This window comes from Bradyrhizobium sp. USDA 336 (assembly GCF_044908355.1).
GTDB lineage: Bacteria > Pseudomonadota > Alphaproteobacteria > Rhizobiales > Xanthobacteraceae > Bradyrhizobium > Bradyrhizobium yuanmingense.
Genome location: NZ_JBIYDC010000001.1, coordinates 56,409 through 153,729 on the forward strand (window position 1 = coordinate 56,409; position 97,321 = coordinate 153,729).

General features: G+C 60.1%; 80 protein-coding genes and 3 pseudogenes (1 of these 83 running past the window's edge). 51 read left to right on the plus strand and 32 right to left on the minus strand.

The genetic code is table 11. The features are described from left to right. The 4 genes from repC to ABIA45_RS00325 form a co-directional block, all read left to right on the plus strand. On the plus strand, window positions 1–368 hold the final stretch of the coding sequence (gene repC, locus ABIA45_RS00310; RefSeq protein WP_404650794.1) for a plasmid replication protein RepC. It extends 955 nt beyond the left edge of the window; only the last 368 of its 1,323 coding nucleotides appear in the window; the start codon falls outside the window, past its left edge; its stop codon occupies window positions 366–368. A 79-nt stretch (window positions 369–447) separates the two neighbouring features. Then, entirely contained in the window at window positions 448–1,065 is a 618-nt protein-coding gene (locus tag ABIA45_RS00315) for a hypothetical protein (protein ID WP_404650795.1), read from the plus strand. A gap of 71 nt (window positions 1,066–1,136) precedes the next feature. Then, window positions 1,137–1,391 (plus strand): type II toxin-antitoxin system VapB family antitoxin, encoded by a 255-nt coding sequence (locus ABIA45_RS00320; RefSeq protein ID WP_404650796.1) that lies wholly within the window; start codon window positions 1,137–1,139, stop codon window positions 1,389–1,391. Then, window positions 1,388–1,801: a type II toxin-antitoxin system VapC family toxin gene (locus ABIA45_RS00325; protein ID WP_404650797.1), complete on the plus strand. Its 414-nt coding sequence runs from the start codon at window positions 1,388–1,390 to the stop codon at window positions 1,799–1,801. The genes ABIA45_RS00320 and ABIA45_RS00325 overlap by 4 nt, the downstream gene beginning before the upstream one ends. A 22-nt stretch (window positions 1,802–1,823) precedes the next feature. Here the strand turns inward: ABIA45_RS00325 and ABIA45_RS00330 are convergent, their stop codons facing one another. The 3 genes from ABIA45_RS00330 to ABIA45_RS00340 are packed head-to-tail and all read right to left on the minus strand — an operon-like array spanning window position 1,824 to window position 3,579. Then, window positions 1,824–2,921: a tyrosine-type recombinase/integrase gene (locus ABIA45_RS00330; protein WP_404650798.1), complete on the minus strand. Its 1,098-nt coding sequence runs from the start codon at window positions 2,919–2,921 to the stop codon at window positions 1,824–1,826. Next, the gene (locus ABIA45_RS00335) at window positions 2,918–3,325 is read right to left on the minus strand and encodes a type II toxin-antitoxin system VapC family toxin (RefSeq protein WP_404650799.1); all 408 of its coding nucleotides are present in this window, start codon (window positions 3,323–3,325) and stop codon (window positions 2,918–2,920) included. Before ABIA45_RS00335 ends, ABIA45_RS00330 begins: the two co-directional genes overlap by 4 nt. Then, window positions 3,325–3,579, minus strand: a complete 255-nt coding sequence (locus ABIA45_RS00340; protein WP_404650800.1) for a type II toxin-antitoxin system Phd/YefM family antitoxin — start codon at window positions 3,577–3,579, stop codon at window positions 3,325–3,327. The genes ABIA45_RS00335 and ABIA45_RS00340 overlap by 1 nt, the downstream gene beginning before the upstream one ends. A gap of 290 nt (window positions 3,580–3,869) precedes the next feature. Between ABIA45_RS00340 and ABIA45_RS00345 the strand changes: the two genes are divergently transcribed. The 14 genes from ABIA45_RS00345 to ABIA45_RS00410 all read left to right on the plus strand — a co-directional run bounded on the left by ABIA45_RS00345 (window position 3,870) and on the right by ABIA45_RS00410 (window position 22,949). Continuing rightward, on the plus strand, window positions 3,870–4,811 hold the full coding sequence (locus ABIA45_RS00345) for a DUF1403 family protein (RefSeq protein ID WP_404650801.1): 942 nt from the start codon (window positions 3,870–3,872) through the stop codon (window positions 4,809–4,811). 1 nt (window position 4,812) lies between these two features. After that, window positions 4,813–5,505, plus strand: a complete 693-nt coding sequence (locus ABIA45_RS00350) for an SMC-Scp complex subunit ScpB (protein ID WP_404650802.1) — start codon at window positions 4,813–4,815, stop codon at window positions 5,503–5,505. 346 nt (window positions 5,506–5,851) lie between these two features. Continuing rightward, window positions 5,852–6,487: a DNA-processing protein DprA gene (locus ABIA45_RS00355; protein WP_404650803.1), complete on the plus strand. Its 636-nt coding sequence runs from the start codon at window positions 5,852–5,854 to the stop codon at window positions 6,485–6,487. A 74-nt stretch (window positions 6,488–6,561) separates the two neighbouring features. Then, window positions 6,562–7,695: an ATP-binding protein gene (locus ABIA45_RS00360; RefSeq protein ID WP_404650804.1), complete on the plus strand. Its 1,134-nt coding sequence runs from the start codon at window positions 6,562–6,564 to the stop codon at window positions 7,693–7,695. Between the two features lie 290 nt (window positions 7,696–7,985). Continuing rightward, complete coding sequence (locus ABIA45_RS00365) at window positions 7,986–8,636, plus strand: DUF433 domain-containing protein (protein ID WP_404650805.1); 651 nt, start codon at window positions 7,986–7,988, stop codon at window positions 8,634–8,636. Beyond that, window positions 8,633–9,064, plus strand: coding sequence for a type II toxin-antitoxin system VapC family toxin (locus tag ABIA45_RS00370; RefSeq protein WP_404650806.1), 432 nt, complete (start codon window positions 8,633–8,635; stop codon window positions 9,062–9,064). Before ABIA45_RS00365 ends, ABIA45_RS00370 begins: the two co-directional genes overlap by 4 nt. A 407-nt stretch (window positions 9,065–9,471) precedes the next feature. Next, window positions 9,472–10,668 carry a YaaC family protein gene (locus ABIA45_RS00375; protein ID WP_404650807.1) on the plus strand — a complete coding sequence of 399 codons (1,197 nt, stop codon included), beginning with the start codon at window positions 9,472–9,474 and terminating at the stop codon, window positions 10,666–10,668. A gap of 111 nt (window positions 10,669–10,779) precedes the next feature. Continuing rightward, the gene (locus ABIA45_RS00380; RefSeq protein WP_404650808.1) at window positions 10,780–11,367 is read left to right on the plus strand and encodes a hypothetical protein; all 588 of its coding nucleotides are present in this window, start codon (window positions 10,780–10,782) and stop codon (window positions 11,365–11,367) included. 30 nt (window positions 11,368–11,397) lie between these two features. Further along, complete coding sequence (locus ABIA45_RS00385) at window positions 11,398–12,345, plus strand: restriction endonuclease (RefSeq protein ID WP_404650809.1); 948 nt, start codon at window positions 11,398–11,400, stop codon at window positions 12,343–12,345. Window positions 12,346–12,686: 341 nt separating this feature from the next. Beyond that, complete coding sequence (locus ABIA45_RS00390) at window positions 12,687–15,299, plus strand: PD-(D/E)XK nuclease family protein (protein ID WP_404650810.1); 2,613 nt, start codon at window positions 12,687–12,689, stop codon at window positions 15,297–15,299. After that, on the plus strand, window positions 15,296–18,577 hold the full coding sequence (locus ABIA45_RS00395; protein ID WP_404650811.1) for a UvrD-helicase domain-containing protein: 3,282 nt from the start codon (window positions 15,296–15,298) through the stop codon (window positions 18,575–18,577). Before ABIA45_RS00390 ends, ABIA45_RS00395 begins: the two co-directional genes overlap by 4 nt. Window positions 18,578–18,841: 264 nt before the next feature. Beyond that, window positions 18,842–20,851 (plus strand): ATP-binding protein, encoded by a 2,010-nt coding sequence (locus ABIA45_RS00400; RefSeq protein ID WP_404650812.1) that lies wholly within the window; start codon window positions 18,842–18,844, stop codon window positions 20,849–20,851. A gap of 761 nt (window positions 20,852–21,612) precedes the next feature. Then, window positions 21,613–22,023, plus strand: coding sequence for a hypothetical protein (locus ABIA45_RS00405; RefSeq protein WP_404650813.1), 411 nt, complete (start codon window positions 21,613–21,615; stop codon window positions 22,021–22,023). Between the two features lie 230 nt (window positions 22,024–22,253). Next, window positions 22,254–22,949 (plus strand): class I SAM-dependent methyltransferase, encoded by a 696-nt coding sequence (locus tag ABIA45_RS00410; RefSeq protein WP_404650814.1) that lies wholly within the window; start codon window positions 22,254–22,256, stop codon window positions 22,947–22,949. A gap of 40 nt (window positions 22,950–22,989) precedes the next feature. Here the strand turns inward: ABIA45_RS00410 and ABIA45_RS00415 are convergent, their stop codons facing one another. From ABIA45_RS00415 to ABIA45_RS00425, 3 genes are read right to left on the minus strand one after another with little or no spacing between them, the layout of a single operon-like run. Then, complete coding sequence (locus tag ABIA45_RS00415) at window positions 22,990–23,994, minus strand: NrtA/SsuA/CpmA family ABC transporter substrate-binding protein (protein WP_404650815.1); 1,005 nt, start codon at window positions 23,992–23,994, stop codon at window positions 22,990–22,992. Between the two features lie 18 nt (window positions 23,995–24,012). Then, the gene (locus ABIA45_RS00420) at window positions 24,013–24,741 is read right to left on the minus strand and encodes an ABC transporter ATP-binding protein (protein WP_404650816.1); all 729 of its coding nucleotides are present in this window, start codon (window positions 24,739–24,741) and stop codon (window positions 24,013–24,015) included. Next, window positions 24,738–25,553, minus strand: a complete 816-nt coding sequence (locus ABIA45_RS00425; RefSeq protein WP_404650871.1) for an ABC transporter permease subunit — start codon at window positions 25,551–25,553, stop codon at window positions 24,738–24,740. The genes ABIA45_RS00420 and ABIA45_RS00425 overlap by 4 nt, the downstream gene beginning before the upstream one ends. A 325-nt stretch (window positions 25,554–25,878) precedes the next feature. On the opposite strand from ABIA45_RS00425, the pseudogene ABIA45_RS00430 reads away from it, so the two are divergent. Then, window positions 25,879–26,970 (plus strand): annotated as a pseudogene (locus ABIA45_RS00430) (LLM class flavin-dependent oxidoreductase). A gap of 227 nt (window positions 26,971–27,197) precedes the next feature. Here ABIA45_RS00430 and ABIA45_RS00435 read toward each other — a convergent pair. Continuing rightward, window positions 27,198–28,880, minus strand: a complete 1,683-nt coding sequence (locus tag ABIA45_RS00435) for an MFS transporter (protein ID WP_404650817.1) — start codon at window positions 28,878–28,880, stop codon at window positions 27,198–27,200. A 1,041-nt stretch (window positions 28,881–29,921) separates the two neighbouring features. After that, window positions 29,922–30,176, minus strand: coding sequence for a hypothetical protein (locus ABIA45_RS00440; protein WP_404650818.1), 255 nt, complete (start codon window positions 30,174–30,176; stop codon window positions 29,922–29,924). Window positions 30,177–30,908: 732 nt separating this feature from the next. Here ABIA45_RS00440 and ABIA45_RS00445 point away from each other — a divergent pair. From ABIA45_RS00445 to ABIA45_RS00455, 3 genes are all read left to right on the plus strand, one after another. After that, a complete protein-coding gene (locus tag ABIA45_RS00445) occupies window positions 30,909–31,175 on the plus strand; it encodes a hypothetical protein (protein WP_404650819.1) in 267 nt (88 codons plus the stop codon). A 46-nt stretch (window positions 31,176–31,221) separates the two neighbouring features. After that, entirely contained in the window at window positions 31,222–31,494 is a 273-nt protein-coding gene (locus ABIA45_RS00450) for a hypothetical protein (protein WP_404650820.1), read from the plus strand. 101 nt (window positions 31,495–31,595) lie between these two features. After that, window positions 31,596–31,862: a DUF3551 domain-containing protein gene (locus tag ABIA45_RS00455; protein ID WP_404650821.1), complete on the plus strand. Its 267-nt coding sequence runs from the start codon at window positions 31,596–31,598 to the stop codon at window positions 31,860–31,862. A gap of 634 nt (window positions 31,863–32,496) precedes the next feature. Here the strand turns inward: ABIA45_RS00455 and ABIA45_RS00460 are convergent. From ABIA45_RS00460 to ABIA45_RS00475, 4 genes are all read right to left on the minus strand, one after another. Further along, window positions 32,497–33,597, minus strand: coding sequence for a hypothetical protein (locus ABIA45_RS00460; RefSeq protein WP_404650822.1), 1,101 nt, complete (start codon window positions 33,595–33,597; stop codon window positions 32,497–32,499). A 62-nt stretch (window positions 33,598–33,659) separates the two neighbouring features. Then, a complete protein-coding gene (locus ABIA45_RS00465) occupies window positions 33,660–34,772 on the minus strand; it encodes a nucleotidyl transferase AbiEii/AbiGii toxin family protein (RefSeq protein ID WP_404650823.1) in 1,113 nt (370 codons plus the stop codon). Further along, window positions 34,753–35,484 carry a DUF6088 family protein gene (locus ABIA45_RS00470; protein WP_404650824.1) on the minus strand — a complete coding sequence of 244 codons (732 nt, stop codon included), beginning with the start codon at window positions 35,482–35,484 and terminating at the stop codon, window positions 34,753–34,755. The genes ABIA45_RS00465 and ABIA45_RS00470 overlap by 20 nt, the downstream gene beginning before the upstream one ends. Before the next feature lie 236 nt (window positions 35,485–35,720). Beyond that, entirely contained in the window at window positions 35,721–36,044 is a 324-nt protein-coding gene (locus tag ABIA45_RS00475; protein ID WP_404650825.1) for a hypothetical protein, read from the minus strand. Window positions 36,045–36,621: 577 nt separating this feature from the next. On the opposite strand from ABIA45_RS00475, the gene ABIA45_RS00480 reads away from it, so the two are divergent. The 12 genes from ABIA45_RS00480 (at window position 36,622) to ABIA45_RS00535 (ending at window position 52,197) form a co-directional block, all read left to right on the plus strand. Next, the gene (locus ABIA45_RS00480) at window positions 36,622–37,062 is read left to right on the plus strand and encodes a Crp/Fnr family transcriptional regulator (protein WP_404650826.1); all 441 of its coding nucleotides are present in this window, start codon (window positions 36,622–36,624) and stop codon (window positions 37,060–37,062) included. Between the two features lie 503 nt (window positions 37,063–37,565). Beyond that, window positions 37,566–37,748 carry a hypothetical protein gene (locus tag ABIA45_RS00485; protein ID WP_404650827.1) on the plus strand — a complete coding sequence of 61 codons (183 nt, stop codon included), beginning with the start codon at window positions 37,566–37,568 and terminating at the stop codon, window positions 37,746–37,748. 224 nt (window positions 37,749–37,972) lie between these two features. Next, the gene (locus tag ABIA45_RS00490; RefSeq protein ID WP_404650828.1) at window positions 37,973–39,010 is read left to right on the plus strand and encodes a DUF3991 domain-containing protein; all 1,038 of its coding nucleotides are present in this window, start codon (window positions 37,973–37,975) and stop codon (window positions 39,008–39,010) included. Between the two features lie 66 nt (window positions 39,011–39,076). Further along, window positions 39,077–39,679, plus strand: a complete 603-nt coding sequence (locus ABIA45_RS00495) for a DUF1419 domain-containing protein (RefSeq protein WP_404650829.1) — start codon at window positions 39,077–39,079, stop codon at window positions 39,677–39,679. A gap of 11 nt (window positions 39,680–39,690) precedes the next feature. Then, entirely contained in the window at window positions 39,691–40,089 is a 399-nt protein-coding gene (locus ABIA45_RS00500) for a DUF3085 domain-containing protein (RefSeq protein WP_404650830.1), read from the plus strand. A gap of 93 nt (window positions 40,090–40,182) precedes the next feature. After that, a complete protein-coding gene (locus ABIA45_RS00505) occupies window positions 40,183–45,288 on the plus strand; it encodes a helicase-related protein (RefSeq protein ID WP_404650831.1) in 5,106 nt (1,701 codons plus the stop codon). Between the two features lie 303 nt (window positions 45,289–45,591). After that, a complete protein-coding gene (locus ABIA45_RS00510; RefSeq protein ID WP_404650832.1) occupies window positions 45,592–47,271 on the plus strand; it encodes a ParB N-terminal domain-containing protein in 1,680 nt (559 codons plus the stop codon). Between the two features lie 94 nt (window positions 47,272–47,365). Beyond that, on the plus strand, window positions 47,366–48,289 hold the full coding sequence (locus ABIA45_RS00515) for a DUF7007 domain-containing protein (RefSeq protein WP_404650833.1): 924 nt from the start codon (window positions 47,366–47,368) through the stop codon (window positions 48,287–48,289). Beyond that, a complete protein-coding gene (locus ABIA45_RS00520; protein ID WP_404650834.1) occupies window positions 48,286–48,687 on the plus strand; it encodes a hypothetical protein in 402 nt (133 codons plus the stop codon). The genes ABIA45_RS00515 and ABIA45_RS00520 overlap by 4 nt, the downstream gene beginning before the upstream one ends. A 561-nt stretch (window positions 48,688–49,248) precedes the next feature. Continuing rightward, complete coding sequence (locus ABIA45_RS00525) at window positions 49,249–49,836, plus strand: hypothetical protein (protein WP_404650835.1); 588 nt, start codon at window positions 49,249–49,251, stop codon at window positions 49,834–49,836. Window positions 49,837–50,190: 354 nt separating this feature from the next. After that, entirely contained in the window at window positions 50,191–51,117 is a 927-nt protein-coding gene (locus ABIA45_RS00530; protein WP_404650872.1) for an ArdC family protein, read from the plus strand. Between the two features lie 768 nt (window positions 51,118–51,885). Then, on the plus strand, window positions 51,886–52,197 hold the full coding sequence (locus ABIA45_RS00535; protein WP_404650836.1) for a DUF736 domain-containing protein: 312 nt from the start codon (window positions 51,886–51,888) through the stop codon (window positions 52,195–52,197). A 45-nt stretch (window positions 52,198–52,242) separates the two neighbouring features. On the opposite strand, the gene ABIA45_RS00540 is transcribed toward ABIA45_RS00535, so the two are convergent. The 3 genes from ABIA45_RS00540 to ABIA45_RS00550 all read right to left on the minus strand — a co-directional run bounded on the left by ABIA45_RS00540 (window position 52,243) and on the right by ABIA45_RS00550 (window position 53,094). After that, a complete protein-coding gene (locus tag ABIA45_RS00540; RefSeq protein WP_404650837.1) occupies window positions 52,243–52,377 on the minus strand; it encodes a hypothetical protein in 135 nt (44 codons plus the stop codon). A 68-nt stretch (window positions 52,378–52,445) separates the two neighbouring features. Next, on the minus strand, window positions 52,446–52,724 hold the full coding sequence (locus ABIA45_RS00545; protein ID WP_404650838.1) for an HU family DNA-binding protein: 279 nt from the start codon (window positions 52,722–52,724) through the stop codon (window positions 52,446–52,448). A gap of 112 nt (window positions 52,725–52,836) precedes the next feature. Further along, window positions 52,837–53,094, minus strand: coding sequence for a WGR domain-containing protein (locus tag ABIA45_RS00550; RefSeq protein ID WP_404650839.1), 258 nt, complete (start codon window positions 53,092–53,094; stop codon window positions 52,837–52,839). 255 nt (window positions 53,095–53,349) lie between these two features. Between ABIA45_RS00550 and ABIA45_RS00555 the strand changes: the two are divergent. Both ABIA45_RS00555 and ABIA45_RS00560 read left to right on the plus strand, forming a co-directional pair. Beyond that, window positions 53,350–53,481, plus strand: a pseudogene (locus ABIA45_RS00555) (transposase domain-containing protein); the annotation flags it as partial. Window positions 53,482–53,483: 2 nt separating this feature from the next. Then, on the plus strand, window positions 53,484–53,618 hold the full coding sequence (locus tag ABIA45_RS00560) for a hypothetical protein (protein ID WP_404650840.1): 135 nt from the start codon (window positions 53,484–53,486) through the stop codon (window positions 53,616–53,618). Between the two features lie 264 nt (window positions 53,619–53,882). Here ABIA45_RS00560 and ABIA45_RS00565 read toward each other — a convergent pair whose 3' ends face one another. From ABIA45_RS00565 to ABIA45_RS00585, 5 genes are read right to left on the minus strand one after another with little or no spacing between them, the layout of a single operon-like run. Next, window positions 53,883–59,288, minus strand: a complete 5,406-nt coding sequence (locus tag ABIA45_RS00565; RefSeq protein ID WP_404650841.1) for an ATP-binding protein — start codon at window positions 59,286–59,288, stop codon at window positions 53,883–53,885. After that, window positions 59,285–60,907, minus strand: a complete 1,623-nt coding sequence (locus tag ABIA45_RS00570) for a hypothetical protein (protein WP_404650842.1) — start codon at window positions 60,905–60,907, stop codon at window positions 59,285–59,287. Before ABIA45_RS00570 ends, ABIA45_RS00565 begins: the two co-directional genes overlap by 4 nt. After that, window positions 60,904–65,055 (minus strand): protein kinase, encoded by a 4,152-nt coding sequence (locus ABIA45_RS00575; RefSeq protein ID WP_404650843.1) that lies wholly within the window; start codon window positions 65,053–65,055, stop codon window positions 60,904–60,906. Before ABIA45_RS00575 ends, ABIA45_RS00570 begins: the two co-directional genes overlap by 4 nt. After that, the gene (locus tag ABIA45_RS00580; protein WP_404650844.1) at window positions 65,043–66,377 is read right to left on the minus strand and encodes a hypothetical protein; all 1,335 of its coding nucleotides are present in this window, start codon (window positions 66,375–66,377) and stop codon (window positions 65,043–65,045) included. The genes ABIA45_RS00575 and ABIA45_RS00580 overlap by 13 nt, the downstream gene beginning before the upstream one ends. Before the next feature lie 50 nt (window positions 66,378–66,427). After that, entirely contained in the window at window positions 66,428–68,437 is a 2,010-nt protein-coding gene (locus tag ABIA45_RS00585) for a restriction endonuclease subunit M (RefSeq protein ID WP_404650845.1), read from the minus strand. 330 nt (window positions 68,438–68,767) lie between these two features. Here ABIA45_RS00585 and ABIA45_RS00590 point away from each other — a divergent pair, with 330 nt between their 5' ends. The 3 genes from ABIA45_RS00590 to ABIA45_RS00600 all read left to right on the plus strand — a co-directional run bounded on the left by ABIA45_RS00590 (window position 68,768) and on the right by ABIA45_RS00600 (window position 70,375). Continuing rightward, window positions 68,768–69,142 carry a type II toxin-antitoxin system RelE/ParE family toxin gene (locus tag ABIA45_RS00590; RefSeq protein ID WP_404650846.1) on the plus strand — a complete coding sequence of 125 codons (375 nt, stop codon included), beginning with the start codon at window positions 68,768–68,770 and terminating at the stop codon, window positions 69,140–69,142. After that, window positions 69,132–69,455: a helix-turn-helix domain-containing protein gene (locus tag ABIA45_RS00595; RefSeq protein ID WP_404650847.1), complete on the plus strand. Its 324-nt coding sequence runs from the start codon at window positions 69,132–69,134 to the stop codon at window positions 69,453–69,455. The genes ABIA45_RS00590 and ABIA45_RS00595 overlap by 11 nt, the downstream gene beginning before the upstream one ends. A gap of 518 nt (window positions 69,456–69,973) precedes the next feature. Continuing rightward, the gene (locus ABIA45_RS00600) at window positions 69,974–70,375 is read left to right on the plus strand and encodes a hypothetical protein (protein ID WP_404650848.1); all 402 of its coding nucleotides are present in this window, start codon (window positions 69,974–69,976) and stop codon (window positions 70,373–70,375) included. A 233-nt stretch (window positions 70,376–70,608) separates the two neighbouring features. On the opposite strand, the gene traG is transcribed toward ABIA45_RS00600, so the two are convergent. From traG to traC, 3 genes are read right to left on the minus strand one after another with little or no spacing between them, the layout of a single operon-like run. Then, a complete protein-coding gene (gene traG, locus ABIA45_RS00605; RefSeq protein ID WP_404650849.1) occupies window positions 70,609–72,540 on the minus strand; it encodes a Ti-type conjugative transfer system protein TraG in 1,932 nt (643 codons plus the stop codon). After that, window positions 72,527–72,742: a type IV conjugative transfer system coupling protein TraD gene (gene traD, locus ABIA45_RS00610; RefSeq protein WP_404650850.1), complete on the minus strand. Its 216-nt coding sequence runs from the start codon at window positions 72,740–72,742 to the stop codon at window positions 72,527–72,529. The genes traG and traD overlap by 14 nt, the downstream gene beginning before the upstream one ends. A 4-nt stretch (window positions 72,743–72,746) precedes the next feature. Further along, window positions 72,747–73,007 carry a conjugal transfer protein TraC gene (gene traC, locus ABIA45_RS00615; protein WP_404650873.1) on the minus strand — a complete coding sequence of 87 codons (261 nt, stop codon included), beginning with the start codon at window positions 73,005–73,007 and terminating at the stop codon, window positions 72,747–72,749. 250 nt (window positions 73,008–73,257) lie between these two features. Here traC and traA point away from each other — a divergent pair, with 250 nt between their 5' ends. Genes traA through ABIA45_RS00635 form a run of 4 tightly spaced genes read left to right on the plus strand, consistent with a single transcriptional unit; the run spans window position 73,258 to window position 78,888 of the window. Then, entirely contained in the window at window positions 73,258–76,569 is a 3,312-nt protein-coding gene (gene traA, locus ABIA45_RS00620) for a Ti-type conjugative transfer relaxase TraA (protein ID WP_404650851.1), read from the plus strand. Beyond that, window positions 76,566–77,099, plus strand: a complete 534-nt coding sequence (gene traF / locus ABIA45_RS00625) for a conjugative transfer signal peptidase TraF (protein WP_404650852.1) — start codon at window positions 76,566–76,568, stop codon at window positions 77,097–77,099. The genes traA and traF overlap by 4 nt, the downstream gene beginning before the upstream one ends. 13 nt (window positions 77,100–77,112) lie before the next feature. Next, the gene (locus ABIA45_RS00630) at window positions 77,113–78,255 is read left to right on the plus strand and encodes a conjugal transfer protein TraB (RefSeq protein WP_404650853.1); all 1,143 of its coding nucleotides are present in this window, start codon (window positions 77,113–77,115) and stop codon (window positions 78,253–78,255) included. A 12-nt stretch (window positions 78,256–78,267) separates the two neighbouring features. Next, complete coding sequence (locus ABIA45_RS00635) at window positions 78,268–78,888, plus strand: TraH family protein (RefSeq protein WP_404650854.1); 621 nt, start codon at window positions 78,268–78,270, stop codon at window positions 78,886–78,888. 267 nt (window positions 78,889–79,155) lie between these two features. On the opposite strand, the pseudogene ABIA45_RS00640 reads toward ABIA45_RS00635, so the two are convergent. After that, a pseudogene (locus tag ABIA45_RS00640) lies at window positions 79,156–80,202 on the minus strand (IS701 family transposase); the annotation flags it as partial. Window positions 80,203–80,839: 637 nt separating this feature from the next. Here ABIA45_RS00640 and ABIA45_RS00645 point away from each other — a divergent pair. After that, window positions 80,840–81,160 (plus strand): transcriptional repressor TraM, encoded by a 321-nt coding sequence (locus ABIA45_RS00645; protein WP_404650855.1) that lies wholly within the window; start codon window positions 80,840–80,842, stop codon window positions 81,158–81,160. Between the two features lie 424 nt (window positions 81,161–81,584). Then, window positions 81,585–81,785, plus strand: coding sequence for a transcriptional repressor TraM (locus ABIA45_RS00650; protein WP_404650874.1), 201 nt, complete (start codon window positions 81,585–81,587; stop codon window positions 81,783–81,785). A gap of 176 nt (window positions 81,786–81,961) precedes the next feature. On the opposite strand, the gene ABIA45_RS00655 is transcribed toward ABIA45_RS00650, so the two are convergent. Continuing rightward, the gene (locus ABIA45_RS00655; RefSeq protein WP_404650875.1) at window positions 81,962–82,741 is read right to left on the minus strand and encodes an autoinducer binding domain-containing protein; all 780 of its coding nucleotides are present in this window, start codon (window positions 82,739–82,741) and stop codon (window positions 81,962–81,964) included. Between the two features lie 1,606 nt (window positions 82,742–84,347). Here ABIA45_RS00655 and ABIA45_RS00660 point away from each other — a divergent pair. From ABIA45_RS00660 to istB, 5 genes are all read left to right on the plus strand, one after another. Continuing rightward, window positions 84,348–85,331, plus strand: a complete 984-nt coding sequence (locus ABIA45_RS00660; protein ID WP_404650856.1) for a transposase — start codon at window positions 84,348–84,350, stop codon at window positions 85,329–85,331. A gap of 754 nt (window positions 85,332–86,085) precedes the next feature. Beyond that, window positions 86,086–86,718 carry a hypothetical protein gene (locus tag ABIA45_RS00665; RefSeq protein WP_404650857.1) on the plus strand — a complete coding sequence of 211 codons (633 nt, stop codon included), beginning with the start codon at window positions 86,086–86,088 and terminating at the stop codon, window positions 86,716–86,718. A gap of 591 nt (window positions 86,719–87,309) precedes the next feature. Beyond that, window positions 87,310–87,657, plus strand: a complete 348-nt coding sequence (locus ABIA45_RS00670) for a transposase (RefSeq protein WP_404650858.1) — start codon at window positions 87,310–87,312, stop codon at window positions 87,655–87,657. A gap of 360 nt (window positions 87,658–88,017) precedes the next feature. Beyond that, window positions 88,018–89,559 (plus strand): IS21 family transposase, encoded by a 1,542-nt coding sequence (istA, locus tag ABIA45_RS00675; RefSeq protein WP_404650859.1) that lies wholly within the window; start codon window positions 88,018–88,020, stop codon window positions 89,557–89,559. Window positions 89,560–89,575: 16 nt separating this feature from the next. After that, window positions 89,576–90,337 (plus strand): IS21-like element helper ATPase IstB, encoded by a 762-nt coding sequence (gene istB / locus ABIA45_RS00680; protein ID WP_404650860.1) that lies wholly within the window; start codon window positions 89,576–89,578, stop codon window positions 90,335–90,337. A 107-nt stretch (window positions 90,338–90,444) separates the two neighbouring features. On the opposite strand, the gene ABIA45_RS00685 is transcribed toward istB, so the two are convergent. From ABIA45_RS00685 to tnpA, 6 genes are all read right to left on the minus strand, one after another. Then, window positions 90,445–91,398 (minus strand): tyrosine-type recombinase/integrase, encoded by a 954-nt coding sequence (locus tag ABIA45_RS00685; RefSeq protein WP_404650861.1) that lies wholly within the window; start codon window positions 91,396–91,398, stop codon window positions 90,445–90,447. Window positions 91,399–91,448: 50 nt separating this feature from the next. Continuing rightward, a complete protein-coding gene (locus ABIA45_RS00690) occupies window positions 91,449–92,381 on the minus strand; it encodes a tyrosine-type recombinase/integrase (protein ID WP_404650862.1) in 933 nt (310 codons plus the stop codon). Then, window positions 92,378–93,202 (minus strand): site-specific integrase, encoded by an 825-nt coding sequence (locus ABIA45_RS00695; protein ID WP_404650863.1) that lies wholly within the window; start codon window positions 93,200–93,202, stop codon window positions 92,378–92,380. The genes ABIA45_RS00690 and ABIA45_RS00695 overlap by 4 nt, the downstream gene beginning before the upstream one ends. A gap of 398 nt (window positions 93,203–93,600) precedes the next feature. Then, complete coding sequence (locus tag ABIA45_RS00700; RefSeq protein ID WP_404650876.1) at window positions 93,601–94,638, minus strand: IS481 family transposase; 1,038 nt, start codon at window positions 94,636–94,638, stop codon at window positions 93,601–93,603. 331 nt (window positions 94,639–94,969) lie between these two features. Next, on the minus strand, window positions 94,970–95,125 hold the full coding sequence (tnpB, locus tag ABIA45_RS00705; RefSeq protein ID WP_404650864.1) for an IS66 family insertion sequence element accessory protein TnpB: 156 nt from the start codon (window positions 95,123–95,125) through the stop codon (window positions 94,970–94,972). After that, the gene (gene tnpA, locus ABIA45_RS00710; RefSeq protein WP_404650865.1) at window positions 95,122–95,523 is read right to left on the minus strand and encodes an IS66-like element accessory protein TnpA; all 402 of its coding nucleotides are present in this window, start codon (window positions 95,521–95,523) and stop codon (window positions 95,122–95,124) included. Before tnpA ends, tnpB begins: the two co-directional genes overlap by 4 nt. 254 nt (window positions 95,524–95,777) lie before the next feature. Here tnpA and ABIA45_RS00715 point away from each other — a divergent pair, with 254 nt between their 5' ends. Next, a complete protein-coding gene (locus ABIA45_RS00715) occupies window positions 95,778–96,293 on the plus strand; it encodes a hypothetical protein (RefSeq protein WP_404650866.1) in 516 nt (171 codons plus the stop codon). Here the strand turns inward: ABIA45_RS00715 and ABIA45_RS00720 are convergent. Next, a partial coding sequence (locus tag ABIA45_RS00720; protein WP_404650867.1) for a glycine C-acetyltransferase occupies window positions 96,241–97,321 on the minus strand: 1,081 nt, incomplete at its 5' end. The genes ABIA45_RS00715 and ABIA45_RS00720 overlap by 53 nt on opposite strands.

Below are 97,321 nucleotides of genomic sequence, written 5' to 3' on the forward strand. Positions count from 1 at the left end.
GGAAGGATTTGGTGGCCGCGGCGGAGCTTGCCCGGCCGATGCTGGGGATCAGCCCGAGCGCCTGGCGCGAGGCCAGGGAGGTGCTGGGTGACCAACAGGCCGCGATTACCCTGGCCGCGATCCACCAGAAAGCGGACCAGATCAACAGCGCCGGCGGCTATCTGCGAAGCCTGACCGACCGTGCCAAGGACGGCAAATTCTCCGTCTGGCCGATGATCATGGCCTTGCTGCGCGCCAAGCTCGACGGCTCGAAGCCAACCCCGCCGCCCGCGGGTGGTCCCGCCAGATTCGGGGGGAAGCCCACGCAAACCGGCGCCTACCAGGCCAGCGCCGAATTACGCGCCTCAATTGCCAGGAGGCCGAAATGACCCGAAACGGCGCCAGGAAGGACTCCGTCGTTGAAGACGACTCGGCTACGGTTTTCGGGCAGAGACCGGGGAGGGCGACTTGACCAGAGACACGACATCAGTCGGCGGCGCGATCGCATCCGCCCTCGAACGGGCCGAGGAACTGCGCCGCCTCAGCGACCGCCCGGCGCGGGTGCGGATCATGACGATCTTTGGCGATGATCGCTCCGGTCTCACGATTAACGCCCGGATCGCGGCGCGGACCCCGGCCGAGCATGGGACTCAGGAAGGCCTCGGGACACGGTGTATCCCATGGGACGAGCTCGACGCGCGCGCCGGGGAGATCGTTGGCCTGGTGGATGAGGTGGTGGGCGAAGTGACGCTTGCCGTCCGAAACACCCCGCCTGTGCCGCGGCCGAGCCGCTCTGAGGATGATCTTGAGCTTGCCGTGTTCGACGATCTGATCGGCGAGATCGGGCAAACGATCACCCAGTCTGCTCTTTCGGTGCTGGAGAAGCATCCGGCGAAGCAGGTCTCACGCGAGCTGGGCAGCGAAGCCGCCATGTTAGCCGCCCTAAAATTCGCGGCACTCGCGGCCTATACCGGCCATGTCGGACTGGATGATGCCCAGGACGAGCTGCGAATGGCGATGAGGGAGGTGATGAGCAACATGCGCGCTTCACCTGAGTTGGCGCGTCGACCAAGCCTGGGTGCCTAAGCTGGCTAGCCACCAGCTGCCAGCTTGATGGCAAGCCCTTCCTGCCTATATACTCCAAGAAGGAGTCGTATATGGCCGAACCGCAACTCTCAGTCCGCAGTGCCAAGGCACGAGATCTTGCCCATCGCCTTGCGCGTCGGGAAAACCGCTCGATCGCGGACGTCGTCGAGCGTGCGCTCGAAGCCTACGAGGAACGTGCGGCCGGGCGTGAACCACCGGCGGCGTTCTACGCCCGTCTTAGGTCCGGCGCCGATACCGATACCGATATCGACCTCGACGCGATTATCCGCGAAGGCCGACAACCCCACAGCGGACCCGAGCTTTGATCTTTCTCGACACCAATGTGATCTCCGAGACTTTGAGGAAGGCGCCCGACGACGCGGTTATCGCTTGGCTGGTCCGGCACGATGCAGAGCTTGCGCTTCCCACGGTCACAATCGCCGAAATTGCGTTCGGAATTGAGAAAATCAGGCCCGATCAACGCGCCGAGCGCCTTGAACGTGGCTTGTTGGATTGGCGGCAACGCTTCGCCGATCGGATCTTCGGCCTGACGGAAGAGGCTGCGCTGGCGTATGGCGATATTATGGGGAACGCGACACGCCGTGGCCAACCGATGTCGGCACCTGACGGAATGATCGCAGCCGTCGCCCGCGTCAATGGCGGCCGATTGGCCACGAGAAATCTCAGTGATTTTGGCTCGACCGGGCTCGAATTGATTTCGCCATGGGACTTCTAGGGCGCCATGGTCGGGAACGGCGTCAGAGACCGGCGGCCTTGGTGAGATTGACCCGGAAGCGATCGCGCCGCCGCTGATAGCGGCGGGTCTGCTCGGCGCTGGCGTGCCCGAGCTGCTTCTGGACATAGCGCTCGTCGACTTCGGCCGAGGAGGCGAGGCCGGCGCGCAGCGAATGCCCGGCGAATTTCTCTACCCGTTCGCCTTCGGTCAGGTCGGCCCGCACCCCGGCGGCCAGCGCTGCGCGTTTGACCAGCCGGGCGACCTGTTGATCGTTCAGGCGATCCGGTCCGACGTCTTTGCCTTGGCCGGTCACCCGGCGGAATAGCGGTCCATGGCCGATCCGCGCGAGCTTCAGCCAGGTCTGCAAGGCAACGAGCGGGCAGGTGGCGTCGGACGAGCCCCGGCCGATCTCGATCTCGCGCCAGCCGGTTTTGCCGCGCAGGGTGACGATCATGCCCTTGTCGAGGATCTCGACCCAGCCTTGGCCATCCTGCGTGTCGTCGCGATGGACGTCGAGGCCGACGATCTCGGAGCGTCGCAGGCCGCCGGCAAAGCCGAGCAGCAGCATCGCGCGGTCTCGGAGGCCGCGCAGGGTGCCGCGATCGAGCGTCTCGAGCATGGCGATGACGTCCTCCGGCAGCACCGCTTCCTTCTGCCGGGGCGGGGCGCCATGGGTGTTACGGATGCCGGCGAGCACGGTTGCGATATGCCGGTCCGCGCGGTCCAGCGGCGTCCCACGCTGGGCATAGTTCCAGGTCAGGGCCGAGAGCCTGCGCTCGATCGTGGCGACCGAATTCGCCTGGCGATCGGCCGTCGCTGCGCCCGAAGCGCAGGCTGTGATGTAAAGCCCGACCGTCTGCGGGGAGGGCGGAAGCACCTCAAGGCCCTGGCACCGGCACCATCCGGAAAAGTGCTTCCAGTCGGAGGCATAGGCCCGGCGGGTGTTCGCCGAGCTCGCCGCGTCGACGTAGTCGCGGGCGCGATCGGCAAGCCGTTCGAGATGCGCCGGCAGGCCGGTTTTGGGTGCCGGAAGAGGGGAGGGGACTGCTGCGGCGGCAGGATCTGTGTCGATCTCCGCGGCCGCCAGCGGTTCCGAACCGGTCGCTGGAGGGCTGCTCATGCCGAGTCGTCCCAGGGATTGATCACCGTTGCGCCGGTATCCTCGAAATCCCCGACATTGCGGGTGACGAGGATGAGGTCGTGGACGATCGCGGTGGCGGCGATCAGCCCGTCGATGTCGCCGCGCGGTCGGATCGCGGCGATGCGACCCCACTCGACGGAGATCTGGTCGGTCACCGCCAGGATGCGGTCGGCGTGGTCGTGGCGCAGCTTGCGCAGCCATTCGGCCAGATGGCCGGCCGCCTTGGGGTCCGATTTCTGCTTCAGCGCGATGCCGCGCATGATCTCGCCGAGGGTGAGGGTGCTCAGGTGGACACTCGCCGGATCGACCGAGCGCAGCCAGCCGGTTGCCTCTGGAGAGCCGCGCCGAGCCTCGGAAACGACATTGGTATCAATGAGATACATCAGAAGGCCGCGTCGCGGCTGGGGGTCTCGGCGCGCTGCGCTACTGACTCGACCAGTTTGTCATCCCAGCTTGGCCCGGCCAGCAAGTCGTCGACCAAAGTCGGCCGCCCGGAGCGCAGCGCATCGTAATCGGCGGCCGACAGCACCACCGCGGCGCGCATCCCGCGCAGAGTGACGACCTGCGGGCCTTCGAGGCGGGCCTTCTGCACCACCTTGGAAAACTGGTTCTTGGCGTCCTGCAGCGGCCATTCCATTTTTGTGCGTTCCTAGCTAGACAGGCTAGCTATACTATAGAAGGCGCCTGGTAGAGGTCAAGGATAGGGCCCCTTGCCGTGCCGACCCCTCGACGGACGAAAAAGATCGACAGCCAGTGCCGGGCTCTCAGCGGTCGAGAGCTCTCTGGAGCACGTTTTTCCGGGTTCTGGGCTCTGAAACCGAAAACGAACGATAAGGCAACATTATCGCTCGTTATTATCCACCGACAGGCGCGGCGGTTTTAGCTGTTTTTGATGGCACAAAGCGCCGCACTCAGTTAGCCTCAGCCATGCCCTCCCCCGCGCGAATCATCCCTGAAGCCCCACCGACATTCCCACCCTTTCCAACATGGGTCCGGCAGGACCTATCCGGGCAATCCGTTGACGATGCGGCGTTTTTTGCCGGCGCGGCGCTCGCCGCAATCCATCCGATCGCGCGCAGCGAGCACCCGCTCGGCCTGCTCTGGCGGCATCGTCTTTCGCTGGCAGACGCAGCCGTGCTGGTTCGACAGGGTGGTCGCACGGAAGACGCAGCGGCGCTGCGCGATGCCTGGTATCTGCGCCGCGAGACCGATGACCCCGGACCCGGCGGTCGCATCCTCAGGGCCTGGCGGTATCTTGGCGAGCGCGCCGCCATGACGCCGGGCGACTGGATGATCACGCTGCCCATTCGGTTCGAGCTGAGCTTCAACGACGCGCTCGTGGACGTCGTCACCGCCGCGGCGAAGCTGGCGGCAGGGCAGGGAAGCGCGGTCGCTGCCGCCGCGGAGATTGCGGCGATGAGCATGCGTTTCGTCCCCGCAAGCGAACCGCTTGCCCTGTGGCTTGCCGACATCGTGCTCGCCCATCGCCTGAAATGGCCGATGGCCGTGCCTCTGCTCGCCGGCCAGGTTCGACGCGGTGATCTGCGTGCCGCTGGCAAGGCGGGTGGCCCGGACGAATCCTGGTTGAAGGCTTGTGCGCTGGCCTATGCGCGCGCCGCGGCAGCGGCGTCGGATCTCTATACCGACCTCGTGCGCCGGGCCAATCGGCTGCTCGCCGCCGCACCGAAGCTACGCGGCAAGGACGCCGGCATGATGGTCGCGATCCTCCTGATGGAAGATGCCCAGCCCGCTGGCGCCGGCAAGACGGCGAGCGACCGCAGCACACGGCGGCTGTTCGAGCGACTGGTGTCGCTCGGCGCGGTGCGCGAGCTTACCGGCCGGCCGACTTTTCGATTGTACGGGCTCTGACATGGGGCGGCGCGCGCGGCCAAAAGAGGATCTCGACACCGAGCTGGCCGAGCTGCCGCCGGAGCTGCGCTGGCGCGAATGGATGGGCCGCGTCGAGGCGGTGATCTTCGCCTCGCCCGAGCCGGTGACGCGCGAGGTGCTGGCGCGCGTCGTCGGCCGCGATTGCAAAATCGATCTCATCATCGACGATATCCGCGACGAACTGCGCGGCCGGCCTTACGAGCTCGTATCCGTCGCTGGCGGCTGGCAGCACCGCACCCGGAAAAACTTCGCCGAAACGATCCGGGTTGCGATCGGCGCTCCCGGCGACGGCAAGGCGTTGTCGCAGACCGAAGCGCTGATCCTTGCCTGCATCGCCTACTACCAGCCGATCAATCGCAGCGAATTGTCATCCTTCTTCGGCAAAGAGGTTAGCCGCGATACCATCGCCCGTCTGCGCGGACTGGAGTTCATCGCTGCCGGGCCGCGTAGCCCCCAGCCCGGCGCGCCCTACACCTATGTGACGACCAAGGCGTTCCTGTCGCACTTCGGCCTGGAGACGCTGCGCGATCTTCCGGACATGGAGATGCTCGAGGAGGCCGGCCTGCTCAGCAAGGACAAAATGCTGGCCGGGGAGTTTCCGGATCCCTTGCGGGCACATGACGATGACCAGGATGATGACGAAGAAGCTGCAGATCGGACAGGGGCAGGCTAGCCACATTTGCCAAATGTCGGCCGCCAATTGGCTAGCCTTCATTGCGGACGGGCTCCCGATCATCCACGCCAGCGCGATGGGATCGTCCGCGGAACTGCGAGAGAACCCGCGGGAGCTCGCTGAAGAATGCTGCGTGACACAAGTGCGTACCTTGCCGTTCTCATTGACCGAACATGGCCTAGAGCTATATCGATTAGGGGGTCGACGAGCTTCCAAAGCGTGCGCGTGTCTGTCGTTGGGGCTGATAGCCAAACCTGGGGATGCGGAGGTAAGCCATGACGCGTCAATTTAAACCTATCCCCCAAACGCTGATATCCGGCCAATTCTCCGAGAGGCGTTGATTTCGATGATAAGCACCGACACGCGAACTGCTGCCGGCATTCTTACTTTGACCGCACTGCGTGGCATTGGCCCTGCAACAGCTGAACGCCTCGCGGAGCGGTTTCAGCTTCTAGCCGCGATTGCGGACGCCGAGCCTGCGAAACTGCGCTCACTAGTTTCAGCCTCGGTCATCGAAAGCCTTCATGAACCAACTGCATTGGCCAACGCTGGTGAGAAGGCTCAGCGCGTGCTCGACGAGGCCGATCGGCGCGGCGTACGTGTCCTTTCCGTCTTTGACCAAGACTACCCAACGGCGCTTCGCTCACTCCACGACCGTCCGCCTGTCCTCTTCGTCAAAGGCAAGCTGCCGCCACTTCGCAGCGTCGCTTGCATTGGCACGCGCGAGCCGTCCGAGTTTGGAGAAATCGTCAGCGATAGAATCGTTGGAACACTCGTCGGTGCTAATTGGGCAATCGTCAGCGGTCTCGCGGTAGGCGTCGACACGCTCAGTCATCAGGCTGCGCTACGCCATCGCGGACGGACGATTGCCGTGATGGCGGGTGGGCTTGATGGCATATATCCCAGGCAAAACGCGAGGAACGTGTCATCCTCGACGGCAGCGCTGCAGCTGATAAATTTCGTGTGCCGCACTGGTTCCTAGATCTTGCCGAATGGGAATTGCTCCTTCAGGCCAGCGAGCGCACCCAACTTCCCATTCTGCGAATGGCACTGGGATTGACCACGCTGTTCGGGCAGGCAGACGACACTCAGCTCAACATCTTTCGCAACCACATCTTGGCGACTTGTATCACCCAGATTCTCGGGGACGAAACCCAGCCCGGCGCGAAGGAAACTCGGATCCGCGGGATTCTCCAGCGATTCCGAACGCCGGAGATCAACGCCACCAAGCTCGGCCGTTGGATCAGTGTCAGCTATGGCAACATGCCCGCTCTGCAAGAGGCCTATAAATACCTTGCTGGCTCAAATGGGGTGAGCGGCTTTATCAACCCCGATTTAAAATTCCCCGATTACGACGGAACGCCGTTCGACTTTGCAGCGCTCGGAGACGCGATTGATCTCTCCCTTCTCTATGAAGAAGCCCACGGGAATCGTCAGATCCGCGACTACTGCTCGCAGATGGTAACGCGCTTCAAGGCACTTCAGGAGCGCGCCGATTATCGCTTTCTGCGCCACCAGGCCGATGAAGCATTGGAGCCAACGGACTTCCTGGCTCGGCTTCTGGGATTAAAGGCCAAGGATGGTGGACACACCAAATCTGCGCAGATCGTCATCATCGATATGACCGCCGTGGAAGATGAGGTGGTCGAACTGGTCAGCGCCGTACTCGCGCGCATGGTGTTTCGCTTGCTTCGGCACGCCGACCCGCGCAATCGCTTCCCAGTGCATCTTCTCCTGGAAGAAGCGCATCGTTACGTCGCTTCGACGCCTTCACGGTACGCAATGGATGCAGGTCGCATATTCGAACGCATATCTAAGGAAGGTCGAAAGTACGGTCTTTTTCTTCTAGTTGCTTCGCAGCGACCAAGCGAATTGTCCAAGACGGTCCTATCCCAGTGCTCTAATTTCGTCGTGCACCGGATTCAGAATCCAGATGACCTTTCTCAAATCCGGCAGATGACGCCATTCATCTCAGACGCCGTGCTTCGCCGCCTCCCGTCATTGCCGAAGCAGCACGCCTTGGTGTTCGGAAACTCGGTCAACCTTCCAACAACCTTCAAGGTACGGAGTGCGTTTCCGCTGCCGGCGAGTGATGACGCAAAGATTGTCGACCTGTGGTTCCACGAGGCGGGCCGGCCTTCACTGCTGCGGCTCGGGCCGGCCGCGGCGACACTGGCGGCTGATGATTGAGCGCCCGTCATCAGAGGAGATGGCGACAGCCCTCGAAGCCACTAGCGATTATCGAGTGCTACGCCGGCTGCGCGCGTTCGATCCGGTAGCTAGCCGCATTCGCCAAATGTCGTCCGATCCGATTCGCTGCGATCATCGCACAACAGTGAAGGGGACATCGCAGGGCGCCTCAGATCCCAGCGCAGAGCTGGCCGTCCAGGAGCTGACTGGGCCGGGCGGTACCACGCCGAGAATCTTTATGGGCGTGCCTTGTCGACCTTCTAATTCATCCCTATATTGGGGATGAATTAATGATGGAGTTCCGCATGTCTTCCGCCGAAGTACTGACACTCACGGAAGCAGGTTACGTGCTGAACCGGTCCGCGGCTGCGCTCAACAAGGCCGTCGATACCGGCATCATTCGCGCACGTCAGCGACGGGTCGGAAACGGTGTTCAGCGCCTCCTTGGCCCGGCGGAGATGCGTTTTCTGCTGGTCGCCGACAGACTGGAAAGAGATCTCACCCCTGCGGGCCGGCGTCGCTTGTATGAGGCGATCCGGCAGCTCTCTTTCGACGCGCACCGAGTTGCGTTTGGCGAATTAGTCCTGGATCTCGGCAAGATCGACGCCGACCTCAAAAGTCGTCTTCATCGTCTCGATGAACTGCGCCGATGGGTACAAGTCGGAGGTGACCGCAACGAACCCATCATTAAGGGCACCAAGATTCCTGTCTACATGGTGGCTGCCCTCGCCCGTGGGCAATCGGCCGAGGAGATTGTCGACGATTTTCCGTCGCTGACGCGCGATCAGGTTGAGGCCGCGATCGAATATGCCAAGGCCTATCCAAAGCGAGGGCGCCCCTATCCCCCGCGGAGCCTGAAGCGGACGCTGGCAGAGCTAGCCGACCTCGGGTTCGATGACGAAGCCGAGGCGGGCGAGGTTGCGCCACGCCGGATTCCGTGACCGCGTATTTGATTGACGAGAACGTGCTTCGCGAGTTTGGTGCGCGTGGCAACGCGAACGTGCGCAAGTGGCTTGCAACAGTCGACGATTCGGACCTCCGTCTGAGCGCCGCCACGCTTTTCGAGAAACGGCGCGGCGCCGAGATGTTGAAGCGCCGCGATCCGGACAGGGCCGCGAACTTGCTCAAGACGATCGGTGCGATCGAGAAAGCCTATGCGGACCGGATCATTCCGATAGACGCAAGTGTCGTCGCGGAATGGACCCGAATGCTCGGGTCGAAGAACAAGGACCGGTGGGATCTGGCCCTCGCGGCGACTGCGCGGGTTCACGATCTCGTCCTCGTCACCCGCAACATCAAGGACTTCGAGACGCGCAGCGTTCGATTACTTGATCCATTTCGTGACCCGCCGGTCCGAATTGACCCCTGACACGCCGCCATGTTCGAACGATGAAATTGATAGCTGCACAAGGAGCTCGAGGACGTGAAAGCAGGCCCGCCATCGTTCGCATTCGACCGCACCACGTCGCGCGATCTGTCCGGGATGATAACGCGAGCTGCAAACCCTGGGCGGATGGTGAGTACGCAAGGTTGTTTCAGGAGATCTGGAATGTCGCACTAGGCTACGATTTGCGAGCTGGATCCAAGTGGCTGAACCCAAGCGTGGGTTCACGCCGCTGACCTGCGAACGCGGTCATGTGGGGGCGCATTCCCGTTTCACGTTGCCGCGCCACAGCGACCGTTAAGGTTCTACAATGTCAATTGATTGTGAGTCGCAGAGACTCTAGGTACGGGACTTCCCTTCTATTTGGATACATAGCGCGGGCGGCGATCTTTATGACTAACGAAGAAGGATCAGGAGACCTCTATCCCGAGTGGCTCGTGGCGGAGAACCTAAGCGAAGCTGTCTGGCTGCGCCTGAGACGTTTCACCAGTCCGACACTTTGCGAAAGAACCATTGCGGCCCGTGCGCCCGGGCTTGCTCCCGATATCCTAAAGAAGAAGGGACAGGAACTTGCATTTGCCGTTCGGAGCGCTCTTGGCTATTGGCGGAGCGAACCTGGTTCGCTCAATGCCAGAGTGCTCACGCGATACTACGCGCTGCTCCAGATCACGATTGCTGAGCAGGTGGCGAGCCCGCAATCCACTGCCGACCTGAAGGACATCCAAGCTCACACGGAAAGCGGCCACGGGCTTTGGACGATAGCGGCAACCGGGACCGGAGAGGAGTTTCCATTCAATTACAAGGTCGCTTGTCGGGACCGCGGTCATTTTTATGAGTATTGCCGCTTTCGAGGCGTTGATCTGCAGCCGTTCGCATCCAAGCCGCGGCCTGATAGTTGGGACAAAATCTCGACGGACGGCCAAGCACGCTTGATCTCTCTAGCCGATTTGTTGCGGCGCATTCCCGAACTGCAACTGTTGATCGAAGAGACACTAGGAGTAGCGCCGTTGTCGCTCCACGTCGCGTACGCGGACCAAAACAACATAGAGCGCGCCGAGCGGATACAGCAACATACGGCGAAGACTGGCCAGATAGTGTTTGACGTTCCTGTCGCGACGCCCCAAACGACAACCTACATCAGCATCCATCCGCATGGCCGCAAGCTCACGGCAGACTTCTTGAACAGCCTGGATTTGCCAGTAAGGAACATACGGCCGGCTCTCGACGAAGTCACCGGGCAGCGTTATTTCGTCGGGGACTTCACGCATCCCAGTGACAAGAACGGGTGGGACTGCATCGAGACCTACAAATCCGGCTATACCGGCACGAGCCTCATCGTTCCATTCTGGGCTCAAATCCGTGATCCCATCATCATCCACCTGATGACACTGTATGCGCTGAGTATCGTGGTCAGATACTTACCGTTACTTTGGCACGAAATCGAAGATGGTAGCTTGGATCACATCCGCGCCCTGATCGAGCATTACATTAGTGTATTCGACAACGTCTTACCGAAGCTGGCAATCGAGCGCATCACTGGACGGTCTCTTGTTGCGGTTATGCCCGGCTCACTCGATGGCCCGGCTTAGCGCTGGAGCGGTTCTCAAGTTAACGCCAAACACTTTTCCCGAGTGCATGATGTCTATTGCAATCATCACATGACCGTGCCTAATCGCATCGGGCGACAGGGGGGAGATTGTATGAAGGCATTCTCGATAATTGCCGTGTGGCTAGTGACCGCCGCGGTCGCTCAGGCCGAAGAGGCCGCACCAAGTCGGATCGACAGCATCACAAAATCTGCGCGAGACTTGATGCCTGCCATGCCGTCGCTGCCATCCGTCTCCCTGCCTTCGATGCCTGACCTTTCGCTTCCGGACTTCTCGGATGCGACGGGTAAAATGATGACTGAGTTCAATGCATTCACCCAACAAGTGGGCGATGCTCTGCCTGTGCTCGAACAAATGGGTTACGAAGTCACCACGTTTAAGGTGACATGGGGACTTCCGCCGAAAGCTCGGCTTCGCCTGAAGTCAAACGGCAACGCCGACATCCAGAAGGTAAATGCCATTGTTGCCAAAGCGACGAACGGCGGTGTGCTCGTCACGGCCCTCATAACGAGCGCCGCAACGGCAAAGCGGATTCAAGGCACCATGAAGCTTGGCACCGCTTATCTCGACGTCGAGTTTGCTGTCCCGCCTCGCGTCAACATGAAGTTCGTAAGCCCCAAAGCGAACGAGAAAGAGGATTTGCTGCGCGACACTGACGATCTAGAGATTAGCTGTAGGTAGAAGCATTGCGAACTCACGAGTGGGGCAGGCGTGTTCGATAATCAAACGAACGGATTTAGGACATGGCTTGTGGGCCTCTTCGCCTCGGCCATCAACCACACCACCCGGCCGGAAGACCGGGCGCTGGCGATACGTTGGCTAAGCCAGTCACGCGAAGTAGTCGCGAGCGACGCTGGCTCCATGGATAAGCTGAAGAAACTAAATGCGCTGATCAACTCGCGCACCGCGATCGTAACTATAGCGAGAGGTATTTCCGAGGTCGCTTCGAATTACCGGAAGTCAAGCCTTCCGTGGTCTATGAAGATCGCGCTGCCGGCGACGCTTGCTGCGATCCCGCTGATCGGAGGTCATGCTGCCGGCATAGCAGCATTTGGCGGCGCTCTGGGCGTCCCGGTACTCCTGCTGGTCTTCCTCGGAACCGCCGGTATCACGTCGATCATCGAAGCCGTTGTAACAAGTCCTGAGGCCAGAACCCATATCGCTGACATCATCGACGTTATTGTTGAAGATGAACGACTGCGTCGCGCGAGCGCGCAAATGAAGGCTGCAATGAAGGAGCAGCCGCTCGATCCGATCAGATTCTCGATGCCAGTGGAGGAGATGGCGCTCCGAGAACACCTGCTCAGCATGGACCCGTTCAGCTTCGAGCAACATAGCATGAGCTTCTTTCACAGGGCCGGCCTTGAAGCTTGGGTTACTCGAAAATCGAATGACTTCGGTGTTGATGGTTTTGCCACTCACCCTGACGGCCTAATTATCGTTCAGTGTAAACGCAACTCACCGTCCAACAAAGTTGGCCGTCCAACTATTCAGCAATTCAAAGGGGTTGTAGAGGAGCAGCATGCTCATCGTGGCTACATCATCACTACGTCAACTTTCACAGATGACGCGATCGAATCCGCCACGCGGAGTCATAAGATCGTGCTCATAGCGATGGACGATCTGGTCCGATGGCATGCTGAGCCGCCGCATTTCTAACGAACAATGCGGCTGGGCCTCTACGCTGACACCATGAGCGGCTATACTAGTCACCCGAGTTGCGGAGCGCGGATCAAAAACAACCCTGCAGTCTAGCTTCAACATCACCCCCTCGCCGGTCAGGAGTCTCCGAGATAGTCGCAGCGGGATAGATTGAGTGGTTCGGGTTCTCGCTGAGAACCTCAAAGGCGGCGCTTGGCTGATGAGTTTCTGAATCCGAATCTCTGCACCATTAAAGGCTGCAGTAACCTGGCGGTTCTGAGTTGGTACCGAATGGCCTTAATCACAACAATATCGCCGATCTAGTCAGCTTTAGGTCTTTGGCAGCGAGGGGGCGCCAGATGCAGATCCAAACCGTGGTTGTCGATGGACCTTTGGCGCTGCGAATGCGACGACTCGATGCAGCTCGTGAAGGGGCTACGGGTAGGCAGATCCTGACGTTGCCGCTTCTCGCCGCACGGCTTGCTGGCGGCTTTATCACGCCAGCGTCCGCAGAAATCTTGTATCCGGCCATAAGAGAGGCGCTCGAAGCCGGTGGCTACGAGGACATCGACAAGGTTTCCCAACTGCCAGGGATGCCGGTGGCTGTGCTATCGGCGCTCCGAGACTGGTGGGACATGGAAATCCCGGCTTCTTTTCCCGACAATGCCCGTCTCAGGGATTTCACATTGCTCGAGCGCCGCGTCCGAGGCGCACTGCCGTCCGGAATGCTGTCGCCTCCCGATCTGGTCAAAACAGCCTTGGAGCGAGTTTCCTTCGCACCGAAGGTAGTCGGCGCCATCATCATTCAAGACATCCCCGATATCAAAGCCGTTTGGCGCCCACTCATTCAGGCGCTCTGCGATGTCGTGCCGGTGCGATGGATTGCATCACAACACAGCCGGCGCGCCTGGTTCGCTGGGGAGATCGAAACGCGCTCCCCCGGTGCAGCGTTGCTCGGTTCCGCCGATCTCTGTGCCGATCCGCGAAACGAAGTGAGGGAAGCATTGCGTTGGGCGCGTGGGCTTGTGGCGGGTGGAAAAGCCTCTCCCCACGAGATCGCCATTTCGGCCGCTTCGCCAGCGGCGTGGGACGATGCGTTTCTCGTTCTCTCGCGCGAGGCAGGGCTGCCTGTGCATTTCACGCACGGTATTCCGGCGCTGGCGACCCGTGAAGGGCAGGCCTGTGCTGCCCTGGCGGACATCCTGTTGCGCGGGCTGTCTCAAGAGCGCGTGAGGCTCCTGTTTGCCCGGCTGCCGCGTAGTCCGGCCAAAGAGAGCCTGCCCAGTGACTGGGCCAAAGGCTTGCGGCGGAGCGCTGCGCTGACGAGTCCGGGCCTTTGGCGGCATGCTCTCGAGCAGACGCGAGGCGAGCGGGCGAATGGTGACCTTGCGGAACGTGCAGTGTTGCCGATTCTCGAAGACTTGGCCCGCGGAATTGCGTCGGCGGACGTAGTCGGACGCCGTCTTTTGAAGGCACCGGCACTTACCTTGTGGCGGGATGCTTTGCGCATGGCACCCCCACAAGCGATCGAACTCTCCTTGCAGGCCCTGCGCGTCGCCGACGGACGCGAGCCGGGGAATTCTATTGCGTGGGGGCCTGCCCGTCATGTGGCGGCGGCCCCGCGCGCGCATGTTCGCCTCATCGGGCTGGATGCGAACGCGTGGCCAAGACGGTCGAGCGAAAATCCATTGCTACCGCAGCACCTTCTTGGGCAGTTGCGACTTCCGTCTGCTGAGGCGGCCGAAGGTGACCAGATGATGCATGACATCATCCTCAGCCAGTCGACCAACTATACGCTGTCACGCGCCTACAGGAGTGCGACGGGATCCCTACAGGCAGCCAGTACCTTGTGGCCGAAAGAAAGAGAGAGTGTGGTCGGGCGGAGCGCGATACCTGTGCACGCCTTCAGCGAAAGCGATCGACTGTATGCCCGCCCGGCCGACGCCGGCAAAGACCCCCAAGTGCGCGCAAGTCGTGCCTGCTGGCGCGCATGGTGGGACGGCGAGCAGCACACTGCCCACGACGGGAGGGTCCGTCCCGACCACCCGCTCGTCGTCGATGCCCTAGCCGAAGTTCAATCCACGACGTCCCTCCATCGACTTCTCTGCGATCCCCTCGGGTTCATCTGGGAATACGCCCTTCACTGGCGCGAGCCGAATCTAGATCCTCAACCGCTCGCGCTCGACCATCGCGCGTTCGGTGAACTCGTTCACGCTCTCATTGGGGGCGTGTTACGGGAGGGCACACCACAAAATGTCGACGAGATTGACATCGCCCTGGAACGAGAAGCGGTGCGCCTCACCGAAAGCTGGCCGATCACCGGGGCTGTTCCGCCGGGCCTTCTCTGGCGTCATACTGTGGAGATGGCTCGCGAGCGGGCAGTGCGAGGACTCAGGGATGCACTCGGTGAACCGCGCGGCACGAGCTGGACAGAGCTTTCCTTTGGCGAGCCGAGAGACGGGCCTCATCCGTGGGCTACACTCTCGCCTGTCCCAATCGGGCAGACCGGAATTTGCTTCCGAGGGCGGATTGATCGCCTTGATGAAGATGCCGCGCGCGGTGCAGCGGTCGTCACTGACTATAAGGTCGGGACGGCGCCTGACCGAAAGAAGCCGGTCGTGTTCGATCGCGGTGCTGAACTCCAGCGCGTCTTCTACGGCCTCGCGGTACAATCCCTTCTTCCTGATGTTCGGAGCGTGAGCTCGCAGCTGACCTACCTGAAGAACGACCCCGCGCGGACGCTGAGCCTTACAGACGAGGAGCTGGCGAAGGCCATTGACCAGGCGGTCGCATTCACGGCGGCCGGCGTACACCTGCAACGCAAGGGCCAGATCGCACCCGGGCCAGCGCCTGCATTCTTCGATTCACTTTCGATTGCCCTACCGGCAGACCTCGACTCCTACCGTCGCGTAAAGCGTCGTTTGTTCGCTCAGGTGAACAGCGCGCTAGACAAACTGTGGAGCAGCCCGTGAGTGTGCCTGACCTCGACGCGCGCAGGCGAGCACTCACCGATTTTGAGACCAACATGCTGGTCGAGGCTGCGGCTGGCACTGGCAAGACGTCGTTGATGGCCGCGCGCGTCGCGATGATGATCGCAAGCGGGATTGAGCCCTCCAAGATTGCAGCGATCACCTTCACCGAGCCCGCGGCGAGCGAGCTTGAGGCGCGCATACGCTGGACCGTCGAGGAGCTTCGCCATGGACGGCTGCCACCCGCACTCGCTGGGATTCTCTCGCTACCGTTAGGTACAGCCGAGCGCGTGCACTTGGATGAGGCCGCGCCACGCATCGGAGAAATCACTGCCACAACGATCCACGGCTTTTGCCAAGGCATTCTTCGTTCGCACGGCATCGATGCGGGCCTTGACCCTGGCTCGCGTGTCGTCGACGCGACCATTGCCGATGCCCTCTTTGATGAGGTGCTTGAGACCTGGCTGAAAGAGATGCTGGCTGGTGGTGACGAACGGGAAGGTCCAATTTCTACTCTTGCAAAGGACGATCCGTTGGGGGTGGTCGAGCGTGTCCGCGAGCTTGCCATCCTCCGGCGAGAGCATCGCAGCGCGACGGTGCCGGCGCCGGATTTCTCGACGCGTCCAGACCGCACTTTCGCAGAAGCCGTCGCTGCATTTTCTCGCTGGCATGCCGCGGGCCCTGGAGAGACGTGGACTGCGGATCTCATTGCCGATCTCGAGGGCCTTTCTGCGTTTTTCGCGGGCGATCACGCCAACGCTGGGTTCTCAGCGTTATGGCGCCTGACCCGGCCGCCGCGCATCAGCATGATGCGGCAGAGAAGTATCGACTTGCTGCCTTATGACAGGATGCGCGCTTGGAAGCAGGGACTCGGCGAGGCGGATGGGCGTCGTCGCGCAGAGGAAGCGGCCGAACACTTCGAAAAGATTCGGAAATCCTACCGAACGCTGATTGGCTGCATCGCACAAAGCCTGGCGCATGAACTGGCTGCACACCTAACCGGGGTAATCGAGGCTTATGACCGGCGCAAGCGCGAGGCGGCCGTCCTCGATTTCGACGACTTGCTACGGCAGGCGCGGGCGCTTGTCTGTGAGAACCCCGAGATTCGCGCTTGGCTCGCCGGTCGTTATGCGTACCTGTTGGTCGATGAATTCCAGGATACCGACCCCGTGCAGGCCGAAATCGTATTCTGCATAGCCGCGCATTCGCAGCCCGCGACTTGGAGCAGTGCAGTCTTGCGCCCCGGGGCGCTGTTCATTGTCGGCGACCCCAAACAGGCGATCTATCGCTTTCGTGGCGCTGACGTAGAGTCTTACGCGCTCGCGAAGTCCGTGATTGCAAAGGCCAAGAACGGCTGCGTGCTTGCTATTACCGCGAATTTCAGATCCCGCCCGGAGGTTATCGCGCACGTCAACCACGTGTTCCAGGACATTCTTGGAAAGGCGGGACAACCGGGTTTCGTACCGCTCGCTCCAACCCTTGCGCTGCCGCCTCTCCCGTTCGCCGCGGCAGCGAAGCTGACAATCGACGTCCCGCGGGACGCAAGCGCCGATGAACAGCGCGAAGCGGAAGCGGCGGCCGTTGCCGCGCTGTGCGCCCGCCTCGTTGGCGCCCTGAAAATCTGCCGCCCGGATGGGACGGAACGATACTTGCGCGCAGGCGACATTGCGTTGCTTGCGCCGACACACACCGATCTCTGGCGCTATGAACGGGCCTTAGAAGCACAACGCATCGCGGTGGCCTCCCAGGCAGGTCACGCGTTGTTCCGACGCCAGGAGCTTCAGGACATCCTGGTCCTGGTCCGCGCGCTTGCGGACCCGCTCGACACTCTGGCCTTTGGCGCCCTCATGCGAGGTCCCATTGTCGGGCTGCGCGACGAAGATCTTCTTGATATCACGGCGGCGCTTTCTCCCGATCAGGACGGGCGCCGGCGCTTCCAGCTGCGAACCGCAGCGGACGAGGTGATCAACCCCCTCGCAAAGGATGTTCTCTTGAAGCTCCAGGCGCTGCATCGCCTTGCCGCCGAACTCACGCCGATGCAGCTCGTCGCCTTCGCGATCGAGCGCCTGAACTTGAGAGTGATCATGGCGGCAAGGCATGGCCAGCGGAACGCGCGCGCTCTCGCGAACCTTGACGCCATCGTCGAACTCGCCAGGCCCTACAACGTTGCCGGGCTGCGCGCCTTTGCACTCGATCTCCAGCGCGGATGGCAGAGCAAGCGCCGGCATCCGGAAGGAAGGGTAGACGCGTCCGAAGACTCCGTGGAGATCGTCACCATGCACAGCGCGAAGGGTCTAGAATGGCCCGTCGTTATCACGGTGAATTCGTCGACGCGCTTCAAGCCCCAAGATCAGTTTGTCTATCGGCAATCCGACGATACAATCCACTGGATCGTTGGAGGTATCGAGTCGCCCGCGCTGGCGGCCGCCCGCGAAGAGGAGGAGTTTCGCGAGGCGCGGCAGCGCGAACGGCTTTGGTATGTCGCGACGACGCGAGCCCGTGACCTCTTGGTGATCCCCGATCTGCCCGGCGCTCCCTCACGGTCGTGGTCGAGGGTGATGGATCTGGGGCAAAAGCTACTCTCAGAGATCCGAGCTGACTTGTTGCCTGAGCCCGTCCAGAGCGCTTCGCAGTCCGTCGGCAACAATCAGACCACGACAGTTTTTGCCGCGGAAGGCGAGAGACTGGCCGACGCCTCGCCGCCGATCGTATGGGACCGACCGAGCGAACGTGATGCGGACCGCGGCGCCGACCTTGTCGATATGTTCGTAGTCGATGCGGCGTCCGACGTGACGGCGCGGATTGTAGGGGCGGGCGCCTTCCGTGGCACAATCCTGCACAAGCTCATGGAGGAACTTCTCACTGGTGAGCTTGTATGCCTCATTGACGCGGCCACCCGGCGCGCGGCCGAACTGCTCACTCAGCTGCAATCCACTGACGGGACAGATGCGGAAAGTCCCGATCCGATCGAGATGGCGCAGACGGCGCTGCGCACATTGGCTCTGCCGGAGCTCGCACCCTTCCTCGCACAACTGGTGCCCGAAGTGTCGCTCTGGGCGGCAAACCCGCCGCGTTCTCTTGCGGGTCGTGCAGACGCCGCGGCAATTGAGGGAGAGCGCATTGCGCTCGTCATCGACTGGAAGTCAGACGTAAACCCCGCGGCAGCGGCCCACAGTGCGCATGTGGCCCAGCTGCGCGACTATCTGCGCGTCACAGGCGCCGAGCGAGGCGCAATCGTCTACATGTCCGCAGCGCAAGTGTCCTGGGTAGAGCCTCCGTAGCGCGACTTACCAAGGCGGATTGAGAATGGGCGAGGGTGAGCAAACCAAGACCCGGGACGACCAATGGGTCATCGCGACGTAGAACCGGCGCGGGATCATGGAAGCATGGACGGACTTCATCGCACCTCTTGCCGCGCCTTTGCAACCTAAACGGTTTTGACTTATACACTCGCGCTTGCGTATTGCGCTGGGTATCCGACCAAGCCGCACGGTCGGACCGGAATTTCCGCTCGCCGGGCCAATAAGCAGCAGAGGGGGAGCGAGTTGAGCAGCATCAATATCAAACGAGCGGTTGAGAACATTCGCTCAGGCACGACCGTTTACACCCCTGTTATCGAACTCATCGTGAATGCGATCCAAGCCATTCGCGCGGTTAAACCAACTGGCGGATTGATCGAGGTTTCGATCCTTCGGCACGACCAAGCCGACATGATTGACAAGAGTGCCGCAGTTGATGGCTTCATCGTTCGAGACGACGGCATCGGGTTTAACGAAGAGCACCGAAACTCCTTCGACACCTTGTATACGGCTCTCAAGGCCGGTGATGGTGGTAAAGGCTTCGGGCGGTTCACATGTCTCAAGTACTTCCATCGGTTCACAGTTGAAAGCGTGTTCGAAGACGGCTCAACGCGGAAAAAGCGCTCGTTCGCCATGGGTCATGGCAACGACATCATAATCGATGAAAAGGTGACAGACGCGGGAGTTGTCGCGACTGGATCAGCGATCACCATCTCCGGCGCGCGGGACGTCAAATTTCCGGACAAAGGGCTCGATGTGATCGCGAGGGTCCTAGTTGAAAAGCTACTACCCTACTTTATAGACCCAAATTCGGAATGCCCCCAGATCGTGATGCGAGATGAGCAGGGCGGCGGCGGGATTGTGATCCTCAATGACTACCTTGGCCAAACCAATAGACAGATCGTTGAACTGTCTGTGCAGAACCGCGAGCTGCACCTCAAGTCTCTCGATAAAGACAAAGACGAAGTGTTCACCGTCCGCGTGTTCAAATTCTACGCTCCCCGCGCGAACAAGAGCAAGATCAGCTTGGTGGCTCATCGGCGAGAGGTCACTGACGTGACGATGCAGACGTACATTCCTGAATTTGCGGATGAGTTCTATGACAAGACTGATGAAGGTGAGAATGCCAAGGATCGGAACTACATCATAAAGGCGTACGTATTTGGTGATTATCTCGATCGGAACGTCTCATTGGAGCGCGGAGCTTTCAGCTTTGCAAAAGATGATGATTTGGTCTTTGGAATTTCGCAGTCTCAGATCGAGGCGCTAGCGGCAACGATTGCTCAGGAGGCAGTTGGTCAAGAAATCTCGGCGCGTAGAGAGCGCAAGCAGGCACGCATCAGAGAGTACATCAATGATGAAGCTCCGTGGCACCGTGGCCTGAGCCGAGAAACCGACTTCTCGTCATTGTCAATGAAGCCTACGCCACAAGAGATCGAACTTCACCTTCAGGCCGCGAAATTTCAGATGGAAACGCGCGCACGAGCGGAGGTAAAGCAAATACTCCTGAGCAAAGATACCGAGGGCCTAAAAGATCGCGTGACTGAGGTCGTTGGAAAAATTTCTCAGACGAGCAAGAACGATCTTATTCACTACGTGTCGCTGCGAAAATGCGTTCTCGAACTTTTCGACAAGTCGCTGCAACTCGGCGATAACGGAAAATACAAGTCCGAAGGCGATGTGCATGACATCGTGATGCCGCGTAAGAAAGACACCGATCAAATCGATTATGACCAGCACAATCTTTGGATACTCGACGAGCGACTAAATTTCACCGAATACGTCGCGTCCGACAAGCCTATGGATGAGAAAAACGGTGATCGAACGGATTTATCGATCTTCGGCAAGCGTGTTGCATTTCGCGGAGATAATGAAGCGTCCAATCCAATCACGATCTTCGAATTCAAAAAGCCTCAGCGTCACGACTTCGCCAATCCATCATCCGACGAAGACCCGATTGCGCAGATCGTACGCTACGTTAACGACATAAGAGACGGGAAATACAAAACGCCCTACGGGCGCGACATCCTGGTCAGCCCGAACACACCATTCTATGGGTACGTGGTGTGCGATTTTAGCCAGAAAGTAAAGAACTGGCTGGAGCGCGAGAAGGACTTCACGGTGATGCCGGATGGCCTCGGCTACTTTCGATGGTACGCCAACATCAAACTTTATATCGAGGTCCTGAGTTGGACTAAGGTACAACGCGATGCCGAAATGCGAAACAAGGTCTTCTTCCACAAGCTGGGCATTTGAGTATCGTGTCGCTGACTGCATCGTCGCTTCCTCGTGGGCCCATCTCTAAAACAAAAGCCGCCGCTACCGGGTTGAGAACGGTGCGACGGCTTTAGGCTGGATACGCTGCCCAAGGGCAAAGTGTGGCCGACTCCCCTAAAGAAACTGTGAACGATTGCCTTTCTCCGCCCTGCAAATATTGGGCAAGTAGTACATTGCCGACAGCTTGAGCGCGAGATGGAAAAGGCATCAGGATGGCCAAAGCGCCGGCTGCCACTTCCGGCGTCTCCTCTGCTGGCCCAGCCTGGTGTTTCGGCAAACTCTGGCCAGCCTCTTCGACCCGCCCTTGCTGAAGTCAGGCGCTTCCCACGCACGACTAACAAGGCCGTGGAAATCGGTGGCAAGCGTTCTTTCCACTATTTCATCCTGCCGTACCGAACCCCTGCGCCGGTCGGAACGATGGGATTCATGCAGAGCGCATGCGTCTGCCGAGTATTGCGCGCTCGATCTTGGACCGCAACATCGGTTGGATCACTCAGGCGGCCAAAGTCGTTGTCGATTGCGGGCAGACGAGGAGATTGACAGAGGTTGGCCCATGCGATCCGCGGGGCAGGATAATCTATCTGCCAGAGCGATGAATGAGAGAACGAACTGCTAATTCGAGGGACGCCGACAGCAGCTCCTACAGTTTACATCTAGCATGATCCAGCGGTGCTCGGCGCAGGCCCTCATGTTGCCATGTACCGATGCAACTGGTGCTTGAGTCACCTGGAGAGATGATTATGGCAAAGCCCCCTGGAATCGTCCTCACGCCGTTCTTCCGCCCTGGCGATGAAGACGCTGAGGACCAAGAGATGTACGTGGCGGGATTCGTCGATGAGGACGGCGTGGCGTGGGGTACAATCCAATTGGAGGCGGAGATGGTCGAGCAAGCCGTTATGGGACATCGGACATTCGAGGTCTGGTGCGACTCGGACGGCTGCATGCAGCCGCAGCCCGCTAGCGAGGAGCTATTTGAACTCGGAGAAGGGCAGTTGAAGAAGACGCCCCTCGACGAACTCGTCGCCAACACTATCGAACTGGACAAGAATGAACCCAATGATGAGATTCTCGACATGTTCGAGACTTTGCATGAACGGCTGCTACGCGCCACGAGCGCAGTCGCTGACGAGATCGCGCGGCGGAGACGATGAATGAAATCTCGGTGCGAGTGTGCGCGGGATGATCAACTCGCGCGGCAGCGACACGCCTCCGCACTCTACGAAGCGCTCAAAGCCGAGAAATCACCCGCCTCTACTGTCAAACCAGCATAATTCCGCGTCCGCTCTCAAAAGTCGGCCAGAATGGGCGTTTGCGGAAGCGGAATTCTATAAGGCCAACCTAAATTGATAGGAAAGCAGTCATGTACATAAGGAAAGTATGAATGGCTGAGAATAATTACGATGCATTTGCGGTCGCCTATCAAGCAGACAATGAGAACAACGCTTGGAATGCCTATTACGAGCGGCCAGCAATTCTCTCGATGGTTGGCGATGCAAGCGGACATCGGGTGCTCGATGCGGGATGCGGTGGTGGAGCGCATGCCGCAGCTCTCCTTGATCGAGGGGCAATATTGACGGGTATCGATTCGAGTGCGGGCTTATTGGAGATCGCGCAACGTCGCCTTGGAGGGCGCGCGCGATTGTTGTTAGCGGACCTCAATGAGGTGTTGCCCTTTGGAGATGGCGCTTTCGATCTGATCCTAGCTTCGCTTGTCATGCATTATCTGCCCGACTGGTCTCTGCCTCTCTCAGAGTTCAACCGTCTGCTGTCCGACGGCGGCCGTCTGGTGTTCTCCACACACCACCCCTTCATGGATCATCAGTCAGCCGGTCGCGACAATTACTTCGAAACTTATAGTTTCAATGAGACGTGGAAGCGCGACCGAAGGGATATCGAAATGCGCTTCTGGCATCGGCCACTCCACGCCATGTTTGACGCTCTCAAGTCGACCGGTTTTCAGATCGATATACTGAGCGAACCGCAACCCGATCCGCGCGCCCAGTCTCTCTTCCCAGATGCATACAATAGCCTGAGAACCAAACCACGATTCATCTTTTTCTCAGCCGTGAAATTGTGAACCCGGTACGATTGGTCAAGATACAGTGATTCCCCGCAGCTCAAAGCTGGGCGAGATGATCGGCCACCTTGACCGGCTCGGGCAAAACCTTGCGGGCGACGAGCCAGTCGGCGGCCTTTTGCAGCTCGCTGACGAATTGCTCGTCATTGACCGCGAAATAGCCATACTGGCGCTTCAGCGCGATGAACTGGACGCGGAGCTCATCGCTGTACTTGCCGGCCTTCTGCGCGATGTACTCGGCGTCCTTGGCGTTCTCCGAGGCCCATTTCCCTTCGGCGCGGAACGCATCGTTCACGGCCCGCACCAGCGCGGGATTGTCCGTCGCGAATTTGCGAGTGGTCAAGTAGGACGTGTAGTCGATCTGGAATTCGAGATCGCGGCCTTCCAGGAAGATGTCGTGCGCCTTGTATTCAAGCCGCGCGATATCGACGCCGGGGCTCCACATCGACCAGGCGTCGACCTTGCCGGAGGCAAGTGCCGGCGCGGCATCAGGCGGATTGAGATAGACGAACTTCACCGCGGAACGGTCAACCTTGTGCTTCTCTAGCGCGGCGACCAGCAGGAATTCTCCAAGGCCGGAGCGGTTGACCGCAACTGACTTGCCGACGAGGTCTTCGACCTTGTCGATGCCGGAGCCGTCCTTGGCAATGATCGCCGTGGTGCGGGGCTCGTAGACCACGAACTGTGTGAACACCAGCGGCGAGCCTGCAATGATCGCGGCGAGCGCCGGGGTCGTGCTGCCGCCGAAGCTGAAGTCTGCGCTGCCGCCGGTGACCGCCTGCAGGGTCGGCGCATGGTTCGGGAAGGGGCCGAGCCATTCGACCTTGATGCCGTCCTTGGCCAGCACTTTCTCGAACTCGCCACGCTCCTTGGCGATCAGATTGAGGCCGCCAAGGCCCCAGGTCAGGCGGACCGTGTCGGTGGTGCGCCCGGCCGCGGCCTGCGCAAATTCGCTGATATTCACCCCGGCGAGCGCGCCCATGCCGAAGGCTGCGGAGCCGAGGAAGCTGCGCCGGGATGGTTTGGCGATTGGGTAGTCGGACATATTGGCCTTCCGGATAACCTAGTTGGGAGATTGAGAGATCACGCCAAGCTCGCCGAGGAGCTCGGCGCGCGAGATGGCTGTCGAGCCGTCACGCACGGCGCGATGCTCGAAAGCGATCGCGCCGTTGCGCATCACGAGGATGCGATCGGCGGGGGCGATTGCTTCGTCGACATCGTGGGTGACGAGCAGGACGCCCGGCTGATGATTGGCCACCAGCTCGCGGACCAACTCGTGCATCCGGATACGGGTCAGCGCATCGAGCGCGGCAAACGGCTCGTCGAGCAGCAGAAGCTCGGGCTGCTGCACGAGCGCGCGGGCGAGGGCGACGCGCTGGGCCTGTCCGCCGGAAAGATTGCGCGGCCAGTCGTCGAGCCTGTCAGCGAGGCCGACCTCGGTGAGCGCTTCGGCGGCGCGCTCGCGCGCGTCCTGTGCCTGCAAGCCGAGCGCGACGTTACGCCAGAGGTTGTCCCAAGGCAGCAGGCGATGCTCCTGGAACACCACTGCCGGCCGCCGGGGCGCGACGATGCGGCCACCCTGGATGGCATCAAGACCGGCGAGGGCTCGCAGCAGCGTGGTCTTGCCGCAGCCGCTCTCGCCCAGCAAGGCGACGAACTCGCCGCGCTCGATGCGCAGGTTCAGCTTCTCGATGACGACCCGGCTGCCATAGCTGCGGACGAGATTGCTGACAACGACGGCCGGTCCGGATTCGGATGGAGCGGCGTAACGCGGAGCGACGTGAACGTTCATCGCGCCGCTCCGTAATTCGGATGCCAGGCGAGCAGGCGCCTTTCGAGCAAGCGGGCAATGGCATCGGCCGCGATGCCGATCAGCGCATAGATCACGATCGTCAGGATGATCACGTCTGTGCGCAGGAATTCGCGCGCATCCATCGCGAGGAAGCCGATTCCCGATTGGGCACCGATGGTTTCAGCCACCACCAGCGCGAGCCACGCCGTGGCGAGAGCATAACGAACCCCGGTCAGGATCGACGGCAGTGCGCCCGGAAGGATGATCCGGCGGATTAGTTGGAGCGAGCTCAGGCCCTGGACGCGCCCCAGTTCGAGCAGCTTGGGATCTACCTGGCGGATACCAAGCACGGCATTGATGTAGATCGGGAAAGTGACGCCGAGTGCGACAAGGAAGATCTTTTCCGCTTCGCCGACGCCCAGCCAGACGATGACGAGGGGGAGTGCGGCGAGAAAGGGGATGGCCCTGATCATCTGCACGCTGCGGTCGATCGCGGCTTCCGCGATTCGCGAGAAGCCGACGAGGACGCCGAGCCCGGCGCCGACCGCCGCACCGAGCGCGAAGCCCGCGGCGGCGCGCAGCAAGCTCACGCCCAGATCGTTCAGCAAGGTTCCGGTGGTCGCAAGCTTGTACGCCGTCCGGATCACCTTGCTCGGCGCCGGCAGCACCTGTGGCGAGAGCGATCCCGCTTGCGCGAGCGATTCCCAGATGATGACCAGCAGCACAGGTGCAAGCCAGGAGAGGAGCTGAAGGCCGCGAGCGCCAAGCCTGCTTGCCGATGCGAGCGATTTGTCGCTGCTTTGCGACGGCAGGCTGCCATCCGCACCGATCGCTGTGCGGCCGATTTGGCTCAGTTCGATATTGCTCAAGACGCGAAACCTCGTTCCACGCACCGCATCCGATGCAGGAGGTGTGACGCCAAAGATTTGGCGCCCGCGTAAAATGTCCCACGAAATCGCGCCGACAGAAATAGAGCGCTATTTCAATCGTTCGCTCAGGAGTGATCTGCTGCCGTCACGGCACCGGTGCGCGACAAAGAAAATCTTTTGAGGTGGATGTGCTTGATCTTTCGTCAGCCCGCGGCGAGAACGCGTACCGATGCGATGGCATAGTGAGAGAAAGTTGCGGGAGAGCACGATGGCGACTGCACCCATTCGTTTCGGCATCTGGGCCCTGGTTCACGGGCCGCGTGCGGCGCATCAGGATCCGGAAGAGCCCTATGATGCGTCCTGGGAGCGCAATCGCGCTCTCATCCTTGCAGCTGAAGAGCTCGGTTATGATTCCACGCTGATCGCGCAACACACGATCAATCCACATCAGGAAGACCTCGATCAGCTCGAGGCGTGGAGCGCTGCTGCAGCGATCGCCGCGTTGACCAAGCGCATCGAGATCATCGCTGCGATCAAGCCTTACCTCTATCACCCCGTGGTGCTGGCAAAGCTGGCGCTGGGGATCGAGAACATCAGCCGCGGCCGGTTTGCGATCAATCTCGTCAATGCTTGGAACCGTCCGGAATTGGAGAAGGCGGGGATAGGCTTTCCCTAGCATGACGCGCGCTATGCTTATGGCCGCGAGTGGGTATCGGTCGTCTCGCGCCTCATGGAAGGCGAACGCCTCACCTATGCAGGCGAACATTTCAACGTCACCGACTATGCGCTGCGCCCGACCAGCTTCTACCGCAAGCGTCCGGCGATCTACGTCGGCGGCGAGTCCGAGCCGGCGCGCGACCTCGTCGCGGGTCACGGCGATGTCTGGTTCATCAACGGGCAGCCTCTCGAAGATGTGGCCGGCCTGATCGCCGATGTCGCGGCGCGGCCGCGCGGGGCGGCGCCGCCGCTGCGTTTCGGCCTCTCCGCCTTCGTCGTCGCGCGCGAAACGCGGGAGCAGGCGCAGGCGGCCTATGAGCGGCTGCTTAGCCTTGCTGCAAAGGATGCACCGATGAGGGCCATCCAGAAGCAGAATACCGACCCCAAGGTCGTGATGATGCAGACGATGCAGAAGACGCCGCGCGTCGGCAGCAATGGCGGCACGGCAGCGGGACTGGTCGGGAGCTATGACGAGGTCGCAGCGCGCATCGAGGCCTTCCATGCAGCCGGCATTGAGCTCTTCATGCTGCAATTCCAGCCGTTCGAGGCCGAGATGCGCCGATTTGCGCTCGAGGTGATCCCGCGCGTGCGGGCGAAGCAACCCACCGGGCCCGCCGAGCGGCTGGCCCGGTCCCTTGGATAGATCCCTGCGGCGGCTGGGTCGACGCGACTTGCGGCACCTGTTTCGCGTAGCGACTGAACAAAGTGGTCGCGGAGCAGCGAGCCAGTGTATTCCGTCCAGAACAGCTCGCGCTTCTGACGAATGGGGATACGCGGCGTCGACGTAGGTTTCGGGTCCTGGGAACGTATTGGCGATCAACCACTTCGTGCCCATCCAGGTTTGATGTCAGAGCTCGGGCTCCTGTCATCTTAACCGCTTGCGGCTTTCCGGCGCCTTCCGGCACTCTCGGTCATCTGGTCAGCCGGAGCGGCTGACTGCCTACGTCCCGTGCCGCTTGCGATCTCCGGCGGCATTTCGGCGGCCGCGTGGTCGGGCGTATCATCCTTCCAGCGGACCGAGCCGAACGGCCTCTCCAGCATGCGTCGAACGCGCACCGGGGCGGGGCCGATGTGGAAGCGGATCGCCTGCTGCTCCAGTGCGCGCTCCGACTGGGTCGAGCGGTTGCGCCAGCGCAACCAGCCATAGGCGCCGTTGCGCTGGCGGGACAGTTGCACGTTCTGCATGATGTCATGGAATGGCCGCGCATTCTCCTGTGCAACCCGGTATTCGATCTCGACGACGAGCGGCCCGCTGCGCCCGGTCAAGGCGAGCCGTACCTCGGGATCGGCGAGCGGCTCGGTCTCCTGGCCGCGTGCACCAACGCGAGGCATGGGAAGCCAGAGGCCGATGAGTGGTGAGACGACCATCAGGGCGGCCGAGACCAGCAGCGCGGTTTCTACTCCGGCTGCGTCGGTCAGATGGCCCCAGCCCCAGCTGCCGACGGCAATCCCACCTGAGCTTGCCGCCTGATAGGCTGCAAGCGAGCGTCCAGCCACCCAGCGCGGCGCCGACAACTGCACGCCGATGTTGAATACCGCCCAGGCCATCATCCACACGGCTCCTGCCAGCGCCAGTGCCGCCGCGGTCAACACTGGTTGGCGGCTGAGGGCAATCGCGACGGTCGCCGCGCCCATGGACAGCGCGCAGGTGCGGATTGCGGCCTCGCCGGTCAACCGCTTGCGGAGTTCGGTGATGTTCAGCGCGCCGACCACCGCACCGAGGCCAAAGGCGCCGAGCATGATCCCATAGGTCTGGGCATCGCCATGCAAAAGATCGCGCACCACCAGCGGCATCAGCGCAGTGATCGCGCCGCCAACGACGCCCATCACGAGGGTGCGGGCCAGCACGATCTTGATCGGTGGCGAATTGGTGATGTAGCGCACACCAGACACCATGGCGCGGCTCAGTCTCTCAGGTGGCAGGCGCGAGGGTGCGCTGATGCGTTTCCAAAGGAACAACGCGATCATCAACGGCAGATAGAGCAATGTGTTGAGGGCGAATGCGGCCACCGCGCCCGCGGTCGCCACCACGACCCCGCCGATCGCCGGCCCTACGCTGCGCGCGATATTGTAGCTGATGCCGTTGAGCGCGACGGCCGCAGGCAGCAGCACTTCCGACGGCACCTGTTCGCTGACCGACGATTGCCAGGCCGGTCCCATCAGCGCCATGCCGCTGCCGACGACGAAGCAGAGCACGAGCAGGAGGTTCGGTGTAACCAGGCCAAGCCAGGCGACCACCGTCAAGGCGGCTGCGCCGGCGAACGCGATGCCAAGTGCAACCAGCGCCACGACGCGGCGGTCATACATGTCAGCGATCGCGCCCGCCGGCATCGAAATCAGCATCACTGGCAGCAGCAGCGCAGTCTGCACCAGCGCGACCTTGTCGGCGGAGGACGTCATCTGCGTCATCGCCCAGGCCGCGCCGACGCCTTGAATCAGGATACCGAGATTGGAGAGAAGGCTCGCAAGCCAGATCCAGCGGAAGGTGGCGTACCGCAGCGGGGCGGTGATGCCGTCGGCGCTGCGCGTCTGGACTTTGGCTGGATCAGTCATAACGGTATTGAGTGATCTAGCATGATTCGATTCTGGAACGAATCACAAGGACGTTCCCGGCGCGATATCAACGTCCAAACACCAACGTGATCGTCAAATGCAACGCTTCGATCGCTCTAGATGTGGACAATGATTCGACTGCGTGCAGCAAGCGGCGCATAGCAACCGCGACGCAGCGCAGGTGAATGACCAAGCAACGGTCTTCTCCCGGCCTGGAGTCCTCGCGCAGAGCATGCTCCGGCATGCCACATACCAATTCCGCTATGCTCAGCCGGCCGGACGAGGGCCTGGCGATTTCGATTTCGGCGGCACGGCGAGCGCGTGACCGCACCAAAGCCTGGCGAAAACGGAAACGGCGGCAGCTGACCGCGAATTTGAAAAAATCCGTAGCACAAGCTGGCGCTCGACTGAATCTTCGCTATGGCACGTTCACCGGCGGCAGGGGCGCGGTCGGACGCGGCACAAAGTTAGATTGGTGCTGGCCGCGTGCTGCTAACACAAGAACAATAGTTACAAAGAAAATTAGGAGTCCACGCATTCAAAAGATCACCTCTAAAAATGTTTTGCAGTTTCGAAACGGATCGCGTCTCTGAGTATACCCTAGCCATCGGCGGTGCCGTGTGCAGCAAGACCAACCTGGCACGCCTACAAAATACGAAAAGCCAAGACCCCAAGCGATCGCGGACGATTTCGTTTCCGCGAGCCAGCGTTACCACTAAGTGACAGGCCAAAAAAATGCGCCGTTTCCAAGAAACTGCAGGAATAGTGCACTGGATTTCGAATAGTAACTGGATCAACCAGCTCAACGCACGAATTGTCGGCTAATACCCGCGTCGCGGCCACGAACTCGGTGCGTATCTCGATCAGTGATGATCATCGTCGACACCGAGTTCCTGTTCTCTCCAAACAGTCATCGCGACAGGCCCATTCTACAGAGCGGTGCGTTTAAAGGAATTTTAGTCCGAACGACAGATTTGAAATTAGGAATTGCGATTTGGCAAAGCAATTTGGTCCGCGGACAGACGTCGCAAGTAGTGGCGCCTACTTCTCGGAATCGGCGAAATGGAGCCCTTGGCGGCTCGCCGCAACTTTCCTGTCTTGGCTACGCCGTGCCATCATGAACAGATGCAGACGGATCGAAGGATTTCCCTTACGCAACAGCTTGAGAACCGATATCGGGCTGCCCAAAGATGATGCGAAGTTGGCTTCTGATCGAATTGAGGAAATGAGGCGCAAGCACATCATGTGACCGTAGTCGCGCAGATGCTCCGCCCTGACGCGATTTCCGTTTGCCATCGAGCAGTTCGAAAAATGGCGCGGGTGAGCGGGGATCTATTCGAAGCCAGCCGAAGTAGATTGTGGTCGATCCGTTTGTTCAACATCCCTTTTCATAGTGCGATTTTGAGAGAGCCCCGTGCGCGATTGCGAAATGTCCGAGGATCTTGTTGAGGTTTTGCGCAAGGCGCATCTTCGTCGTTCGGCTGACCTGGGATCCTGGCTCAAGCGATGCTTGGAGAAGTGTGGTCAAGCCGAAAGGAAGCGCGCCTGGCATTTTCGCCGTAGGCTAGCACCGCCCATTGCACCACGGCAGCGCCGCGCGCTCTAACATTCGACTTCCTTTATCCCGTGCTGCAGACCCATTGGATGAACGATAATTTTGCCGCCCTTACAAGATGCTCCTCTCCGCGGTGCAGCGAGGGCAAAACTGATATCGAAAGCCTAAAGATGATCGCGATCTTTTCCGGGTCGGGATTACTGCTGTCGCTGGCCGCGATAATCTACTGGCCAGAGCTGAGCGCCGAAATAGCTCGGTCTCTCTGGATACTGAATTAGTGTTTTGGGCACCAATCTCCGCTCGCGCGGCGTGAGAGCGAGCTTGTCCTTGCGAGCAGTCATCGGCGGCCTTTTTCAAGGAGAAGCGGATGAGGGTTGGGCTGCCCATATCGCGATCGGCGTCTGCGCCATGGTCACAGCCTGGCTTGTGATGAAGTGGCTCGTCTAGCGAGGCGGGTTTTTGGGGGCGCGTCAATGCATGATTGGAAGAGCGAGCTCGATGCGCTCGTCGCTGAAACGATGGCGTTCGCTAAATCATTGAAGGTGGAGATCGAGCGGCCCCGGCCTCCGCCAAAAGAAGCTGTCGATCGGGGTAGTCTCAGCGTGGCCGACTATGGCGGCAGCGAACGCGATGAGATCAGGAAGCGGGTCGAGAGCTTCAAAGCGCATCAAGAGCGCTTCATGCGCGAGCGCGAGGAATATGCCGATTCGCTGCTGCGCCGGATCAGGCCGATCACCTAGAAGAGCTCGCTGAACCGTTCATGAGCCCCCGCCAAGGGTCGCTTACGTGGTGCAGCTCAAGCAATACCTGCTCGACGGCAAACCTGAGGGTGGTCTATTTTCCAGCATTTCGGTCATTGATGAGCTCGCGGTAGACTTGCTGTCCCGAACCGGCTCATTCCGGAGCGCGAGAGTTTTCAAGCTCGATCCAATGTTTGCCCTTGCTTTTGCGCCGCACCTTCACCTCATCACGCTGGAAAGATGCGTTCCTTTCGACAAGCAGCAGGATTGCTGCTCCGAACTCGGAGCGCCGTCACGCTCGAGCGTCTCTCGAAAGTGATCAGCCCGCGGACCGCGACCGGCTGTTTGCCATTGACTAAGATCAAAACATCATCCGACTCTTCTATCCTTCAGCGAGACTTAGCGGAGGCTAGAGGTCTCATGCGCAACCTTCTGTTCATCGGCGTGCTTGCACTTCCCATCGTCATCGGCTTTGGATCGCCCTCGACCGCCGCTCCGCGGGGTCGTTCGTATATCCCCCCGGCTCGGCAGGACGTTTATTGTCTGCAGGGACGTACCTGGGGATATCCGGGCAATTGCCAGTTCTCGACCTATGATCAGTGCATGGCCACTGCATCCGGCACCTACGCCTATTGCGGCATCAATCCGGTCCACGCGTTCGCGCGACAGAGAGCGCAATCGCGCTGATGTCCGATGGTTAAGCGTGATGGAGACATTAGTCTCTAGTCCTGCTCATACAAATGGACCTGCGGTGCAGGGTTGAGAGACGTTGGACTTCCGCCCGATCGGACGAGCCCCCCGTTCGAGCAAGCCGCGCGATGCAGTCAGGTGCGTCGGACGAGACGCAGGAACGATCGGGATGCGGCGGCCTTATCTGCGTAACGCGCAGTCGCGCGTCGCTCTTTAATTCAATTCAATTCAAAACAGCGGGAATGCGTCAAACAGACATCTGCTTGTTGCGTTTTTGTCAGCTTCTTCTACCATGGTGACCTCTCGAGTTTTCTACTTTGGGTAGTTTCTACGTGGCGCTCGTCACGCGAAATCTACATTGCGTTTTCTGCTAGAGAACGAGGGAGATCTTCCAAATGTTAGATGCCCCCACCACTGCACTCCTACGGGTGGTCCTCGACGACGTCTGCAAGAAGCTTTCCCGGTACGATACCGGTGCTCGCACCCATGTTGCCTCGACAATTCTGCAAGCTGCGAGCACAGGAGAAATAAGACCTGACCGCCTCACTCAGATCGGTCGCGATGCTCTTTGCAAAGCCCCGATAACGTGGCGTTAGGTTCACTGATGCGTCCTGCCACGGCCGCTGTCTTCCTAGAATCCATACGAGCGTTCGGCCCAACGCAGAAGCACGCGCGCATCCCGATCGGGTAAGACCACGCGCTGATTACGCAGGCCCTTGGCAATCGCTTGACCAACCTCTGGCTCAACCCGATTACCATGAGTCATCAAGAAGAACCAAGCAAATGGGACGCCGACCTCGCGGTCGATGACTTCAACGCGATCCATCAAGATATGAACCGAGGCATCGCCAGCGATGAGCGTCTCTTCCGGCAGATGCAGCGGGCGCGGCACGAATCCGATCTCGCGCGTGCCTTTATCGTCGTAGTCGTAAACGTCGAGCGCCCAGTGCGCGTAGACCCGCTCGGCCGAAGCACTTGATTCTTCCCAATCCTGGAAGAAGCGATTCTCCCGTGGCACGAACTCGAACCAGTCCGGTACCAATTCAAGAAACGGCGTCTCGACCGAGCCTTCCCGTGTCACTTCGCGCACCACACGGCGTTCCATCTCTGGCCGTTGCGCCTCGCGTTTCTCGCGCTCGAGGCGGGCAAGCCGCGTCAGGAAGCTCCGGACATGGATGACGCTGCTGCCCGCGCGACCCACCAGCCGGTAGAGTGGACCGGCGATTACCTTGTCGTCGGACATATCTTCGTGCGTGATCCATGACGGATCGAGTAGTTCGTCCTTGCCCCAAGGGCGGCAGGTCGGGTTGACGATCGGTCCCGCACGCCATTCGACTTCCCGGCCGAGACGGATTTGCACATAGTCCGCGGCGCCCGGTCCGGTCGGCGCGAAGGCGTACACGGTGTTGCCGTGCCATTCCGAGATCTGAAGGTCGCTCTCGCGCAATCGCGTCCAAACGGCGCCAATGTCGCCGTTGTCCTTGGCAAGCTCGGCTTCGATCCACGGCCGATATTCTGCGATCCGTGTCCCGTCGGCAGCGATTACTGAGCGCGTGTCGCGCCAATATTGGTCGTCGACGTTTGCCGTCGAAAACGGAAATCCCGGAAACGCCTCTGTGAGCCCGGCCGCCAGCGCCGCTTCGTCAGCCCCGGTCGGAAGACGTGCGAGAACCGTCTCGATCGAGGCGGGATCGGGCAGTCGAACTGGGATGTTCTCTGGAGCTTCACCCATGCCTTGATCCTATCATTGTGGCCCGCCGAGTTCTGTGCGTTTTTCTCCGCACAGGCCCCCTTCTATGCATTGGGGGGGCCGCCTAGCGCAGCGTTCAGATGCAGCTCGAGGGCCTCGATGCTCGCCATGACGTCCGCAAAGGTGGGCGGCGTGCCGAAGATCATCGCCGACATCCGCTCATAGTCGGCGGCTAGCTTGGCCCGCATGTCCGCGGTCGGGACGAGGCGATAGCTGCCCGGCACGGCGCGATCGTAGCGGTGATCCGGCGCGCGAAACATAAGCTCTTTGTGCTGCCGGCAGGCTTCCGCAAGATCGCGCATCGACGCCGTGGCGACGCCATAGTCCGGATGGGTCCAGATTTGATGGACGTCGTAATAGTGGCGCGAGTAGCGATTGAGATCGGGCACCTGACGGTCGGGCGTCGCGTCCGCGCTTCGCTTCTCGGTCATTTCGGTCATTGCGTGCAGGATCAGGACTTTTTCCCAGAAGGTCCGCTCGGGTTTGACCGTCGTCACGTTGCGCACCGTGAGGCCCGCTCCCTCTCGCATTTCCGAAGCAATGTAGGGAACGATCTCGCGGGGCTCCGCCGGTTCAGGATCGGGACGCGCACCACCTTCGATGCGGACCGCCGCCTGCACATAGGCGTCGCCGGCACCAAAGACGCTCTTGTAGCCGACCACCAGAATGTCGAGTGCTTCCTTGTTGTGATAGGTATCGAAGCCGAAGCCGAGTGAAAAATGTTGCGGCTGTTCAGCGGCGCCTTCGACGGTTGCGATCTCCTTCGTGAGCTCCTCCTTGAGCGGCCCCGAGATATATTGCCGTGCGGCCTCGTCTACTTTCTCGGCGAGGGCGCGCTGCTGCTGATTCACGGAGGGGAGGGCGGCGATCTCGGCTTCCAGCGGGACGTGCAAATCGGCCTTGTAGATGCCGATGTCGATGTCCTCCGAGAAGCGACGGATCAGTCCATAGGCCTTGCTGAGGCTTGTGCCGCCCTTGAAATAAAGACCAATGGGATCATCGCCCCGCCGATTGAACAAAAAGTCGAGCACCCAGCAGACATAGAGGTCCTTCTCGATATTCTGCGCCTGTGTCTCCAGATAGGCGGCAACCGTCGAGAAGAGTGCGCGGCGATCGTCGACGCTGGAGCGCAGGATTTCAATGAATGTCTTCTGCATGGGTGCCCTTTGCGCCTTCCTCGCCGCTGTGATCCTCGGCGCTGAGCTTGCGCGTGATTGTCTCGATCAGCGCATACATCCACGCTGGCACCGCATGGATGTTGTCGCGTAGATCCTGCGCGATTTTTTCCCGGTTCGGATCGCGCGACAGATGCCGGACGATTCCGTTCACGGCCGCGTCGAGGCTCGATCGTTCATCCCGAAACCATGTCAATGCCTGGACCACGCGCATGGCGGGACGGCCGGCCCAAAATGCCGTCTTGGCCGAAATGCGCTTGAAGTCGAGCGTGTAGATGACCGGCTTGGTCGCCTTTGGATCACCGGCGCTCGCCTCGATCTCGATCGTTCGCGGATAAGTATCAGCATAGATCGTCGACCGCGCCGGAACGGCCGTTGTCAGGCCGAGGTCGTTCGCGGCCGTCATGCCGTCGACCAGCACGCGCAGCTTGTCGCGCCGCGCGATGGCGTCGATGAACGAGGCCCGCGGCGGAAACACCATCTTTCCGGTCAGCTTGCTGAGGCCCGGCTTATCATAGAGACCGCGATAGGGCCGGCGGATGTCGCCTCGCAGGGTCAGCCGCTGTAGAGCCTTCTCGACGGCGTTCGGCGTCCCGATGTCGAGAAAATCGGCGCGCGACCACACACCTGCCGGCGCCGCCTGGGCGATCCGGTCATGAATGCGATCGAGGGTGTCGGACGTGGGGTCAGGCATCTGTCAGCTAATTGGTCCAAAGATTATATATAAAAATTGGTCAGTCAGCAAGCGGAACTGCCTACTGACCATAAATTGTATCAAAACTTTGGTCAGATTCCCTAAATGTCACCCCGGATAACCGCTGGTGCTCCGATTCCCGCGAATCCAAATTGACCATCATTTCGAAGGTGCGGGCGCCAGCTCGGGGCAGTCCTAGCCTGCACAGCATTTGTCGGAGTTGGGAGATGACCGGATTAGGTCGGTAGATACCGAACTGGTTGGTAAATTCCGGTCTGAGATCCCGAGGGCAACGGCTGTTTGAAGGAGCCACGAAAGCGGTCCCGAGGATGAGTGTGCATCAGCATAGCGCGACAGGCCGCAGCCGAGAGCTGCACCCCGAACCGGACGGCGATCTCCCATTGGGCATGGATCGCCGACCAACCATGACGATTGGGCGGCCGGCGCACGGTCCTCAACCAGTCCTCGACCATCCGGCGTTCGTCGGGATTGATGTCTTGGACGCGCGTTGCACGACGCAGGATCACCTCCAGCCCGTAGTTTGCCGCATAGTCGATCATCCGCTGGACTGTATTCTTCGGAACAGGTGATAGCGCTCGTCGAGCCGACATCCGATTGGGCCTATCGCGACTTTCGCGGTCTTGTGGAGGATTGTCTCCTATTCGGGCATGGCGGAAGTATTGCTCGGCGGCCCCTCCCTGCCGGTCGGTCACGCTCTACCCGCAAGCAGCGCTTGCGACCGGAGACGCGAGGCGCCTCCGCCCTTCGGGTGACGATCGTTGCCGCTCACTGCTTCTGCCTGATCCGCGCTTGGTGTCCGGAGTCGGCCCGAAGCGCGCGCCGCACGATGGGTGATCCAGGCAAATCGTCGACGATGAGACCCAGCGCCGAACGGATGTCCGCGGCGACGACCGGCAGCACCAATATCATTCGCCGCCGGGTACTGGCCTGTTTCGACTCCTAGTGGCCTAGTTTGAATTTCGCAGTGGCCTATTTTGAATTTATGAAAAATAAACCACGAGTTCGGCTGGCGTGGAACGGGCCACAACCGAAAGTGCTTGGTCTGTATCACCGCAATTTTTGGGTATCCGTCCGGTGACTGAGAGGTGTTGTGCTCACCTCAAACGGAGAAACACTATGGAACCACCATTTTGGGCCGATCGGATTGACGCTCACCGCCTGCTCGTGCAGGTCAGCACCGGCCGAAGCACCGCCAGCTACAAAAATAATCAAAAAATCTTTAGCCAAGGCGAAGACGCTGACTTTGTGTTCTTCGTCCAAGACGGTAGCGTAATGATTACCACAACACCCAGGCCCGGCTTGGAAATTTCGCTCGGAACAGCGCAGAAAGGGCAGTTTTTCGGAGAAGCCTGCCTTCACGACGTGCCCGTGCGTATGGCTTCAGCCACAGCGATAGGTGATTGCCGAATTACTTCGGTTACGAAAGAGGCCATACTTTCCACCATTTACAGTCAGCCCAAATTTGCAAAAATGTTCCTCGAGTATTTATCGGACCACAACAGTTGGGTTCAGAAACACTTGCTGGATCATCTTTTAAAACCGATAGAAGCGGCATAAATGGCGATTTAGAATTAGAAGTAAGGCCGCCTCAGTTGGCGGCCTCTTTCATTTAATCAGTGCGAGTGGTGTCCATCGTCACACTCGATGGCGTTGGCACATACAATTCCAGTTCCTTCTGGCCGCCAAAACCGTTCAGCAATCTTATTCTCATAGCTGTACTTGTCGGGGGACGATTCAGCCATTTCTACCGCCGCCGCTAAAGCATTTCCTCGCTTTGACCTGGTCCGTGGCACGGGACCAACAGCCGAGGGCGACGCCATGAATCTGCGACCGGGAAAAGATCGCGCAGGAGGGCGCCAATCAACTGCATAGGCCGACCCTCGCTCTCCATGGATGGCTTTCCTGGTCCTCCGCCCGGCCTTCTACGATCAACCCTCAAGGGGTCGGCTATGCGAGCATGCCGCCGCTGCGCCTTCGGCTACGCGGTGATCGCGGCCGGTTGAGGACACTGACGGACGCCATCGAGCGGGGATCGGCCTCGCTCAAGATGGAGCCCTCAAATGTCGCACGATCTTTCCTTGGCCCAGTCCAGCGCCTTCGCGCTCGCCCGCACCCTGATGGTCCCAGTCACGCTCTTTTTCGTCGATGGCCTTTACGGCGTTTTACCAAGCGAAGAACTCGGCGATGCCGATGTGACCCTGCTTCACGAATACGATCCGCACGAGTTCGGCCCGGCTCAATGAGCCGGTTTTTCCTCTTGTATGCCGCTTGCGAGCGGGCGGCGGCAAGGGAGGCTGCCGCCGCGACTGGCCGACGCGATGACGTCGAGTGCCCCGCATAATTCATCAATTGCCAGCCGCGCCCTTGCCCCCTTCGCTCTTCGCGGCGGGGACTAGCGGGTCCCGCAAGGTGCGGGACAAGGAAATTCAAGCGGAAAGGTCCGGCACGGCATCGCCGGGAAGCGGAGATGGAAAAGAAGGATATCGAAGAGCTGAAGAATCGCGTGGCCTGCGCCGCCGTGCTCGAGAAGGCCGGATTTGCGATCGATCTGAAGGAGAGCACGCGCAAAGCGATCAAATATCGGCGCGGCGGCGACATCATCATCGTGATCCATCAGGGGAGGGGCTGGTTCGACGCGCTGTCAGACGCCAGAGGCGACGTGCTCTCGCTGGTGGAGCATCTCGACTGCGTCGACTTTCCCGAGGTGCTGCGGCGAGTCTCCGACCTGGTCGGCTTTGTGCCGACGGAGCCCGTCTGGACACGAGAATCCCGCGCGCACGATCCTGATTCTGCTGCTGCTGATCGCTGGCGCGCGCGGCGTAAGCCTTGGCGGGGCTCTCTGACCTGGCGCTATCTGTGCGAGGAGCGCGGCATTCCGGAAGCCGTCATCCGTGCTGCGCTTCGCCACGACCGGTTGCGCGAAGGCCCTTACGGCAGCATGTGGGCGGCACATCTCGACAATGACGGCGTGGTCACAGGCTGGGAGGAGCGCGGTCCGCAATGGCGCGGCTTCGCCAGCGGCGGCGATAAGGTGTTGTTCCGATTCGGACCGGCGAATGCGACCCGGCTTTGCATCACCGAGGCCGCGATCGACGCCATGAGCCTGGCTGCGATCGAAGACCGGCGGCCGAATACTCTTTATCTGAGCACCGGCGGCGGCTGGGCGCCGGCCACGGTCGCCGCCATTTGCGCGCTGAGCGCGCGGCCGGGCGCGCGGCTCGTCGCCGCGACCGATAACAACCGGCAAGGAGAGGTCTATGCCGATCGGCTCGCCGTCACCGCGCGGGAGGTGGGGTGCGAGTACGAGCGGCTGCGGCCCGCGCTGGAGGATTGGAACGAACAGCTGCATCCGAGCAGCAAGAGGAAGAAGGAGGGGGACGAGAAGGAAAACCCGGCTGCCGCATGCCCGCCGGCCGCGTCAAGGGTGAAGCTTCGCCCGCGTGCCGCGGCCCTTGACCCGGCCGATCGGAGAGGCGGCCGCGGGGGAGGGGTCAGGAAGGGCTGAAGACGATGGCGAAATCGGAAGGATGAGCCGCGCTTCCAGCCCGACGAGGCTGAAAGGAGCCCGCCAATGACCCTCTCTCCGATCCGCAAGGTCTATCAGGGCATCGCCGACCGCCGGCAGATGTTCCGCATGTTCGATCGCCACGCGCAGCGGCCGAACCGCTCCGAGAACGATGACAGCGCTCTTTATCGCGGCGAATGGTTCGAGATCGGCCAGGCCGACCACGACTATATGTTCGAGATCCTGCCGCCGCTCTGGATGAAGGCGGAGATGTTTGCGCTCCGCGAATTCCTCACCGGCAGCATTACCGGCGTTTTTTTTGCGCTGAGGATCGACGGCCGATCGCGCACCTTCCACGGCTATTGCGATCTTCGCGACAAGAACTCGCCGGACCGGATGCGCGCCGCAATCATCGAACGGGAATCGCGGCCGCTTAAGGCAATGACGCGCGAAGAGCGGCTCGAGCACATCTGGTCGAGCGCGCATGATGATTATCGGGGTTATGCCGGAGAACGCTGGGCCGAGCATCTGCGCGGCGAGCGCACAGTGCTGGTCTACGGCGGCCAGCGCGGCACCGTGCTGAAGCTGCTCGACCAGCTGACCGACGCGGAGATCGCGGCGAAGCTGCCGGTGCATCTGCGCTACTTGCCTGACGCGATCGCAGCGTGAGGGAGGTGGTGATGTTCACATTCCCCATTCCCGCCGTCCGCACGGTTATCGAACGCGGAAAATCCGACGCCGCCGCCAATGGCGGGTTCCGCAATCCCTATTACGGCCTCAAGCCTGGCGAGGGCGAAAAGCCCGGCCTCTGGCTTGTCGGCGACAACGGCGTCTACATCATGTCGAACGGCAAGCTCAGCGAAGGCGGTCGCCCGCTTGTGGTCTATTCCGAGGAATGCCACCCGGTCGGCAATCCGGACTGGTTCGACTACAAGCGCCGCCATTTCGGCGGTGATGACGGCATCGAGTTCATCGAGACCGAGCGGCTCATTCCTCTCATCAATCGTGATTTTCGATACACGCATCTGCGCCTGCAGCTGAGCGAGACCGACATCTCGCTGTCGCTCATCGTGCGCTAGCGCCTCCATCCCCCAATCACCGTGACCATCCGCACCCGCCGAGCCAGCTCGGCGGGACGACGGCACGCGCCCTCATCACAAGGAGAAAATCTCATGGCGCAAGACGATCCCTTCACCCTCGACCTCTTCGGCAACACGGCGTTGTCGTCCGGCCTCGGCCTCGGCGTCACCGCTTTCGCCGGCGGCCTCAGCGCCGAGCCGGACGATGGCGACGATCCCGATCCATCGACGCCGGCCCCCGCGCTTCCCGTCGCGGCGGTCGCATGCTCGGCATCGCCCACGCATCGCGAGCGCGGCGCGAATTTTCATCTCGCCGGCGATCGCGCGCTGGCCAAGGGTTGGAAGGATCGCGCGCGGGACAATATCGCCGCGATACGGCTTGCCGCCGCCATCGAGGCCGATCAGCGGCCAGCTACGCCTGCGGAGCAGGAGCAGCTGATCCGCTTCACCGGGTTCGGCGCGTCCGAACTCGCCAACTCCGTGTTCCGGCGTCCGGGCGAGACCGAGTTTCGCAAGGGCTGGGATGCGATCGGATCGGACCTTGAGGATGCCGTCGGCGATCTCGACCTCGCCTCGCTCGCGCGCTGCACCCAGTACGCGCATTTCACGCCGGAATTCATCGTCCGTGCGATCTGGGCAGGCCTGCAGCGTCTGGGCTGGCGCGGCGGCCGCGTGCTCGAGCCCGGCATCGGCACGGGGCTGTTTCCGGCGCTCATGCCTGAACGGTTTCGTGACATCTCGCATGTCACCGGGATCGAGCTCGATCCGGTCACGGCGCGCATCGCAAGTTTGTTGCAGCCGCGGGCGCGGATCGTCACCGGCGATTTCGCGCGCACAGAGTTGCCCGCGAACTTCGACCTCGCTATCGGCAATCCGCCCTTTTCCGATCGCACCGTGCGCTCGGCTCGTGCGTATCGATCAATGGGCCTACGGCTGCATGATTATTTCATCGTGCGGGCGATCGACTTGCTTAAGCCGGGCGCGCTGGCGGCCTTCGTGACCAGCTCGGGTACGATGGACAAGGCGGACGGCTCGGCGCGCGGGCATATCGCCAGGACCGCCGACCTCGTCGCCGCCATCCGGCTGCCCGAGGGCAGCTTCCGCGCCAGCGCCGGCACCGACGTCGTCGTCGACATCCTGTTCTTCCGAAAGCGCAAGATCGGCGATCCCGAAGGCGATCCGTCCTGGCTCGACGTCAAGGAAGTCCGGCCTGCGACGGAGGATGAAGGCGCCATCCGCGTGAACCGCTGGTTCACTGACCATCCGCAGTCAGTGCTCGGTACGCACGACCTCGCCTCCGGCCCCTTCGGTGAGACCTACACCTGCCGTCCTCGCGATGGCGAGGACTTGGACGTCGCACTCTCAGCCGTCATCGCTCTCCTTCCGGAAGCGATCTACGACGGCGAACCCGACACGATCGATCCCGATCTCGATGACGCCGGTGATCGAGCTCTCATCGACCTGCCATCCGATCGGCATGTGCGTGAGGGCAGCTTCTTCTTCGACAAGGCCCACGGCCTGATGCAGGTTCTCGACGGCCAGCCCGTCACTGTTAAGGCCCGCAAGGGCCGCAGTGCCGACGGCATCCCGGAGAAGCATGTCCGGATTATCAGGAAGCTGATCCCGATCCGCGATGCGGTCCGCGAAGTGCTGAAGGCGCAGGAGCTCGACCGGCCCTGGAAGGAGGCCCAGGTCAGCCTGCGCATCGCTTGGTCGAACTTCGTCCGTGACTTCGGCCCGATCAACTTCACCACTGTCTTGATGTCGGAAGACGAGGAAACTGGCGAAGCACGCGAGACGCACCGCCGCCCCAACATCCAGCCTTTCCTCGACGATCCCGATTGCTGGCTGGTTGCCTCGATCGAGGACTATGACATCGAGACCAATACCGCAAAGCCCGGCCCAATCTTCACCGAGCGGGTGATCTCGCCGCCTGCGTCGCCGGTGATCACCAGCGCAGCCGACGCGCTTGCCGTTGTGCTCAACGAGCGCGGGCGTGTTGACATCGACCACATCGCGGAGCTCCTGCATCGCGACGCCCAGGACGTTGTCGCGGAACTTGGGAGTGCCATCTTTCGCGATCCGGCGGACGGATCGTCGCAGACGGCCGACGCTTATCTGTCGGGCCATGTCCGCGACAAGCTGAAGGCGGCGGAGGCGGCGACCGCGCTCGATCCGTCCTATGGGCACAACGTTACGGCGCTGCAGGCCGTGCAGCCTGCCGATCTGCGTCCTTCCGACATCACCGCACGGCTCGGCGCTCCCTGGATTCCGGCGGCCGATATCGTCGCCTTCGTCAAGGAGACGATGGACGCCGAGATCAAGATCCACCACATGCCCGAACTGGCCTCCTGGACAGTGGAGGCGCGTCAGCTCGGATGGATGGCGGCCGGCACGTCGGAATGGGGAACGGATCGCCGGCATGCAGGCGAGCTTCTCGCGGATGCCCTGAACAGTCGCGTTCCGCAGATTTTCGACACCATCAAGGAGGAGATGAGCGAGCGGCGCGTGCTCAATGTCGTCGACACCGAGGCCGCGAAGACGAAATTGCAAAAGATCAAGGACGCCTTCCAGCGCTGGATCTGGTCCGATCCTGATCGCACCGACCGGCTGGCCCGGGTCTATAACGACCGCTTCAACAACATCGCGCCGCGAGCCTTCGACGGTTCCCACCTGAAGCTCCCGGGCGCCTCTGGCGCCTTTGTTCTTTATGGACATCAGAAGCGTGGCATCTGGCGGATCGTCTCGGCGGGCTCGACTTATCTCGCCCACGCGGTTGGCGCCGGCAAGACCATGACCATGGCGGCCGCCATCATGGAGCAGCGCCGGCTCGGCCTGATCGCCAAGGCGATGCTGGTCGTGCCCGGCCATTGCCTGGCGCAGGCCGCGCGCGAGTTCCTCGCGCTGTATCCGGCGGCGCGCATTCTCGTTGCCGACGAGACCAATTTCACCAAGGACAAGCGGCAGCGGTTTTTATCGCGCGCTGCGACCGCGACATGGGACGCGATCATCATCACGCATTCGGCGTTCCGTTTCATCGCCGTGCCCTCGGCGTTCGAGCAGCAGATGATCCAGGACGAGCTGGAGCTTTACGAAACCTTGCTGACCAAGGTCGAAAGCGACGACCGTGTCTCGCGCAAGCGGCTCGAACGGTTGAAGGAGGGCCTGAAGGAGCGGCTGGAATCGCTTGCGACGCGCAAGGACGATCTTCTGACGATCTCCGAGATCGGCGTTGACCAGATCATCGTCGACGAGGCGCAGGAGTTTCGCAAGCTCAGCTTCGCGACCAATATGAGCACCTTGAAGGGTGTCGATCCAAACGGCTCGCAGCGCGCCTGGGACCTTTATGTGAAGTCGCGCTTCATCGAAACCAAGAACCCCGGCCGGGCACTCGTGCTCGCCTCCGGCACGCCGATCACCAATACGCTCGGCGAGATGTTCTCGGTGCAACGCTATCTCGGTTACGATGCGCTCGCGCAGCGCGGCCTGCACGAGTTCGATGCCTGGGCGTCGACCTTCGGCGACGTCTCGACCGAGCTCGAGCTCCAGCCCTCCGGCAAATACAAACCGGTCACGCGCTTCGCCACCTTCGTCAATGTGCCGGAGCTGATCGCCATGTTCCGCTCCTTCGCCGACGTGGTGATGCCGGAGGACTTGCGTCGATATGTGAGGGTGCCGGTGATTTCGACCGGCAGGCGCCAGATTCTGACCGCCAAGCCGACCGCCGCCTTCAGGCGCTACCAAGTGCTGCTCGGCGAGCGGATCAAGGCGATCGAGATGCGCGATCGCCCGCCCGAGCCCGGCGACGACATCCTGCTCTCGGTCATCACCGACGGTCGTCACGCGGCGATCGACCTACGTCTGGTCGATGCCGACAATGACAACGAGCACGACAACAAGCTCAACGCTCTCATCGCGAACGCCTATCGCATATGGAAGGGGACCGCGGCAAACACCTATGTGCGCCCGGACGGCAAGCCGTTCGAGCTTCCCGGCGCCGCGCAGATGATCTTCTCCGATCTCGGCACGATCAGCGTCGAGAAAACCAGAGGCTTCTCGGCCTATCGCTGGATTCGCGACGAGCTCATCCGCATGGGGGTGCCCGCATCGGAAATCGCCTTCATGCAGGACTACAAGAAGTCCGAGGCCAAGCAGCGCCTGTTCGGCGATCTGCGCGCCGGCAAAGTCCGCTTTCTGATCGGTTCCTCCGATACGATGGGCACGGGGGTCAATGCGCAGTTGCGCCTCAAGGCGCTGCATCATCTCGACGTACCCTGGTTGCCGTCTCAGATCGAGCAGCGCGAGGGCCGCATCGTGCGCCAGGGCAACCAGCACGACGAGGTCGATATCTTTGCCTATGCGACCGAGGGCTCGCTCGATGCCACGATGTGGCAGAACAACGAGCGCAAGGCCCGCTTCATCGCGGCCGCGCTCTCTGGCGACACCTCGATCCGGCGGCTCGAGGACCTGGGCGAGGGGCAGGCGAACCAGTTCGCCATGGCGAAAGCGATCGCCTCGGGCGATCCGCGCCTGATGCAGAAGGCAGGGTTAGAGGCCGATATCGCACGGTTGGAGCGTTTGCGCACCGCTCATGTCGATGATCAGCATGCCGTGCGCCGCCAGATCCGCGACGCCGAGCGCGAGATTGAGTTCTCGACCCGGCGCATCGCAGAGATCGGACAGGACATCGAACGCCTTGTGCCGACGACGGGCGAGGCCTTTGCGATGAACGTGAATCGCATGGCCTATACCGAACGCAAAGAGGCCGGCCGCGCGCTGATGAAAGAAATTCTGACTCTCGTCCAGCTTCTGCAGGAAGGCGAGACCGTTATCGCCTCGATCGGCGGTTTCGACCTCGAATATGCGGGCGAGCGGTTCGGACGCGACGGCTATCGCTATACCACCATGCTGTTGCGCAGCGCCGCGGGTTACGAGATCGAACTGCCGCTCACGGTGACGCCGCTTGGCGCAGTCTCCCGCCTCGAGCATGCGCTCGATGATTTCGAGGGGGAGCGGGAGCATTTTCGTCAGCGTCTCGCCGACGCACATCGGCGCCTTGCTGCCTATCAGTCGCGCGAGGGCGGCGGCTTCGCCTTCGCCGGCGAGCTCGCCGAGAAGCGTCGGCAACTCGTCGACGTCGAGAAGGCGCTCGCCTCGGACATCGAAGGGACAGGCGAGGCGAGCGCGATCGCGGCGTAGACGTCCTCGGCCCTCTATCGGCTTGTGCTCGCTGCAGCGGCGGCCAGGGTAACGAGAAGAGGAAAAGAGCAAAAAAGGCCCGCTCGCAGATCGGGCGGGCCGCCGGCGCTGAAGCTCAACCGCGGCCTGCGCGATCCCGGCCCGTCGTCCTGCGCAGGGCTTTGGCCCTGCTGGTCCTGCCGGGCAGGGATGCTCGGCCGCAGTTGCACCGGCCCGTCCGCTCCGCGGGCCGGGGGATGTCTTCGGAAAAGAAGACGAGAAAGGCCGGCCGAGCCGGTCCGCAACCCCAAAAGGAGCATTCCCATGCATCTCATGAAGGTCGATCCGCGCGCGCTGAAGGAAAACCCCGACCGCCTGCGTCAGACGAAATCCACCCCGCAGGCCGATGCGCTGCTGCTGGCCACGATCAAGGCCGTCGGCATCGTGCAGCCGCCCCTCATCACCCCGGACAGCGGCGGCGGCAATGGCTTCGTCATCAATGCCGGGCATCGCCGCGTGAAGCAGGCAATCGCGGCCGGCCTCACGGAAATCGACGTGCTCGTTGACGAGGCGGCAAACGACAATGGCGCCATGCGCTCGATGGTCGAGAATATTGCGTTCGAGCCCATGAACCCGGTCGATCAGTGGCGGGCGATTGAGCGCCTCGTGGCGCTTGGCTGGACCGAGGAGGCGATCGGGGTCGCGCTCGCGCTTGCCGTGCGCCAGATCAGGAAGCTGCGCCTGCTCGCCAACGTGCTGTCCGCCATGCTTGACCACATGGCCAGGGGCGACATGCCGAACGAGCAGCAGCTTCGCACCACCGCCGCCGCCTCGCTCGACGAGCAGAAGGAGGTCTGGAAGAAGCACAAGCCGTCGAAGGCGGATCCGCAGGTGTCTTGGTGGAGCGTCGCCCAGGCCCTTCAGAGGACGCACATGTATGCACGGCACGCGAGCTTCGGTGACGATCTCGCGCAGGCCTATGGTATCCAGTGGGTCGAGGACCTCTTTGCTCCGGCCGACGAGGACAGCCGCTACACCACGAATGTCGAGGCGTTTCTCGGCGCGCAGCATGAGTGGATGGCGAACAACCTGCCGAAGAAGGGCATCATCGCTGAAACCACCAACTGGGGCGAGGTGAAGCTGCCTCCCAAGGCCGAACGGGTTCACGGCAAGCCGACGAAGTCCGATTGCGCCGCCATGTATCTCGACCGCGAAGGTCGCGTGCAGACCGTGCATTACCGCATGCCCGAGACGAAGAGGCCAAAGGGCAAGGCTGCGCCGGACGCGGTCATCGCTCCGGACGATGTCGGCGTAGTCTCGAAGCCTCGTCCCGAAGTGACGCGCAAGGGCGTCGAGATGATTGGGGACTACCGCACCGACGCGTTGCGCGAAGCGCTCGGCCGCGCACCGATCGAGGACGACACGCTCATGGCGCTGCTGATCCTCGCCTTCGCCGGCCAGAACGTCTCGGTCACGACGGGAAGAGGCGGTTTCCATAACGGCCATAGCCGCCTGGCGAAGCACACGGCGGCGCTGTTCGACGGTGACGGCAAGCTTGCCTTCGACAGGGACAGACTGCGCGTTGCAGCCCGCGCCATGCTGGGCGATGTATTCTCGTGCCGCGAGAACGCCACCAACAGCGGCATCGTCGCCCGTATCGCCGGCGAGGTGATAGGGGCTGACGAGTTCCTGCCCAACATGGGTACCGAGGACTTTCTCTCGTGCCTGTCGCGCCCTGCGCTCGAGGCGTCGTGCAAGGACACGCCGGTCCTTCCGCGCCAGCGTGCGAAGGACACCCGCGCCGCGCTCGCCGAGCACTTCAAGGACGGACGCTTTGTCCACTCCGCCGCGCTCTTCGCACCGGACCCGACGAAGCTTTCGAGATGGCTGTCGTCGAGCACGACCGTCTCGGACGATGCCGACGAGGTGGATGAGGAAACCGCCGGCGCCGCCGATGACCCGGCCGAGGATGACGCCGAGGCGTTCAGGGAGGCGGCTGAATAACAACCCGCCGCTTTCTTCTTTCGAGCGATCTGCCGCCGCCGGTCATGCCGGCGGCGGTTCTTTTTCCACACATCCGCAAAACACGGAGGACACGATGTCCGCGCATGTCACCGAGGCACAGGACCACAACACAAATCCGTCATCTCCCGCGCGCCAGAATCAAACCGTGCCTGAATTTCCCGAAGTCGCTTTCGGCCGCGGCGCTGACGGCCTTCTCGTCGCACTTGTCGGCGAGACGGCTTTTGCGATGGTGCCCGGCCGCGATGGCCGGCATTATCTCGTCACAGCCTGGCGCATTCCTCGACCAATGGGCGAATGGAAGCGCAGCGATTTCTACGGCCATTCCGGCGAGCTCGCCGACGAGGCGGCATTCCGCACTGCCGTACTCGAAAACGCCGAGCATCAACGCGAGCGTAAAATGCTCGGCCGCGTCGAGGTGTATTCGTGTGCCCACACGCCCTGGGGCGCCTCGCAGGGCGCCACGCTCTATGCGGAAGGCATCGAGCGGCACTCGACCGCTGGACATGGTGGCTTCAAACTCTCAGCCGAGCGAAACCGCAAGGTCCATCCCACGCTGCGATCGAAGGGCGGCTGGTATGAGGAAGATTCGGAATGGGCGATCGTCGCAATTACCTTTCCGCATCTCTTCACCGCGTTTGAGCGCCGCTGCGCCGACCGCACGATCAAGGATTCCTGGCCCGACGCCTGGGAGACGATCTTCGGCACCGTGCTCGCACCGGGAGAGTCCTACGCGAAGGATCGTCGCAGTTTCGCGCTGACACATGCCAACGACTGGATCGTCATCTCGGCGATCACCTCAAGTCGCTGTGAAGGCTTCGTGGAGTGCGTTGCAACGCCTGGCGGCAGGCGCGGAGCTGGAACGGAGGAGCGGCGCTTCCTTGTTCCATCCTCCGAATACGAGGTTGGACGCTTTGGCTTCGTGATCGACCCGGACCGGCACCAGGTCTATAGCGGGCCATCGGACCTCGTCGGCTGGCAGACCGGGAGGATAACATGAGCGACGCATCCCCGGATTGTCTGGCGCTCCTTGACCGCATGCAGGAGGCGCGGCGGCAGATTCAGCGCCAGCTCGACTTGATCGACCGCCAGATCACGCGGCGGATGACAGCGCTGATCCCGCAACTAAAGCCGAGACGCGCCGGTTATCGGCGGGGCAGGGCGCCGGATCCGAGTGCTTTCCTCGAGCGGTATCGCTCGCATCTTGCGGCAATCACGGCGGAACGCCAGCCGGAGATCGACGCACTGTCCCGCAAGCTCGCCCGGCAGGATGCCGCGATCGCGGCGTACTGTGTTCGCAACGGGCTTGCCTCCGATCGGCTTAACGCTGGCGGCCCGTGCAATCGGGGCGGTCTTGCTGTGCGATCGCGCAGCCAAGGGGATCGCGACCATGGATGACGGCGCGCGCGGATCGCGATATCGGCCGTCACATGGCAATGATCGTGCCCCGCCTTGCCGAATCCCCAGTCGCGGAATATCCGAAAGGCCTGCCGCGTCGAGATCGAGGACCTGATCAGGCTCTGGCGGTCAGAGGTCTGGACGCGCACAGTCGGAATCGCCTGACATCAAGGAAGAGCTGTCCTCGTCGTTCTCGATCCTGGGGCGACGCATGAGTTCGCGACAGGTCATGCCGATCCTTGCCGCCCGGTTTCCCCTTCATCGTTCCGGTCCGCCGGATCTCCCCTCGGGTTTGTCGCGCTCGTAAACCAGCGGCCGGGCGCTTCAAGGCCGCTGTCGCGCCGCGTTGCGGCCGGGACCGCCGATCTCGGCATAGCGGGTCCGCGTCCCGCGCGAGGGCTGAAAGCCCTGCTTGTCCGCAAACCCGCTCCGCTCGATCCGGCAGCCCCGGACCCTGAAGCGCCCGTCTTTCCGCTGGTTTTTTCTCGATCGCACCCGAAGGGAGGACCGGCAGGAGCCGGCCCAAGCCTTCAGGGGAAAACCGAAGGAAAGGATGTTTTCATGACCAAGACCGCTCGCGCTCCCCGCCAGTCCGCCAAGGTCGTCCAGCTCCGCAAGGGCACCACCCTCGAAATGGTCCGGCTCGCCTGCCCCGACGCGACCCAGGCCACCCGCATCTCCGAGAGCTTCGGCCTTCCCGTTCTCGACAGCGACGGCATCCGTGATCTCCATGAGCGCCTGATCGTCGAGACGGCCACGAGCCTCAGCGAAGGCCTCGGCGAGCGCGCGATGCAAATCCATCTGCAGCGCATCGTCGGCGCCTATGTCGGCTCCGCCCACGGCGCGGGCCAGTTCTACAGCCGCGCGGTGACGGAAGCCCGCGACGCTACGGCGAAGGCGGCCAACGACGCTCGCGACGAGGACCTCGATGGTCCGGTCGGCTTCGACGGTGCCGCGCAGCGCAAGCGTGAGTTCGCCGCCGACATGGCGCTTCAGTCCCATGCACTCCGCATGGCAGCCGAAGGCGCGATCGCAGCCTACGCGCAGGTCGTCGGCGAGCACTGGAAGCCTTTCGAGCGTCCGATCGAGAATCCGGGCAACGCCGTCGATCGCAAGGCGGCCGCGCTCCAGATGGAAGCTCTCGGCTGAGCCGCACCGGGCGAGGCTTCGGCCTCGCCCTCTTTCCATCGCTGCATCTTAGGGCCGGTCCCGTAAGGGTCCGGCCCTTTGTCATGTCGCCGACGTCGCCATGCAGCGCGCGGGTTCGCCGAACGTCCATCGCGATGCTCGAAAAGAGCAAGGGAAGGGCGCGGGCGAAGGAGAGCAGGCCGCGCCCACGCGGCCGTCCCGGCTGTCGGTCCTGCCGGGGCCGGTGGCCGGCGCAGCGGCTCCGCCGCCCTCCACTTCGTTGCGGCCTATGGGTGCGCCGGCCCCCTGAATTCCCCGGCTTCGGACCCCGTGACGGGCCGCGATGGGCGCGGCCTCCCAACGGAGGTTCAGAAAATGAGCAGGAAGAAAGAACAAAGCCGCACTGACGTGTATGCGCGGATCACCGAACGCATCGTCGCCGATCTGGAGAAAGGCGTGCGGCCCTGGGTGCAGCCCTGGAGTGCAGGCAATGCGACCGGCCGGATCACCCGACCGCTGCGCCACAATGGCGAACCGTACACTGGCATGAATGTGCTGCTCTTGTGGTCGGAAGGGTTGGCTCGCGGCTTTACCTCGCCGATCTGGATGACGTTCAGGCAGTCGATCGAGCTCGGAGCCCATGTCCGCAAGGGCGAGACGGGATCAACCGTCATCTATGCTAGCCGGTTTACCAAGACCGAGACAGATGAACACGGCGGCGAGGTCGAGCGGGACATCCCGTTTCTCAAGGCCTACAGCGTGTTCAACGTCGAGCAGATCACAGGTCTGCCGGAACACTTTTATCACCGACCGACGCCGATCCTCGATCCCGTCGAGCGGATCGAGCACGCCGATCGATTCTTCGCCAACACCGGCTCAGTGATCCGGCATGGCGGTTCGCGAGCGTTCTTCTCGCCATCGAGCGATACCATCCACATGCCGATATTCGCAAGCTTCTGTGATGCCGCGTCATACGTGGCGGTGCTGAGCCACGAGCACATTCATTGGACGGCGGATTCCCGTCGCGTCGGCCGCGATCTCAGCCGCTACGCGAAGGATCGCAGTGAACGAGCGCGGGAAGAACTTGTCGCCGAAATTGGATCCGCCCTGGTCTGCGCAGATCTCGGCATCGTCCCTGAGCTCGAGCCGAGGCCGGAACACGCGGCATATGTGGCAAGTTGGCTAACCGTGCTTTCCAACGATCGACGCGCAATCTTCTCGGCTGCGGCCCATGCGCAGCGCGCGGTTGCGTATCTGCACAGCCTTCAGCCGCAGGCCGAGAGCGAGCAGGAGGCGGCCTGAAGTTTCCTGCTCCGTGCGTCCGAGGGGAGGGCGTTGTGCCCTTCCCAATCGCCGTGGGCGCGATTTTGCTCCACGCGATCGTGCATTCCACCATGCTAGTGGTGCTCGTTGCGCTGGCGTCTTTGTAGCTCGCACGCCACGTTCGAAAAGAAAGAAGGCTCCACCTCGCGGCGGAGCCCTCTCGCCGATGCCGTTCACGATTAGGTCATGGCAGATCGCTGGCGATGGCGCCTCCGAAGTTGATCGGCGGCATGGATCTGGTGCGACGAGGTTGCATCCGCATGACAAGCACGTCGGGAGGCTCGTTGGCGACCTTGCGGCAGCGACCTCGACAGATGCGCCGAGATTGCTGACAGCGGCGATCCCCTCGCACGGTTCTCGCACGGGGATGCGCAGCGCCAAAGTGGCCTGGTTGAGGAAAACCGCGTTTCGTTACCTGTGCTCGTTGCCTCGAGATCCGAATGGCCAGCGGCGCCTGTCTTCATTCCATGTGTTTTCGCGACGGGCACACCCATCTGCGTCCTCGATAGAGGCTGGTCTGACCGAAGGCCGATCCCGCTACGCGTGCTCTCGATCTTGTCCCCGCAACGTCCGTCCTCGACTTTCTTCCCCTGGCGCTACGCACCATTCCTCGCGATTCAAGAAAGTCGCTCCCGGCCGCCCTCCACTTCGTTTCGGCCCTTCGGGTGCAGGTCGATCGCCTCCGGTCTCACGACCGCCATCGAGGTCGCGATAGGCGCGGCCCGAGAAAACCAAAGGAATGAGACAATGGCTACCATCGGCGCATTTACCTCCACGGGCAACGGCTTCTCCGGCGCTATCAAGACTTTGAACCTCAACATCAAGGCCAAGCTGGTCCGCGTCGAGAACCCCTCCGAGAAGGGACCGCACTTCCGCATCTTCGCGGGGGCGAGCGTGGAACTGGGCGCCGCCTGGCAGAAGGTCTCCAACGAGGGCCGCGACTACCTCTCGGTCAAGCTGGACGACCCGGGCTTCCCCGCTCCGATCTACGCCACCCTGATCGAGGTGGAGGGCGAGGAAGGCCTCCAGCTGATCTGGTCCCGGCCGAACCGGGACTGAGGCTCCCGCCAGAGGGCTCCGCCGCGAGGTGGGGCCCTCTTCCTTTCAATCGGAGATGCCCTCATGACCGTCGACACCATCGAGGAATTGCGCGCCGAGCTGCGGGAATGCCTGTTCACGCCCGCGGAGCGCAAGGCGCTCGAAGCCGAACTGGCCGACCTCGCCAGCGCAACGAAGCACTCGCGGCCGAGGAGGAGGGGGCGTAAGCCCCCTCGTCTAGTGACGGCACGACCACTCAACGGCTTCGCTCATCCGTTGAGGACGTCCTTGATGGCTTTGGCCGGGGTGAAGGTAAGCTTCTTGGAAGCCGCGATCGCGATCGTCGCGCCAGTCGACGGATTACGGCCCTCGCGGGCAGGCGTGTCCTTGACCTTGAACTTGCCGAAGCCGGGGATGCTTGTCTCGGCCCCGCTCACGGCTGCATCGGTGATCGCCTTGAACACGCCGTCGACGATGGTCTTCGCCTGTGTCTTTGTCAGGCTGTTCTCGGCGGCGATCTTGTCGGCGATTTCGTTCGCGGTGGTCATGCAACAGGCTCCATCTTGCTGTGATTTTCCTCCGTCTGACATGAAGAGCGCCGGACGGGTAGGGGGCCGATATCACAGGCAGAGCCACAATCCCCGGAGAACTGACGGTCTATCAGACCTTCTCCTCCACAGCCGCGTATCCACGTTTGCGCTTGGCGCGCTCCAATCGTCCGAATGCGTCGCTCGCTTCATCGCCTCCATCAAAGGTCTGCACCATCGTTTGGCCATTGGTACCGATCCGGCCCCAGTTGCGGATCAGCGAGACCCCGCCGAACAAGGTCGGCTGAATCGAAAGCAAGTAAAACCGCCGCATGTTGAGGGTGGCGTCGATGCGGCGAAGATGAAGCGGCGCTGGCTTGAAGTTCGGCATGCGCGGATTCTCGCTTCCTGCAAAAGCGAGGTCCAATGCTTTCTATGAATCGATCAGGTCCAAACGATTCAATTTCTCGATACATCAGTCGCCGGGCCCGCTGTTCAGATGCCCCCCAAGCAATGATGACGTGGCTGATTTTGGAGCCTCTCCACGCGAAAAACCCCGGCACGAAAGCCGGGGCTCGTGATGCCACGGCGTACATCCGGCCGCGACGATCAACTACCAGTTAACATAAGGTTCTTGATAAAATGTGACCTTCGCCCGAAAGCCTGGCTTGCCGACGTCTTCGCGCGCATCGCCGACATGCCGCAGAACCGCCTGCACGAGTTGTTGCCCTGGAACTGGACGCCTCTTGCGTCGAGGTCCTCCGCCCAGGCGGCGTAGCCATGCACGTCAACAAGGTTCACGCCGTCTTCACCATCGCTCGCGTCGAAAAAGACCTCGGCGAAGACGAGGAATGGCTCTGGGACGTGGCCAACGGAATGGACGCAGAGGATGGCGTATCTGGGTTTACGGCATAGGTGACGACCAGGTCATGGCGTTCACCGACTTCGGCATCGAAAACCTGACGGAGCTCATCAGGATGCACAAGGAAGACCCCGAACTCCTCAAGCGGTGGAATCGGTGAGCCCCTGTCCGCGGCCTAGCTCGGATGGATATTGAGCTCTCAGATGCGCGACCCGAATTATATTTTGGGTTCAGAAGAGCAATGGTTACGGAACAAGACAAATCTCGACTCAAGCCCAAGTACGGAAGCTGCGGTATCGGAGCTTTGGTCGCCGGAATCATCTAACGGTTGACCCGGATACTGCGGTTCTTGTACCGCCGCCATGCTGCGTAAAGCGCGGTCTGATCACGAGTTTCTGGGGTCGAATAGTGTAGCGTTTGTCGGTGCTTCTTTGAGCCCAAATAAGGGCCTCGCCGGGCTTAAGCGCCGCGAGTTGCGTTTCACTTACGTCGTCAAGTGCAGCGATCGCGCCTTTTAGATGTTTGAGCCACTGTGGCGATGTCATTCGATGCAGGATCAGTACCGAAGTCAGCTCTACTACAGCGCGGGGAACGGAAAGCGGATCTTGACTGGCGATAACCACGCTTGTGGCTTGGTGTCGCATTTCGCGAATGGTTTCAACGACCTGTCCAATCAACGCCGACTCTGACATGTATTTATGAGCTTCGTCGAAAACGACCAGCTTGTTGAATTCCCGACTCTCATGCCTTTGAGCCGAAAAAATTCTAAGCATTACAACGAAAAGCCCAAGTGCTTCATCTTTTTCAATCCATTCATCACGCAGATCTACTATTACGGTGCGGCCCGGACGAAGAAGCTGGCCCATCCTCTTGCTGTCGTTGATGTATGGCTCGGCAAGGCGAATCCTGTCTTCGGCCAGCTGGCGTGCCCCCTTCGACAATTCAGCTGCTTCAATCTCGCGACGGAAAAGATCCAGCGTCAATTCACCTCGGTGCTGTCGCATGATCGCTACTAACTGACGGACATACAGCGAATCATTGCCATAAGCGCCCAGAAGGTATTTCCAGCTTTCAGCTCCGAGCTCTGCCGAACTGAACTGGATTGGTTCCACATCGATTCCCGGATACTCGCCTCTACGCTGCTGCACTTTTGCGGCGGGCACTAGCAGTACGACATCCTGCAGTCCCTTGGGCCGGGCGCCGTAATCCGATAGCAATCTTTCTATTTCGGATTGCTTCTGATTGGGACGTACAGCTGCCGCGTGCTCGGGTTCGTAAGCATCGGATTTATGATAATGAAATATCACAGTGGCGAGAGGAGAGGGCAAAACACTAATGCCGTCGACTTGAGTGGTCGCCATTTCAGCAATCGTGCCGAGGGTGTACGATTTCCCAAAACCCTGAACTCCGAACAGGCTGATAGTGTTGCACCCATTCAGGTCGATTGCGACAGTCTTATCCGCGCTTTTTCCAAGTATTCCAAATTGCGGTGAGAAATTGCTCGCCCCCAGCAGAATATCTGGCAGATTCAACCTCTCAACGCCATCCTGAGGAGAGGTGATCGGCGGCTCTGGCTGATCATTATTCGTACGCGCCTCATCCGCCGCGCCAAAAGACGCAGCCGCTTCTTGCCCATCCGCTGTCTTCACGATTTCATTCGAGGCTGCTACCGGTAACTCAATATCGGGCGCAGTCGACTTCTCAAGTGGGGGGACAGCAAGTAGGGTCCGGAATGACTCAAGCTCCGGGTTGGAAATAGGAGGCGCGGGCGACGGCTTGAGGTAAGATCTTCGACCATCCGACATAAGGCTCCGATCGCTCGTTCGCTCCGCATGGCGATTAACCGCAAACGATAGGAGTTGCTGAGCTACATCTCCACCAAATCGATAGACACGAAATCCAGGTTCGTCCTCATCCTCATGGATACCCACGCCGGCCCGTTCGAAAACGACACCGAGCGGTCGAATGTCAAATTGATACCCTTGGTCGAGTCTTTCGATCCTAGCCAAAGCAGAGTCACCTGCTGCTTTGCTCAGAAGCTCGTAACGGACCGCACGTCGAACGTAGAATGATAGGATGGTCCCGAGCTCTTTCGCTTTCAATGCAAAATCTGCTCTTGGCAACGAGTAATGGTGAGGATCGAACAGTTCGCGGATGCGCGATTGAGTGTTCTCAACCTGATCGTACATGTTCCTGTAAAGCTGTGTACGAGCGGGTGAGCCAGCAAGTTCGGTTCTTAGCTTTACTTCGACAATGTCAAGGCGAAGGGTATTGTCATTGCCAAACCCGACCAACAGAAGATCAGCACGTTTTTGAGACGACACCTCCTGTTCCGCACTTTCCTGCCGAAACCAACTTCGATGCGCGTCGAGCGGAATAACAATGCGGTCGGAAAGAATGCCGACTCTTTCTAACAACCATCGGGCCAACAATAGTCCCACAACTTCAGACGAATGAGTTCGGGCAGATTCAAACCTAAGGGCGAGTCGTCCGGACAGGGATCGAATGGCTTCCAGAACGACTGCTTCATCTCCATCACTTAATAGGAGTTCGAATCTTGAAAGGGCAGGTCGAATTAGATCTTCCAGTTCGATAGCGCTTCGGGTTGTAAGAAGAAGACGTTGGCGATCCTCGTTCAAATACTCCGGAGCAAAGTCTAGAAGGTATCCTGCTTCATTTGCCGCACTAGGGCTATCAAAATAATCCAGTCCGAGATTGCGGTCGATGGTAACGACCCAGTCGCTATAGTCGTGCACCCGCCTCAGAAGCGCCTGGGCGCTTGGATCTAAGTTCAAAGCAATGACCGGAGCTAAGCCTTGAGCGGGAGTTTTGCCGAGTGCAACGGATGCGCATAGGCGCTGCATTATAGCTAGAGCAGACCCCATGTCTGGACCTGACGAGCTCGCATCTGGTTCAGGACGCAGGCCTTTAGTCCACCCAAAAAATTGTCCCGAAGTCTCGATTTGTACTTCTGGCTCTTGAACCAATCCTGAAACAAAGGACCCGCGTCGCAAATGGTCGACACGCGCGATGCGACTATGTGCAATGAATTGCTCATGCAGTATCGTGACATGCGCTGCGTAACGTTCAGGTGCTTGTAAAAACTCCTCTATTGTATTTCTGGCAAACACCAACTTCGGAAGCAAATGATTACTGGACGCTAGCGTAAACTCGTCGTCTTCGCTCACTTGGCGTTCTGGGTCGAGAAGAGCTTCAAGTCCATCGGCGACAAGGTCTAGTTGGTTAGTTGCTGCAAAAAGATGAACGGCGTATCGTAAAGCCGGCGCGTTTCTCTTATCAATGCTGAGCCGCCGGCGCTCAACTGCTCGCAAGACGTCTGCAACAAATCTACCATCACCGGGATTGAACACGTTCAGTCGCAACTGTTCCGCATAGGGATGCTGCTGTAGATACTCAAATATTCTTGTCGCAATATCCTCGGAGCTTACTGCGCTCAACAGAATCGAGCGATTGCTCATCCCCATTGCGCCAAGGATCCGATCGCGTGCGGCAGCAGCGTCTAGCGGAGCATCCGCTACTCCTCGATCAAGCAAGTACAGTGGCCAGAAAGGGGTTAGGGGGGTATGCTCGACATATCCTCGGCCTTTGCGATCAAAGACAACCATAGGCAAGTTAGCTGGAATGAGATCGTTCCGGAGTTGTCCAACGAATCTACGCCAGGATGGCACAGCATGGGTGGAGTCCGACCACGAATTAATTGAGTCGACACATAACCGAGCATGCGCAAGATGCCAGGCCAACCGGAGTGGATGAGTGGGCGAGAGAAGAAGCGCTCGTCCCGGGTCGCCTACGGAAGAGCGCCACCGCAGTTCGACAACGTCCAAAGACGCTAATACTTGTGGTCTCATACCATTGGCGCCACCGGTTTCGAGCGCAAACGATCCTAGCTTAAGATACGTGTCTACGTACTTATCGATGGCTGCCTGATGATCTAGTAAATTGACTGTTTCTACGATGCCTGCGCGCCGGGCAAGTTCATCGGAGTCGGCCCCTTCGGCAATGTGGTCTCTCAGAATCAAGCGACACACTTCCGCGCGTGCATCGAAAAATGCTTTAGTTAGGAGATGGTCTGGCAGGAAGTCATCATCATAACTTAGTTCGATGTCCGCTGCAGACCGCACCCTGGAGAGCGAAAGGTAGTGCTTTCCGACCCGTTTAGGATTCTGAAGGATAGCAACTTGTACCTTTCGCATTAGAGAAGGCACAGAGATTGCCAATCCTGCGAAGCCGGGGCCTTCGAGCTCAAAATGAACGTCGGATCGAGGTGCTGCCCCTACAGGTTCATCCCACGCGCCATTTGCATCACTTAGATTAGGCAATTCATCTTGCACCTTTCCACCGAGCGACTTCGCGGCGACATGCATCCATCCGTCCATAAGTGAGGAAACCAATACCGATCTGGAATCCTCGGGTTGCGGAATGGTGTCCTCGCGAAGGACCAAAAACCTTTCGGATTCATTTTCCGCGCGGCTGGTCGCGTCCTCAGGGTCGATTAGTCTTGGGCTGGCGTTAAGAAGGGCGCCGTCGCTGTCGTACGCTTCAACCTTTATGTAATACGTACCTTCTTCTAAGAACTGCAGATCTGTAACTCGTACCGACCTCGTGATGCGAGAATTGGGGCCCGATGTTCGTGGGTAATTATTGCTTTCCCACGCGACTGATGGCCCGTCATCCTCAACGGAGAGAATTTGAACGCGGAAATGCTTCCACGAAGGATACTGACTTGGTTTAGGTGCGGAGCGAAAGGCGACTTTAAGAGCTTCTTTTCCAGCTAAATTAAGTACTGGAAGCCGGACTGCTCCGGGTACAATGTCCGCGCCTTGAACAGGGAGCGTAAGCGGCTCCAAAATTAAGCGCAGTTCTCGCTCATTTAGTGTGTCGGAGAACTGCCATTTATCGAACGCAAGATGACGATACTGCTGGTCGCAGGCAACGTGTTTAGCCCATATGCGAATATCATCCGATTGGCGATTGCGTAGAAAACGAAACAGTTCCGGCTGAAGTGTATTGGGTGTTACTCGCAGACGTGCGAGCCGCGACTGCAATGGCTGCGCAATATCCCCAAGAAATCCACAGACAGCCTGATTGCGCGACAGCCATTGGATGTGAGAACCACGGGTGAAAAGAGCGAAGTCGGGTATTAGGCCCAATGCATACAGCGCACCTCCCGCCTTCTCCGGAGTTCCACCGTTCTTCTTGACGGTCAATAGATATTGCACTTCTTCATCGGCATGGCGCGTGAACTTTTCAAGCCTGAGCCTGCCGAGCATTTCACGCATCGCCTCTTGGAGAGGCTTCTCGATGTCTTTGAGAAGGGCCTCAACCAAATCGTTGGCGACTGACGTCATGGAGAGTTCAGTGAATGTCGCAATATCGAGAGAATCCTCGGCCGCGTTCCGCAAGCCTTGCGGGATGAAAACCAATAACGGCTGCTGCAGCGTATTGCGTAGTTCAATGATTTTGGTAGCCGTTGCCTGCCAGTCTTCAGGGGTGACTTCGTCTGCTAGTACTTTAGCAAACCATCGAGCGTCGCCTTGAAGCTTCTGGCAAATATGCCGCATAACCGAAGGCGGAAGGGATGTTACCCTAAGGCGTTGACCGGCGCCGGCCTTCTCCAAGGCGCTAACCATCATCGGAAGGATCTGCGTCGCCACAAATTCGTGGAGGTCTTCCTCAGTCGCGTTCGTGATTAGATCAGTCATTTGCTAAGGTCATGCTGAGCGAGAATGTACCGCGGCTTAACGGTCTGCGCATTGTAAGCGTCACTTAAGTCGTCATAAAAGCCGATTTCGCGGAGGCGATCTTTCAATGCCCGAAGATTTTCCCGGAACGCGCGGTGCTCGTCGAGTGTTGTAGGCTTGCGCCCAGAAAGCGTCGAGGGACCTATTACAAAGCCATACCTTCTTTCAATCCAACGCAAAAAATCGTCGATTAGCATTGGCTTCGTGGAAAACTGCCTGTTTATTCCGTCCCCATCTGCGCGTAGCACCGCCAGCTGTACAAACACCTCCAATAGCCGTCCGCCCAGGTGCCAACGACGAGGATTCGCTTTCGATCGCCCTTGTATCAGCGCTCCAAAAGAAGAATTCTTCTGAAATAATTTGTCCAGCATCTGAACAAGATAAGTCATATGATGCTTCTGACGAATATGAGTCACGATTTCGACAAATGTATCAAACGGTGGTAATCCGGCGTCTAAGATCGACTGTACTTCGACGGGAACCTCCTCATTATCTTCGTTTAATCGTCTGAGCTCCTTCAATTGGGCTTTGAAGTCTGCCTCGAATCCGTCTGGCGGATCGGTCAACAGCGCAACAACTTCAGCTGGCGAAGTTCCGAGCTTCTCCTCTTGCGCATAGCGCAGGAGTTGGTTCACTGAGAAGATCGATTTTATCAAGTGAATTAAACCGCTGTACTCGCTTGCAGCGTCCTGCTGTGCGAGCTGCGCCATCCGAGTTCGAAAATCGCTCCCCATATCAACCGTAAAACTGAGTTGATAGGGGCAGTCCCGGAACGGCGCGTCCGATGCACCTTGAACAGGGCACGATTGGCACTTCGTGTTTGGTGCCCGGTCTTTCACCCAACCGGACAATTGACGTCCGACCCGAAGCGTGAACAGTCCGATGTGCAGGCCAAAGATAGCTTTGAGATAATCAATCATTACCGGCCTTGGGATGACGTCTTGATAGGCCAATAGCCGTTGGACGTCATCACCCAGTATGCGCGACTGCCCAACGCAAACTGGAGCAAAATTGGCAACCTTCTCTCCGGAAGGATGCATGTTCGGCAAGTCCTCGACTAACTTCAAGACTGTTAGTGTCTCGAGATCGAGATGCGTTGCACCATCAAATCTGCCGGTGGCTGGGTCTCGTCCTCGCTCCAAGTACTTTCGTAGATCCACCAATGCTTGCCGATCACCATGCTCCAGCATTGCGTAAAGGGCGTCGGCATGATTGTAGTCGCGACAGTATTTTGAAACGCGTATCTTGTGGGCATCAAGATGGAGTGGTCGCAGCGATGCGATAGCTTCAGTGGGGCGATTTCGGTTCACTAGGTCAAAAATGTCTGTTTCGAGCCATTGCTGAGCAATTTCTCTGTTCTCCAGCATACCCGTCACACCGGGCATGGCCGCCAGCGTTTCAACGTGAGCACGAACCTGCTCGAACTCCGCTTTAGCGCGCCCACGCGTAGCGGGACGCGTTCCATCGCATCGCAGCAGCAGAAACAAATTGATGAGAACGCGGTCAAGATCGACGTTCTTAGGATCCGGATAGAATACTTTTGGGTTTCGAAACTCCTGATCTTGCTTCCTTAACTTCATGGGGATGTTTCCGCCGCGATCATATGGGGAGAGAGTTTAAGCGCTATGCCGTTGCTGCCGCCCTGCGCTTCAATCTCAAAGAAACTCTGGTCATCCGGCGTTACCAGTAGTCGATCAAAATGGGTGGCGAGGAGTTCATTCCGGAAGATAAGCAAATTTACGAACAAGCCCTGCAGATCACTCATGGTTGGACGATAGCCGCTACGGATCAATTCTAACATCTCTAACAAATCGAGAGAGATCCGAAGGCGGGCATGTCCATTCCCATGTTCAGATATCAACTCCACAAAATCAGGAGCGTATTCTAGATACTGTACGTTAACTGGGGAGGGTACCCGTACTTCAAAACTGTCTTTTGGAAAGAGTCGATAACTTCGAACCTTCGAGTCTTTGATCCGGCTGATACGCAGCGCGAGAAAATTCTTGGAGACCTTTGAGCTAAGAAGTCCTTCTGATAGAGACATCGCGTCGATTGCAATATCTCTTAAGCGGCGACAAGCATCGAGACGCTTCTCTCCAGCAGGTTGCTCAATTATTTCTTCGAGCGTCCTTGATGACCGGTAGGGAAGTTGCTGTTCCCAACCAGCATCTCTTCTTTCGAAAAAAGCGCGCCTCCGCCAATGAGCCAAAGCCGCGCGTCGGTTTTCAAGTACATCCTTGAAATCGGCTTCGTCGCTCAGTTTTAACGCACTGTTCCACAGCTCACCCAGTATCTTTTCCGCTTCGTTTGAGCGCCTTTCATACGTCATCCAAGGCACGGCGTTTTGAGGAGAGTGATCGAGTCGACGATCTAAGGTTGGGAGGTTGACAAGGCCCACGTCAGATTCTCGGAGCTTCCGAACTAAGCGGTCAATGATGCGCTCGTCGCGGAGTTCATCTCGATTTCTCCGTTGTTGCATTGCCGCAGGCTCACGATCTGCAAACGCTTCAGGGTAATAAAGTGATGCCAGCGCTTTGGTAACGCCCGGATCTCGGCGACTGAGAAGCTTAGCCACATCGTCGCAGCTGTGATCGCGCAAAATCATCCAAGAGAGGGCTGAGCGCAGATCACGCATGGTAATGTGAGCACGCCGGCGCAGATGAACAATTTCGAACAGCCGTCTAACGCGTCTACGCGTTTCTATGCCAGAGGCTGGATCACCTAACGTATCGACATTGTGTTTAATCGGGCATCTAACTTTGTGTTCACATGCCTTGCAGGCGGCCCAGATGTCTTCATCGAGCATCTTAACTAGTTGCTTCTCGATCAGCGACTCATCGCCTCCTGCTGTGACGGCGCGGAGATTCAGGTTAACAAGGAGTGCTTGGTTGGGTTGCGCTTTACCCGCTAACGCGTCATGGACGAATCCGTTAAGCCCAACGAAGTTTTTTGAGAATCGACTGTGAGCGAGAAAGTCAAGAAGACGACCTTCGTTTATGGCGATAAGGCGTGCGGCGCTCACTCCCAAGCCAACTAGTGATGGTCCTTCGAACGGAGCAAAAAATTGTGCTAATACTTCGTCGCTTGTACGATCGCCCTCATCTTGAGAGCCATCGTAGTTCGTTTCGTAGTCGATGCCGTCGCGGCTCCATCGTGAACCATTCCCACTACGAAGGCCGACTACACTGGTACTGGCATGAAAGGATTTTTCTATTTGCTGGAGGAACGCAGTCTTACCATCACCGGCATTCCCCGTTACGATCACGAGGCGAAAGTTTCCGCTTGCGATAGCTGGTGCTAGCTTATTATCCAGTCGGGTGGGGACATACGTAATCCGAGCAATTTCGTCCAGCCCTCTTGTCCCAGCGTTTGTTTCACGCGCCTGACTATAGAGGGTGAGCAATCGCGTCACGTAAGGATTGTAATTTCGTCGTGCTGCTTCGTTCGGCAAAAGAGTTAAGCCGGGAAACCTTCCCTCGCGCGACACCGATTGCACCCGGGCTGCGTAAACGGCTTCAATAGATTTGAAAGCCTCGAGCATTTCACTGGCGGACTGAAAACGCTCGTTTCGAGTAGGTTGGACGGCTTTAAATAAGAACGTATTCAGCTCAGATGAAAGGGTGTCGAGCTCCGGTAGGATATCATTTGGAAGAAAGGGGCTTCCTTTCGACGGGTCGTCTTGGGGGTACGGGTGTCTCTGGAGTATCAGTTCATACAGCACGACTCCCACAGAAAACAGATCGTCCTGTTCGCCCCAGGATGGCTGACCGGCATCCGGTGGACAGTAGCGTGGAGTTCCTGCCCGACCGGAAGCATCACCGATGAATGTTGCGATGTTGAAATCTATGAGCTTCAGTCGATCAGTGGGTAGCTCCAGCAGCAAATTTGCCGGCTTGATATCTCTGTGAACGATATTGGCAGCATGCATCGCGGCCAATCCATCAAGAAGCTCAGCGCCTACGCGCTTAACATCCGGCCAGGCGAATCGTTTGCGCCCGTCGCAGTAGGGTTCGATCGTCTCGCCCTCGATGAATTCATAGAGCACATAGGGAGTTTGATCAGGGGGCGCGAGACGATCCATCCAGATGATCTTCGCAACGTTGGGGTGCGGCGGCATTTTGCCGGCGTCGCGCCACTCATGGATCGTGAGATCTTGATTGCTAATATTCGTAAGTAGTTTCATCGCGTAGGTTTTTTGGTGGTCTAAGTGAAAGACGCGGTAAACGCGGGAAAATGCCCCTTGACCAAGAAGTCCGTCAATGCGCCACACGCCGTCTACCAAACTTCCCGCTTCAAACCGGGCGGGCGAGGTTTCCGGGGGCAATATCTCTGCGGAGGAAGAACCGGCACTTAACAAGTCTTGAAGAGTTTTCCCTGCATTCAGCGCACTTGGTCGCTCATGAAAATTGCTCGTGCTGAGAAGATTTAGGATCAGTTCATCCAGACGCGCATCAACTCCTTCTCGGAACTGGGAAGGCAATTTTGGAGGCATACCTTTAGAGGATCGAGCCTCGCTTGGCCCGTCGAATGGAACTGTATCAGTGAGTAGCTGATACAAAAGCACGCCGAACGAATACATATCTGATGCGGTATCGAAATCGTAAGATGATACGTTTTCAAGCTCTGGAGGAATAAATGCTAAGTTGCGCCTCGCTTCGGTTCCTTCAAATACCGAAATGTTTCCCTCAAGAAAGGCGCGATCGAAATCAGTCAACCGGGGGAGATAGTCATACCCGACGAGGACTGCTTCGGGACAAACATTTCGATGGACCACGCCGCGTGCGTGAATTTCTGTGAGGGCCGATGCCACACCCGCGGCAATCTCCAAACGTTCCCGCAAAGTGAGCTGCTCGCGATCAGGGTTGTTAAGATACCCATGCAGCGTGCCGTATTCGGACCATTCAGTAACTTCATAGAACTCATTATCGTCATCTATGAAGTCGAAGTGCAGGACAGGAAGGAGGTTTGGATGGCGACCGATCTTCGCCACGGCTTCGGTAGGTCGACGGATAATCGCCTTTCGCTTTTCAACGACTTGGGGAGTCCCGCTGCGATCTAGTCGCCATGTTCGAACACGAAAGCGACTCGCGTCATCCGCAACATGCGAACGCCTCGCGATATATTCTCCGCAGTAGTCGTCAGCATAGAGCGTTTCTATGATCTCGAAACCCGCCACACGCCGCCTGGGCCCGCGAATACGGCTGGCCATTCGACCGAGAAGGGCCTTTTCTATATGGGAGTAAGCACTCTTAACATTCGATGCGCGTGACCCCAATCTTTTAGAATCTTTGAGCCACGTGGCGGCGCTACTCAAATGAACGACGTGGCTCCCCCAATTGCCGTTTACCTGTATCTGAGTTCCGTCCGGTACAATTAGCAGGGGATCAACATACACGAGATTTGCTAAGGCTCGGAGCTGTCCCTTCAGAACCTTGCACTTTGTGTTTGTTAGCCAGAGGGGACACTTCTTCGGACTTTGGTTGAGCAGCCATTCTTGATCGTCACCACTAAGGCGGCCGTACCATTCTTTTTCTTCAACTACGTAAATGGCGTGCGGAGAAAGTACTACGAGATCGAATTCGAATGCCCCCAGATGCTTATGCTTAATTTGAAAGTTGGGAATTATAGTATAATCGTCAGGCAATTCCTTTTTTAACTGCTCGCACACCCGCGGCTCAAAGGGTCCGACGAAGCCACCTCCCGATGAGACATCAATCACACGAGCCATTCTGGAAGTACCTCTTCTTCGATTATCCGAATAGCCTCAATTTCGGCGGCCGACGCTTGCATCCGGGCGAGCTCTGCGTCGGAAGTAAGTGACTCAATTAGCTGTGCGTCAGTAGAAGAAAGATCGGGATAAGGGAGATTCAGAAGCAGATCGAGCCTGACCGAAGGGATACTTGTCCCTACGGCTGTTGATTTGATTAGCGCTTGTCCGACGCCAGTTGATAAAAATGTATAGGCGACAGCCCGATGCCCGTCTCGAGGTAAAATTCTCAGGATGTCCTGTGTAACTCCGCATTTGTCACCCAAATAGCTGGCTAATTCAACTTTCCCAAACAGCGATCCGTCAGAAAGCTGACCGTGGCTTCCTGCTAATATTGCATTCGATGGCACGAGCAGCTGCCGGTCTGAGATCGCCGGCCGAGCAATTCTACGTGGGATGGGGCGCATAAGAAAGACGTCTCGCTGTGACATGAAATCGATGCCATACGGTCGATCACACTCGACCCGAGAGAAGCGTGGTCCATTGAACGCACCGCCGTCCTCAATTGCATCCCGCAAGCGCGATTTCCAAGCAGAGCTGAGGTACGAGAAAGCTCCGCGAGTCGATGCGAAGTTCCACGCTGAGATAGTGTCAAGGGGGCCGGCCCACATTACTGCCGAGATGCGCCGATCGGTCCCCATCTCTGTCGCGGTCTTTATGTCTTGCAGCTGATCGACTACTGCGCGAGCGCTTCTTAACTTTTCGTCGTACAATTCACGGCCTTTAATGCCCACTTTAACAAGCGAAGCAACGCGTCTCGTCACTTCCTCGCTAACGATTGGAATTGGTAGTGTTCCAAAAAGATCATCGCGAAACCTGAGAATTTTGGTGCCATAACTAGTCGATCTAATGGCTCGAACGCCGGTCGGGCTGGCCAAAAACGCATACGCGAAAAGAGAAATATCATTACCGGGCTCTTTGAAAATTAGAGACATGGCATCCGGACCGACATACTTGCCGACTAGGCGCCGGTCGGCAATTATAGATCGCCCGTAAAGCTCGTTTTCTCCTAAAGTACCCGCGCCTGCGACAAGCACGTCGAAGCGAGTGATCTCGTGCGCGTCAGGATTTCCCATCGAGTCGCGTCTGATAATTCGCCCTCGCGGTTCGGAGGCGAACATATCGGATTGAGATAAAAGTTCGATGCCCCGCTCTGGGGCACAGTCTTTGCGGGTAAAGACTGTTCCATAAGCAGGCCCCATTTTCGCAAGCAGGTCACGAAGCGGAACTGAACGGCCTTTCTTAGCGGCGCGTATCTTTTCGATTTCGGGTGTGTAATTCAACGCTCGAAGCGCTGCCGTCCGAGGATGCTTAGCAACGAATGTTATCGCCTTCATTTCTGAGCCGTTTGGGTGCAGAGCCGGTGATATTCTTCAGCAATCCACGGCAGATCATCCGCGACGTCCTTTGATGCGACGAGGCGTTCGATCTGATCTATCTTTCTATTTCTCTCGCGACGTTCGATCACAGTTCGTGTTTGAATTTTCTCAGTACCGTCCAGATTGCGTACGTACTGCACTTCCCCGCGACGTCCGTGTCCACAATTTTCTGAGATTGCCATGAAAACCGGCCGTTGTGCTGGACCCTTTGATCCCGCCATCCTGATCTCATTGTCTGCTCGACGTCGCAAAAACACACAGCTAGCCTGTACGGAGACTTGTGGAAGAAAAGCCTCGGCAGGTAAATCGACGCTGGCCAGTAACTCCATGTGCCTTAACATCCACCATCGGACAAACTCCATCTGCTCACCGGGATTTCCTAAAATCCCATTTGGGAGAACGATCGCCGCCACGCCCGTACCGGGCTTCAGAAACTTCCAGCAAGTCTCGATAAATAGAATTTCGGGGGGCACCTTTTTCTGCAGCTCGCGCTTAGTCCATGCATCCCCAGATCTCTTCCAAGTGTAGCCCAGCTCAAATGCTCTGAGGATGTCTGGATCTTCGACAGGGATTTTGGCACCGAAAGGTGGGTTAGTTACAACGTAGTCAAATTGCCCGTGTCCGCCCCCACTTTTCTTGCTAAACGTAGATTGTTCCGGCGAAGCAAATTTGGGAATTCCAAATTCGAGACTGTTGAAGCTGTATATATTTCCATGTCCGTCGTTATTCATCACCATATTCATACGCGCGGCCTTGCGTAGCTCGGGATCGACATCGATGCCGTACAAAAACGAGCCCGCGTATTTACGGATGGATGGATCGATCTTTTTCAGTTCGCTGGGAACAGGGTTTTCTGGATAAGGGCACTCGTTTCGCGACAGGAACAGCTTCCGCATGCTGGAAAGCACCACAACGAGGAAACCCCCGCTTCCGCACGCTGGATCAAGCACCTTCTTGTCGGGAGTCGGCGCAATCATGTCGATCATCATTTTTATTACGTTTCGGGGAGTAAAGAACTGACCCCTCTCTCTTTTTAATGTGGTCGATGTGATTGCCTCGTACGCAGTACCCTTCGCATCCGTGTCTGTATTCAGAAAAGAGTAGCGAGAGAGTTCGGCAGCAATAAAGGATAAAGCTCTGTCGTTTAAGGTGATTTCTTCGTTTCCATCAAAAACGTCGTCGTACTCGTCCTTCACTCTGGCAAAAAGGTGCTTGATCCTCTTGGCAATCTCTCGCTGCCCCTTCTCAGAGTTACGCTCGGTCGCCCCAACAAAAAATTCGCGTGCGCTCGATCGCTCGTCAAGAATTTTTGCGAAGATCAAATATAAAATTTGCCAGAACGCGCGGTCACCGCGCATGTTTTGGTTGCCGTAAAGATAATCATGGCAACGCCTGAATGTTCGCAGAAGTGAATCGCCGGATGCGACGCGGAGGGGCCGTCGATCCGCTGTTTCGAGCTCTTCCAGGCTCTCATCGAGCGCTGGAATGTCGGTGAGATCGGTAAATTCAGGAGCGCCGGTACGCCTGTGAAACGTTCGCATGCGAAACGACAATTCAATTCCATTTGTCCAAATTCCAAAGACCTGTGATCGGTCTTGAGAGAGGTTTCCGAGCACCTCATCTAGGACGTCGATTGAATTCTTGTTACTCTTCGCTGAGGGTTTCGCGACAATCACTACTCGAACAATATCCTCAAGCGCGGAGTCATCGCTTTCGTAGACCGCCAACGAGACGACGCGGGTCCTATTTCGCTCCTTGCCCGCTTCTTCGGAAACGCACTGAATCCTAACATCACGCTTGATTTGCTTCAGCGGGATTCCATACTCACCATGAAGCTGCTCGATAAGAGATTGAAGCGTTTCTTCTTGAGGCGTTGCCGGTTTATGTTCACCGGTAAGAGCACAAACAAGCATCCCTTCTGGGACGATGTCGCCATCGTCGCCTTGGCCGATGTCATCAATCACTTTTGCCCCCACACTAATCGAAGTAACCGCGCAACCAAGCCAGTCGGATCGACAAAACTAACAGCCAGAGCGGCTCTGATTGCGTTCTCAGGTTAGCGCCGAACTGATAGCCGACTCATGCTACGAGTTACTGTCTTACGATCAATGGCTTAGCTCGGCAAATCCACATATGATGTTCGATAGGTAACGGTGTCACCACTCTAGGTGATCCAACTGTGTATGGGCCGATCAATTCCGCCCTCAAGTGATGTTCTGCGGCCGGCGATATTTCGCTATACATCTCATCGCGCAGGTCTTGATTTCGATAGCACCCAGTGCTACATTTCCGGTATGGCCGACGCTGAAAAAACCACGCGGACTTTCAAAACCGCGTGGTTCTCCAAGGCGGCGCGCAAAGCTCGCATCAAGGATGCCGAGCTATGCGAGGCAATTCAGGAGGTGATGAAGGGCCAGGCCGACGATTTGGGCGGCGGCGTCTTCAAGAAGCGCCTGAACAAGAACATGCACCGGAGCATCATTCTCGCGAAGGGCGGCCGACACTGGATTTACGAATATCTGTTCGCGAAAAAAGATCGGGCAAATATCGAGGATGACGAACTAGAGGATTTCCGCATCCTGGCAAAGAGCTATGCCGCACTGAATGATGAACAGATCGCCAAGCTCTTAGAGGACAAAGACCTGACGGAGATATGTCATGCCGAGTAAGAGTAAGTTTAAGAGCGATATTTCCGAGGCGGTCCACTCGTCTGCGGCCATGCTGCACAAGGTAGGCGCACTCGACAAGGCGACGATGCGTGACTTCGACGCGCGTCACCTGGCCGTTCCGACCGAGATCAAACCCGCGCAAATCAAGCGGCTTCGTGAGGCCAACAATGTTAGTCAGCCGGTGTTCGCCCGCTACCTCAACACGAGCGAAAGCACGGTTGAAAAGTGGGAGACCGGTGCCAAGCGGCCGAGCGGGATGGCGCTCAAGCTGCTTACGGTTGTCCAGAAGCACGGGCTAAAAGTTCTCGCTTAAGGCTCGAGTTGCATTGGACTGTAGTTCATGGGCGCCGTTATGACAGGTTTCAACAGCCTCGTTGATCCTCAAGCTCAGGGCTTCGTGGATTGCCTGCCTCGCGATGCTCGTGTCAACCCACCGTCATCGGCGACCTACGACAGCCCAACCTCTTCGCCTCAGGTCAATAACGGATTGGGCGAGCCCCTTCGGGCCGGCTCTATTCGCTTCGCTCACGGAGCCCGCATGCGGTCTCCGCGCATTCGCGTAACGATCCTCTCGCAAGGGCGCGGCAACCCGCCAGCCTCAATCGATCGATCCCAAGCGCTCAACTGCAGCAGAAGCCCCCTCGGGGAGACTCAAACAATGATACCTGACAGGCTAGGATCCTCGCCCGGAACGACGACACACCCTTAAAGTGCGGCCACGACCCGTCGAAAAGGGCCGGGCGGGGCGCCGACCGTGAGTTACACGGTCACGGCTAAATTAAGCTCTCCCAATTCAGCCCGCGTTCTGGCAATTTCGGCTTGATCAGAGGAATGCCAAACAGAATTCCGCTCGACCCCAAGCTGCCGAAGGCCTTCAACGCGACTGCGAACGACGCACGAAGCAAGGCGCAGCTCGATCAATGGTGGGATCGTCCTTATGGTGTCACGTTGCCGGATGGCCGGATAGAGGTGCGGTGCCTGAATGGCGGGGCGTGGGACCGTTCGACCCATCTCGGCATCGCGGATGATTACGATGCGGCCTGTGCGCTGGCCGAGGCAAAGCAAGCGGAGTGGCTCAAGTTCCGGGAGCGCCCCTGCGTCCAGTTCGACGCAGATCAGGTCATGGTGGTCCGGCAGGCCCAGCGGCCGGACGAGGCACCGCAACAACTGGCGACGTTCGCTACCGCCGACGCGGCAACTGACTACTTGCGCGTCAATTTCCCCGATACGTAGGCCGATGTTCGGACATCCGCATGGAGCTGGATGTCGTTCTCGTCCTGGCTCTGTTTCGCTCGGCTCGGGAGGTCCACCGTCTTGGAATTGATCTCGCAGCGGTAGGAGTGTTTGGGCGAGACCCTTCGGGGACGGGTCTACTCGCGCGGCCGGGAAGCGCACTGCCGGAGCCCGCAAGCGTTTTCCGCGCATTTGCGTGACGATCTCGTGGGTGATCGGCGATTTCACGATCATCAGCTACGGCGACCTGCTTCTCTCCGGTGGAACCTGTTCTCGCCGACGCACGCCCGCATGTCCGCGCGCCGGAACCAGATGGCGCGTCCGCATCGCAGCGGCGGGTTCCCGGCGGTGAAGATGATCTGTTCGTCGGTCCGCATTCGCAGCACCTCATGCGGCAGCATCAGCGGCCGGCGCGCCAGCTGCTTGGACCGCGTTCGGGAGGAACCCGACATTTGCGAGGACTGGCTGAGCTGATCCACCTCGACCGTCGTGTCGCCGCAACGCTTCGAGATGTAGTCCGCCGTCTCGGGATCGTTGATCGCCGAGAAGGAGATCCAGGACGCGCTCTCGAACCACTTGCTGGTGGCATCACGTCCGCCATAGGCCTCGCGCATCTGGCCGATCGATTGATATAGCATCAAGAGGCTGATGCCGTATTTGCGTCCCGCGTCGCGCGCAGTTTCGAGAATGCGCAAGTATCCGAGCCGAGCGACCTCATCGAGCAGGAACAGGGTGCGGCCGTTCACTTCGCCATTGCGATTGTAGATGGCGTTGAGCAGGGAGCCGATGACGACCCGGGCGAGACCGGCGTGGTTCTCCAGCGTCTTCAGGTCGAGGTTGATGAAGACGTCCGTCCGGCCCTCCGCGAGCTCGGCCGTCGTGAAGCTCGACCCGGACACCAGTGCGGCATAGTTGGCATAAGAGAGCCAGTGGGTTTCCTTCACCGCGTTGGCGTAGACGCCGCTGAAGGTCTCCGGGGTCATGGCGATGAAGGGCGCGACATTCTCCTTCACGAATCCGGACTCCGAGTTGTCGTAAATCGTCTGAAGCCGCTGGCGGAGCTTCGGCTCCGGCTCGGACAGGTTGGCGCGGACCTGGCGGAGGTGCTGATCCTTCTTTTCCGTATGACCGGACAGGCAGACATCGCCGATCAGGGCCGTCAGCAGTTGCAGCGCCGATGCACGAAAGAAGTCGTCCCGCGCCGAGCCCTGGCGCGGATTGTCGGTCATGATCCACGACGCGACTGCGGCAATGTCCTCTTCCTTGGTCGCGCCGTGTAGGCCGATCCAGTCGAGCACGTTGAAGCCGATCGCTGACGAGCGGGGGTCGAGCACGAAGACCTGGTGGCCCGCCCCGTGCCGGTGTCCCGTGACCATCGGTGCGACCTCGTTGGAGGGGTCAAGGACGACCAATCCGCCGGCCCATTTGAGGGCCGTCGGCACCGTCACGGATGTCGTCTTGAAGCCGCCCGAACCCGCAAACACGATGCCGTGCGACGAGCCGAAGGACGCATCGAAACAGAGCAAAGGAGACTTGCCGCCGGCGCCCCATGTCTCAGCGTCATCGGCGCGGAAGGACCGATCAGTGACCGCATCCCGATCGACGCGATAGCGCTCCCCGACCACGATGCCACCTGCCTCCGGGAACAGCCGCGCAGCCTCGGTCATCGCCATCCAGTCGGACTCGCCATGGATGGCGCGCCGGCCCCGGATGCGGCGCGGCTCAGCGGCCGCGAAGGCGGCGTTGCCCCTCATGGCCACACGCAGACCGAACACGGCCGTAAGCGCAGCGATCATCGCTCCCGCGATGGTCGAGGGATCGGCATAGGCGAGAAGCCGGTCTCCGGCCGGCAGGGCACTGGTGAAGGAATGGAGGCGCGCGATCTCGCGCGACGCGGCGATCGAGACCACGAGCAGGCCGCCGAACACGACGCTCCAGCCGGCTGAGCGGATTGCCGTCGCACCGGCCGCCGCGAACAGGAAGACCACGCCGATCGCCGCGGCGATCACGTAGGGCAGGGCGATGCCGATTCGGCCAAACACCAGGTGCGCCTTCGGGGTTGTCCCGAACTTCGAAAGCCAGGCTTCGATGCCGGTGAGGGCAAGGCATAAGCCCGCCATCAGCAGGGCCGGGACGATCGCCAATGCGATCTTATTTGCTTTCATGACCGAACGCCTTGGCGCCGATCGCCATCAGGCGCTCGCGTTCCGCTTCGTTGCCGCGCAGACGGTCGGCAGCATCGATCAGCAATCCCAGCAGCAGCGCGCGCTTCTCGTAGCGCAGCCCGGCCTTGGCGATCAGGCCACCGAGCTCGATCTTCTCCCGCGTGTCCTTCTTGCGGGCGTGAGTTGAATTGGAGCGGCGCATGCGTTCAGCCCTGTTCAGCCACGCCCGAAGACGCGCCAGGCGCGACGGCCGCGGCCGCCTTCGCCGTTCGGCTCCCGCCTTTGCGAAACCGGCCGGCGATCTCCTCGAACGCCGTCAGCAGCGCGGCTTCCTCGATCTCGATCTCTCCCATCCCGGCCTTGAGCGCGATGCGGCCGATCCGCTCGGCCTCTCGCGTTTCAGCCTGCTTCAGCTGATCCTGAAGCCGAGCGATTTCGTCCCTGATCTGCCGCGAGGGCTTTTTCATTCCGGAAGACCTTTCTTCTGCTTTGCGCGAAGCGCCCAACAAGAAAGCCGGGGCAAGCGAGAAGCGCGACCCGGGTAATTAACGGGGTCGGCGGAGCCGACGCTTTGGAAGATCATCCCGCCGTTCCGAAGGAGCGGCTTCCCAAGGGCGCAGTAATACGTCGCTGATGCGACGTCCTGCTTCCCGCCCTGTATGGGCAGGCCGATCCCGACGAACAGCATGTTCATTCGTCTCGGGGATCACTCCAGCCGTGGCCATCACCCATTTCACGCCCCAGCTCATCGGTCGCGGCGATGGCCGCAGCGCCGTGCTGGCGGCCGCCTACCGGCATTGCGCGAAGATGGAATTCGAGGCCGAGGGCCGTACCGTCGACTATTCCAACAAGCGTGGGATGATCCACGAGGAATTCCTGCTGCCGGCCGACGCGCCCGCGTGGCTTCGGACCATGATCGCCGATCGCTCCGTTGCCGGCGCGTCGGAGGCCTTCTGGAACAAGGTCGAAGCCTTCGAGAAGCGGGCGGATGCGCAGTTCGCCAAGGAGTTCATCATCGCGCTGCCCGTCGAGCTGACGACCGACCAGAACATCACGCTGATGCGCCAGTTCGTGGTCGAGCAGGTGCTGTCCCGCGGACAGGTCGCGGACTGGGTCTATCACGATGAGCCGGGCAATCCGCATGTGCACCTAATGACGACGCTGCGGCCTCTCACCGAGGACGGATTCGGGCCAAAGCGGGTCCCGGTCATCGGAAAAGACGGACAGCCGCTGCGCATGAAATCCGGCAAGATCGCCTATCGGCTTTGGGCCGGCGACAAGCAGGAGTTCCTCGATCAGCGCAATGGCTGGCTCGACCTGCAGAACCAGCATCTCGCCCTGAACGGCCACGAGATTCGGGTCGATGGGCGGTCCTACGCGGAGCGCGGGATCGACGTCGTGCCGACCACCCATATCGGCGTCGCGGCCAAGGCCATCCAGCGCCGCGCAGAGCGCGAGGGGCGCGATCCGAATCTCGAACGGCTGCGCGTTTTCGATGAGAACCGGGCCGAGACGTTGAGGCGAATCCAGCGCCGTCCGGAGATCGTGCTCGAGATGATCTCCCGGGAGAAGAGCGTTTTTGACGAACGAGATGTCGGCAAGCTGCTGCATCGCTATGTCGACGATGCCGAGACCTTCCAGCACTTGATGGCACGGGTGCTGCAAAGCCCCGATGTGCTCCGGCTGGAAGGGGAACAGGTCGACTTCGCGACGGGCGCGCGGGCGGGCGCGAAATACACGACGCGCGAACTGATCCGGCTCGAAGCGGAGATGGCGCGGCGCGCGATTCATCTGTCGGGCAGCACGCCTTTCACGGTCAAGACACAGGTGGTTGCCGCCGTGTCTGCGCGTCACGCCAACCTCTCGGCCGAGCAGCACGCCGCCATCGCGCATATGGCGGCGTCCGGAGAGAGGATCGCGGCCGTTGTCGGTCGTGCAGGCGCAGGCAAGACCACGATGATGCGGGCCGCACGGGAGGTGTGGGAAGCCGCCGGTTATCGCGTCGTCGGCGGCGCCTTGGCAGGCAAGGCGGCCGAGGGATTGGAGAAGGAGGCGGGCATCGAATCCCGCACGCTCGCCTCCTGGGAACTGCGATGGAAGAGCGGTCGCGATGGCCTCGACGATAGAACGGTTTTTGTCCTGGACGAGGCCGGCATGGTCGCGTCGCGGCAGATGGCGCTGTTCGTCGAAACAGCGTCAAAGGCGGGAGCGAAGCTCGTCCTGGTCGGCGATCCCGAACAGCTGCAGCCGATCGAGGCGGGGGCGGCGTTTCGCGCGATCGTCGAACGCACCGGCTATGCCGAACTCGAAACGATCTATCGCCAGGGCCAGCAATGGATGCGCGACGCTTCGCTCGATCTTGCCCGTGGCCGGACGGCCCAGGCTCTGTCCGCCTATCGCCATCATGGACGCCTGCTCGGCTCGGAGTTGAAGGCGCAGGCGATCGACAATCTCATCGCCGATTGGAATCGCGGCTATGATCCGTCCAAGTCGACATTGATCCTGGCCCATCTGCGCCGCGACGTCCGCGCGCTGAACGACATGGCGCGGGCCAGGCTGGTCGAGCGCGGTCTCCTCGAACAGGGCCATGCCTTCCGGACCCAGGATGGCGAGCGCCGGTTTGCGCCGGGCGACCAGATCGTCTTCCTGAAGAACGAGGGTTCGCTCGGCGTCAAGAACGGCATGATCGGCAAGGTCGTGGCAGCCAAGCCGGCTTGCCTGGTGGCCGAGATCGGGGAGGGCGAGGACCGCCGCCGCGTCGAGGTCGATCAACGCTTCTATCGCAATATCGACCACGGCTATGCGACGACCGTGCATAAGGCGCAAGGAGCCACCGTCGATCGGGTCAAGGTGCTGGCAACGCTGTCCCTCGACAAGCACCTGACCTATGTCGCGCTGACCCGCCATCGCGAGGATGTCGCGCTCTATTACGGCCGGCGTTCGTTCCAGAAGGCCGGTGGCCTGATCCCGATTCTGTCGCAGCGCCGGGCGAAGGAGACCACGCTCGATTACGAACGCGGCAGCCTCTATCGGGATGCACTGCGCTTCGCCGCGAACCGCGGACTGCATATCGTCAAGGTGGCGCGCACGCTAGTGAACGACCGCTTGCGCTGGACGATTCGCCAGAAGCAGCGCCTCGCCGAAGTCGGCCGGCGGCTCCGCGCCCTCGGCGAGAAACTCGGCCTTGTCGATGCTCGCAAACCCATCATCAGCACCGCACACAAGGAGCCGAAGCCCATGGTCGCAGGCGTAACGACATTCCCCAAATCCCTCATCGACACCATCGAGGACAGGATCCTCGCCGACCCCGCCATCAAGAAGCAGTGGGAGGATGTCTCCACCCGCTTCCGCCTCGTCTTTGCCGATCCCGAGCGCGCGTTCCGCGCGACGAACTTCGACACCATGCTGAAGGATTCCGCCGCGGCGTCGTCGACGATCGCCCGTCTCGCCACGAACCCGGAATCGTTCGGGGCGCTGCGCGGGAAGACCGGTCTGCTGGCGGGCAAGGCCGACAAGCAGGAGCGCCAGCGCGCCGAGGCCAATGTGCCGGCGCTCAAGCGCGACATCGAGCGTTACTTACGTCTTCGCGCCGAGGCCGAGCATAAGCATGAGGCCGAGGAACGCACGATCCGGCATCGCGTGGCGATCGACATCCCCGCTTTGTCGCGCGACGCGCGTCGCGTGCTCGAGCGCATCCGCGATGCGATCGATCGCAATGACCTGCCGAGCGCGCTCGAATTCGCGCTCGAGGACAGGATGGTGAAAGCGGAGATCGACGGTTTCAACAAGGCCGTCGCAGAGCGCTTTGGTGATCGCACATTCCTGGCGAATGCCGCTAAGGAACCCAACGGGCAGACCTTCGAGAAGGCGGCCGCCGGCATGGATCCGGCGCGACGCGAGCAGCTGAAAGAAGCCTGGCCAGCCATGCGTACGGCACAGCAGCTCGCAGCAGGCGAGCGCACCGCGCAGGCCCTCAAGCAGGCCGAGGCGCAGCGTCTGACCCAGAGCCAGGGACAGACCCTGAAATGATCACACGGCGCTTCCCCTTGGTGATCCTGGTGGCTGGTGCCGGCCTTGTTGCCGCCGTGGCAGGCGCCGGCTGGGGCGCCGGACTGCGCATCAACCTGACGCCGAGCTATCCGCGGGGTCTCTGGCGGATCAAGACGCTGGATCGGGCCGCCGCCGCCGGCGATCTCGTCTTCATCTGTCCGCCCGATACGGCCGAGTTCGAACGCGCATTCGCGCGCGGTTACATCCGGCGCGGACTTTGCGCCGGGGGCTTAAGCCCGCTCATCAAGACCATCGCCGCCATCGGCGGCCAACAGGTCGATGTCGCCGAACAGGTCTCGATCGACGGCCGTCCGCTCCCCGATTCCGATGTCCGGCCGACTGATGCGGCCGGCCGTCCTCTCATGCCGTTTGCCGGCGGCGTCATTCCCGCCGGCGACCTCTATCTCCACTCCGATTTCGCAGGCTCATATGATTCCCGCTATTTTGGCCCGATCCCGTCATCGGGCGTTCTCGGCCTCGCCCGGCCCGTCTTCACCTTCGGTCCCTAGCGCCTGGCGCGCCGTGGCGATGCTCGTCGCTGCGGCTGGTGTCGGGGCTGTTGCCTGGTGCGGCCACGCGCTCGCCTTGCCGCTCGCCTGCGCCTTCCCGACGCTGTGGGCATTCGCGCCGTCGCGGTTGATCTCAGCGGCAGTGAGCGCGGCCTATTTCCTTGCGGCATCGCGCGGGCTGCCGCAGGGCGTCGTCAATTTCTACGGCACTGATGTCGGCGTCGGCATCGCCTTGTGGATTGGCGCCGCGGCCGCCTTCGTCCTTGTTCACGCTGTGCTGTGGCAAAGCCAGCCCGGAAGGAAGAGGGCGTTTTGCTTTGGGCTTGGGGCGCTCCTGATGAGCGTGCCGCCCTTTGGGATCGTTGGATGGGCACAGCCGATCACCGCGGCCGGCATTTTGTTTCCCGGTTGGGGATGGTGGGGACTGGCCGCGACCGCGGCCATCCTGTTCACAATGACGACCGGCAAGTGGCCCATTGCGGCGATCGTTGCGGCCGGCTTCTGGGCCTGGTCGGCCGCGCACTGGATCGCGCCCTCGCAACCAGACGGATGGGTCGGTCTCGATACGAAGCTTGGCAGCTCGCTCGGCCGGGCTCCGGACCTTGCACAATCCCAGGCGCTTCTCCAGCGCGTGCGCGAAGCGGCCGCGGCCGGAGCGCGCGTTGTCGTGCTTCCCGAGAGTGCGGCCGGGCTGTGGACGCCGACCACGAGCGGCTTCTGGATGGACGGCCTTCGCGGCTCCGACATCATGGTGATAGCCGGTGCGGCGATCGTCGATCGCGCAGGCTATGACAACGCCATGATGGAGATCAGCGCCGCTCGCACGCGCCGGCTCTATGGCGAGCGCATGCCGGTGCCGGTCTCGATGTGGCAACCCTGGCTCGCATGGACGGGGCAGGGCGGAGGCGCCAGGGCCAGCTTCTTTGCCAACCCCGCCGTCGAGTCCGCTCGCCACCGCGTCGCGCCCTTGATTTGTTACGAGCAACTGCTCGTCTGGCCGGCCCTCGAGTCGATGCTCCACTCGCCCGACGTGCTTGTCGCGATCGGCAACGACTGGTGGACCGCCGGAACCAACGTCCTCGCCATTCAAAAAGCCAGCACCGAAGCCTGGGCGCGCCTGTTCGGGCTGCCCCTCGTGCTCTCGTTCAACACCTGAAGGGGGATCATCATGATCGATGCCGCCACCATTCATCAATGCGCCGATTCGGGTCTGAAGCCCGCGATCGTCGAGAAATTCATCCGTGCGGTCGGGGCACCCGATCCGCTGGCCGTCACGGTCCGGACCGGAAACCGCGTCGTCCTCGTGACGCCGCCCAAGACCGCGGATGACGCCATGGAGCTGGTCCGCCGTTACGTCGGCCAGGCCATGGTCCGCGTTGGGGTGACCCAATATCCGGTCGGGCTCGGCGTCACCGACGTCGCCGAGCTCAAGCCCGATCTCGTCGACGCCTGCGCCAATATCAGGATGGGTACGGCACTGTTCGGCAAGGTTTATCGCATCGTCACGAAATGGTATGGCGCGCCGGTCGACGAGGCATTCGGCGATGCGATCGACGCCTGGAAGACCGGATATTTCGACGGGAAATATGTGTTCGACGAGCCCGATCCCGGCAGCCCGCCAGCCCGAAAGGGGGCGTCGGACGCTGGCGACAAACCCGCGGACGGTGACGCAGCGAGGCCTGCGAGCAGTCCGGACGATGGTACCCAGCGGGACAAGGAGCCGGGTGATCCGAACAAGGCGGGCATCAGGATCGATCTGTCCGGCATTGGCGTCGGCAAGCCGAAATAGACCTTTGCGGATTGCAACGGCCTCGGCTGAAAAGCCAAGGTCTAGTCCTACTGCGTCACAAACGATGATCTGTCTAGTGGTCGAACTTGATCGCACAACAAGGACATCTCGAAAGCGTTCGGACGAGCCCCCATGTTCGAGGCGCCGTCGCATCGTCGCGATCGAATTTGGAATGTGACGTTGGGTCCGCAGCGGCAGATCCGCGGGGTCTGTAATCTGCGGGAATGCGATCGAGCGGGATCGGCCGGGCGCGCCGAGCGCCTGAGGGAGAGTCCGGAATGCCACATCCTCCGGCAATGTCGAGAGCCAGTATTTGGTAGGCTGGTCCTCGCCTTTTGGCCATTCGATCAGCAACCATTCCTCCAATCGCCGGGTGGTTTGCCAATGATCACGATGCGCGGCACGGACCCGCACGCGTGCAAAGCGCGAGGTCAGCTTTTCGTTCGTTCCTTGCCGCCACGTGATGGTGCGCCAAGCTTTGGCCGGCAGGCCGATCGCGAGCGCCTTGACGGCGGCCGGCTGATGCTGACGGTTGCGGCGCATCAGTTTCGGTGGACGGCTGCGGCCCGACCATGGCTTCGGCGGCAAGGGACCGGTGCCGGGCGCCATACCGTTGTGCTCGACAGAAGACCCGCCACATAGGTCAATCCCAGCGCCGTGATCTCCGTGCGCAGGTCGCTGTTATTGCCATAGCCCGCGTCCATCAGTACGACACCGCGCGGAAGGCCGCTCGCACAGGCCCACCGCAACTGCTCCAGCGCGATCTCCGGCTTGGTCCGGAAGCCAGCTTCGGCAGGAATGCCCACCTTGCGCCGCCGATCGCAGTCCTCAGTCCATTCCTTCGGAAGATAAAGGCGATAGGCGGCAGGCAGGCTGGCGTGGTGGTTGGCAATCGACAGTGACACCGCCACCTGACAATTATCCTGCTTGCCGAGCTGCCCGCAATATTGCCGTGCAACTCCAAGAATGTCGCCCCTGCTTGGGAAATCCGGTATCGTCGATGATCCAGGCTTCGATGGGGCCCTGGCGTTCAATCGCCGGCAGGACCATCTCACGTACCTTGCCCAGCACCTTCTCATCCGACCAGGCGCCGCTGCCGACGAAATGCAGCAGCGATTGATGCTGGGCGGCCGTCCGTTCCGGAGCTGTCATCGCCGCCATCGGCTCCACGCTCTTGCGACCGCCACAGGCCATCAGGCCGACGCAATAGTCGCGCAGCGGCGCCTTCCGATCAGCATGACCGATGACACTGGCAAGCCCTTCCAAATACGTCGCAAATCGCTTCTCGCTCGTCTTGGTGCCACGCCCGCTCATGTCGGCCTCTCGACTGATGGTCCATGCTTCATCCATCGCTGATTCTGGCTGGCGGTTTTGTGACTCAGTCAGACTAGCTAGTGGATAGGCGGCAGCGCTACGCTGTCAGCGTGAGCTCCCTGATGCTGATGTGCAAGTGCTTCGTGATCCGGCCGATTCTGCGGAGCGTGGGTCGCCGCTCTGACGGGCTATCGCATATTCGGCCATGCGGGTGAGTCTCGGCGACGTAAGACAGCTCTCCAGCACTTCCTCGATATCCAACAGACAGGTGTCGGACCTCACCAATCGTCGGCGAACAATTTAGGTCGCCACGCTCTTGGCCGCCCAGAGCGCATCAGCCTGGTCGAATTCGTCACATTCTCCTCGGCTAGCGCCGAACCTCTCTTCAATCTATAAGGAATCGCAGGGCAGTACGCGCTGCCTCGGGGCTTAGAAACCCCTCGATTAGCGGTTGGTGCCGGCCGTGACGGCACCGGGATCCTCTGACCTAACGGCCGGGGGCCTGTGACGTATGTCCAGGCACCTCGGTGCTAAAGGTCATAGGGACCGTCTAATCGCGGTTTTCTAACCCCCGGCTTGGGATCAAGGGGATTATCGTCGGCGGAGGCGCACCGCGGACCAAGTCTGTGTGAGAATTGTGGCACCGAACAATGATGATGAATCGCCCGGCGCCGGGCTCAACTGCGATCTTGAGCATATCTTCGGAGGAATGGCACAACCTGAGCTTGAGAGCCTGGCCATTGATGCCGTTCGCGAATACCGTGCTAGCGTAGCGTTCGCCGAGGCGGCCCAATTGCAGCGGGTAGCCGCAGAGGCTGACGCAGACTGTTGTCCCGAACGCCGGGCAGAGCTCCAACGGATTCATGAACATGCGGAGACCGAGCATCGAGCGCGTCAGCTTGTCCTTAACAACCTGATCGATCGCCTCGGCTACGTCCCCAAAGTCCCCGCCGGATAATCGTCGCGGCAAACGAGCTCCGGGCTGGGCGTCCTGGCCTCTGTTCGCTTAACCGAAGTTCGCGAAGAGCAGGGATCGTCCAGTAAACATGTCACAACTTCAATCTATAAGGATCCGCAGGGCAGATGCACTGCTCTGGGGTTTAGAAACTCCTTGCACAGCGGTTGGTGCCGGCCGTGACGGCGCCGGGATCCCCTGACGTATTGGGCCGCGGAGCCTGTGATGTATGTTTAGGCGCCTCGGTGCTAAAGGTCACACGGACCGGCTATGCACGGTTTTCTAAACCCCCGGCTTGGGATCAGGGGATTATCGTCGGCGGGAGCGCACCGCGGACCTGGTCTGCGTGAGAATTGTGGTATCGAACAATTATGATGAGTCGCCCGACTCCGGGCTCAATTGCAATCTTGAGAACATTTTCACCGAAATGGCACAACCTGAGCTCGAGCGCCTTACCGTCGACGCCGTTCGCGAATACCGTGCTAGCGTAGCGCTTGCCGAGACAGCCCGATTGCAGCGCGTAGCCGCAGAGGCTGACACCGACACTGTTGTCCCGAGCGCCGGGCGGAGCTCCAACGAATCCATGAACATGCAGAGACGGAGCATCGGGCGCGTCAGCTCGTCTTGAACACCTGGTCAATCGGCTCGGCTACGTTCCGAAGGCCCCGGCCGGATAATCGATACTGCGAGTCGCAGACGTCACAGATCAGCTCGCGCCGGCGTAAGCGTCGTGGTTTGCGTCCTGTCTCGCTCGGGGCGGTACCAATGTGAGAGTGAGTGCCGCCTACGGGCGCTCACGCCGGACTAGATCAACTTTTTTTCCATGGCGATGCGGACGGCCTGCTGGAGATTGCTGGCGCCGAGTTTGTCGCGCGCGTTATCCAGATAGAACTGGACTGTTCGTGGCTTGATTCCAAGCAAGTCCGCGATCACATTCATCGACTTGCCGTGCGACGACCAGCTGAGCGAGGTCGCTTCCTGCGTCGACAACGTCACATCGCCCGTTTTGAACGACGACCCAGATGCCAGACTGAGGCGAACATGAATGTAGGCGAGGGCCAATGCCGCCTGCATCGGGTCCCATGGCGGGATTTCCACGCACCGCCGATCCGCTGCGAGCGTTATCATCGCGGTGCGGCCAAAGCTTGTCCTGATTGGAACGGAAACGCCGGAGCGGATGCCGAAGTCAGTTGCCTCAGAATAGAATTGCTTGATCTCGCGCGAGCTCCTGCGCACGACGCGGTCCTCCGCCGACCAGGCGAACATCCGCATGCTGCGCTTGGCGGTCGTCACAACAGGGTCGATGATCGTGTATCGCTTTGTAAAATAGAGGTTCAGCCATTCCGCGGGATAATCGCTGAACGCAACTGCATCGTCGGCGTGAACATGAATGTAAGCATAGCGATCAAAGCCGGATGAGACGGTAAACTTCTTGAGCGCATTGCGAATGGAGCGTTCGTCGTGCGCCAGATCGACAGCGTCAATCAACCCCTGCAATAGCCCATCCAATGTAAATTCCTCCTCGTCTTCCTTTTCTTTTTCCGAGCACTGTGCGATGCCGATCCTTGCTCGTCGGACAAACATCACGATTCTCTCATTCTTCTGAATCGATGACCGTTTCGGGTGGCTCGACGGAATTCAAGCTCCCTTCTTTGCTTACCTATTGATCTCCATCCGATCGTGTCCTACGGCTACCTCTATCCGTGCTCCGATCTGAAGACCAAACCGCGTTCTTCAAGCCAAGGTCCAATTTCTATCGTGGTGGAACGGACGCCGGGCTCTGCACTGTTCCTCGCGCGTGCCGCCGTTGTTTGTGCGCTCGAACAGCCTGCTGCCCCAACGTGTGGTCGAGCCTTCGCAGGCAGTGCCTGAGTGTAGACTGCTTGATTCTGAGCGTGTCCGCCGCTTGACGGAGGCTTTGATGCTGAGACGCGGCACCGCCCAGCGTAGATCTCGAAATTCCACTGTCGCTGTCGGATCTCTATGGCGAGTTGGAGCGGTGACCAAGTTTCTTCTTGAATGTGCGATTCCATTTGCTTGCGCTGCTTCAGCATCCATCAATTCGGCAAGTGCAAAAATGAGACGAGGTTGGAGCCAAGAAGTCAGGCAGGTTCGCTCTTAAGTTCATCTCGGAGCCAACTAGATCTGTCCAAAGAGCTGGCCACCGCTGCAGATCGGTCAGCGGTCAATTCCGGGCAGCTAGGATTCCGATTCCGGCGGTGACTCAGAGGGAATGGCCGAGATCGTGGAAGGCTCGATTCTACACTTTAGAGCCCGCCTTTTCATGGTGGCGGTCAATCGAGGCTTCTCAGTCCTCTCTTTCGATGTGGTCAGAGATGGGTTGCGATCCGATCGCCTTGGATTGGACATGACCTTCACCTTTCTCATATGTTTCGATTGGAGCCGCAGCCCACCCATTACCTCCGAGCGCGGTAGAGTGATCTTCGACGGTGGCTTGCATCTCCTATCTGCCCAAATCAGGGCCGACTGTTTGAAAAGAGATTCGTCAGCCGCATGTCGGAGAGTTCTGAAGACTGCCGCTATAACGGCATAGCCAAGTCGTCGAGGATCCAGGTTCGGAATACGAGGTGCTTCGATTAACGGTCGTGAGCCTGCATCGTTCATCGCCACATCTACCAGATAAATCGAAGATAAACGAAGCTGTGCGCATCGATTGTGACGATTCTTGGTTGTGTGGGATGCTCCGCCGGAGGTCGTGCTCGGGCAGGCGACGCACCGCTATCTCCACGCCGTTGCGTAACTCGGCACCTGCTACATTCGGGGTTGCGAAAGATGAGCCCAGGCGAATAATCGCAGCCGCTCACGATCGCTCCGCTGTACACAAATATCTGTAAATATTGATACATTTGCAAATCTCTGACCGCTGCCTTTACGATGAGACAGCACTTCCCACGCATCTCGCGAGCCGACGGCGGGCTGGAATTCGTGTACCACCGCTATGCTGTGAGAGGCGCACCGATTGCTATCCGGAGGCCATCGAGTGCGGGGAGTCCTACGTCATCCATCGCAAAACTCTGGGCATTTCATCAAACTATTTGTTGGCGCTCCTGGTCCGTTTCAGCGTAAGACCGTATGTCCGCCTCTGCCGATGAGGTGGCGTCGCCCTACACTGCGCGTCCGAGGGTTGCTCGGGCGAACCGAGCCGATCCTCATCACAGGAGGACGAGCCGTGGCAGATTATAGGGAAGCATTCGTCGGAATCGATGTGGCCAAGCTGAGAAATGTCGTCGCGATTGCGGATGCAGGCCGGGAGGGGGAGGTTCGGTTATTCGGCGAGGTTGATGCTTCGGCCACCAACATGCGCCGCGTCTTAGGGCGGATCGCCAACCGGTTTGATATGTTCCGCACCCGTCAAAGCACCTTGGATGGGCACCTGCCGTTCCTAGACGCGCAGTGGTCCGGCGGCTGTCGCAACGGTGCCGAACTCTGGCGCCGTTTGAGAGGGCAAGGCTTTAAGGGATCGCTGCGCGTGGTGGCGGAATGGGCCACGCGACGGCGACGCGCCGAGACTATCAGCCCTCAACAATTGCAGAAGGCCCGCCGCCAGGACAATAGCGCAGTGCTGACAACGAAGCGCGACCACCTAAGCAAGGCCGAGACCGTAACGGTTGCCGCTATTGAACAAAGCGTTCCTATGCAGGCCGATGCCCACGCTCTCGTTGGCCGCTTCCACGCGATGATCCGAAAGAGGGTCGAGATCGAGCTCGAACCTTGGATAGATGAATCCAAGCGGAGCCTCATTGGCTCGTTCGCGAATGGCATCGCCAAAGATAAGGGCGCGGTGCACGCGGCTATCACGCAACCATGGTCCAATGGCCAAGTGGAAGCTCAGATCACCAAACTCAAGCTGGTAAACGGCAGATGTACAATTCGGTCCATCCCGCGGGCGCTAACCACTCAGGATATCAAGTTCCAGAACAGCGAAACTCACTCCTTCAACAATTTCGTCGATCAGGCGATCTGTTGGAGAACCGGCGGCTCTGGAGGCAGCGGAGGAGGCTTTCGGGCTAGACAGTACAACACGTTCTGGTGCAGAGCCTCTTTCCTGCCAATCCGGAACGTTCAGCTGGTAAACGAGGAGCTCATGAAGAACGGACGCGTACGTGCTCCGAAACCGTTCAAAGGTCTGTCTTGGCTGGATCGGTCCGGCTGATCTAGCAACGGCTTCCAATAGGACGTTACAACGCGCGACCTGTACCGCACTCGGACCAGCTAAAGATTAGCGGGATTCGTTGAAAGCCGAGGGCGCAGATGTAGATGTCGCGGCCGTCTCTGTGAACCGGTGTAGGCGAGCCAGGTCGGAGCTCGAATGGCTGACAGAGCACTCGAGATTTCCTCCATTGTGCAGATCGCGGATCTTGCGTGAACGAACAAATGCATCAATCGGACCCCAGAGGTGATGCCGGAATGGCTGGTCTTGGGGCTATGAGGCCGTGTCAAACATTTTCGTTGCAACGTACTCCACGATCAAAGGCGGGACGACTCACGATAACTTGCAACGGGGGATCTCGGAGGGCTGGAGCGGATGTCGATGGAGGGAAACAAGCCAGTAAAGTTGACCTATACACGCTGTCCTTCCTGACTTAGGCCGCAAGCGTTCACTGTTCTCTGAACCCTTACAGGCCGACATTGGCGACTTAGACTACGCGGTCAATGGCGAGATGATCAGCTACTGATGCGGGTTTTGACGTTAGTTGTGATCAGAAGTGAAATGATGCTCGACAAGTCGACAGGTTGCATATCTGGCCGCAACATCCTAACCTACAAATAGAAGAAGTCGGCCGTGGAGGGTGGAAATGCGATCGCTCCTTAGGGCTGGACTATGTGTAGTACTTGTATGCATCGCGTTAGGTGGACCGTCCCGGCAAGCCGACGCGGGGAATGTCATTCAGGATGTCTGGGGTGTCGTGACCGACCCTCTAAAGCTGCGGGCATCATCCAGTACACTAGCCGACAGCATAGAACGTTCCTTGGCCCAATTGGACAAGCTAAGAGAGGTTTCAAATTACAATGTTCAGCAACGTCTCGACCAAATTCGAGCGATCGCATTGGAGGTGATCGATAAAGGCCAATCTGCGGTAGCTGAGGCGATTCATCGAATGACGCTGCTTGAGAAAGAGATCTACGAAGACGCTGTTAGATTAATCGCAAGAGTTGAATGCGCGGTCGAAAATGTAAATTCTCGCCTACAAGCTGCTTTTGCGGAAATTCTGAAGCAACTTGTTAAGGCTGACCCGCGAATTGAGGTGGCTGGCTACAAGGCCATGGAGTTCATCGTCAATCCAGTTCAAATTCAAAATCCGAATGAGGCTTATCGAGACGCTAAGGAAAAGGCTTTCAGAGCTCTCGGCAAAGATCACTTCACTGATCGATCGAATGCCGCAGATATTTTCTGGACCTACCAAAATCTAAAAGTGATGGCGCGATGGACGAGGTGTCGTTACGACGCTTCAGGGGCCACTGCTCTTACTCTCGAAATGAACGAGCTTGAGCGTCTTTCCGAACCTTGGATTAACGTGATTAACGTCAAACTATTCTAGAACAAGGGGGATACTATGAATCGTTGGATAGTACCGGCGGCCCCGTTTGCGATCGTTGTAAGTTTGGTTTTCGATGCGGTTGACGCATGTGCACAGCAACCTCAGCAATGCGTTTCAGCGGCCCAATGTGCTCAACAAGCCGTAGAGGCGGCAGCGAGAGCTGAGGCTGCTGTAACAGCTCTTAATCGAAAGCTTGAGGAGGTCCGGAAGGATCTTGTAACAAAACTCCCCGGGCCCGCCGATTATTATATCAAGCGCATTCCTTCAGTTGCACAATACACTGAGGAGAAGTGCGACAGCACTGATATTTTGATTTCTGCCGCGTGTACGAACTCCAATGGTGCACAAACTGCGGTAGGACCCAAGTTTTTCAACAAAGATGGCGCGCGTTACGCGTCTTGCGAACGATACGGCCCACCCGGGCAGACGGCCGAAGGTCACCTAATCTGTATGAAGCACCACCACTGATCAGTAAGCGGCAAAGAGATCCCGTCTGGCGGAGTGGGTGAGCGATCGGCTATCGGCTGCTGAGTCTGTGAGCCGATGTGAGCTTCTATGTCTGCGCCTAGTTCTGGAACTAGAACCTTCCATATGATCGAAGCGGTCGCCGAGCGTCTTGAGGGGGCGCCGCGACAGCTTCGCCGACGCTGGTCGGATGAGTTCAAGGCACAAGTTGTGGCAGAGGCGCTGGAGCCCGGCGCGAGCGTATCGGGGATCGCCCATCGGATCGGCATTCACCCGTCGCAACTGTTCGCCTGGCGCCGCGATGCTCGAGCCGAGCGACCTTATCCCTCGCGGCCTTCGAGTCGCGAAGCCGCGGTGGCGTGTGTGGCAGACGCAGTGATCGAGATTGCCATTGGCGAGGTCGTCGTGCGCGCCGGCGTGGATGTCGACGAGGCGCACTTGCAGCGGGTAATTCGGGCGGTCCGTTCGGCATGATTCCCTCTGGTGTGAAGGTGTTCCTCGCCAGCCATCCGGTCGACTTCCGCAAGGGGATCGATGGCCTTGTTGCGCTTGTGCGCGATGCCGGCTCAGATCCGTTCTTATGCGTCGGACGAGATTATGTGGCGGAGGCGCCCTAACGCCAGCCAGGGCCGGGCCATCCAGGGGTTCTCCGCCACATAATTGCATGTTTCGCGGGATCGTGAGCACGGATTTCAGGGGATCGTGAGCAGAGATTTCAGACGATCGTGAGCACGGATTTCGCGGGATCGTGAGCAACTTTTCAGCGGCTCAGCCCGCTTCGGCCGACAACTCAACCGGCTTAGGAACTGCCTCGTCAGTGAACGAGGAAGGCCGATGCCCACCCAGAGATTGTCGATGCGCCGGATCAAAGAGGTTCTCCGCTTAAAACATGTTCAAGGCTTGCCGGAGCGAGCCATCGCGCGCACCCTGGGCATCAGCAACGGTGCCGCGCACAGCTATCTGCGTCGAGCGGGGGCTGCCGGGCTGAACTGGCCGTTGCCGGCCGGAATGACTGACGAAGACCTGGAACTGCTGCTTTTCCCTGCGCCGAGGCCTGCGTCGCAGAACCCACAGCGGCCCGTTCCCGACTGGGGCTATGTCGACAAGGAGCTGCGCCGACGCAACGTGACCCGGCGGCTGCTGTGGGACGAGTATCGCGCCACCCATCCCGATGGATTCGGCTACACATGGTTTTGCACGACCTACGAGGCCTGGAAGGGGCGAGCCCGGCCTTCGATGCGGCAGACCCATCTGGGCGGCGAGAAGGTTTTCGTGGATTTCGCCGGCGACACCATCGACGTCATCGACCCCTCAAGTGGGGAAGTGCAGTCGATGAAGCTGTTCGTCGCGGCGATGGGCGCGTCCAATTATACCTACGCCGAGGCCTGCCCAAGCGAGGGGCTCGCCGACTGGATCCGGGTCCACATCAACCTTTTCGCCTTCCTCGGCGGCGCGCCGACATTCGTGGTCTGCGACAATCTCAAAGCCGCCGTCACCAATCCCGACCGCCACGATCCTGGCCTCAACCGAACCTATGCCGAGATGGCGAGCCATTACGGCACGGCCATTCTCGCAGCCCGGCCGCGGCGCCCAAAAGATAAGGCAAAGGTCGAAGTTGCGGTGCAAGTCGCCCAGAGATGGATTTTGGCGCGGCTGCGCAACCAACGCTTCTTTTCGATGGCGGAGCTGAACGCAGCCATCAAAATACTCGTCGTCGAACTCAATGCCCGGCAGATGCGCGACTTTGGCGCCAGCCGCGCCGAACTGTTCTCCGAACTCGACAAGCCCAAGCTCACCAAGCTGCCCGATCAGACTTACGCTTTCGCGCGCTGGAAGCGATGCCGGGTCGGCCCCGACTATCATATCGAGATCGATGGACACTGGTATTCCACGCCATATCGGCTCATCCGTGAGCTCGTCGATGCGCGCATTGACGACAGGACGGTCGAGATCTTCCACAACGGCCGCAGGGTCGCCAGCCACGCTCGCGCGCCCAACCGGCGGGGCCACACCACCATCACCGACCACATGCTCAGCGCCCATCGGCGCTACGGCCAATGGACGCCCGTCAGAGTGATCGCCGCCGGTGAGCGGATCGGTCCGTCGACCGCCGCCTTCTTCCAGGCCGTGATCGCGGCCCGGCCGCATCCCGAGCAAGGCTTTCGCACCTGCCTCGGCATTCTGTCGCTGGCCAAAAGCTACAGCGCCGAGCGCGTCGACGCGGCCTGCCGGCGCGGCATTCTGATCAAGGCGCGATCCGTCGCCTCGATCCGCTCCATCCTCCAGCACGGCCTGGATCGCACCTTTCTCGACGAGCCCTCCGAACCCCAACCCCTGCGCCACGGCAACCTCCGCGGCCGGGATTATTTCCACTGAAGCCAAGGAGACCTGTATGCTCAACCATCCCACCCACGAACGCCTGATCGAGCTCGGCTTGAGCGGCATGGCCAACGCCTTCGAGGAGCAGCGACGATCACCTGATCTCGAAGCCTTGCCGTTCGAAGATCGCATCGGCCTGCTGGTCGACCGGGAAGCCGCGGAACGCGATACCAGGCGGCTCACCACGCGCCTCAAGCTGGCCGCGCTCCGCCAGAATGCTTGCGTGGAGGACGTCGATTTGCGCACGCCGCGGGGTATCGACCGGGCCGTTTTCGCCAAGCTCGTCAGCGGCGACTGGATCGATCGCCACGAGAATTTGCTCATAACCGGAGCGACCGGATTGGGCAAAAGTTGGTTAGCCTGTGCCCTCGGCCACAAGGCCTGCCGCGACAATCGCTCGGTTCCCTATCATCGCGTCCCAAGATTGTTCGAAGCGTTGGCGCTCGCGCGGGGCGATGGACGTTATGCCCGCTTGCTCAAAACCATTGGCCGCGCCCAGCTTCTGATTTTGGATGATTGGGGATTGTCGGTGCTCACCGCCGCCGAGCGGCGCGATCTACTGGAAGTCCTCGAGGACCGCCATGGCCGCGCCTCCACCATCGTAACCAGCCAACTCCCTGTGGACACATGGCACGAAGTTATCGGAGACCCAACCTACGCCGACGCCGTCCTAGATCGCCTCGTCCATAACGCTCACCGCCTCCAGCTTGCCGGCGAAAGCATGCGAAAACGCAACGCCAAAACCATCACCCTTGACGAGCAGCCAGAACGCTGACTCTATCACCGCCTCGGCCGGAGCGGGCTGCTCACGATCGTCTGAATTCGGCGCTCATGATCGCACGAAATCGCTGCTCATCATCAGTGAAATATGCAACATAATAATCAGATGTTGGCCAGCAGCTGCAGGATGGTGTCGTTCGGCCGGAAGCGCGCGCTGCGGTCGCCTGAGACGCCCGCCTTCTCGAGTCCCCGGCGCATCATCTCGACATCCGCAGCGGCGTATCGGTGGGTTGTGGCGACCTGAGCATGGCCAAGCCAAGCCTGGATCGTCAGGAGGTCCACGCCTGACCGGAGAAGCTTCATGGCGAGGGAATGCCGGAAGATGTGCGGCGATATTGGCTTGCCCTCCAAGCTTGGCCTCTTGGACCCGGCCTGGGAGGCGGCACGCCGCACGATGTGTGTCGCGCCGAAAAGCGTCAGGCGCTCGTTGCGGACCCCGACGAAGATCGGCTGCGGTTCGTGATTGGCGAGGCCGCGTTCGCTCAATAGGTCCGTCAGCGATCGCACCAGATCCTTAGGAATGGGAACGACGCGATCTCGGCGTCCCTTGCGGTGAAGGAGCACCTGCGGGCGTCCTCGCTCCAACTGAAGGTCGTTCGCGTTGACGCCGGTCGCTTCAGACACGCGAGCGCCGGTTCTCGCCAAGAAGAGCAGAAAGGCCCGGTCGCGCCGGCCGCGGGGCGTCGTCTGATCAGGGGCTGCGATGATGGCCTCCACCTCGGCGTTGGTGAGATGATGCGTCACCTCGATGTGGGCCCGCTTGGTGGGGATCGTCAGAACCCGTTGGGCGACGCCGAACGAGGCGGGATCGGCGGCAGCGACGTGATGGAAGAAAGATCGGATCGCGGCTAGTCGGGCGTTGCGCGTTGCGACGGAGTTGTTCCGCTTCTCCTCAAGCTCGTCAAGAAAGGCGAGAACAAGGTCCCGATCGAGATCCTCAAGGGCCAGCGCCGCCGGCTTCTTCCCCAAATGGGCGGCGGCAAAGAGGATCAGCATGCGCAAGGCCTCGCGATAGCTGGCTAAGGTCGCGGAGGTCGCGTTGCGCTGCTTGGTCAACCGGCGACGAAAGTACGACTCCAGGAGCGGCGCCAGCAGGAGGTGTTCGTTCATGCCGCGCCTCCGTCGAGGAAGGCGCGCTCAGCCGCGATGGCGAGGAGATCCGACGAGCCGGTGAGGTAGTAGGCTGTGTCGCTATAGTTGGCGTGGCCGAGGTAGGTGGCGAGTAAGGGCAGCAGCGCTTGGACGTCTGCGTGCTGTTGGTGCCACAGCCTGAGCCTGGTCACCGCGAACCGGTGCCGGAGATCGTGCGGTCGCAGAGGCTTGCCATTGTCAAGACCCGCGAGCTTGCGGGCCTTAGCGAAGTTGCTTTGCAGGCCGGTCGCCGACAGACGGCAGCCTCGCGAGCTGAGGAAGAAGGCCTCGCCTTTGGGCCTGGGAAACACGGTGTCGCGCTCACGGGCGTATCGGCGAAGGGCTGCCTGGGTCGTTGGGTGAACAGGAATCAGGCGGTCTTTACGGAACTTGGTTTTACGGACGAGGACGACCCCGTTGGTCAGATCGACGTCGCCGCGATCAAGGCTGACCACTTCGCCCGATCGTAGTCCCGTGCTGGCCAACAATCCGATTAGCGTCGCCATCGTGCGGCCCCTGAGAGGGTTCCCTGGCGAAATGAAGCTGCATGCGTCGATAAGCGACGTCAGCTCAGCCTCACTTAGGATGCGCGGCGGCGGAATCGCCCTGGACCGCGGGAAAGCTTTGCGCTCCAAGACCTCGGTCTGGGGGTCGTAGACGACCAGGTACTCGTAGAATCGGCGGAGCACGCCGTGACGGACCGCGCGGCTGTTGGCGGCGCCACCGAACGACAGGACGAAGTCCAGCGCCATCGTCCGGGTGGCGGGCGCACCCAGCTGAGATCGCTCGACGTAGCGAACGAAAGCCCGCAGCGTTCCGGCTTGCTTGTTGAAGGCGTAGCCGAGGGAGCGGCGCAGCTCGATGTAGCGCTCGACCTTGTCGCCGAGGAATGCGGCGAAGGCGGTCATACGGCGCCTCCCGGAAAGGGGAGCGCGACCTCAGCGAGCTGCGAGGCCGCGACCTTCACGTACAGCGCCGTTGTGTTGATGCTTCGGTGCCCCAGAAGATCGGCGACCTCGTTGATCGGCCTTCGTCGCCCCACGAGCTGGGTAGCTAGACTGTGACGCAGGAGATGTGCGCCCCCGACGCGATCGAGCTCGATCCCACCATGCTGCAATCGCTTCCGCACGATCCTCGAAACAGACGACGCGTACTTGAATGGTCCCACGGGCGGCGTGAAGGACAGGAACAGATGCTGACTATCGACCTTCGGTCGAGCCCGCAGGATGTAGTCGGCGAGCGCGGCGCCGGTCTCCTCGATGAGCGGGGCCACTCGGTCACGCTTGCCCTTGGTGCGCCGGACAAAAACCTCGCCAGCTCGCCAGTCGATATCCCGGAGCTGAAGAGCGCGTAGCTCGCCGTTGCGAATGCCTGTGGTGGCGAGCAACAACAGGACAGCTCGATCGCGAAGGTCGATCGGCGTCGCCTTGCCGATCGCATCGATGGCGCGGCGAACATCATCCCACGAAAGCCGGGGCGGTAAGTGGGCCAGTCGCCAATATGGCGTTCTTGGAACGACGGGAGCCAGATCCTGCTCGTGGTGGTCACCCCAATGCAGAAAGCGGAGAAACGTTCGGATGTAAGAGATCGCCGCCGTGCGAGTGCCGGAGGTCGCCGAGAGCGACAGCCGATACTCGACAGCGGCAAGGACATGCTCTGCCGTCAACGCCTCGAGGTCTTGGCCAGGATGGCGATGGCGGAGCCAATCCAGAAAGCGCCGTGCGCCCAAGAGAACGCCATCGCGGGACCTTGGCTCAAGGCCTCGTACCCTGCTCAGATAGTCAGAAAAGGAGCGCAAAAGCGGAGCGTCCGGATCATCGACTACAATGGGCGTCGAAGCAATGAATCGTTCGGGCGCCACCCGCCGCGCGTGTTGGAGCGCAGACACTGCCGCAATCCGCGGTGAGTCCGTGGTGAATGTGCATAGATAGCTATCGATGATAGCTTCGCCGATCGGCCGTGAACCGCAATGTGCTGCAGCAAAACGGCCGAACCGCGCGATCCGGCTCAGATAAAGCTTAGCGGATGCTTGCTTGTAACCGAGCGAGAAAAAGTGTAAAAGTATGCACTTGACCTGACGGCTGGCTCTTCGTCGTGGTGGATGTCCGACGAAGATTGTGTCCGGCGCTACGCGGCCGGTAGCAATTTCTCCCTCGCAATGGGCAGCGCGTCAAGGAAGGTTTGCATCGGTGTTTTTCCATAGCACCATCGTCCCTGATGCGGGCGCGTTTCGTTGTACGCCGTCACCCAAACATCGAGATCATTCTGCAGCTCGTCGATGGTTCGATAGATCTTCTTGCGGAACGCCACACGATAGAACTCATCGAGCACGGTTCGATGGAAGCGCTCGCAGATTCCGTTGGTCTGCGGGCTCTTGGTCTTGGTCCGCGTATGATCGATGTCCTCGACGGCGAGATAGAGCTCGTAGTCGTGATGCTCGGGGTTACCGCAATACTCGGTGCCACGATCCGTCAGCACCCGGCACAGTACAATACCGTGCTCTTCGAAGAACGGCAGCACCCGATCGTTCAGCGTCTCCGCCGCGGTGATTGGCGTCTTGCGGTCGTAGAGCTTGGCGAAGACCACCTTGGTGTAAGTATCGATGAAGGTCTGCTGATAGATGCGGCCCACGCCCTTCATGTTGCCGACATAGAAGGTGTCCTGGGCGCCGCAATAGCCGGGACATTCGCTCTCGAACTCGCCGTGGACTTCCTTCTCGGTCTTGGCTTTCTCCAGCGCCACGACCTGGGCTTCGGTGAGGACAAAGCCCTCCTGTGCCATTCTGGCTTCGAGCGCCTTGAGCCGCGTCTTGGTGTTCGCCAGATCGTGGCGCAACCAGACGCCCCGCACCCCGAACGGCGAGATCAACAAGCCATGTTTCTTCAGCTCGTTGGAAACACGCACCTGGCCCCAGGTCGGTTGTTCGATCGCCAGCGCCACCACTGCCGCTTCGATCTCAGGCGCGACACGGTTCTTGAGGATCGGCTTCTTCCGGCTGATCTCGGCAAGCGCCAGCTCGCCGCCTTTGTCGTACAGTTCCTTGAATCGGTAGAAGCTGTCGCGACTATATCCCATCATCTTGCAGGCCTGGCTGACATTGCCCAACTGCTTGGCCAGTTCCAACACCCCGACCTTCGCGTGAATGACTTTCTGCTCTTGTGTCATGGTTGCATCTCCTGCGTGAGACGCTGCGGGGCAGCGCGGGAGCGCCAGTTCGGGTGAGCGCTCCCGCTCGCCCCGCAGCTCCATTCCCCACCAGTCCAAGCCATTCTGTCAGATTAAGTCGAGACTTTTACAGAAAAAGTGCCCCGCGATGCGATCCATCTCGGCGCCGAGCGCCCCGTCACGAAGGCGTTTAAGCACCCCGCGGTACGAAAAATAGAACTCGAGCATTGTGCCCCTCCGGCGTTACGGCGCAGGGGGATCCCGCGTCCGCACGAGGGGCACGAAATATTATGTGGCGGAGGAATCCAGCCGTGGCCGGCCCTGGCTGGCGTTAGGGCGCCTCCGCCACATAATCTCGTCCGACACATAAGAGCGGGTCTTTGCGCAGCACCTCCTGCACTTGAAGTGCCAACAACGGAAAGCCTCTGCGCATATCCGTGTAGCCTGTCGCGAGCCACACTCGCACGCCGGTTGGAACCGGGATCATCGGCGCACCAGGGCATCGAGAACTCGCCGCAGCGCGTCTCCATCAACGTCACCGTCGACCCGGATGCGGTGTCCGCTACCGAGATCAATCTCGATGATGCCCTGGCTCCTCCGGCGACGCGCCGGCGCCGTCGTCAATGGCGCTTCGGCCACTTCCCGCGGCGGCACAGACGGCCCAATCTCGACCGGCACCAACGGCGCTACACTCGTTTCACTGTGCTTGCAAAGCTCTTTGCGCCACCTGAACAGCTGGCTCACATGAAGGCCGGCCATGCGAGCCACCTCGGAAACAGTGGCTCCGGGCTCGAGCGATGCTGCAACTAGCCGTTCCTTCTCATCCTGTGACCACCGACGCCGCCGCTCGACCGTTGTGATCACCTCTGCCCGCGAAATCGTCATAGCGCTTCTCCTAGGATTACCCCTAGGACCTGCAGCGCTCGCGTCCGTCAAACAAGGCGGCCCTCAATGGAGGGATACTCAAGGACGCGCTGACGGCGCTGTGGGAGGCGTCGGATCGGGTGTGCGGCAAGCGGCTCAAGGTGATGATCCCGACCTTGCTGGCGGCCCTCGAGCAACATGGCCGATTGCAGCTTGGGCAGGCCGACCGTGATTGAGTTCTGGCTATCAGTGCCGCTACCATCGACCGCCTGCTCGTGGACGTGAAGGTCGCGGCGAGCGGCGGCAGGCGGCGCCGTGCCGGATTCTATTCGGCAATCCGGCGCGAGGTCCCGATCCGCACGTTCAATGATTGGAACAGCCCGCCGCCTGGCTTCTGCGAGGTCGACATGGTCGCCCATGGCGGAACGTCGGTGACTGGCTCGTTCATCCAGACCTTGACGATGGTCGATGTCGCCACGGGCTGGACGGAGTGTCTGCCGTTGGTGACGCGGGAAGGTTCGCTGGTCGTCGAGGCGATCAACCGCGCACAGAGCCTGTTCCCTTGGCTCTTACGCGGCGTGGACTTCGACAACGATAGCGCTTTCATGAACGATGTCGTCGTGCCGGGCCGAGGAAGCATCGATAGATTGCTCTGTTCCTGGATCAACATTGTCCAACTCGATCTGGTTGTGAACCAATGGCAGATTTCGGGTGGTGAGACGAGGAAACGAAGTCCGATCAAAGCGCCAACAGCTCCCTTGCGTCACGAAAAGCTTGCAACGCCGCATTGATGTCATCGTCCGTCAGAGCCGCCGACATTTGGGTCCTAATCCGTGCCTGCCCCTCGGGAACGACTGGGTATGAAAAGCCAGCTACGTATACGCCTAAGCGATCCAACGTCTGCGCCATCGCCTTTGCTCGATGTGCGTCGAAGAACATCACCGGGATGATCGGGGTCGTCCCTGGTACGACGTCAAAGCCAGCATCGACGAGTCCTTGGCGAAATCGTTGGACGTGCGCTCCGAGTCGAGATCGACGATCATCGGCGTTCGCTGCTATCTCAATCGCTCTTAGAGCTCCCGCGGCCATCGCAGGTGGAATACTGTTAGAAAACAAGTAAGGCCGAGCACGTTGTCTGAGAACTTCAACGATCTTGCTCCTACCCGCGACGAACCCTCCAGCTGCCCCGCCTAAGCTTTTTCCGAAGGTTCCGCTAATAATGTCGATTTTCCCTTCCGTTCCGGTCAATGCCGGCGTCCCTCGACCCTGGGGTCCGAGGTGCCCTGTGGCGTGACAATCGTCCACCATCACCATCGCGCCAAACCGATCAGCCAGATCACAGACAGTCGGCAGATCTGCAACGTACCCATCCATGGAAAACACGCCGTCGGTTGCGATCAAGATAAACCGAGAGCCGTTTTCCCGCGCCTGCCGGAGAGCGTCCTCCAACGCATTCATGTTCCCGTTCGCGAACCGATATCGCTGTGCTTTGCACAGGCGCACACCGTCAACAATTGACGCGTGATTTAGGCTGTCTGAAACGATGGCATCGTCCGCAGTTAGCAGCGCATCGAACACCCCGGTATTGGCGTCAAAGCAAGCAGGGAAAAGGATTGCATCATCTGCGCCAACATAGCGTGCAATCGCTTCTTCCAATTGGCGATGTAGGACGTGCGTTCCGCATATGAATCGGACTGAGGCCATGCCGAAGCCGAACTCGGCTAAGGCTCGCTGGGCGGCCGCGACAATCTCCTCGTGATTGGCCAACCCAAGATAGTTATTCGCGCACAAGTTGATTAGTTCTCGCTTGTGGCCATCG

Excerpts from the sequence above, each read along its gene's own strand:
- ABIA45_RS00320 (WP_404650796.1), top strand. The coding sequence starts at position 1,137 with ATGGCCGAACCGCAACTCTCAGTCCGCAGTGCCAAGGCACGAGATCTT.
- ABIA45_RS00330 (WP_404650798.1), bottom strand. The coding sequence starts at position 2,921 with ATGAGCAGCCCTCCAGCGACCGGTTCGGAACCGCTGGCGGCCGCGGAG.
- ABIA45_RS00335 (WP_404650799.1), bottom strand. The coding sequence starts at position 3,325 with ATGTATCTCATTGATACCAATGTCGTTTCCGAGGCTCGGCGCGGCTCT.
- ABIA45_RS00340 (WP_404650800.1), bottom strand. The coding sequence starts at position 3,579 with ATGGAATGGCCGCTGCAGGACGCCAAGAACCAGTTTTCCAAGGTGGTG.
- ABIA45_RS00345 (WP_404650801.1), top strand. The coding sequence starts at position 3,870 with ATGCCCTCCCCCGCGCGAATCATCCCTGAAGCCCCACCGACATTCCCA.
- ABIA45_RS00350 (WP_404650802.1), top strand. The coding sequence starts at position 4,813 with ATGGGGCGGCGCGCGCGGCCAAAAGAGGATCTCGACACCGAGCTGGCC.
- ABIA45_RS00355 (WP_404650803.1), top strand. The coding sequence starts at position 5,852 with ATGATAAGCACCGACACGCGAACTGCTGCCGGCATTCTTACTTTGACC.
- ABIA45_RS00365 (WP_404650805.1), top strand. The coding sequence starts at position 7,986 with ATGATGGAGTTCCGCATGTCTTCCGCCGAAGTACTGACACTCACGGAA.
- ABIA45_RS00375 (WP_404650807.1), top strand. The coding sequence starts at position 9,472 with ATGACTAACGAAGAAGGATCAGGAGACCTCTATCCCGAGTGGCTCGTG.
- ABIA45_RS00380 (WP_404650808.1), top strand. The coding sequence starts at position 10,780 with ATGAAGGCATTCTCGATAATTGCCGTGTGGCTAGTGACCGCCGCGGTC.
- ABIA45_RS00390 (WP_404650810.1), top strand. The coding sequence starts at position 12,687 with ATGCAGATCCAAACCGTGGTTGTCGATGGACCTTTGGCGCTGCGAATG.
- ABIA45_RS00405 (WP_404650813.1), top strand. The coding sequence starts at position 21,613 with ATGGCAAAGCCCCCTGGAATCGTCCTCACGCCGTTCTTCCGCCCTGGC.
- ABIA45_RS00410 (WP_404650814.1), top strand. The coding sequence starts at position 22,254 with ATGGCTGAGAATAATTACGATGCATTTGCGGTCGCCTATCAAGCAGAC.
- ABIA45_RS00415 (WP_404650815.1), bottom strand. The coding sequence starts at position 23,994 with ATGTCCGACTACCCAATCGCCAAACCATCCCGGCGCAGCTTCCTCGGC.
- ABIA45_RS00420 (WP_404650816.1), bottom strand. The coding sequence starts at position 24,741 with ATGAACGTTCACGTCGCTCCGCGTTACGCCGCTCCATCCGAATCCGGA.
- ABIA45_RS00435 (WP_404650817.1), bottom strand. The coding sequence starts at position 28,880 with ATGACTGATCCAGCCAAAGTCCAGACGCGCAGCGCCGACGGCATCACC.
- ABIA45_RS00440 (WP_404650818.1), bottom strand. The coding sequence starts at position 30,176 with ATGGCAAACGGAAATCGCGTCAGGGCGGAGCATCTGCGCGACTACGGT.
- ABIA45_RS00445 (WP_404650819.1), top strand. The coding sequence starts at position 30,909 with ATGCATGATTGGAAGAGCGAGCTCGATGCGCTCGTCGCTGAAACGATG.
- ABIA45_RS00455 (WP_404650821.1), top strand. The coding sequence starts at position 31,596 with ATGCGCAACCTTCTGTTCATCGGCGTGCTTGCACTTCCCATCGTCATC.
- ABIA45_RS00460 (WP_404650822.1), bottom strand. The coding sequence starts at position 33,597 with ATGGGTGAAGCTCCAGAGAACATCCCAGTTCGACTGCCCGATCCCGCC.
- ABIA45_RS00465 (WP_404650823.1), bottom strand. The coding sequence starts at position 34,772 with ATGCAGAAGACATTCATTGAAATCCTGCGCTCCAGCGTCGACGATCGC.
- ABIA45_RS00470 (WP_404650824.1), bottom strand. The coding sequence starts at position 35,484 with ATGCCTGACCCCACGTCCGACACCCTCGATCGCATTCATGACCGGATC.
- ABIA45_RS00475 (WP_404650825.1), bottom strand. The coding sequence starts at position 36,044 with ATGATCGACTATGCGGCAAACTACGGGCTGGAGGTGATCCTGCGTCGT.
- ABIA45_RS00480 (WP_404650826.1), top strand. The coding sequence starts at position 36,622 with ATGGAACCACCATTTTGGGCCGATCGGATTGACGCTCACCGCCTGCTC.
- ABIA45_RS00485 (WP_404650827.1), top strand. The coding sequence starts at position 37,566 with ATGTCGCACGATCTTTCCTTGGCCCAGTCCAGCGCCTTCGCGCTCGCC.
- ABIA45_RS00490 (WP_404650828.1), top strand. The coding sequence starts at position 37,973 with ATGGAAAAGAAGGATATCGAAGAGCTGAAGAATCGCGTGGCCTGCGCC.
- ABIA45_RS00495 (WP_404650829.1), top strand. The coding sequence starts at position 39,077 with ATGACCCTCTCTCCGATCCGCAAGGTCTATCAGGGCATCGCCGACCGC.
- ABIA45_RS00500 (WP_404650830.1), top strand. The coding sequence starts at position 39,691 with ATGTTCACATTCCCCATTCCCGCCGTCCGCACGGTTATCGAACGCGGA.
- ABIA45_RS00505 (WP_404650831.1), top strand. The coding sequence starts at position 40,183 with ATGGCGCAAGACGATCCCTTCACCCTCGACCTCTTCGGCAACACGGCG.
- ABIA45_RS00510 (WP_404650832.1), top strand. The coding sequence starts at position 45,592 with ATGCATCTCATGAAGGTCGATCCGCGCGCGCTGAAGGAAAACCCCGAC.
- ABIA45_RS00515 (WP_404650833.1), top strand. The coding sequence starts at position 47,366 with ATGTCCGCGCATGTCACCGAGGCACAGGACCACAACACAAATCCGTCA.
- ABIA45_RS00520 (WP_404650834.1), top strand. The coding sequence starts at position 48,286 with ATGAGCGACGCATCCCCGGATTGTCTGGCGCTCCTTGACCGCATGCAG.
- ABIA45_RS00525 (WP_404650835.1), top strand. The coding sequence starts at position 49,249 with ATGACCAAGACCGCTCGCGCTCCCCGCCAGTCCGCCAAGGTCGTCCAG.
- ABIA45_RS00530 (WP_404650872.1), top strand. The coding sequence starts at position 50,191 with ATGAGCAGGAAGAAAGAACAAAGCCGCACTGACGTGTATGCGCGGATC.
- ABIA45_RS00535 (WP_404650836.1), top strand. The coding sequence starts at position 51,886 with ATGGCTACCATCGGCGCATTTACCTCCACGGGCAACGGCTTCTCCGGC.
- ABIA45_RS00545 (WP_404650838.1), bottom strand. The coding sequence starts at position 52,724 with ATGACCACCGCGAACGAAATCGCCGACAAGATCGCCGCCGAGAACAGC.
- ABIA45_RS00550 (WP_404650839.1), bottom strand. The coding sequence starts at position 53,094 with ATGCCGAACTTCAAGCCAGCGCCGCTTCATCTTCGCCGCATCGACGCC.
- ABIA45_RS00560 (WP_404650840.1), top strand. The coding sequence starts at position 53,484 with ATGCACGTCAACAAGGTTCACGCCGTCTTCACCATCGCTCGCGTCGAA.
- ABIA45_RS00565 (WP_404650841.1), bottom strand. The coding sequence starts at position 59,288 with ATGACTGATCTAATCACGAACGCGACTGAGGAAGACCTCCACGAATTT.
- ABIA45_RS00570 (WP_404650842.1), bottom strand. The coding sequence starts at position 60,907 with ATGAAGTTAAGGAAGCAAGATCAGGAGTTTCGAAACCCAAAAGTATTC.
- ABIA45_RS00575 (WP_404650843.1), bottom strand. The coding sequence starts at position 65,055 with ATGGCTCGTGTGATTGATGTCTCATCGGGAGGTGGCTTCGTCGGACCC.
- ABIA45_RS00590 (WP_404650846.1), top strand. The coding sequence starts at position 68,768 with ATGGCCGACGCTGAAAAAACCACGCGGACTTTCAAAACCGCGTGGTTC.
- ABIA45_RS00595 (WP_404650847.1), top strand. The coding sequence starts at position 69,132 with ATGCCGAGTAAGAGTAAGTTTAAGAGCGATATTTCCGAGGCGGTCCAC.
- ABIA45_RS00600 (WP_404650848.1), top strand. The coding sequence starts at position 69,974 with ATGCCAAACAGAATTCCGCTCGACCCCAAGCTGCCGAAGGCCTTCAAC.
- traG (WP_404650849.1), bottom strand. The coding sequence starts at position 72,540 with ATGAAAGCAAATAAGATCGCATTGGCGATCGTCCCGGCCCTGCTGATG.
- traD (WP_404650850.1), bottom strand. The coding sequence starts at position 72,742 with ATGCGCCGCTCCAATTCAACTCACGCCCGCAAGAAGGACACGCGGGAG.
- traC (WP_404650873.1), bottom strand. The coding sequence starts at position 73,007 with ATGAAAAAGCCCTCGCGGCAGATCAGGGACGAAATCGCTCGGCTTCAG.
- traF (WP_404650852.1), top strand. The coding sequence starts at position 76,566 with ATGATCACACGGCGCTTCCCCTTGGTGATCCTGGTGGCTGGTGCCGGC.
- ABIA45_RS00635 (WP_404650854.1), top strand. The coding sequence starts at position 78,268 with ATGATCGATGCCGCCACCATTCATCAATGCGCCGATTCGGGTCTGAAG.
- ABIA45_RS00650 (WP_404650874.1), top strand. The coding sequence starts at position 81,585 with ATGGCACAACCTGAGCTCGAGCGCCTTACCGTCGACGCCGTTCGCGAA.
- ABIA45_RS00655 (WP_404650875.1), bottom strand. The coding sequence starts at position 82,741 with ATGTTTGTCCGACGAGCAAGGATCGGCATCGCACAGTGCTCGGAAAAA.
- ABIA45_RS00670 (WP_404650858.1), top strand. The coding sequence starts at position 87,310 with ATGATCGAAGCGGTCGCCGAGCGTCTTGAGGGGGCGCCGCGACAGCTT.
- istA (WP_404650859.1), top strand. The coding sequence starts at position 88,018 with ATGCCCACCCAGAGATTGTCGATGCGCCGGATCAAAGAGGTTCTCCGC.
- istB (WP_404650860.1), top strand. The coding sequence starts at position 89,576 with ATGCTCAACCATCCCACCCACGAACGCCTGATCGAGCTCGGCTTGAGC.
- ABIA45_RS00690 (WP_404650862.1), bottom strand. The coding sequence starts at position 92,381 with ATGACCGCCTTCGCCGCATTCCTCGGCGACAAGGTCGAGCGCTACATC.
- ABIA45_RS00700 (WP_404650876.1), bottom strand. The coding sequence starts at position 94,638 with ATGACACAAGAGCAGAAAGTCATTCACGCGAAGGTCGGGGTGTTGGAA.
- tnpB (WP_404650864.1), bottom strand. The coding sequence starts at position 95,125 with ATGATCCCGGTTCCAACCGGCGTGCGAGTGTGGCTCGCGACAGGCTAC.
- tnpA (WP_404650865.1), bottom strand. The coding sequence starts at position 95,523 with ATGACGATTTCGCGGGCAGAGGTGATCACAACGGTCGAGCGGCGGCGT.